This window comes from Pedobacter hiemivivus (assembly GCF_004331685.1).
In the GTDB taxonomy this organism is placed as follows: domain Bacteria; phylum Bacteroidota; class Bacteroidia; order Sphingobacteriales; family Sphingobacteriaceae; genus Pedobacter; species Pedobacter hiemivivus.
Map to the genome: position 1 here is coordinate 1 of NZ_SJSM01000011.1, position 115,343 is coordinate 115,343.

The following is a 115,343-nucleotide window of genomic DNA, read 5'->3' on the forward strand; positions in this document are numbered from 1 at the left end:
CGGCGGTGGGATATCGAGGTATTCTTTCGTTTTTTAAAACAGGAACTCAATCTAAGTCACCTTATCTCATTGAACAAGAATGGAATACAGATCATCTTATACATGACCTTAATTGTGGCAATGATGGTCCTGATGTATAAAAAAGCTAACGACCTAAGTTATAAAACGGCTAAAAGAAGACTAGCTATGGAAGTCAGAGACCTGGCAATGGCTTTAATTGTCGTACAATGTGGAGGAGATCCTGGACTGTTTTTCAAGACATAAAAGAAATGGTCGGAATTTCTTCCGACCATGACTGGCCTTTTGGCACCTCTTTTTTATAAATTTTTAATCTGCTACTTCAATAGCTCGGCTAATCTTGAAGTTTGATGATCTGCCAGTTTTTGCAATGGACCTGCGGCCAACATTTTCATCATCATATTCAGATCTGCCGATATAATGTGTGAAGCTGTAGTACCACCTTTACCGTTATCTGCTACTGTCCATTTTAATTCAAGATCAAAAGGGGCTTTTTCTGTTGGAATAGCCGTAAGCTCTTTGTTCTCTACACGATTGGATATTTTGATAGCCAATTTTGCCATGTTTTGTATGGTAAAGCTTGCTTCATCTTCCGTAGATGACCAGTTGTAAATATTCTCAGGCATCAATTGCTGATGATTATTCATGTCTGCTAAAAAAGCATATACTTTTTCTACAGGTAAATTTACTTCAGTAGTACTTTCAATAACAGTCATTATAATTAGGTTAGTTTTTCTAATTCGTTAGCCCATTCAGCTGGGTTTCTACGCCATTTAGTTAAAAGATCTACATCTTTTTGTGCAATAAAACTATGCTCTGCAGCATAATCAATTAATGTATTGTAGTTAGATAGTGTTGCGTACCTGCATTTTGCTGCGGCAAAGTTTTCATCAGCCTGATCAAAACCATAGGTGAATATGGCAACCAATCCAGCAACAGAAAGTCCTGCTTTTCTCAATGCATCAACAGCTTGTAAGCTGCTTTTACCTGTTGAAATCAGATCTTCTATAACTACTACTCTTTGTCCCTCAATAATTTCACCTTCAATTAAGCTTCCTGTTCCGTGTTCTTTTGCTTTAGCTCTTACATAGACAAATGGTAATCCCAGTTCCTGGGCTACCAAAGCACCTTGAGGGATGCCGGCAGTGGCTACTCCCGCAATCACATCCACAGAACCAAATTCTTCCTGGATTAATTGCGTAAGTTTTTGTCTGATGTAAGTTCTAACAGATGGATGGGAAAGGGTGATCCTATTGTCACAATAAATAGGAGATTTCCAACCTGAAGCCCATGTGAATGGGTTATTTGGTTGTAACTTTATTGCTTTTATTTGTAATAAAAATTCAGCTACCTTTAATTCAATATCACTTTTATTATACATGGCGCAAAAATACGGATTTCTTTACAATTTGTGTCAACTCTACCCTAAACTATATGATTAAGGAGTGTAGACAATTGAAGAAAATGCTCGGTTAAATAATTAATTCCTATGGAGCCAAATATCGTTAATTAAAACTGCTGGTAAAAGTTATTTTTTGGCTTTGGTTGATAATCAGTGTGATAAAGAATTTATTGAGAAGTTATGCGAATTGCCTGATGGTGATGAGGGGGCTTTATTAAATTTGGTTGGTGGGTGTTATTTCTGCCTTGTATAAAATTTCATTCTGTATATCGGTCTTTTTTTGGTGGAAACCTCGGTTGTTTAACCTGGGCTAGTCTTTTCGAATATGTCTATGGAACTTTGTCTTCTGGTCACACAAAAGATAGCGTTTTATATGAAGGAAATTAAGATAGAAAGATCGATTACCAGGCGCGGCGAGGATTCGTTAGCGCGTTACTTACAGGAGATATCAAGGTTTCCATTGCTTAATGTAGAAGAGGAAGTAATATTGGCCAAAAAGATCAGTTCCGGAGATAAAGCTGCATTGGAAAGACTGGTGAATTGTAATTTACGTTTTGTGGTGTCAGTTGCTAAAAAATATGAAATAGAGGGAATGCCCTTGGTTGATCTGATTTCGGAAGGGAACATAGGCTTGGTAAAAGCGGCAAAACGTTTTGATGAAAGCAGAGGTTTTAAATTTATTTCTTACGCTGTTTGGTGGATTAGACAAGCGATTTTGTATAGTATTGGGACCCATAAGCGGATGATTCGCTTACCTATGAATCAGTTGAGCGGCATCATGGATTTATGGAAGTCGGAAGGTTTGTTGGAGCAGCAGCTACAGCGTTTACCTACTTTAGCCGAGTTGACTGAATTTATGGAACTTCCGGACGAGCGGGTGCTTGATTATCTATCTAATTCTGGTGATGTTTTTTCATTAGACCTGCCATTAGAGGATGCGGAGGACAGCCCGATTGTGAATGTAATGACCGATCCGATGGCAATGCCGCCTGATGCTGGCTTGGAAAAGGAAGCTTTTTATATCAATATTCAGCGAATCATGAATTTGCTGAGTCCGCGCGATCAGAATATTCTTCGGCTAGCTTATGGGATGGGAGGCGGCAGACCATTGCAAAATGAGGACATCAGTAATTTAATGGGATTGAGTTCAGAAACTATTCGCAGAGCTAAACAGAAAGCCTTGTTTAAATTGCGCGAAATGAAAGAGGTAAAAATGATGTTGCAATATCTGTAATAGTACCTTATTTATTTCGTGGTAATTCTGTACTTTTAAAAATTGATTTTCATCGGTAAAATGTGCATTAGAACAGGTATGGACAATCATTTTTAAAATATTGGTAACGAACTATGAAGACTTACAGGATTTATATCAACGATAATACACTATATATAACGGATGCTGTTCCAGATTTATCTGTAGAATTTGAACGTTTAAGTGTTGTGGGCTTTGATTTTTCGACATTTTATAAACAAGTAAATGGTATATCTGGTAAATCATACTTGTTACTTGATCCAGACCCAAAGAGCTTGTTCAAAAAAATAAAAAATAGCTGTTTAATTATTAAAGCAGCCGGTGGATTGGTGGCCAATGCCAAAGGGAATTACCTTTTTATTTTCAGGAATAAAAAATGGGATTTGCCAAAGGGGAAGGTCGAAACTGGAGAGAAAATGAAAGAGGCTGCATTGCGTGAAGTAGAGGAAGAGTGTGGTGTAAAGATCTTTAGCAATGATGAAAAGTTATGTAAAACCTATCATGTGTATACATTAGGAGCCAAAATAGTTTTAAAGAAAACCAATTGGTATAGCATGACGGTTAAAGGGGTTCCAAAGCTGATTCCACAAAAAGAAGAAGGAATCACTAAAGCTTGTTGGTTAAGTAGAACCGAATTGGCCCCTGTCCTGAAAAATACCTATCCTTCTATCGTACAGGTATTGGAAGTTGGAGATATTGTACTCTTAGGATTATAAAATATGCGCAAGAGGACTGCCTTTATAAAAAAGGAAGTGCCTCTTGTGGTAAAAATTGACTTACATTTCCATTGTTGCGCAAGATGTCGCGGACAATGGTTGAGCTGATCGCAGAATATTCAGGTTTGCTCAATATAAAGATGGTTTCCATTTCAGGCATCATAGTTTGGTTGATTTGTGCAATGGCTCTTTCATATTCAAAATCTCCCACAGAGCGAATCCCTCTGACCATGTATTTTGCATTTATTTTTTTGCAAAAATCTACTGTTAAGCCTTCATAAAGTTGCACCTCGACCTGTGCTGTGTCAGCAAAAACTGTTTTTACAATCTCTTCACGCTGCGCTGCGGATAAAAAGCTTTGCTTTGAACTGTTCAGTCCAATGCCCACTACAATTTTATCGAATAGGGGTAAGGCGCGCTTTAATATATCTACGTGAGCGATGGTTATAGGATCGAATGAACCGGGAAAAAGTGCAATCTTCATAGGGTTAGATTTTTTCAAAAAAACTGAAAGAGGAATTGCCATACCTTCTGGTTTCTTTATAACCCGGTTGGTCTTTCATCTTTAGTAAAGATGGGTGTTCTACTATTAATAAGCCGTTATCAGTAAGTAAATTGTTCTTCATGACCAGTTCCGGTATCAATGGAATGGTTGGTAAGTCGTAGGGCGGATCTGCAAAAATGATTTGGTAGGTATCCTGGTGATTTTCCAAAAATTTAAAAACATCGGCTTTTTGGACGTCTATTTCTGGTAGGTCGTACTTTTTAATCACTGATTTTACCCAGTATACACAGCCTGAATGCTTGTCTACCGCAGTGACTTGTTTTATTCCTCTTGATGCAAATTCAATGCTAACGTTGCCAGTTCCGCAAAACAGATCAAGTACCCTGCATTCTTCAAAATCGTAAGTATTGTACAGGATATTAAAAAGTGCTTCTTTGGCCATATCCGTGGTGGGCCTTACCGGTAAACTTTCTGGAGCATTAAGGCGAATGCCTTTTAATTTTCCTCCTATTATTCGCATAAATCAAGGGCTAGTAAGCTGCTGTAATAATGAGCAGGCATATCATCTAATATTTTGTGGTCTATTTCTTTAGCAGGAGGCAAATTGAAATTGATGTCGCTAAAGTACTTTGCTATACATTGATAGTAATCATCTCCCGAATGTATAATGCCACTTAATTGGATCTCCGTGTCGGCTGTATTGATGTTAAGCTGGTTAACGATCAATAAAAGATAGTAATTAAACTCTTCGGCGTTATCGGTCTGGTAATAATTTTGAAAGATCAACTTTTCACCGGTACGATACAAAGCATTGAAGGAAGATGCAGTGAAATCTAGCAACAGGCTCGTTTTGTTGTTTTGAGCTGCAAGTGCCAGTACAGGTGCATTTTGAGTATACAATTTGCAATTGTTTAGCGATGCGGCCAATGTTTCCTCTGTAAATTGTTGAAGGGTAAAGATGGAAGTAAAACCAAATGTTTTAAATGGCCTGGTATATAGGTTGTTTGACGGTGCTTCGGTAAAGAATTTAGCATATTGGTTGAGCTGTTCTGGATCAAACAGTTCATTAGGAATATTGATGGAATTCTCTGTGTATACAGCAGCTTTAATTTCTTTAAAAGCTAAGGTTAAGTAAACATCATTTTTAAGTTTAGCGGCCAGCATTGCCGGTACATTGTCACATTCCTGCTCATCATAAACTGCTTTAAGTTGTCTGCTGCCCTTATCTATGATTGCATAAGAGAAACTATCTGGTGTTATTTTTAACAACAGGTCGCAATCTGCAGCCGTATTCAGGTCAAAATCAGGATCAACCAATAGTATGCTGTTTTTATTATCCATATTAGCAAAATTAATCCTTTTTTCTATAAGATCACCATCGCATATTTGTTAAATGGATAAAGCAGCAATTATTGCCCAATCTTACGAATTTACGCCGACTGCTGAACAGCTTTCTTTTTGTAAAGAAATGGCTTCCTTTTTGTCGCAGGACTTGGATAATCAGTGTTTTATATTACGCGGTTATGCGGGGACGGGTAAAACGACTTCGGTAGGCGCTTTGGTAAAGGCTTTGGCAAAATTTAAAATCCGTTCGGTATTAATGGCACCTACAGGAAGGGCTGCGAAGGTAATGAGCAATTACACGGGTAAAAAAGCACTAACTATTCATAAAAAAATATATAGAAAAAAGTCGGCCGTTTCGACGGATCTTACCTTTCAGCTGGCACCGAACTTGGCCGAACATACGCTTTTTATCATTGATGAGGCTTCGATGATTGCCGATGAGTGGATTACGCATACTGGTTCTTCCTTTTTAAAGGATCTTATGGAATTTGTGTACAATGGAAAAAACTGTGCGGCTTTATTTGTGGGTGATACCGCTCAGTTGCCACCAGTCGGCAGTATTGATAGTCCGGCTTTAAATCCAGCATATATCGCATCAAAGTTTGGTGTCCAGGTTAAAACTGTTGAGCTGAAAGAAGTGGTGCGTCAGGAAAAGAAATCGGGGATATTGGCCAATGCGACCATGCTGCGTAAGCTGATTAATGATTTGGAAGCGGATAGTGATGGAGAGGTAATTCTGCCTAAATTTATCACTAAAAACTATAAAGATATTTTCAGGATGACAGGCCTAAAACTGGTTGAGGGCTTGGAGTATGCTTATAGTAAGTTTGGCATTGAAAACTCCCTGGTTGTTTGCAGGTCTAATAAATCTGCCAATGTGTACAATCAACAGATTAGGGCGAGGTTGCTTTACCGGGAGGAGGAGCTTACTGGTGGCGACCAGATTATGGTGGTCAGGAATAATTACTTTTGGCTGCCCGAAAATGAATCTGCCGCTTTTATTGCTAATGGAGATATGGCCAAAGTGGTAAGGGTAAGAAATACCGAGGAACGTTATGGCTTTCGTTTTTCTGAGGTGCAATTGGAGTTTATGGATTTTCCAGATGTGGGGCTGGTTACCTGTAAAGTGATGCTGGATACGCTGACTATAGAAGCACCTAATTTATCCTACGAACAGGGAAATAAGCTATTTGAACAGCTGAATATCGATTATGAGCATATCAAAAATAAGCGGGATAGATTTAATGCAATTAAAGAGGATCCTTATTTTAATGCGCTGCAAATTAAGTTTGCCTATGCGGTAACTTGTCACAAAGCTCAGGGTGGACAATGGGATGCTGTATTTGTTGATCAGGGTTATTTAACGGATGAAATGGTAGACATGGATTTCTTAAGATGGCTATATACTGGGGTGACAAGAGCGAAAAGAGAATTATTTTTAGTAAATTTTGCTGCTAACTTATTTTTGGCTCCTGCCGAGGATCAATTTTAAATTTTAAAAAACTGTAATTATGAGATTTGCATATTCTATTAAACAAAAAATGAAGATCGCAATGTTGTTGTTCTGCATCATGGCCTGCACCTTGTTGATTCGTTTTTTGGAGGATAAAAGTGTAAAGAGTATGAATGAGTCATTTGTCTCGATGTACAATGATAGGCTGATCCCTGCAACTGATTTGTTTTATGTGGCCGAGAATGCTTACTTAAAAAAATCTTTGTTTGAAGATGCTTTGTATGGATCAGATCAACTTTTTGATGCTGCAAGCCTGAAGTTACAATTGAGTAAGCTAAACCTTTCTACTGATTCATTGATTAATAAGTATGGTAAAACTTTTCTGGTGAAGCAGGAAAAGGAACAATTGGAGGCACTTAAAAAAGGTCTTGAAAGTACAGTAGGTGTAGAAAATAGAATATTGGCTATTGCAACAGCTCAAAGTGTAGAAGAGGCCAGAAAGCTCTACAATAATGAGGGAAGGGAATCGTCAAACCAAACAATAAAGAAATTATCGGCACTGATGAGTATTCAGAAACAGATAGCGGAAGAGTTAATCAAGGATTCGGCCTTCATGGTGTCCGGCAATAAACTGTATTCTAGCTTCCAGGTAGTTCTGGCCATTGTTATTGGTATTTTAATCGTAGGGATTGTATTTACTTCTAATGTGGTAAAGATTAACAATGAGAAGTTTAATTTGAATTAAGCAGCTATTAAAGGGATGGTAATTTGAAAGGTTGTTCCTTCATGTTCTTTACTATTTACAGTTATCGAACCGCCGTGGCGTTCAATAATTTGTCTGGAGATGTGCAGTCCTAAGCCGATTGATTTTTCACCTTTAAGTCCCGGTCGCCCTGCTTTAGAAAACTGATCAAAGAGTATTTCTTTTAAGTTATCAGGGATGCCAATTCCAAAATCTGTAATTCGGATGATGCAAGTGTCTGCCGATCTGGAAAGTTCAATATTGATAGGTGTTCCTACTTTGGAGAACTTTAATCCATTTCCTATAAGGTTATCTATAACTCTGGTTAGTTTAGATGGATTAACAGCAGCTATAAGTCCGTGGTCATCTGGTTTAAAATTTATAATTCTTTCCTTGTTCAGGTTTTTTTGCCAGTTGTCGCAAATGCCGTTCATGAAGGCGATCATATTGGTGGTTTGAAGCTGGAATGGGGCCTTGTCATTCTGTGCTACTTCAATCAAATCGTTGATGATGCTTTTTGCCTGACGTGTAGAGGTAAGAATAAGCTGCATTTCCATGCTATTTTTATTCGAATCTTCTTCCAAAGCGATCCGGGTTAATGCCTCTATATTATTTAGTGGGTTTCTAAGGTCATGAGCCACAAATCCAAGGATTTCTCCTTTTTGATGATTAAGGATTTGAACTTCCATATTCTTTTCTTCCAGTTGTTTAACTTTTACAAATTGCTCGGCCTTAAAGTAATAGCCATATCTGGAGCAGGCGTAAAGGAAAAATGCGAGTACGCCAGACATGATGATGTTGAGTAGTTTCTGTAGATGACTGATATCGGGTATAAGCATCGCAGCAATAAACAGGCATACTACGTAAATGGAAATGATGATGATCTGTTTAAATTCAAGTGCAAAGAAAACACTCACAGCAACTACTCCAGTGAGAAATATGGTTAGTGTGTTTTTCGGATTAAATAGGGAAAAAAGGTAGCTTACCGTAAAAGATGTAGTCAACAGGAACATGCAAAATAAAACGACCAATATGTTCCTGCCGGCGGTTTTCCAATGTGAAGACTTTAAAGCGTAACCACTAACAAGTATAAACAAGGATGAACCTGAAATCTGCACCCAGTTTAGGGTATTGTAGAGGTTAAGATTAGGCATAGTTCCTAATGCTTCCTGGTAAAATATGGAGGTCATTCTTACCGCAAGTGCAATGACAAGTAAAACCGTTCCTAAAATGGTTACTTGCCTGATATTAATGTAACTATAAGTATCTTGAAACTCAATGGAATACTTTTTTGGAATTCTGTATCTAAATAAACGAAGCACTTTGTTTTTTTGCTAGTAAAAATAACGAAAGGAAATGAAGTTGTATGATTATTATATTATTTTTACTGTAAGTAATTAATATTTATGATGGCTATGATACATAAAATTTATTTGTTTATGCTGCTGCTTTCAATAAACATTGCAGTTAATGCTCAGGAAAAAGACTCTTTAAGCTATAAATTTAGCCTGAAATCTGCGATTGATTTTGCCTTTACACATCAAACAGCTATCCTGAACGCAACCGTTGATGAGGAGATTGCTCGCAATACGGTAAAGCAAACTGTTGGTATTGGTTTGCCACAGGTGTCCACTTCTTTTAATTTTCAGGATTTCCTGAAATTGCCAACAACATTGTTGCCAGGTGAATTTGCTTCTCCACCCTCTAGTACGCCTATTCCTGTTACGTTTGGTACAAAGTACAGCTCTACACTAGGTATTCAATTAAATCAGTTATTATTTGACGGAAGTTATATTGTAGGGCTACAGGCGTCGAAAACTTACAAAGAATTGTCGGTAAGAAATAGTAAACGCACAAGAATAGAAACGGCAGTTGCGGTAACTAAGGCATATTATTCGGCATTGGTGAGTAAGGAGCAACTGGGCTTAATTGATGCTAACCTTGCACAACTCACAAAATCATTAAATGACACAGAGGCGATGTTTAAGAATGGTTTTTCGGAAAAGATTGATGTAGACAGGCTTCAGGTTTTGAAAAATAATTTGGAAACTGATCGGGAGAATGTGCTCAGGATGTTCGCTGTAAATGTTGATTTACTTAAATTTCAAATGGGGATGCCTATACAAGCTAGTCTTGCGCTTACGGATAAGATTAGCAATGTAAGGTCCGAGCCTGTTGTTTTACAAGTGTCCGATACTACCGCTTATAAGGGGAGAATAGAGTATAATTTACTAGAAACGCAGAAAAAATTAAACGAGTTAGATTTAAAGCGGCAAAAAAGTATGTTTTTACCCACTTTATCAGGATTTGCGAGTGCATCTAAGAGTTTTCAATCAGATGAGCTTCAAAAACACTTCGAGCAGAGCTTTCCAACTTCAGTAATCGGGCTTACACTTTCCTGGAATATCATTAATGGCGGGCAGCGTATTTATCAGGTCCGCAATGCGAAACTGACAGTTCTGAAGTCGGCAAATGATATGCTGAATTTAAAGAATGGCATTGCCTTAGAGATTTCAACTAGTCAAAAAGCTTATTTGAGCAGCTTACGCTCAGTTGAAAACCAACAGCGAAACCTTGGTCTTTCGAATGAAATACTTAGAGTCAGTCGGATCAAATATGAGCAGGGGGTTGGTTCCAGTTTGGAAGTCACTATCGCCGAAACATCTTTAAAGGAAGCTCAAAACAATTATATCAAAGCATTATATGATCTGCTGATTAATAAGGTAGATTTAGATAAGGCTGCGGGAAGAATCAATTATTAACCTCAAAATACCCATAACGATGAAAACACCATTATATACAATCGCACTGGCCCTTTTCTTTGCTTCCTGTTCATCAGATAATCCTAAGGACAAAAAAGCAACATTGGAAAAGCTTAAAAAGGAGCGGACGGAACTGAATGGAAAAATAGAAAAGCTAGAATCGGAATTAGGTCAGACTAAAAAGAAGGATGATTTTAAAGATGTAGCGGTAACGGAATTAGCTGAAATGCACTTTCGGAATTATGTGGAAGTACAAGGACGGGTTGATGCGGAAGAGAATGTAGATATTATGCCTGAAGTACCGGGGACGGTGACTGCCATTTATGTAAAGGCGGGACAGCGTGTCAATAAGGGGCAGGTATTGGTTCAGTTAGATGATAAGGTGTTGAAGCAAAGTGTTGCTCAGCTGCAAACTCAATTGGATTTGGCCACGACTGTTTTTAACCGTCAGAAAAATCTGTGGGACCAAAAGATAGGTACTGAGGTTCAATATTTAACGGCGAAGAGTCAGAAAGAAGGATTGGAAAGACAACTTGCAGGATTAAAATCGCAGGCCTCGATGAGTAAGGTGAAAAGTCCGGTTTCGGGGACTGTGGATGCGATGGACCTGAAGTTGGGACAATCTGTAGCGCCTGGATCACCGATGGGAATAAGGGTGGTAAATGCCGACAGACTTAAGGTGAAGGCGCTTGTTTCTGAAAATTATGGGGGAAAGGTAAATCAGGGTGATGAAGTTAGCATTTCTTTACCGGATGTGCCAGAGAACCTGAATGCAAGGGTTTCTTTTGCGGCTAAGATGATCGATCCGGTTTCGAGAGGGTTTAATGTGGAAGTGAAATTACCTTCAAATAAAAAATATCGTCCTAATATGGTGGCCATATTAAAAATCATAGACTATAGCAATGATAGGGCGCTCGTGGTTCCGGTAAATGCGATACAAAAATCGGAAAGTAGTGAATATGTTTTCATCGCGGAGAATGGTAAGGCAAAAAAGGTAAATATTAAGACAGGAAAGGTTTCGGATGGAAAATCAGAGGTTTTATCAGGTTTAAAAGTAGGAGATAAGGTGATTGTTACTGGTTTTCAGGACCTGAACGACGGGGATTCGGTTAAATTATAAATTGATTATTCATAATAGGATATGAAGGACGTTAATAAAGAGTTTGGACCGTCTAGTTGGGCGATAGATAACAGAACGGCTATATACGTATTTACGTGTTTGCTGATGATTGCTGGTTATTTTTCCTACCACAGTCTGCCAAAAGAGAATTTTCCGGAGGTTATTATTCCAAAGATATTTGTGCAAACAGTATATCCTGGTACTTCTCCTGCCAATATAGAGAACCTGGTGACTAAGCAGCTGGAAAAGGAAATTAGGGGGACACTGGGATTGAAAAAAATCACTTCCAATTCGTACCAGGATTTCTCCTTCATTACTGCCGAGTTTAATACAGGAGTAGATATAAAGGATGCCAAGCAGCGGGTAAAAGATGCGGTAGATAAGGCAAGGACAGATCTTCCATCTGATTTACCGGCTGATCCGGTGATCATGGATATCAACCTTTCTGATCTGCCAATTATGTATATCAATATTTCTGGTGATTATGACCTAAAGAAATTAAAGGAATATGCTGATGATATTCAGGATCGGGTTGAAGGCTTGAAAGAGATTGCCGGAGTGGATATTGTGGGGGCGCTGGAACCTGAGATACAGATCAATGTTGATTTACGGAAGATGGAAGCTGCACATATCTCATTCAATGATATTGCAATGGCGGTAAGTAAGGAGAATAAAACCATATCTGGGGGCTCCGTGAAGATGGACGGGATGCTGCGAACTTTAAATGTTAAAAAAGAGTTTAAGGATGCTGAAGAGATTGGTAATCTTATTGTTAAAACACCTTCTGGTGGTTCTGTTTATTTAAAGGATATTGCCGAGGTAAAGGACTCATTTAAGGAGCAAAATAGTTACGCCCGATTGTACGGAAAAAATGTAATTACCTTAAATGTGAGGAAGCGAAGTGGCGAAAACCTGATTGAGGCCTCGGATAAGATCAATGCACTATTGAAGGAGATGAAGGGGAAGGTGATTCCTGAGAAACTGAACATTACGATTACGGGAGATCAGAGTGATCAGACTCGGGTTACACTTCATGATCTGATCAATACCATCATTATTGGTTTTATTTTGGTAACACTGATTCTGATGTTTTTTATGGGGGTAACCAATGCGCTATTTGTAGCGATGTCTGTGCCGCTGTCTATGTTTATTGCCTTCCTTTTGATGCCAGTGTTGGGGGGCGTATTCGATTTTAATTTTACCATGAACATGATGGTCTTGTTCTCTTTCTTGCTGGGACTGGGAATTGTGGTGGATGATGCGATTGTGGTGATAGAGAATACACACCGTATTTTTGACAATGGTAAAGTTCCTATTGTACACGCGGCTAAAGTAGCTACCGGGGAAGTGTTTTTACCGGTGTTGTCCGGTACTTTGACGACATTAGCACCTTTTTTTCCATTGTTGTTCTGGCCTGGAATTATTGGTGAGTTTATGTATTTTTTGCCGGTCACACTGATTGTTACTTTATCGGCTTCGTTGATTGTGGCTTATATCATTAACCCTGTCTTTGCGGTTGATTTTATGAAACCTCATCACGACGATGAAGGTCAGCGGCCTACTTTTAACAAGGCGGTTAAGCTCACGTTGTTGGTTTTTACAATTTTAGCGATACTTGGTTATTTGGCGAGTTTTTGGTTAGGTAATTTTGGGTTAGGCAATTTTGTGGTATTGCTGGCTTTGCTTTATTTATTGAATCATTTTGTACTGGTTCGAATGATCAAGAAATTCCAGACGGTAACCTGGCCTAAAGTTGTAAATGCTTACCATAGCTTATTGGTATGGGCTTTAAAACGTCCACGTACCATGATATGGAGTACTGTGGGCTTGTTTTTCTTTACCGTGATCCTGGTTGGCGTGGTGCCACCTAGAATTGTATTTTTCCCTGCTGCTGATCCTAATTTTGCATATGTCTACATTGAGTTACCGGTGGGTACTGATCAGGCTTATACCAGTAAGGTGGTGGAAAAGGTTGAAGCGCAGGTAACAAAGGTTGTAGGCCGCAATAACCCTGATGTTTCTTCTATCATTTCGAATGTTACGGTTGGGGTTACTGATCCGCAGGGGGAAGATCAGGGGGAGTATACGAATAAGGGTAAGGTAACGGTCGCTTTTGTGGCTTATGGTAAACGTAAGGGGGAGCGTACTATTAATTACCTGGATAAGATTCGCCAGGCCGTGAAAGGGATTCCTGGAGCAGAAATTACCGTTGCGCAAGAGCAGGGTGGTCCGCCAACAGCAAAACCGATCAGTATTGAAATTACTGGTGATGATTTGGATTCTATTGCGGTAACCGCCGATCAATTGAAGAAATTTTTGGATAACAAGCAGATTGCCGGTGTAGAGGAATTGAAAACCGATTTTCAGAACAATAAACCGGAGATCATTTTTAACATAAATAGGGAAAGAGCGAACCGAGAGGGGGTTTCAACGCAGGATATTGGTAATTCTTTAAGAGCTGCATTGTACGGATATGAGGTTTCAAAGTTTAGGGATGTAAATGATGATTATGAAATTAATGTACGTGCAAAGGAGGATCAAAGGAATAACCTGGAGGCCTTAAGGAATATGAAGATCACCTATCGCGATATGGGAATGAATGGGATCATCAGGCAGGTGCCAATATCTGCTTTTGCTGATGTAGATTATGTGAATACTTATGGTGGTATTAAGCGTAAACAACAAAAAAGGATCATTATTCTTTCTTCTAATGTATTGTCGGAGTATAATGCCAATGAGGTGGTCGCTAATATTCAAAGTGAGATCAACGAGTTTAAGGCACCTGATGGAGTTGTGATCAAGATGGCTGGTGAGCAGGAAGAGCAAATGGAGACGGCAGCATTTTTAGGTACGGCGATGATTAGTGCTTTGTTTATCATTTTAATTATCCTGGTGTTGCAGTTCAATTCTATCAGTAAGCCTATTGTTATTTTAAGTGAGATCTTGTTTAGCGTAATTGGCGTTTTACTGGGAATAACGATCTTCCGTATGGAATTGTCTATCGTTATGACGGGTTTAGGAATTGTTGCGCTTGCTGGTATCGTGGTGCGTAATGGGATATTACTGGTTGAGTTTGCAGATTTGATGGTTAGTCAGGGTATGGAGGTGCGGGAGGCTGTTATTGAAGCTGGTCGGACCAGGATGACACCAGTATTGCTGACCGCAACGGCAACTATGCTTGGATTGGTGCCACTAGCTGTAGGGCTAAATATAGATTTTGTGACGATGTTTACTGAATTGCATCCGCACCTTTATTTTGGTGGCGATAACGTTGCATTCTGGGGCCCTTTATCGTGGACAATCATCTTTGGGTTAAGTTTTGCCACTTTCTTAACGTTGGTTTTGGTGCCGTGTATGTATTTGGTTGCTGATAAGAATTCGAAAAGGATAAAGTCGTTATTTGGAAAAAAATAACCTTTCTCCTCTAAGGCTGCATTACTTGTCGCTGAAGAAGCTCCAAGAACGCTGAGGCCTTTTCGGAGAAGATAATTTTTTTCCAATTAGGCGCTTTATTTAAGGCGCCTAATTTGTTTATGGTTGGTGGGCTGAAATATAAAATTTGGTTAAAGCGTTGGTATGGTTGCTTTTGAGGTGATGATTTCTTGTATCAGCTGATCAATTTGTGTTTTGGTGATATTGGGCATGCAGATGATGTGCGACCATCCGCCTTCGGCAGCGAGTTGCCATTTTTGTCTAATTTTTAAGCCGGGCTCCGGGAAGTTCACAGTAATGGCGTTTGTATTTCTCCAGGCTGGGATACCTATTTCTTTAAGTTTCTGTTCCGCGTAACTGGCTGTTTCGAGGCAATGTCTGGCACGGTCTTTTAAACCTGCTATGCCTAGTTTTTTTATGGTATACCACAGAAATAGGGGGCTATGTCCGTTTCTGGAGCCGGAAATGGTGGTGTCCATGCTGCCGATGTAGGCTACGGAACGTGCAATTCGATCTCTATTTGATTTTTTAGCTATGACTACGCCACATGGCATTGGAGATCCGATAAATTTGTGGCCACTTATGGCTATGCTATCGGCACCATCTGCGAAATCAAATGCCGGTCTAGGTTCTATTAAAGCACTATAACTGCCGGATAGGGCACCGTCGGCATGGATATAATAATGTTTGATGGCCAGTTTTTTTAGGATCAGTTTAATTTTACTAATGTCATCACGGGCTTCGGTCATAGTGGTGCCTATATTGGCCATAATGATCACAGGCATATGCCTGTTCATGCGGATGGTGTTTTCCAGATCTTCATAATCGATTTCTCCGTTGTCCTGAGTGCTGATTACGATGTTGGACATGTTTAAGAGATGTAGATTCTTTTGTACGCTGTAGTGTGTAGCCTCAGAGTAGTATACCATCCCTTTGGGATGAATTTCTCTGGCCAGGTATAGGCCGTAAAGGTTGCCTTCCGAACCACCGTTAGTTACATATCCCCACCAGTCGTGTGGTTCTGCTCTAAATAGCTCGGCAAAAAACTGCACCACCTCTTTTTCAATTTCACGTGAACCTACTGCATAAGTCGAAGGGACAAAAGGATCACCCAGATTATTCATTGGGTATTCCATAAAGGGCATTAGTTCGGTATAGTTAAAGTCTTTAGATACAGGATATCCCATGAAGTAATCGGTATTTGTCTTTACTTCTTCTAGTAATTTTTCAAGTATTTGGTTTTCGCTTGTTGATAAGGAATTTGTATGCATTGCTTGGTTGTTTTGTACTGCAAAAATACCTTTAATGAAATAAAGTTTTAATAATGTTTCTTGATTAAGAATATTATATTGTTTGTTTTGTTTATTTGAAATAATGATTTGAAGTGGTGGGATTAAAACTGTTTCGACTTTAAGAAAATTTTGCGTTTGCTTGGACGTTTAGCTGATTTTTAAAATTTGAGTTTGGGTGTACTTACTTTAGTTCATTTGTTTTTTGTCAAGAAAAACAATTTATTGCAGTTCGCGAAGAGTCAACCAAAATTTCCTTTTACATTTGCGGCCAATTATAAAACGGCAATGCAATGAACGGACCTCTGGAAAACATTCAAACATCAATAGCTTCATTAAGAGCAGAAATTATCAATCATAAGGTTTACGCCGTAATTGAAGATCTGGAAGATCTGAGGATCTTTATGGAATATCATGTTTATGCGGTTTGGGATTTTATGTCCTTGTTAAAGTCTTTGCAGATTAACCTTACCTGTACTCAGGTTCCCTGGTATCCTGTTGGCTCGGGTAATACGCGCGCTTTGATCAATGAAATCGTTGCTGGAGAAGAATCAGATGTAGATGCAAATGGGGATAAGAAAAGCCATTTTGAAATGTATCTTGATGCGATGCAGCAGTGTGGAGCTGATATTACTCAGATTAACAGGTTTACTGAAACTTTAAAAGCTACCGGTGATTTTGAAAAGGCTTATACGCATTCGGATACACCAGCTGAAGCCAGAAGTTTTGTGGATTACACTTTCAAAATCATTAATAGTGGCGAGGCCCATTTGCAGGCCAGTGCATTTACCTTCGGAAGGGAGGATTTGATTCCAAATATGTTCCTGACTATTGTAAATGATTTGAATGCGAAATTCCCAGATCAGATTTCTCTATTTAAATATTATCTGGACAGACATATTGAAGTTGATGGCGATCATCATAGTCATCTTGCTTTGGCTATGACTTCAGAGCTTTGTGGCGATAACGAGTCGCATTGGAAAGCAGCTGAGGCAGCAACCATCGAATCCTTAAAAAAGCGCATTGAACTTTGGGACGGTGCCTACGAGGAAATCATGGCAGTGAAAGGTTAATGCAGTAGAGAGGTAACAAAATATCATTATAAAATTTTCAGGAATAAAGCAAGTACACAGGATCCTTGGTTTACTCCACAATTCCTGAGTTAAACTCAAGCCTGTGTTTGTGACCAGGAATTTTGGTTGCTCAGAGCGGACCTAGGATTCATTTTTTTCTTCCTAAAGAAGAAAAAACTTATTCCAGACCGCGAAGAGTCAACCTAAATTCCCTTTTTTAACATATTTTAACATTATACCCCCATTAAACACTGTGAAAAAATTAACGTTTGTCGTAATTTTCGCAACGAATAAAAAAATGGGTATAAATGGAAGAAGTAACTAATATTACTGAGCATTCATCGTATGGAACTGATATCCGTGCACTGAATGAAATGATTCAAAAAGAAAGTGCATTTATCGATCTCCTTTTTATGGAAATGGATAAAGTAATTGTTGGGCAAAGGTATATGGTAGAGCGCCTGATGATCGGTTTGCTTGCCGATGGACACATCCTGTTGGAAGGTGTACCGGGACTGGCAAAAACATTGGCTATTAACACCCTGTCTAAAGCCATCGATGCAGGTTTCAGCAGAATTCAGTTTACACCAGATCTTTTACCGGCAGATTTGCTGGGAACAATGATCTACAACCAAAAGAAAGAAGAATTTATTGTTAGAAAAGGTCCATTGTTCTCTAACTTTATTTTGGCGGATGAGATTAATCGTGCACCGGCTAAAGTACAGAGTGCTTTATTGGAAGCGATGCAGGAGCGCCAGGTAACCATTGGCGATAATACTTTCCCATTGCCTAAGCCTTTTTTGGTACTTGCTACTCAAAACCCAATTGAGCAAGAGGGTACTTACCCGTTGCCAGAAGCGCAAGTAGACAGGTTTATGTTGAAGGTTGTGATTGGTTATCCTAAAAAGGAGGATGAGAAAAAGATCATGCGGGCAAATATTACACCTCAAGGTATGCCTAAGGCTAATGTAGTGATTCACACAGATGATATTTTGAGAGCAAGAAAGGTGGTTAGAGAAGTGTATATGGACGAGAAAATCGAACAATACATTATCGATATCGTTTTTGCGACACGTTTCCCTGCTGATTATAAATTGGCTGATTATAAGAATCTGATTAGTTTTGGTGCTTCGCCTCGTGCAAGTATCAATCTTGCCTTAGCTGCTAAAGCGTATGCTTTTATTAAAAGAAGAGGTTATGTAATCCCTGAAGATGTTAGGGCTGTTTGTCATGATGTATTGAGACATCGTATTGGGCTTACTTATGAGGCTGAAGCCGAAGATATCAATACGGAGACCATCATCACTGGAATACTAAATGCAGTAGAAGTTCCTTAGTATTATGGATACCAAAGACCTCTTAAAAAAAGTAAGGAAGATTGAGATCAAAACTCGTGGTTTAAGCAACCAGATCTTCTCAGGCGAATACCAATCGGCATTTAAAGGTCGTGGTATGGCCTTTAGCGAGGTGCGAGAATACCAGGTGGGAGATGAGATTCGTACCATCGACTGGAATGTAACTGCCCGTTTTAATCATCCTTATGTGAAGGTATTTGATGAAGAACGGGAAATGACAGTGATGTTGCTGGTGGATGTGAGTGGATCTAAGAATTTTGGAACACAGGTTCAGTTGAAGCAAGAATTGGCGACAGAACTATGCGCTGTACTTTCTTTTTCGGCCATACAGAATAATGATAAAGTTGGTGTGCTCTTTTTTAGCGATAAGGTAGAGAAATTTATCCCGCCAAAAAAAGGTCGAAGTCACATTCTGATGATCATTAGGGAGCTGATAGATTTTAAACCACAAAATAAGGGTACCAATGTGGCCGAAGGCTTAAGGTATTTTACCAGCGCTATCAAAAAAAGGTGTACTGCTTTTCTGATCTCAGATTTTATGAGCGGCCCTTTTGAAAATGAACTTAAAATTGCCAATCGTAAACATGACCTGGTTGCTTTAAGGTTATATGATATTCATGAAGAAGAGTTCCCTGATTTGGGATTGATTCCGGTGAAGGATGAAGAAAGTGGAGAAATTGAATGGATCAACACCAGTAGTAAGCAGGTACGTAATTCATTTAAGGCTGCGGCTTTGGAAAGGAATGGAAAGTTGGAAGATATGTTCAGAAAATCAGGGGTAGACTTTACCAAAATCGGGACGCATCAATCCTATATCAAGCCATTAATGACATTGTTTAAGAAAAGAGAAGCCAGAAGATAAGGGTATGAGACAATATTTTAATTTTAGCTGGTGCTTAATGCTGGCTTTGGCTGGCTTTACTTATTCAGCAAAAGCGCAGGACATTAGGGTAGAGGCTAAGCTAGACAAGACCACAATAGCGTTAGGAGATCAGACCAGATTACATTTGATTGTTCATTTGCCAGTTAATGGGCAGGTGGATTTTCCGGTGTTGGCAGATACCATTTCATCAAAAGTACAAATTGTTGAAATGGGTAAGACTGATACCATTGCCGATCAAAATAATCCAGGTGTAAAAACCATTAGCAGGCAATATACCATTACCTCTTTTGATGCGGGCTTACATATGATTCCTGCTTATACATTTGGTAGTAAGTCGGGAAATTTTAATACAGCTGCACTCCCCTTGGAGGTATTGGCTGTAAAGGTAGACACTACGAAGGCCATATATGATATTAAGGAACCTTTGGCGGTGTCTTATTCTTTTATGGACTGGCTTAGGGATAACTGGAAACTGGTGTTATTTGTGGCATTAGGGATCTTAGTAGTCGTTGGACTGATCTGGTACTTCATTAAAAAACGCAGAAATAAGCCTGCTAAAGTTGAAGCTCCTAAACCAATTGTTCCTTTGCATACCATCGCTTTAGACAAGCTGAATGCTTTGAAAAGCGAAAAATTATGGGAACAGGGCCAGATTAAACAGTACCATAGCGAGCTGACAGACATCATTAGGGAGTATTTGGAGAAAAGGTATGAAATCAATGCCCTGGAGCAAACATCTGAAGAGATCTTCGCTGGATTGCGCCATCTTGATATTTCGGAACAAAATACAAATAAGCTAAGGCAGATGTTGCTGCTTGCTGATTTGGTGAAGTTTGCCAAGGCAACACCATTGAACACAGATAATGAACAAAGTATGGAGAATGCAATCAGTTTTGTAATGAATACCAAAGCCGTTGTTGCTCCATTGACTGAAAATAAAGTACAAAATAAAGATAATGAATCTGTTTAGCGGAATTGAATTTGCCAATAAGGGTTTTTTCTGGCTCCTGATTATCATTCCTTTAATGATTGGTTGGTACATCTGGAGAAATAACAAACTTCAGGGGAGCCTGCGGATGTCAGCTTTAAAGGGTTTTTCATCCGGTAAAAAGAAGCGTAGTTATACTATTTTAAGGCATTACGGTATTGTTTTAAGGGTATTGGCATTGATCGTTTTGATTATTGCATTGGCAAGGCCTCAATCGGCTTTTAGTTGGCAAAACTCGACAACTGAGGGGATTGATATTGTAATTGCTACAGATATTTCTGGTAGTATGCTTGCGGAAGATTTGAAACCGAACCGCTTGGAAGCCGGTAAAAATATTGCGATAGACTTTATAAAAGACCGTCCGGAAGATCGAATAGGTCTGGTTATTTTTAGTGGGGAGAGCTTTACGCAGTGTCCGCTTACCATTGATCATGATGTGTTGATTAATTTGTTTAAGGACGTTAACAATGGAATGATTGAGGATGGAACTGCGATTGGAATGGGACTGGCAACAGCAGTGAACCGCTTAAAAGAGAGTGAAGCCAAGAGTAAGGTTGTGATTTTGTTGACGGATGGATCGAATACTACAGGTTCTATACCGCCAATGACTGCTGCCGAAATTGCTAAACAAATGAAGGTAAGGGTTTATACTGTTGGTGTGGGTACAAAAGGCTATGCGCCATATCCGGTAAAAACACCATTCGGGGTCGAGTATCAACAGGTTCCGGTTACCATTGATGAGGATGTATTGACTAAGATTGCTAACACTACTGGTGGAAAGTATTTCCGTGCTACTAATAATGAAAAACTAAAGCAGATTTATCAGCAAATAGATCAATTGGAAAAGGCAAAGATTGCGGTTACGCAATATCATAAAAAGACAGAGCGCTTTTTGCCTTTTGCTTTAATCGCCTTGGTGTTGTTGCTGGCTGAGTTTTTATTGAGAAATACAATTTTTAAAGGAGCTTTAACTTAAACAGATGCTACGTTTTGAACATATAGAATTTTTATGGGGCTTAGCAGCCGTTCCACTATTCATCCTGATCTTTTTATGGGTGCGTAGATGGAAAAGAAAAGCTTTATTGGCTTTTGGTGATCCACATACGGTAAGAAGGATGATGCCTGAGGTTTCGTTGAGTAGACCGGGTTTAAAGTTTGTATTGTACATATTGGCTTATGCTTCTTTGGTGGTCGGTATTGCCAATCCTCAGATAGGAACTAAAATGGAAGAGGCGAAAAAGGATGGTGCAGATTTGATGATTTTGTTGGATGTTTCGAACAGTATGTTGGCGGGTGATTTGGCCCCTAATAGACTGGAGAACGCCAAGCGTGCCATTTCGCAGTTGATTGATAATTTACATAACGATCGGATAGGGATTATCATTTTTGCTGGCGAGGCTTATGTTCAGTTGCCTATAACAACGGATTACTCTGCGGCTAAGTTGTTCTTGAATAACATTACTACTGATATTGTGCCAACACAGGGTACCGCGATTGGTGCTGCGATTGATATGGGGATGAAATCCTTTAATTTCGTGAATGGTACCAGTAAGGCGATGATTTTGATGACGGATGGTGAAAACCATGAGGATGATGCAGTTTCGGCAGCTAAAAGTGCGAGCGCCAAGGATGTAGCCATACATGTGATTGGTGTGGGATCAGCGGAGGGTGCGCCTGTGCCTATTTACAAGAATGGCAGACCGGTAGGTTTTCATACTGATGAGACTGGAAAAACGGTGGTGACGAAGTTGAACGAGGCGATGTGTAAGGAGATTTCGGAAGCCGGGAATGGTGTGTATGTGAGGGCTAGTAATGCCAATAGTGGTTTAAACATCGTGATGGATCAGGTAAATAAAATGGAAAAGAAAACGTACGACAGTAAGTCATTTAAAAACTATGAAGATAGGTTCCAGTTTTTCCTTGGATTATCTGTTTTGCTGTTGTTGCTAGAGTTTTTTATCTCCAACCGTAGAAACTTGAAATTAACTGAGTTGAATTTGTTTGAAGTGAGGTAGTTATGAAGCAATTGATCATTATTATATATATTGTATTACAAGGAGCTGTAGTTTTTGCACAGAAGGAGAAGAAATACATCCACAACGGCAATAAGCTATATCAGCAACAAAAATATGCGGAAGCTGAGGCAAGCTACCGGCAGTCGGTAGAGAAAACAAAGGAATCTGTAGCTGGTAATTTTAATTTGGGAGATGCTTTGTACAAGCAGAAGAAATTTGATAATGCTGCACAAAAATTTACGGAGATTGCATCCTCATCAGAAAACAAAGCGGTAAAGGCGCAAGCTTACCATAATTTGGGTAATTCTTTGTTGGAAAATAAAAAGCTGGAAGAGAGTATTGAGGCCTATAAAAAATCTTTGATCAATAATCCTAAAGATGATCAGACGCGGTATAATCTGGCTTATGCTCAGGAAAAATTGAAGCAGCAACAGCAGCAGGATAAGAACAATAAGGATAAAAATAAAGACAAGAAAGATCAGGATAAGAAGGACCAGAATAAAGATCAGAAGGACCAGAATAAAGATCAGAAGGACAAGGATAAGCAGAATAAGGATAAGAAAGATCAGGATAAAAAGGACCAGGATAAAGATCAAAAAGACAAAAACAAGAAGGATCAGGACAAAAAAGATCAGCAGGGGCAACAGCCACAGCCAGATAAGTTGTCTAAAGAGGACGCTGAAAGGATGTTGGAGGCCTTGAAAAATGAAGAGAAAAATACCCAGGATAAGTTGAAAAACAAAAAAGCAAAAGGGGTAAAGGGACGTATTGTTAAAGACTGGTAAAAGGGGTATTATATAATGAAAATGAGATATTATTTATTGTCGATACTGCTTTTATGGTCGACCATTGGTTTAGGCCAGATAAAGGTTACTGCATCAGTAAGTTCTAATCAGGTGGCAACTGGTGAGCAGTTTGAGATTACTTTTTCAACTACTGGAAATCCGGAATCATTTGATCCACCTGCATTTAACGGGTTTGAGGTAGTTGGTGGGCCTAATCAATCGTCCAGTTTCAGTTCTGTCAATGGAACTACAACGGCAAGCATTTCTGTAAGCTATGTGCTGATTGGAGTTAAAGAAGGGGAGTATGCTATTGGGCCAGCAAGTATGGTGGTCAATGGTAAGGCCTATAAATCTAACGGCGTAAAAATAAAGGTAACAAAGGGAAGAGCTGTTCCTCAGCAGTCGGGACAATCGGCTCAAGGAGGTCAGAGGGGCGCAGTGCCTACTGGCAATTCTGCTGACCTTTCGAAGCGGTTGTTTTTGAGAGCAATCGCCAGTAAAACGAATGTTTACCAGGGCGAGCAAATTGCGGTTACTTATAAGCTATATGCGAATATCGCCATTGTTGGCAATGAGCCTGAGAAATTACCAGATTTCAACGGATTTTGGAGTCAGGAGATTAAAAATGGCAGTCAGAGTGTGGAATGGAAAGAGGAAGTTTACAACGGGACCAGATATCATGTCGGAGTACTAAAAGAGATTATTTTATTCCCGGAACGTTTTGGAAAGCTAACGCTTGATCCTTTGATTATGAATTTTGTGGTGCGTAAAAATGTGCCATCCAATGATCCTATTGAGCAATTTTTTGGTGGTGGTTCTTATGAGGATGTGAAGTATAAAGTGAAAAGTGCACCTGTAACCATTAATGTAAAAGCCCTGCCTGATGCTGGTAAGCCTGAGGGTTTTGAAGGTGCTGTAGGTACTTTTGCAATTGGTGCTGCGATTGATAAATCATCGGTTAAAGCAAATGAAGCGGTTAATTATACACTCAAAATAACGGGCTCTGGTAATTTGAAGCTCTTGAAAGCACCTACTGTGAATTTTCCTGCAGATCTGGAGAAGTATGATCCGAAAATCACAGATCATCTAACTGAAAGCTTGAATGGTGTTTCTGGAAGCAGGGAGTTCAGTTATTTGCTTATTCCAAGACATGAAGGGAATTATACTATTGAACCTTTAAAATTCTCCTATTTTAATCCTGCTACCCAAAAGTATGTGACCTTAACTGCGGGACCTTTTAATTTAAAAGTCGCTAAAGGTGCTCCGGGGTCGAATGTTACAGCTTATGCTTCGGGTAACCAGAAGGACATTAAAATGTTGGCAAAAGATATCGCTTACATTAAAACGAGTACATCAGGTTTACATAAAAAGGGTAGTTCTTTTTACGGATCGGCAGCTTACTACAGTTTACTTTGTTTAGGTCCTTTGCTGTTTATTGGTGCCTTGGCTTATCGTAAACGATATAGAGATAATAACAGAGATCAGGTGAAGGTAAAGGGTAGAAATGCCAATAAAATTGCGGCTAAACATTTGGCGAGTGCAAAGAAACAATTGCTGGCTGGAGATAAAAAGTTATTTTATCAAGATGTTTATAAAGGACTATACCAATACCTGAGTGATAAGTTTAATATTCCTGCTGCGGAATTGAATAAGGATAATATCAGTGAGCAGCTAAATGCGGCTGGCATCGCAATGCCATTAATCAGTCAACTCACAGAGACACTGGATTTGTGCGAAATGGCACGGTATGCTCCTGTCTCTGGAATTTCAGATCAGGAAGTATTTGATAAAGCTAAAAGTATCATTAATGACATCGAAGAGCATGGGTAACCTTTTGAAATATAGTTTGTATGTATGGCTATTACTGTTGGCCATCCCATTTTGCGTAACAGCAAAGGAGATCAATGCTGAGACATTTCTCCAGCAGGGGAATGAGGCTTATGCAAGGAATCGTTTTGAGGATGCTGCAGCGGCTTATAAGCAGGTATTGGATGCGGGCTATGAATCTGCGCCAGTTTATTTTAACCTGGGGAATGCGCAATATAAGTTGGCCGAAATGCCTGCTGCAATTTTAAACTATGAAAAGGCATTGAAGTTGGCACCGGGTGACGCAGATATTAAGCTGAACTTACAGTTGGCAAACCTTAAAATAACGGATAGAATCGAAGAGATACCTGAGTTTTTTCTGAGCAAATGGTGGAAAGGATTTATCTTATTCTTTTCTCTAAGTACCTTATCTGTATTTACAATTGTGTGCTTTATTGCAGGCTTTATTTTGCTCATCGCTTATCTGTTTTTGATTTCCGTTTGGCCGAAAAAGATGGCCTTTTATACTGGGATAACTGTGCTTTCCTTAGGCTTGATCTTTCGAGCGATGTCTAGTGTACAATCAGATTACCTGGATGGCAATCCGCAGGGGATCGTTTTTAGTGGCGCTGTTGATGTAAAAAGCGGTCCTGATGGACAGCAGAAAACATTGTTTGTGATCCATGAAGGTACAAAAGTGAGTATTTTGGAACGGAATAATAATTGGGCAAAGGTCGTGTTGGCCAATGGCAATGGGGGATGGATAAAATTGATGGATATTAAGGAAATATAAGAGGATTATATGGCACAGTCACCTACAAAACAAACGCAGTTATTCCCATCAAACTTTGCTTTTTTAAATAAGCTAAAAAATCATAATGACAGGGATTGGTTCAATGCCAATAAAGAGGAGTTTCAAGATGAACAGCAAATGGTAACAGCTTTTGCAGAAGCGTTATTACAAGAGCTCAATACTCACGATGTGATAGAAACTCCTTCGGGTGCAAAAAGTGTGTATCGCATTTATAGGGATACCCGTTTCTCTAAAGATAAGACACCTTATAAGACGTATTGGAGTGGAAGCTTTAAGCGGGCGACCAAATACCGTAGGGGTGGTTATTACTTTCATATCGAACCGGGCAACAGTTTTATTGGTGGTGGGTTTTGGGGACCAAATGCTGATGATCTGAAGCTGATTCGAGAAGATATTTCATTTGATTCGGCGCCTATGAGAAAAATCTTAAATAGCGAGTCATTTATTTCATCTTTTGAAAAATTAAAAGGAGAGCAACTAAAGACTACACCTAAAGGTTTCGATGCAAATTCTGAGGCTATAGATCTCTTACGGTATAAGCAGTTTCTGCTGATCCGAAAGTTTTCTGATGAAGCTGTTTTAAGTTCAGGCTTTCTAAAAGAAGCAAGTCAGACCTTTAAAGATATGCGTCCATTTTTGGACTATATGAGTGAAGTACTGACTACTGATATCAACGGATTGAGCATATAATACTATCGGCCAGTCTACGGCTTTGTTACTTTGCTTACTTTTCTCTTACGGTTGGTCTTTTTAATGGCAGGTGCGGGTGCTGGCTGAGTGAGTTTTCTGATATAGATGTGCTTAACATTTGCTTTCCCACTTTCTCTTTCGTCTACTTCAAATCGGTTGGTGCTTTTTATTAAAGGTAGCAATTTAGAAAAGCCATAATTTCTAGAGTCAAAATCCGGTTTTTTCTTCATCATCAGATTGCCGAAATCTCCAAGATAAGCCCACCCATCTTCATCTGCCAGGTCAGTAATACTATCTGCGAAGAGTCTAATAATTCCGGGGTCAACTTTGCTCAAAGGCTGCATTTCGGGAGTTTTAGTACTTGTAGTAGTTTGGATTGTACTGTTGTCTTCCGCAGGCATTTGTTTTGGTTTTAGAATTTCAATGTAGATGAATTTATCACAAGCCGTGATAAAAGGAGTTAATGTTTTCTTTTCACCAATACCAATTACCTTCATGCCAGCTTCTCGAAGTCTGGTTGCTAATCTGGTGAAATCACTGTCGCTAGAGACAATGCAGAAGCCGTCAACTTTACCAGTATAAAGGATATCCATGGCATCGATGATCAGCGCACTATCACTAGCATTTTTACCACTGGAGTAACTGTATTGTTGAATGGGAGTGATGGCATTCTCTAGTAGTACCTTTTTCCATCCCGAAACAGTCGGTTTGGTCCAATCAGCATAGATTCTTTTAAAGGTTGGGGTGCCATATTTGGCTATTTCCTCAAACATTTCCTTGACGTTGGCATAAGGTACATTGTCTGCATCGATCAGTACTGCGAGTTTCAGATCTTTCTCGTTTTTCATAAGCCTTGTGCTGGTGATTTTATTAAAGATAAGCAAACATAAACAGAAAAATATTAGTTCCACTAAATCCGGATATCGGATTTAATAAAGGCTACAATACTTCGGGCGTATGGCTAACGACAAATTGATTCTTTAAAGCTTCCTGAAGGGATAGCTCAAACCATTCGTATTTCAGTACGCCTTTAGCTTCTACTTTTCCTTTCAATAAAAAGAGTGAAGACTTTATAATGGGTGGAAATCCAGAGGGGTAAGTACGAATAAAATGCCTATTTTCGATATTCCGAAATCAATTTGTCAGTATGATGGAAAACCACAAGTATGCGAATAACTATTTGACAACCTATATATAACCAAAATGAACCAACTAATTCCTAGAAGGACTGCTATACGAAACCTTTTAATCATTGCCGGAGGCGCAATGGTCTTACCTGCTTGTTATAGCAAGTCGGGAAAACCGACAATACAACTAAATAATTTGAGCTTAACGGAAGAGGATGAGTTGTTTCTTGAAGCACTTTGTGAAACACTTGTGCCGGAAACTGACAGTCCGGGCGCTAAAAGTCTCAAATTGCATTTGTTTGTAATGAAAATGGTGGATGACTGTTACAAAACGGAGGATCAGCAAATGTTTATCAGAGGCCTGAAGGAATTCGATGATTTTGTAAAAGAAAAAGTTAGTAAATCTTTTGTAAAAGCTTCAATTCCTGAGCGTGAGGAGTTGTTAAAAAGCATCCAGCAGGATAAAGAAAAGAACAATGCAATTTATAAATTTTATGAGATCACCAAAAGCAAAACAATTCAGGGGTATTTAAACTCAGAATATGTGATGACAAATCTGGTCAAGTATGAACTTGTACCAGGTCGTTACAATGGTCATTTTCCGGCATAATTGGTAATTAAGATTTTTTTATAAAGAATAGAAATATGGCGAATATCGCAATAGACAGCATAAAAGAAAGAACATTTGATGCTATAGTTATCGGTTCTGGCATTAGTGGAGGCTGGGCCGCTAAAGAGTTTACTGAAAAAGGTTTAAAGACATTGGTTTTGGAGCGGGGTAGAAATGTGGAGCACATCAAAGATTATCCCACTACCAATAAGTTTCCCTATGAGTTTGAGCATCGCAACGAAATGCCGCTTAAAGATAAGGAAGCGAACCCTATCGCCAACCGCTGTTATGCCTATCATGAAGATTCACAACATTTTTTTGTAAAAGATAAGGAGCATCCATATGTGGAGGAAAAGCCTTTCGACTGGATTCGTGGTTACCAGGTAGGAGGCAAGTCGTTACTTTGGGCAAGACAAACCCAGCGTTGGAGCGACTTTGATTTTGAAGGACCTGCACGTGATGGTTTCAGTGTTGACTGGCCAATCCGGTATAAAGATATCGCATCCTGGTATACCTATGTAGAACGTTTTGCCGGTATTTCAGGGAATAAAGATGGATTAGCAGAATTACCTGATGGGGACTTCTTACCTGCATTTCCGCTGAATGCTGCAGAAAACCATTTCAAGGAAGTGATTAAGGGAAAATATGCCAATAGGCATGTAATTAGTGCACGATGTGCACATTTGTCTAAACCCAATCAAATTCATTTTGATCAAGGACGAGGGCAATGTCAAAATCGTATCCTTTGTCAACGTGGTTGCCCATTTGGCGGCTATTTTAGTAGCAATGCTTCTACATTGCCTTGGGCTCAAAAGACAGGAAACTTAACATTGAGGCCATTATCGGTAGTCCATTCGATTATTTATGATTCAAAAAAGGGCAAAGCAACGGGGGTAAAAGTGATTGATACAACCACCAAAGAGGAAATTGATTTTTACGCCGATGTAATATTTGTGAATGCTTCAGCCATAAATACCAATCTCATTTTGCTGAATTCAGTTTCTGATCGTTTTGAGAATGGTTTGGGGAATGATTCTGGATTGCTGGGTAAATACGTGGCTTTTCATAATTATACCGCAGTAATTACTGCTGAATTTGATGGTGAACTTGAATACAAGACCGACGGCCGTAATCCCGCGGGTGGGGGGTATATTCCGCGTTTTAGAAATGTGCATCAGCAGGAAACTGACTTTTTAAGGGGATATGCTGCTGCTTTTAGTGCAAGACGTAAGGAATGGAACGATACGGATGGCGTTGGGGAAGATCTGAAAAAGCACCTGTTAAAAAAGGAGTTGGGTCCCTGGAAAGTCGGATCGCATATGATGGGAGAAACAATTCCAAAAGAGAGTAATTATGTAAAACTGGATTCCAGTTTAAAGGATGCTTGGGGCGTTCCTCAACTGCGTATATCTATTGATTATGATGATAATGATCGTAAAATGAGGGCAGATTATTTTGAGCAGATGAAGGATATGTACGAATCTGCCGGTTTTACAAATATTGAAACCCGTAATGACGACAGAAGGCCAGGTAATGATATTCATGAGATGGGGGGTGTGCGTATGGGGAAAGATCCAAAGACATCACTCTTAAATGAATGGAATCAATTGCACAGCTGTAAAAATGTATTTGTGACCGATGGAGCCTGCATGACATCTACCGGTACACAAAATCCATCTTTAACCTATATGGCTTTAACAGCACGGGCTTGCGATTATGCTGTAGCCCAATTAAAAAAAGGTAATATTTAATTATTTGGTTGATAAATAAAATGCTTGTTGCTGATTTTATATGATTCATAAAATCAGCAACTCATTTAATTATTCTTCCCGGTCGAGGACATGTTTGATTTTATTCGCGTTCTCCATCAACTCCGTAAGATAAGCCCAGTTTTCTTTTTCAATACAAGATTTGAATTTTCGGAGCTGAGTAATGTGTTCGTTTAGTACATCGAGCACATTTTCTTTGTTCTGTTTAAATATGGGCATCCACATCGCAGGACTACTTTTTGCTAGCCTTACCGTGCTTTCGAAACCCGCACTGGCCAGTTCAAATATGGCATTTTCTTCTTTCTCTTTTTCCAGTACGGTGTTGGCCAAAGCAAAGGACGTTATATGAGAGATATGGCTGACATAGGCCACGTGGACATCGTGATCCTTTCCCTCCATATACACATTATACATGCCTAGTAAAGTGTATAAATGTTCGACTGTTGCCAATGCATCCTTATCACTTTCTGTAGCATTGCAAATCACATTTGCCCTACCATCAAAGGCATCTTCTGTTGCAGCTTCCGGTCCACTGAATTCTGTACCCCACATCGGGTGTGTGGCAATATAGCGCCCCCTTTTAGCATGTCCTTTTACTGCGTCCAATAAAGACATTTTAGTGGAGCCGGTATCCAGTACAATCTGATGTTTTACCTGATCAAGCACCAGTGGTAATAATGTAGCACAAGCACTTACCGGGGCACTCAGTATAATGAGGTCGCTGTTGGCAATTGCGTCGTCTAGATTGGTTATTTCATCTACAATTCCTAGTTCAAGTGCCTTTAGTGTATGTGCCTCCTGGTTGTCCACTCCAAATACTTTAGTGGCAAAGCCTTTTTGCTTTAACACCAATGCCATGGAACCACCAATAAGTCCGAGACCGACTACTGCTATCTTCATTTTTTAAATATAATTATTAATATAAGCGCTATTTATGTTATTTACTGATTCGGGTTATCGCTTGTTCAAACCTGGATAGGTCGCCACAAAGACTGATCCTGATGTATCTATTACCCTGGCTACCGAATATGCCGCCGGGGGTCAGGAAAACGTTTGATCCATAAAGGATTTCATCGCTAAGGGCATAGCCATCTTCATAACGATCAGGAATTTTTGCCCAAACAAATAAACCAACCTGTTTAAGCGAATAGCTACAACCCAGGATATCTAATATACGGTATACTTGTTCTCTTCTTTCGGCATAGATGCTATTGATATGGCTATACCATTCAGGGCCGAGACTTAATGCTTTTGCTGCCGCCATTTGTAGGGGCTGGAACATACCACTATCCATATTACTCTTGAACCTTAATACTTCTTCAATCCGTTCTTTCGATCCGCAAAGCATACCAATCCGCCAACCGGCCATATTGTGCGATTTGCTTAAAGAGTTTAATTCCAGAACTACTTCTTTAGCACCAGGTGCTTTCAAAAGACTTACTGGATTGTCATTCAGGATGAAACTATAAGGGTTATCATGCACTAGTAGGATCTGGTTTTCTTTTGCAAAGCGTACCAGGTTTTCAAATAAATCTGGGCCCATTTGCTGTCCCGTGGGCATATGTGGATAATTCACAAACATCAGCTTTACCTTGCTCAGATCCCTTGCTGCTAATGACTCCAAGTCAGGGTACCAGTTTCGCTCTTCCTGTAAAAGGTAACTCACTGGTTTGCCACCTGCCAGTTTAACCGCACTGCTGTAAGTGGGATAACCAGGGTCAGGGATCAATGCTTCGTCCCCCTCATTCAGATAGGTCATACAAATATGCATGATGCCTTCTTTTGAACCGATTAATGGTAATACTTCAGTATCAGGATCCAGTGATACCTGGTACCAGCGTTGATACCAATCTGTAAACGCTTGTCGCAATGCGGGGATACCTTTGTAGCCTTGATAACCGTGTACTCCAGGTTTTGCTGCTTCTTCCTGCAATGTCTTAATCACATCAGGATGTGGTGGAAGATCAGGACTGCCAATACCTAAGTTAATGATGTTTTTACCTTCTTTATTCAGGGAATCAATCTCCCGCAGTTTTTGGGAGAAATAGTATTCACTAATCCCATCAAGTCTCTTCGCAATCACACTCATGATACGTTAATTTTGGTTTGTTTATTGGTTTGATGAAATCAAATATAAAAAACCTTTTTTAAGGGCAAACTTACACTTCAACTAAATCTTCTATTTTTATTTGAAGTTTAGGGTTATTCAGTTTAGCTATAGTATTTTTTACCTTGATGATTGTTTGAGCACTTAAGGTTGTTGGCACGAGTTGTTCCATGCTTATGCCTAAAAGTTTATGAATAAGGATCAGATCATTTAAGGTAAAAGGGTTTATTCCATTGATAAGTTCAGACATATAAGTCTCGCTGGTATGACCTAAAATAATTCCTAGCTGTTTTTGGGTAAGCCCTTTCTCTTTAAGTTTGAGTTTGACTGATTGTTTGCGATGCTGGTAAAACTTATTTTCACATTCAGCAATTTGTTCTGCTAAATCGTTTTCTTCTACCAGTTGTTCGGTGATTTCAGCATTAACCCAATGCTTATCTTCATAAGCCATGATTATATCATGTAGTTGATTTCTTTCTTCAGCTAATTCCGGATGCTTTTTAATGAGTACTCTTAGCTTGCGGTTGATGATTGAAGCCCTTTCAAATTCAAGTTCTGAGCTAAGAAAACCTTTTTGTAGTATTTTTTTTAAACCAATTTGTACGTCCATCTTCATATGTTTTAAATCCAACTGTTATCACTTAAATACTTTTTAACCATACTTTTTGTGTTTTTAAAAACTCTTTCATAATTATCATGCGTACCAGCCCACACAATGGTTGCTTTTCCATCATCATTTAACTGAATTAAGACTAGTGCACGATGAACATTAATATCAAAAAAATAGAAACCATCTGTATGTACCTGGTCGGCATCTGATCTATCGGCTCTTATTTCTTCTTTTGTTTTCCAATTCTTCTCTTCTATAGTTAAAATCAGCTCGTCTATGGCTTTGCATAATTTTAGATTGCCTTGATTTTTAAACTTTAGCTTTAGGAGTACTTTCTTTCCAGTAACTCTCATGCTATAAAACAAATATATGTATAAACTTCGGAATTAATCCGAATTATGGATGCTTTGTTATTTTTTTCTTGGCAGCTGATGGTTTGGTAATCATTCGTTTGGTTAGCTTGCATAATTTATTCTTTTATAAAATTATTAATCTTGCAAGTCTATACCATTACGTAGTTACGTTGGTTAGAATTTGGTGTTTAATTGTGGCTAATTCGCCATAATTAAAAGTTGGGGTGTGGATTTTCCCTGTGGCATTTAATGCCTTTTTGACTAAATTGCGCCCATTATGACAGAAAACGAATTTTTAGTATACTGCCAAGGTCAGGTTTCTGGCGCGCTAAAAGACGAAGATATTGTGCTGATGTTAACAGCCTGGGGAAGTATTAAATATACACAAGGCTATAACAAGGCATTAGAAGATAATGGGGTAGTAAAGGAAGATAAATAATTCCTCCTCATTACTACTATTCAAAAGATAAGCTCATCTTGCTGTAACCCAAACCAGTTAAAATGGGCTTCAGTATATTTAGAGCATTTGTACGGGTTTGTTGGAGGATGTCAGACTTACGGACTTCTTCATCGATTTGTTTTTCCGCGCTTTTATAAGCTTCATCAACCAAGTCAGCTTCTCTGAAAAAGGCCATTTTGGTATCGTAAACCTTTGATGATTTATGATCTATCTTGATATAGCAAATCTCCGGTTGAGGTAGTTTTAAAACAGCCGAATCTCCGTAAACCTGAATATGTTCTGCTTTAACCTTTGCCAGGTCAATACAACCAACAACATCCGCTTTAATGATTAATAATACGCTTGCATCTGGCAAAAAGGGGGTTTTGTTTTTATGCTCTAACACATCGCTGATGCGGTATTTTACCAATTCCAGTTTTCCCATTGATTCTACCCGCTCCACTAAAAGCTGATGATTACTTTCTACTGTGGTTTTTAAGGTGAATTTTGCTGCCACGAACCAGCCAATAAATCCGAGAACGGCCAGAATTGCTAATACTTTAAATATTTTAACCATGTTTTAAGCTACCCAATTTATAGGCCAAATTTTTTATGTTACAAAAATAATACTTCTGCGCTTGCTTTGTAAGCCGAATTAATGAATTCTTACTCGCCTAATTGGCAATTAACCTTTTTGTATTCACCGCTTAATATTAAGCTAAAATTACACAACATCATGTATTGTGTACTCGATATTTTTACTTGACCAAGTATAAATCTATTCTATGAAAAGGAATCTCTCTCCCAAATTATTTCTCTTTGCTTGTATATTGTTAACTACGATTGCTTGTGGCAAGAAAAAAGATGTAGGTAATAAAAAAAGGCCATTTCTGATTTTGTCAGAAATGGTCTTTTGAGAATTTATACTAATGTTTTTTCGGCTGATAGTGATAATTCATAATCAGCAAAGAATTCATCAAATTTTGCTCTGCTTATTCCAGGCATACAGATCACATGACTCATACCGTCTTCGGTAGCAAGCTGCCATTTTACCTTTAAAGCTAGTGAAGGCGCTGGGAAGACTACTGTTAGGGCAGAAGGATTGCACCAGGCATTAACACCCATTTCTTTAAATCGGTTCAATACATATTGTGCGGTCTCCAGACTTTCAATAGCACGTTGTTTTAAACCTTCGATACCCAGTTTTTTAATGGCATACCACATAAATATCGGGCTATGGCCATTCCTGCTTCCAGTAATTGTGGTATCTACGGTACCGATATATGGAATCGCTTTACCAATGCGTTCCTTATAATTTTTCTTAACCAAAACTACACCACATGGGATCGGAGAGCCAATAAATTTGTGCCCGCTTATGGCTAAACTATCGCAACCATGTGCAAAATCAAAACCAGGTTCAAGATTTAACAATGCACTGTAAGTTCCAGCTAAGGCAGCATCGCAATGAATGTATTGGTTTTTTACAGCCAACGAAGCTAGCGTTTGTTTGATGCGAGCTAAATCATCCTTTGCTTCAGTCATCGTGGTACCAATATTGGCTAAAATAATGACTGGTTTATCCCGGTTCATTTGCACCATTTGGCGTAGATCCTCATAGTCCATTTCTCCGTTTTCCTGTTTACGGATTACGATGCTCTGGCAATTCAGCAATTGAATGTTTTTTTGTACGCTATAATGGGTGGCCTCCGAATAGTAAACTACACCATTTGGATAAAGTTCCCGAGCTACATATAGACCATAAAGGTTTCCTTCCGAACCACCATTGGTTACGTATCCCCACCAATTGTCTGTCGGCGCATGAAATAGATCCGCAAAAAATTGGAGTACCTCTTGCTCAAGAGATCTTGAATTTAAGTCATAAGTTGATTCTACCTGTGGATCGCCAACATTGTTTAAAGGAAGCTTTAATAATGGGTAAAGCTCAGAGTAGTCAAAATCCTGGGCTATAGGATAGCCTATAAAGTATTCAGAACGCTCTTTCGCCTTTTCCATATAGGCCATTAATCTTTCATTATCAGGTTTTTTTAACATTGTTCTTTATGATTTGGTATTGCAAAATTGAATAATTGTAGATTAATTATCTATGAATATAGAAAAATCAGGAAATATATCTTTTTGTAAGTGTTTTGTCAGGTCAAATGACTTATTTTGTTCTTTAAAACCTCATTTAAAGGAAATACTATGGCAACGGCATTAGACCAAATGGACACTAAAATCTTAAATCTGCTGCAAAGAGATTCCTCTCTGCATGTAAAAGAAATTGCATCAAGAATAGGACTGAGCCAATCACCAACCTATGAGCGTATTAAAAAATTGGAGAATGAGGGTTTTATTGATAAGTACGTTGCCTTGGTAAATCGGGAGAAACTAGGCAAGCATTTGATGGTTATTTGTACAGTTACACTTAAAGAGCAATCAATTGTTGCTTTGAAGGAATTTGAGCAGTCTATCATTAAATTTAAAGAGGTACTGGAAGTAATGTGTATTGCAGGAAGTAGCGATTACATTTTAAAAATAGCTGTTGAAGATGTAAATACCTATCATACGTTTGTAATTGAGCAATTATCATCTATTGCGAATATCTCTAAACTGAGTAGTAATTTTGTACTTAAAGAACTTAAAAAAGATACGGCGATAGAGATAGGGTAGCTCAGGAGCCGAAAAAAGGAGTGGCATTTTCTTCTACACATTTAACGGCATATAAGTAAAGAGCGGCAGACCAGGTTTGCCAGTCTTGCCCCATCGGTTCTCCTGTTTGTGCTTTATACCATTCGTTAAAACCGTATTCTAATTCTTTGTTACTGGATTTTTTGATCAAATCAGTAAGCGCATAAAGTTTCTCTTTTGCCAGATGATGTTTGCCTGCTGCTACCAAAGCTGCAATGTGGAAGGCAGAAATAAAAGGCCAAATACCGCCATTATGATAGTCCCCTGGCTTGTTGTAGGCCTCGTAACGTGGAATCCAATCGGCATCGCCAGGCAAAATAAAGGGAAAGAAATTAGGCGACAAGGGAACTACTAAATCGCCGATATCTCTCATTAGATTGCACTGTTCTTCTATCCAGGATGCCATATGCTCAGCTCTGGTACGTGATGCTAGGCCGGATAACATGGCGATGCTGTTTCCTAAAAGGTCAAACCTTTCACTGCTGTATATTTTGTACGACCATAATGCGTAATAGGGTTTACGTTTCACAACCATACCTTCGTGACGATGATGTGGATTCGAACTTTCGGTAATGGTGAAATGCTCCATAGCGACTTTTAGTTTATGCGCACGCTCATGGTAGCCCAACATGCTCAGATAAGCGAATGCTGTTGCATTTACAAACAGACCAAAACCAAGCACCCATTGTTCATCCCGCCAATCACTGGTTGGCTGTTGTGCAATCAAATAATCATCACTCGGACTTTGGTATTCCATCCAGGTCAATGCTTTCTGAACCGAAATCTCCAGAAAATCTTTCTCACCGGTAAATTTCCTGAAAATACCCACCGCTAGTAAAAATAGGGGCGTAGTATCAGTTGCACCACGGTTTTCGGGGTCATGTACCATGGAGGGGATGTGTCCTCTTAAAGACTGGTTTTTTGATAAAGTTTCCAGTGATTTTCTGATGGAAGCCGTTAATTTCGCATTGTCCGAAACGGCTATCCCAAATATGGAAAGCATTAAATCTCTTGTATAAGGTTCAGGGTATCCCCAACCTGCCGTCCGCGGAAGACCATGATACGGTCCTTTCGAATTGTGAAGAAGTACCTCTATAGCTGCAGTCCTTGCTTTTTCTATTTCCTGCCAGTTTTTAGTGCTCATAATCAATAGATTTAATATATGTCTAGTCTTTTATTTATGATTTCGATGAAGCGCTTAGCCACGATACGGTAATCGAAATGATTTAAAGCCCTTTGTCGACCCGCTTCTCCCATTTGCTTCCGAAGGTTAGGATTGGTCATTAATTTGATCAGACTCTCCTTAATGTCATTCACATCAGCACGGTAATCCACTATTCTTGGCTCATCAAAAACTATTCGTTTGCTTTCTTCAAAGCCAGATTCTGTACCAAGGGTAACTTCGTTAATTACTATTTTTTGATTTACACTTGCCATAAAAGCTGTTTCTCCATGTATTAGTGTATCCAACATTCCCATCGCATTAATTCCAATTACCGGTTTAGCACATGCACCAGCTTCAACCTGAAGCATTCCAAAACCTTCCAGACGGGAGGGGGCTGCGTAGATATCGCAAGCTCCAAGAAGAAAAGGCACAAAATCTCTGGATATAATGCTAGTAGGGAAGGAGACATTTTTACCGATCCCGAGCTGTTGGGCGAGTTCTATATCTAAGTGGTTCTGAATGATCGTTCGTGGTTGCGGCCATACCTTGCAGACATATTTCCAATCTGACAATGGGATTCCTGTTACCGCTAGTGCTTCCATCACCTCTCTTCCACCTTTAGAGGCGGCATCTCCGCCAATAGTGAGGATCACTTGCTGTTCCGGACTTATCCCTAAAGCTTCTCTTACGGCTAATACTTTGGGATGATTTTTAGGATATGGTTTAAAATTTTCTGTATCACATCCCACAGGGAGCACTTCAATATTGTCTCCTTTGATCCCATCGCGGATATACATTTCCTTTACCCAATTAGAGGTCACTAAAATCAAAGGTAGTTCATTTAAAACATCCTGATAATTGGCAATATAACCATCTGCAACAAGCCATGGAACACCTTGAATGCCATGTTTACGTGGATGTAGAACTAGTTGAGGGGTGTGTCCCCAGTAACCCGTGCCTACAACAATATCCGGTTTGAACCAATTGTAGTACCATTCTTTTTCCAGTGTCGATTCAACGTGAGCCGCATGGGCATCTACACCATTTGCCAGTAAACCTTTGTAAAGCAAGTCGCCCTGTGTGGCCAGTCCGCCAGGAGTAGGCGGATAATCATACAATACGAGTACCTTCATAATATTTGGTTCCTTTCAAGCCATTTTAAAGCCTCTTTTTTATGGGTGAATTTCCAGAATGCCTCAGCTTTTGGGGTCGCTTTTGCCTCCCAGCTGTCCTGTTCAAAACCGTATATTTTTGTTATTAGCTCGTATTTTGTATTCCACAGGTCATTAGGCAGATCAAAATAAAGACCGGTTGTTTTTAATGCTTGCGGAAAATACATTCTGTTGCCATCTTCGTAAGCAAATACCCAGATTTCCTTGCTTGATAATTTGCGTTCGTACCATAGGTTTAATACTGTCGTTCCAATCTCTTCATGGCGTAAATGTCTGGTGTATTCGCCAGAAGGATTATGGGTTATAATTAGGTCGTAATTTACATTTGGGAGTAGTTTCAGTAGTATTCGTGCAATTTCTTGTTTATCCTGTGGAATTTGCGCCGGGCCATCATCCAAATCGCCCATAGCCCCCTTTGCATGGAAGACTGTTAAGGCTTTGTGGAATTTTGGTGCCCTGTTGGGATCGGATTTTCTGCACAGACAAGCGATAAAATATTCCCATTCGGGGTGGGTCAATAAGGTTCCTCCGGCCCATAAAACTTCATCGTCAGGGTGTGCTACAATAACAGCTACCTTTTTTGTCTTCTTCTCATTGATCGCTTCAGGCTTCATTATATCAATTAGTTAGTTTACATCGTAATATTTGCTAGATGTGGATATAACATGATAAAACTCGTTAAGTTTGAACGATATGTTTTCTGGCTTTTAAAATTGAAAAATAAAAAAGGGGAAATCGTTAAGATTTCCCCTTGTAGATAGGATTGGCTTATTGCCAAAGCCCTGATTGTGTTTTTTGAATTAATTCATGCGCATTGCAGGAATAGACTTTTTTGTCAACTTTTCAAATCCTAAAGCATAACTCTCAAATTCAGCAGTAATCTTTTCCATTAAAGCTTTCTTTCCTTCAGCATTGCCTTTGATTTTGGCTTTCCAATTGATTTCGCACTTTGCATCCTTATCCTTGGTGAAAACACAAATTTCTGCTTCTTTAATACCTTTAGGTAACGATTCCGTACCCAGTTGGATCACCATAAACTTGTATTGCTTATCCACCTGCTTAATGGTTTCTTTACGCATAGTCCCATCTGCAAAAGTAACTTCTCTTTCAACTGGAAAGTTGGCATCAGTAACAACTATCGCAGTTGCATAGCCATTAGAAGCCTTCTGAAGCAATTCAGCTTTATTTAGAATATCCCAAGCCTCATCTTGCGGCATGCTGATAGTAGCGTCTTTATTAACGTCATAGGTTACTTTTTGCGCAGCCTCCATTTGAGCTTTCGCTGTAACCACTGATAAACCAGTTAATAACAATAGTGATAATACGATCTTCTTCATAATTACATTCCAAATATTTTTTTCATGGCTTTATCTAACGATTCTCCACGAACATTTTTCTCTACAATTTTTCCTTCTTTATCAACCACCACCAGGTAAGGGATGCCACTGAATAGGTAAGATGCCATTACTGGTTTAGATTCTTGAGCATTGATTTGTGGCCATGCCATTTTCTCTTCAGCCATTGCCTTTTTCCAGGCTTCTGGTTTCGCGTCTACTGATACAGATAAAATCTCTAGACCTTTATCTTTGTATTTTTTGTAAACTTCTTTCAAGTGAGGAATTTCCTGGCGACAAGGACCACACCATGAGGCCCAGAAATCGATAATCAGGTATTTACCTTTAAAATCTTTAGGACTCATTTTTTTACCATTTACATCAGGGAAAGAAAAGTCAGGTGTTTTTTGACCATCGGCAATTTTAGCCGTTTGGGCCATGTTGTCAAGTATTTCTTTTTTCTTGTCTTTAGCCTGTGTTAACCAAGGGTATTTTTTAGTCAGATTGTCCAATGTAGACATCAGCAATTCACCATCTCTTTTCCAACTCAAACCATTTAAGGCGTAAAGAACGGCCGGTTGGTTTTTGTATTTATTGATGATGTATTTGGTACGGATATTTGCCTCTTTATTAATACGGTCAAAACCATCCTTCATATAATTTATCCAAAGCGTATCCTTAGAAAGACCTGCTTTCCATTGCTCCTGACCAACAGCAATCATCTGCTGATAGTTAAGGTAATTAACAAGATTGACATCATTGATGAGATCATTATCGGCCGAAGTATTTTCCATATAGATGTATGGAGGGTTTTTGATCTTCATTTTTGCGGTATCAATACCTCTTACATTCACATGGATATTGTCTTTGTCCGCCCAAAAATCGATGCGGTCAAAGTAATATACGCGTACCTGGTAAAAATCAGGGTTATCTGCGGGTACTTTAAAAGAGAAATTATTGTTGGCATCAACTTTAGTACTATCTATCGCTTTAAATGCTTTTTTAAAACCTTCTCCTTCATATTTCCCCAGGTAGATAGGGTATTTGTTTTCTGTATCCGGAAACTGAACCTTACCGGTAAAAGTTACGGTTTTTCCTTTTTGGGCAAAGCTGCTGCTTACCATTAACAACGCGGCAATTGCCAGTGTTAAACCTTTTTTAATCATGGTGTTTTTGTATTTATTATAAGTTGTTTTTTAATCTTTCATCATTGGAGGGGTCATCTGCCCTTTCTGGGATGCTTCTTTCCTCAGGTCTTGTGCTTTAGTAGCCATTAATTCCGCTTCAGCAGTTTTACCTTGTTTTTTTAGTGTTCTTTTTCTAAGATCTGCCAGTTGGATATTAGCAAATAGGTTAGGGTTACTGCTTTCTACCTGATCTGCCCAGCTTAAGGCATGTTTATAGTATTGTGCAGGAGCTGCGGTTACTAAATCATTAGCCGCACCAATTACAAAACCAGCTTTATTTTTAAAATCCGAATCTTCCCAAACTGCATATACTTTTGCTATAAACTTGTCCCATTTGCTTGTCGCCGCAAATTCAATAAGCTCCAGTTGAGCAAGCATTGGTTTTGAGTAATCAGTTCCATTGCTTAACAATTTCCTTATGGCCGTAGCTTTTTCAGTGGCAGCCTTTAGATCAGTCTTCTTTTCGTAGGCTCTTTTAATGGCGTATACAGATGAGCTCATTGTTCTCTGGAAATATGCGTTCACTTTTTCAGCGCCATATTTCTTTTCTAGCTCAGCTTTATTGCTATATAAATAAGCAAAAGACTGAGCTGCTGGGTTATTCAGATGTTTTAATGCAAGATTCCAATTATTAGCTTCCATTAAAGATGCTTTTGGAAGCCCATCGAAATATACTTTTGCTACAGCACCCATTTTATCAGCTTCGTAAGCTTTATCAAGTGCTTCCATATAAGCCAAAGCAGTAGCTTCCGAATGATCGCCGCTGTTGAATTTTTTTGCCAGTCCAAATGCCGTGCTTCCTGGGTTTAAAGCTTTTTTTGCTTCCTCCATAAATTCTGGAGCAGACATACTACCCACGATTTTGTGTACTACCTCTCCGTCACCATTAATAAACAGGTAAGTAGGGTAGGCGCTTACCTCAAATTTATCTTTTAATGCAGGGCCTTCACCTTTTTCCATATCGTACTTAACATTTAAGAAAGTTTGGTTAAATAGATCGGCTACGTTGTCTTTAGTAAAAACATCTTTAGCCATCATTTTACATGGCCCACACCAAGTGGTATAGGCATCGAAAAAGATAATCTTTTTCTCTTTTTTGGCTGTGGCCAGCTGAGTTTTCCAGTCGGCTTCCTTAAACGAGATCTCGCGGTTTTGAGCAGTTGCCCCGGTCAAAATACCGAGGCTTAGTGCTAATGTTAATAAATTGCGTTTCATATCTAATAAATAGTTAGGTGGTTACTAATTTTTATTGTGTTTTAGAATTCATCCGTCCAGGGCACCTTAACATCACTGAGCGCATTCTATTTACCTGATCGAGGGTGATGGAGTTATGGGCGCTTGGATAGCGATTGTCATCCATTGCATTCTCAAGAAAGAACTTTTCCCCATTTATTGCTGTTTGAATGTTAGTTGTAAGATCAGAGCCAGTACCTACATACTCGGGTGTATCCTGACAAAAATCAGAGTAAAGGCGACCAGCAGCAAAATATGTTGAAAATAAACCGTAGAAGCTACCAATAGAATTGAAAATTTCAATTCTACGCTCGAAACCTGGTCTGTATACTGTATTTGGCATAAAAACCGTTGCTGCTTGAAAAGTTGTCACGAAATCATCTGCATTCGTAGCAATTGCGGTAACACCAGGTATCAGTATTTCGCCTGGTCCCGCGGCTAACTGTTTTGCCGGAGCTAAATTCCCCGCACCACTACTAGAACCATATGGAAATATGTTGACGTTTAAGTATGTTTTTGGATTCCAGATAAACTTGGCCGTATTTTTATTGATGTAATCAACAAAATCAGCTAAGACAATTGTTGGTGCCGTAGGGGTCACTTTGATTTCATCACTGTAAACAATCCTGTCATAGCCCGGGAATTGTAAAGTTTGCCCGGCTACATTTTTAGCCGCTAGTCTGAACTCGATATTAGCTGCCGCACCATTTGGTGCATTACCTACTTTATTGTTGATGATGTCATTCATAATTTTCAAGCCATTTACTATATCTGAATAATTTGTAGGCTGAAAAGAAGAAAGATCATAAGCCACATTAGTAGGGTTTAATTCCCATACATGGAAAATTACATCAACATATAACGTTGGTAAAACCGGTGGAGTAGCCCTTATGGTTACTTCCTTTACCGGCGATTTGATGTTACCCACCTGAGCATAAAATCTAAGTTTAGACCCTGCAACCGCAGTTGAAGTATTGAAGGTTAACCCGATTTCTTTATTGGTAGTTTCTTCGTAAATTTTAACCGTTCCTACAGGTAGTTTTCTATAGTCAAACAATTGTTTAACCACACTGCCATCGGATTTTTTGACGTCTTTATAGGTTTCTACAATAAATTTTAAGGTGGCCTTACCATCTGCAATCAGCATGTTGGTACCAGCAGAAAAGACAATAGAATTAACATCCTCCGCATTAAACTCTACCATTTTATAATCAAATTCACTTTGTTTACAGCCCGAAAAGCATACCACAGTGCTTATGATTGCGCTTGTAATAAAATTTTTAATATTCATCTTCATCGTTGTTTGAAATAAAAATTAGTATTCAATTAATCCCCAGCCTGGGTTAGGTACAAGGTTTCCATTTTCTTGTATTTCTACCAGAGGTATCGGTAATGCGTAGCGATAATCGTTTGGTGCAACCGTGATGTTATACTGCTTGTTGAAAAAGGTGAGATTTCTGGTGATGGTTTTATTGGCATAACGTTTCAAATCCAACCAGCGTTTATCAGTATCACCAAAGAATTCTCTTCTTCTTTCGTTGATAATTTCTTGCAGTAGGGGAGCACCACTTAAGCCTGTAAAATTTCCTGCATTCCTAAAAGCACGGAATTTATTTAACGTAATTAGAGCATCGCCTTCGGCACCTAAGCGGTATTGGGCTTCTATCAGCATCATGTAAGCTTCCTCTGGCTTAAATATGCAGGTGTGCCCGCCTTTAGTACTTCCATCTGCCACACCGTCAGATGGCCAGCCCCAGTTTAATATCTTTCCAGCTGCGCCTATTTTACCACCTGCCCTTGCCGGGTTCGTGTTAAAATAGTTCTCTACGCGGATATCTGTGCTGGTAAATAAAGCCGCAAAGTCTGCATTTAAGGGGATGTTGAATGGCGCAAATCCTATATATTGGAATTCTGATCCATAAATGGGTGAAAAGACGCTCTGCGTATTGCTCTGTTGAAAAATGACTGGATAGTTAGCATCCTTTCCTGCATATGCATTCATGCGGGCCAAAGCTGTAGTGGGTATTAATGCATCTACCGATTCCAGGGCTGCAAGGCTATGTGTTTTAACCTGTGCATAGTCACCGGCTTCTTTGGCTGGAGATTCAGCTTTGTACCAATACACCTGTGCCAACAGATGGCTGATGTAACGTTTATTGTATAACGCGCTAAATCCAGTAGCCGGAATGGTACGGTTCACCATTTCTAACGCTTTATTCAGGTCTTCTAAAATTATTTTATACGCTCCGGCATGGGTTTCACGCTTTGGTTTGATACCTAGTACACCTTCTCCAGTATGTAGATAAATAGGGATACCCATATCAGCTTTATTGTATATACCATAATATTGTAGCAGCTTAAATAAAGAGTAAGCACGATTGGCGTACATTTCGCCAAGCAATTGATCCCGTTCTGTATCACTTACATTCTTTATTGTACCAATCTGATCAATTAGGCTGTTTAAAAAGCCAACAATTTCATAATGATGTGACCACAACATCGTAGATGTAGCCTGCTGGTTCCACAACAATAAATCAGCATAGCCTTTTTCTGTAGGCATCGAGAAGTTGTTGGGAATCATATAGCTGGTTCGAAGTCCGGATTCGAAATCGATGTCATCTGAATAAGCGCCAAACATGAGTGTGGCAAGCGTAGGGCAGGCCGGGACGATCTGACCATATAATGGTTTCACTCTCGGAGTAACCACCCCGCGAAGGTAGGCACCTAACAGGGCCTTTACATCCGTAACGGTGGTTACTGTACGTTGGTTCTTTGCGGGAAGATCCAGGTATTTTTTACAACCTGTAAAAAGTCCGAAAACCAGGATCAAATATGTAATAACTATTTTATGTCTCATGACTTCCAATTTTAAAATCCTACAGTTAATGAAAGGGTATATGCTTTGGTGTTTGGATACCCAAAAGTGGTTTGAGTTTCCGGGTCAGTACCACTATAGTTACTTACCATGAATAAATTGTTAGCAACCAACGTGGCTTTTAGCGTTTTTAATGCCGTTTGCTTTAACAAGCTTTTTGGAGCTCTCCAAGAGAATGACATTTCATTACATTTTAGATAATTTCCTTTTTCCAGGTCAGTAGAAATTAAATATTGTGTATAACTTGAGGTGCCGTTTTTATAGAGCGGAATATTTGTAATGTCTCCAACTTGAGCCCATCTGTTAAGGTTCTCCTTAAGCCTGTTGGTTCTGCTTGCTGTAATGTCATCAGGATTTAAAGTAGGTCCTTCACGTCTATCTCTGAAGCCCATAATTTGATTGCCCGTAGCAAGTACAAAAGTAGTAGCAAACTCAAGACTCTTGTAGATAAAACGGGTACTAAAGCCACCATAAAGTTCCGGATCCCTATGTCCCAAGTAAGAGGTAACATAATCTGATTGCAGCACAGCGGTTGATGTTTTACTTAGATCTACTAGTTCATCCGTATAGGACGTTACTACTTCTGTGCCTACCAGTTCTGTTTTTTTCTTTTTGGCATATACCATTAAACTTCCGTTTTCGGGATCAACATGAGAGAACTTATAGCCATACCATCCATTTACCGGGTAACCTTGAATATTTCTGGTAGCTGAATTGGCAATGTTTGGTACAGTTTTCTCAAAAATATTATCCAAATTGTTTTTAACCCGGGTAATGTTTCCACTTACTTCCCAAAGCAAATCTTTGGTTTTAATGGCTTCAAATCTAGCAGATATCTCAAAACCCTTATTGCTCATTGTACCAATGTTTACAATTGCCGATGGTCTACCTACGGATGGGGGAGTGGTGGTATTGTCCAGTAAATCATTAACCTTTTCTTTAAAATACCTGAACTCCGTGTTGATTCTTCCATTAAATAAGGAAATTTCGGCGCCTAAATTGGTCTCTTGTTTCTTTTCCCATTTAATCACAGGATTTCCATAAGCGAATGCCTGTGCCACAGCAATGTTGTTGTAAACGTTTGTTCCTAAAGTATAAGTGTGGAAAGGCAAAGCGCTTCTGTTGATACTCCCACGATAGCCATAACCCATTGAAAGGACAAGACGACTGATTATGGAATTGTATTTTTCTAAGAAGCTTTCATTGTGCGCATTCCATTTTACACCGGCGGACCAAAGTGGCGAGAATTGATTGTTAGAACCAATAATATCCACTCCATCATATCTTAGATTTCCATTAAATACATAACGGTCATTATACGAATATACCAATGATCCGATGTAAGAGGCATTTCTATTTTCGCGGGTCGATGTACCGCCAAACCTGGAAAGATCAAGATTCATGAACCTTGTGTCAGGAACCAAGTCCCAGCTTGGATAGCCGGCAATGGCATATTCCTGTAAATAAATGGGATTAAAATGATTAAATCTGTCGTTAAGAATAGCGCCAAATTCAAAAGCTGTAAATGCCTGAACAAAATGTTTATTTATTTTTTTCATATATTCAAGCGTATTCCGGACGGTATAGTCCATTGTTCTTCCAGTTTTTTCCTCCAGAAAACCACGGTTATAATCGGATAAGACATTGGAATTTGAAGAAGATTTATTTAGCCAGTTATTTATCCATGACCTATAGGTCCCAGCATAAGATTCATCTTTATCATGCACACTAGTGTAAGATCCTGATACGTTTCCGGTATACTTAAACCCTTTCAAAAAGTTATATTCAACACCTATTTGTCCACGCACATTCCCATAGTTATTAGTTAGCTTATTCTCCCTCAATTCCCTTAGAATATTAAAATTACTGTATTGTAATGCAGGGGCAGTTCCTATGGTATAAGGAATCTCCCTATACGTCATGTCAGCAGCATAAGAACCATCGACATTATAAGGTTTCTCATAAGGATTGGCAAATACAGCATATTTGAATGGATCCATGCCAGCCTGCCCCTCAACATTTCTCTTGATGGTGGAATATAGGTTCAGATTAACTAACAATTTATTAGTAATGAACCTCGAAAGCTTCATGTTAAAACCGGCTGTTTGAAACTTATTTTCGATTAGGCTACCCTGCGAATTTTGATAATTAAGCGATGTAAAATAGGTTGTTTTTGTATTTCCACCACTCATACTAATGTTGTGAGACTGACTAAAGGCATTTCTATACAACTCATCAATCCAGTTGGTATTGGTTTGACCGAGCTGTGCAATTTTTTGTTCTGCCTCCGCCGATGTCATAGCGCCATTCTCGACTAGGTTTAGCAACTGACCAACACGGCCACTTCTCTCGTAAGACATGTGGAAATTGTTATATAAATCGCGTTCAAATCCAATCTTTTCCTGACTGTTCATAAACTTGAACTTATTTTCAGGCTTTTGTGTAATGCCGAATTTTCCTGAATAATTGATATAATCGCTACCTGCTTTACCTGTTTTTGTGGTAATCACAATTACACCGTTTGCAGCTCTTGATCCATAAATGGCGGCTGCTGTGGCATCTTTTAGAATAGTGATCGTTTCGATATTTTCAGGAGGAATATTTCCAATACCATTTGAAATCAGGGCATTCATACCTCCAGAAACTTCTCCCTCTTGTAATGGCATTCCATCAAGCACATACAATGGCTCAACATTACCAGTAAGGGTATTTACACCTCTGATGATAATTTGTCCCGTTTCTCCTGGACGACCAGTTACACTTCTCACATATACACCCGGAAGTTTTCCTGCAAGCGCTTTGTCAAATGTGGTTATCCCAGAATTTTCCAGATCTTTTGCAGTAGCAATCGCAACAGAACCAACTGCAACATTTCTACTAAGTTGTTGTAGTCCAGTACTGATAATTACTGCTTCCTCTAAGCGAGTTAGCCCTTCATGGAGTATGATTGAAATTGGTCTTTTTAAATCAGCAATGGCTACTCTTTTGGTATTGTAACCTACATAAGAGACCAGTAGGACTGCATCTGCAGGTACAGAGCTTAATCTGAATTTTCCCTGACCATCTGTCTTGGTAAACAAATCGGTTTGCATCACTTTAATTGTTGCACCTGGAATAGGGTGGCCAAGGGTATCAGTTACTTTTCCTTCCAAGACGATATTTAGTGTAGCCTTTTCACGTTCATTTTCTCTCAGGATAACGGTTTTATCCACAAGAGAAAAGGTAAATGGTTGGTCTTTAAAACACTGTTTTAAAACATCAATCAGATCGATATTTTTAACATTTATCGTTACAGGTTTTGCTTTCTTTAATAAGTCTAGCTTGTAAATAAAATCGAAACCGCTTTGCTGACGAATGTCATTTATAACCATATCAAGAGAGGCATTCTTTTTATTGATTGTTATTTTTTGTGCAAAGCTAGTGGCACTGACTTGCATTACAGTTGCTATTAATAAAACGGTGGTTAGTCGCATAATGAGCAGGAATTTATAGATATAGCCCAAAGGTATACCCGGTTTTTTGGTATATATTTTATACATTTGATTTGGTTATAAAGTTGATACTGTTGTAGAAAATATTGTTGACTAAATGCCAATCATTGGCCAGGAGTGTTTGCAGCACCTCTGGCTTTTTAGCATTCTAGCCTTATAATTGTTTAGGTAGTTATTTCGTCACAATTACCCTCCTTCCTTCAATTTTAAAATGAACATCTCCGGTTTTTTCTATAATATTTAATAGAGCAGAAAGACTTTTTGCTCTTGAGATCTTTGCTACAAAGGGGTCAGATGCAGGTTTTACTTCATAAATAACATCAACGTTGTACCATCTGGATACTTTATTCATGATGCTTTCCAGGCTCTCATTGAAATTAAAATAGCCATTTTTCCAGGCTACGGCTTCTTCTAGGTCTACTTGGTTATTAATTGAAATCGTATGGCCTGAAATAATTGATTGTTGACCAGGGATAAGTGTTTTTCCAGTTTTTTCTATTGAATTGACTACATAGATGCTTCCCTCTAATAACGTTGTTTTTACACTTGCTTCGTCTTCATATGCATCGATGTTAAAATGTGTGCCCAATACTTTTACATCCTGATCTGCACTTTTAACAATAAAAGGGTGTTTTTTATCTTTTGCGACTTCGAAATAGGCTTCACCCTTTAACTCGACCTTACGTTCAGTGACATTGGCAAATGTAGAAGGAAATTTCAAACTACTGGCTGCATTGAGCCAAACTTTGGTGCCATCTGGCAACTGGATTTGGTAAGTTCCGCCTCGGGGTGTAGTTATACTGGCCATTTCATTCTCCTTAGTCTGTGCTGTAGAATTGATAGCCGTGTTATCATTATATCTTAAATCTTTACCAATAACCAGCCCTGTTTTTGCATTGCTAAGTTGTATGGTTTTACCGTTACCTAGTGTCAGAGTTGCTTTGTTACCTCCTGGTGCAATATCGGTTTGATTTGCAATTTTAGCATCTGGGGTTACGATTACAGGACGAGAGGAGTAAAACCAGATACTCATCGATATAACAGCAATAGCAGCTGCCGCCACAGAAATGCGTGGCCAAAGGTTAATCTTTTTAGTGTTTATAGTTTTTGAAATGGTGTCCCACATTTCAATGTGGTTTTGCGGATAAGTCTGATCTTCTTCTTCTGACTCATTTTTTTTGATTTCGCTCAACAACCAGTATTGCACTAATGCTTCCTCTTCCTTATTTACTTTACCATGTAAATATCTATCTAAAAGATTTGCCGCTTTTTTGGTATTCATGCTATTTATAGGTTGCTTTTATTTGTCGATGTATAAGTATTACCCATAGACTTCAAAAAGTAGTAGAAAAAAAAATAAAATAATTTTAGCGGCGCATTAGGGCAAGGAGAATGAGCCCTGTGTTTCCATACTTATCTACATTTGTACGAATGATCTTGAGGGCATTGCTAACTTGTTTTCTGACCGTGTTTTCGGCAATACCCAGCTGTGCGGCAATGTCTTTATAAGAAAGGTCCTTTTGGCGACTGAGTTCAAAGATGGTCTTCATTTTTCCTGGAAGTTGGCTAATTTCCTTTTCAATCAGGCTGTATAATATTTCAACATCATAATCAGGACCTTGTTCTTCCATGATTTCATACTGAAATTGTGCTAGTGAATTCAGGTAGTCACTCTTTAGGCGACCTTTTCTAATGAACTTTAATACGTTGTTTTGCGCAGCAATGTATAAATATGCTGCCAAATTGCCTTCTGTCCTGATGTTATTGCATTTGTCCCAAATCTTAATAAAAAGATCTTGAACCACATCCTTGGATGCTTCTCCATCTCGGAGCATTTGGTTTACCTGATAATATATTTTGGGCGCATACCTATCATAGATTTCATTAAAGGCTTTCTGATCGCCTTGTTTAAGAAAATCCAGTAACTGTTGGTCAGTAAATGCGCCATAGGCTACCATTATAATTATTCCCCCTTTGCTTAGTTGTTGAATTCTACGCAAGGTAAAATATTTAAACGCATATTCCCACAGCACTTCTTTAAAACTTATCATTATAGCAATGATTTTTTCGAAGAATAATGACTTTTGAGATAGGGGAGAGATTTTCGTATCTCATAGATCAGCAAGTTCCGGGTGTTTATAACAAAAATTTCTTTCGACCTTTGGATTATAAGAATTATGATATATGACTGAACAAGAAAATATCAATTATAAGCGAATTGCAGAAGCAATAGCATATATCAAAGCAAATTTTAAATCGCAACCTAACCTTGACGAGGTTGCAAAGGAAGTTAATTTAAGTCCATTTCATTTTCAAAGACTTTTTAGCGAATGGGCAGGAACCAGCCCGAAGAAATTCTTACAATACACCACTGTAGAATATGCTAAAACGCTTTTAAAAGAAAATCAAGCAACGTTGTTTGAAACTACTCATGAAGCAGGACTTTCGGGGACAGGGCGATTACATGACTTGTTTATCAACATAGAAGGGATGACGCCTGCCGAATACAAAAATGGAGGAAAAGCACTGACTATTAATTACACTTTTGCAGAAAGTCCTTTTGGAGATATTCTGGTGGCGTCTACTGAAAAAGGAATTTGTTATATGGCGTTCTCCGATAATGAAGCCGTTGCTTTTTCAATGATGCAAAACCATTTTCCAAATGCTTATTTCAAACAAAATACTGATTTAATTCAGCAAAACGCACTCTATATTTTCAGTCAGGATTGGTCGAAACTTAACGAAATCAAACTGCACCTAAAAGGAACTGATTTTCAATTAAAAGTGTGGGAAACACTTTTGAAAATCCCATTGGGGCAGCTAACCACTTATGGAGCTATTGCTAATCAAATTGAAAGCCCAAATGCTTCGAGAGCAGTAGGTACAGCAATTGGCCATAACCCTGTTGCATTCCTAATTCCTTGTCATCGGGTAATTCAATCTACAGGTGTGTTTGGCGGGTACATGTGGGGAAATACAAGAAAAACAGCCATTATTGGTTGGGAAGGAGCAAAAAAGCAGTTAGAATTTTAAGCTAGGTAGTGTCTATAAAACAAAAAAACGCCCTCATGATCTGTTTTTTCTTTCTATGGGAACTGAAGAAGATGGGAGAGTACGGGAGAAATACTTTTATATGTAAATTAAAAACATTAGATTGGTTTTATGCATTAGTAGACGCAGTTTTACTAATGATCAAGCAATCATCTCATGGAGCAATCAGATCTTTCTGAACAAAAATTTAATGCCATTTTTACTTATGCACCTATCGGATTGGTAGAAGTTGACCAGAATGGTAAAATAATAAGGTTGAATTTAATGGGGCAGGCCTTGTTAAATCCCTTATTTGAGATTTACCAGATTGATACGGAGCACATTTACCCAATGCTTGATTGTATCTTCCCAGGAGTTTCCCAAAAAATTCAGGATTACAAAGACCCTATGGGGCAGATTATTTACAATCATTTGCACTGTTTTAAACTACCTTCTCCAAACGACCAGTTCGAAAAGCATTTCCAGTTCAACATTACTAAAATGTTTGAGGACTGTATCATTATTGGCTTTGAAGACCTTACCAATAAGTATCTAGAAGAAAAAGCCATGCAACAGGCTAAGTTGGATAATGCCGTGGCACAAGGGAAATTCGAAATCGCATCCGAAGTACTGCACGATATAGGCAATGCAGTAGTTGGTTTTGGCTCTTATTTGAGACGTATCAGTCGTTCCATGGAACAGAACAATGTAGCGAACTTGGAAAATATAGTCCTGTTTCTAAAAGGACAGCAAGCTGCTTTAGATACTGCATTGGGTCAGGAAAAAGCCGAAGCACTGGTGAATTTAATGGAAGGAATTACCAAAACGCAAAAAGATAGCTACGAAGAAACCAATGGCTCCATTGCCGAACAGTTCAATATCATCAGCCATATTCAGGAGATATTGACTATACAGCGCCATTATGTAACTGGTCATGGTGCACCGGAACGCAAAGCTGTTAATCTGAAAGAGATTATTCATGATTGTCAGTCCATGCTGTTCGCTTCTTATGATAAAAAGGGCATTACCCTAAATTTTAATGCTGCTGAGCAAATGCCAATGATTAAAGGTGACCGCACCAAACTGATGCAGGTGATTTTAAACTTGCTTAAAAATAGTGTAGAGGCAATTGACATGGATGCTCCCCAAAAGAGAATCACTATTGATTTGCAGTTGAAAGATAAAATGCTACAGCTGCGCATACAGGATACCGGTAAGGGCTTCGACACCGACACGGCAGCCAGGATTTTTGAGCGGGGATTTACCACTAAAGACACGGGTACCGGCCTGGGTTTGTACAATTGCAGGTCTATTATAGAGAGCCATGCAGGCTCCATAGACGTGCAAAGCGAAGGCGCTAACCGGGGTGCAACAACCCTGATCAGGTTTGCCAGTTAAATTTATCAATTCATCTTCCCTAAATTTTTTATAATGAACCAAGTAAATACATCCGTATTAGTGATCGACGATGAAGAGATGGTGCGTGATAATATTGAAGAAATATTGGTGCCCAGAAAAGTTGCCGTTATAGACAGTAACATCAGTAAAGCAGCCAGTATTTTATTTGATACCCAGCAAGAAATACTGATTCCACGCACCAGTAAAATCCCTGTTTTTACTGTAGATAAAGCTGCGAATGGAATGGATGGGGTTGAACTGGTGAAAAAATCGATAGCTGCAAACCGGCCCTATGCAGTAATTTTTCTGGACATCAGGATGCCTGGTTGGGATGGGGTCGAGACTGCTATGCAGATCCGTAAACATGATAGCCAGGCTGAAATTATTTTTATCACTGCTTACAGCGACCGCTCCATAGAGGATATTGTAGATAAGGCAGGGCAAAACGTAGGTTATCATTGTAAGCCTTATGCTGCAGAGGAAATAATATTGCTTGCCACCAAAGCGATAACAGATTATGACCGATTGCGTAGCTTGGAGAAATTGATTGAATCGATATCCTCCATTGGCTTAAATGAGCACCAGTTAAACGCGCTGTTTAAAAACATTTTGGAACAGTTGGCTATGTCCGTAGGTACAGATATGGCTTTACTAGGCAAACTAAATGACGATTTTAGTTACGAAAAAATACTTTCCATCGGTGCGATTGATTCAAAGATAAACTTGGATGAGCTAATTACCAGGGTGAAAACTATTAAAATTGAGCCGGATGAAGTGGTGCAGCAGGATGAACTGGTGCTGGCACGGTTAGACAGTTACTCTGTTTTTGCAGTACTGCAAAAACAGGAGAAGCTGAAAACAGAGAAAATGTATCTGCTCAAATTGTTTGTGCAAAATGCAGCACAGGCCATTAGAAACGCCGAACTAACCGAAAAACTGATCCAAAAAGAAAAACTTTCTATCGTAGGCAAAGCCATCGGGATGGTGATGCACGATCTGCGCTCGCCCATCAAAAATATGAGGATCATCACCACGATGATGCAGGATGAAAATGAGCCAAGGGATTTGATCCCGATGCTGGATCAATGCGCAGTGCAGGCCTCTGAAATATTCGAGGACTTTTTAGATTTTATTAGGGAAAGCCCGGTGAAAAAAGAAACCGTAAACCTTAAGTACGTAATTGAGACAGCGGTAAACCTTGCATTGGGTACTAGTAACCAACAGCAGGTAGCCATTCATATGGCAATTCCTGCGGACCTGGTTGCGCAGCTTGATGAGCGGAAAATCAAAAGGGCAGTGATGAATCTGTTAAACAATGCCCTCGAGGTCCTTCAAAACAAAAAGATAGCCCATCCTGTTATTAGAATTATAGTAAGTGCTGATGAAATAAAAGATCAGTTGTCTATCATGATCCGGGATAATGGACCTGGAATTGATCCTGAGATTATTAAAACACTTTTTGAGCCCTTTGTGACCACAAATAAAAATAACGGAACCGGGCTTGGGCTGGCGATTGTAAAACAATGCATTACTGCGCATGGTGGCACCATCATTGCAGGTAATGATCAGGGAGCTGTTTTCACCATCCATCTCCCTTATAAATGAACATCAAGAGCCCGTAACAATTAGTCACTCCTTTCAACAAGAGATTAATTATGCCAGACGTAAATTATTTTCACGGTGATTAGAAAATGTAATATGTTAACGCTAGAAAATGTAACTTCTGTTTTTAGATCTTCTCCAAATGGTTATATGGTGTTGCTACCCAACAAACCTTATTTTACAATTGCAGCTGTAAACAAGCCGTTTCTTGATGTCATAAAGGCCAATCGTGCTGATCTGATTGGGAAAGGGATCTTTGAAACCATTTACCATAGGCCTTCAATTTGGGGTCCAAAGGGAATGAAAAGCCTGAAAAATGCACTGGAAGATACGATGCAGTCTAAAAAGGCATCCAATTATAACGTGGCTGACTGGGAAATTAATACCTTTCCATTGTTGGATGATGAAGAAAAGATAAAGTTTATTGTTCACAATCTGACGGATACCACTCAAGTGATAACTAACGATGATCAACAAATAGCGTTAAACAATGCGCTTCTGATTCAAAACAGTTTTCAGCACCCTCTTTTCGACGATTATCCTGACGCAGTTTTTACGCTTGATCCCGAAGGAAATTTCCTTAGCGCCAACAAAGCATTAATTGATCTGACTGAATGTAGGGAGGAAGAGCTATTTAAGCTTTCCTTTACACCCTTTATAGCACCTGGAGATCGTGAAAAAGCACATGATCATTTCAAAAAGACCACTCATGGTGAACTCCAGAATTTCGATATCAGGACAATCAGTGCAAAAGGTACGCATCGGATACTAAATGTGACCAATCTTCCTATTGTGATTAACCAGGAAGTAATTGGCGTACATGTGATAGCTAAGGACATCACCGCTATTACGAAAACACAAAAACAATTGGACGATTACCACTATAGGATATCGGACATTCTGGAAAGTATTACAGATGGCTTTATGGCGTTGGATAGAGATTGGGTGGTGACCTATTGGAATAAGGAAGCAGAGCGGCTATTACTCATGTCACGAGAGTATATGATAGGAAAAAATATTTGGGAGGTATATGAGGATGCCATACCAACAAAGTTTTATTCTGAGTATCACAGGGCGGTTGATGAAAATATTTCAGTAAGGTTTGATGAGTATTTCTCACGCTTAAATATTTGGATTGAGGTATCTGCATTTCCTTCTGATGAAGGTTTGTCGCTTTATTTTAGAGATATCACGGAAAGAAAACATGGAGAAGAACAGCTGCAGCAGGAAAAAGAAAAATACCTGGAACTGTTTAATTTTAGTCCATTGCCCCAATGGGTGTTTGATGCAGAAACCCTTCAATTTTTAGATGTGAATAATGCCGCAGTTAAACACTACGGTTATAGTAAAGAAGAATTTCTTGAGATGACTATAAAAGACATCAGACCGGCAGCGGATGTTAAAGAGTTAGGTGAAATATTGAAGGACACCTTTAAAACGGGGATATTCCGGGCGAGAATGGTAAGGCATCTGAAAAAATCCGGAGAGCTGATGCACATTTGTGTAGAGGCTAATGCGGTAACTTTTGAAGGTAAGGCAGCTATGCTGGTACTCGCAATTGATTATACGGAGAAATTGAAATCTGAGCGTGCCCTGGCCGCAAGTGAGCAGCGGTTTAAAGCACTAGTACAGGATGGATCTGATTTAGTAGCTATACTCGATCCTACCGGCAATTATAAATATGTTAGCCCTACCTCGAAATCTATTTTAGGAATAGATCCTGAACAGCTTATAGGAAAAAATGCATTTGACTTTATTCATAAAGATGACAAAGAAAAGGTCATCAGTCAGTTTGGTTTGTTGAACGAACAAAAAAGAGTTAAAATTATGCCTTTCCGTTTTAAAGGTGTTGATAGTCATTATCATTGGATAGAGACGATCATTACAGATATGACAGAAGATCCGGTTGTAGCTGGTATCGTGGCCAATTCAAGAGACGTAACTCAACGGATGGAAGGAGAACTCAAAACCCAGGATGGCATTGACCGTTTGCGGGAAATTGCCTGGATGCAGGCTCATGAAGTAAGAGCTCCTTTAGCATGTGTTATGGGATTATCCAAAATTTTATTGGATAATAATGAAGACGAGCGTTCAAGGAAAGAATCTTTGCAGCATCTTATGCGTTCGGCGGGCGAGCTGGATTCCATTATCAGGGAAATCATAAAGAAAGCGGAAGATTTACCTACCGACCTATGAGTCTAGCGTAATTCCTTTTCAAATGTTGCGAAATTCTGTAGTTTCGGCAAAGGTCTGAGTAACACTTTGTTTTTACTGCTTCGTACAATTTTATCTGAACCTAATGATTGAACTTTTTCAGTTCTTTTTCCCGTTATAAGATTAAATGCAGTCTCAGTTGTTGTATTCTTGCCATCCCAAATGACTTTTGAGAAATAAATTAATTCAAAATTTCCATGTTGAAATTTGAATTTGTGTTCCGATTGCCCATTCTTTATATCAGATACCATCTCTAAGTTCCCGTTCTCAATGTAGAAATTAGGAATTTGATTGCCGTTGTGTTCTCCTTTTTTATGTGCGGGGTATTGGGCTTCAATTATTCTAGTTGAGGAAAGAATTAATTTAGATGTACTGTTTGGCTGAGAAAAAGATATTTGTATCCTTAACGGGACTGTTGCGTCTATGGTGTCCATCATTACAATCACTTTGTCTATGATACCGTCTCTGTTTAAGTCACCTTCTGCTTCCCTAACCAGTACAGTAAAATTATCCTTTAAATTTCTATTTTGCGCGTAAGTACCAAGTGTAGTTAACAGTGAAATCGTCAATAATAATGTTTTCATATGGCTTTTGAACGCTTTTATTTGAAATATTGATAAGTGACATTTAATTTGAAACAAAAAAAGCGCTGATTTTCAGCGCTTTTTTTGTTTTGTGGAGTCGAAGGGTTTCGAACCCTTGTCCAGTTGTGTGATAAATTATGCCTTCTACATGCTTATTTTCCAATTAATTGTAGGGATCTGGCGGGCTGGAAACCGACCTAACCGTTCACCTTAGGTACTTTATCTCGCAACTGTACCGTACCTTACAATTGCCAGCGTTGTTATTTCGATGCCCCATATTCTAACCTAACATCGCAGCAGTCAGAGGGACAAAAGCTATTTAATTCTAAATTAAGCAGCTAAGGCGTAGTTATTTTCGCCAATTATAGTGTGAACGTTCTCTTTTAAGTGCTCTCCGTACAACGCACTGCATGCTAACATACTTAGCTTCACCCTGTCAAATCCATACGACCCCAGTAATGCCCTGATGGTGTGTGGTTAACAACTCCTTTCCAACCATCAGCACACAAATATAAGAAAATTATGCCATAGTTCTACCAGGATACTGTTTTAAAGCAATATCAAGGCAATCCATAGCCTTATTCAAATCGTCGGTATTTAGCACATATGCCATCCTTACTTGATTTTTTCCGGAACCTGCAGTCGAGTAGAAGCCAGTCGCAGGAGCCATCATCACCGTTTCACCATTGTTACTAAAGCTTTGCAGTATCCATTGGCAAAACTGATCAGCATCATCAATAGGCAATTTAGCGACTACATAAAATGCGCCACCCGGATTGGGGCAAAATACACCATCCATGTCATTTAACCTTTTTACAAGCGTATCTCTACGTAAAGTATACTCTTTGTTTACTTCCTCGAAATAACTGTTAGGCGTATCAACAGCAGCGGTACCTGCAATTTGCTCAACCATACCCGGACTTAATCTTGCCTGAGCAAATTTTAGTCCTGATTTAATGATCTCTTTGTTTTTAGTAATTAAGCAACCTAATCTTGCGCCACAAGCGCTGTAACGCTTAGAGACCGTATCTAAAACAACTACATTTTCATCCAGACCATCCATATGCATTGGCGAGATAAATTCCCTGCCATCATAGCAAAACTCACGGTAGGCTTCATCTGATAATAAGAATAGATCATATTTTAAGCACAAAGCTTTTAAGGCTTCCAATTCTTCTTTTGAATATAAATAGCCAGTAGGGTTATTTGGATTACAAATGATGATTGCTTTTGTACGATCGGTAATCAGTTTTTCAAACTCTTCAATTGCAGGCAGTGCAAAACCATTTTCAATATGAGATAAGATTGGTTTTACAACCACATTACTCATACATGCAAAGCCATTGTAATTTGCATAAAAAGGCTCAGGAATGATGATCTCATCACCTTCATTAACGCAGGTTTGCATCGCAATAGTAATGGCCTCAGAACCGCCAACCGTAACCAATATATCTTCGGGCGTAATGTTGTACCCTAATTTATTATAGTATTCAGTAAGTTTTGTCCGGTAGCTTAAAGTTCCTTCAGATGGGGTATAGGCCCAAACATTAAAATCAATATTCTTAATGGCATTCAGCATGCCCTCAGGTGTAGCAATGTCGGGTTGACCAATGTTTAAATGGTAAACTTTTTTACCTTCCTTTTTTGCCTGATCAGCAAATGGAGTTAGTTTTCTTATGGGCGAAGCAGGCATTTGTAGCCCTTTTTCTGAGATATTTGGCATGGTGGAAAATAAAGTCCCGTAATAATAAGTTAGTTATAGGTGCAAAAATAAAAAAACCTCGTTGATTAACGAGGTTTTAATCAAAAGTATGTTTTGAATTTTATTTGCTGGCTGCAGCTATAGTTTCACCTTTAATGTACAATACCTTGGTAGTCGTTTTTGCATTAGAAGTAATTGTAATGCTTTTGCTAAATGGAAGTGCTGCGCCTGTTGGATTGTAAGTAACTTTAATTACACCTGCATCACCTTTTTTAATTGGTGTTTGCGTATACTCAGGAACAGTACATCCACATGTAGTCTCAACTTTGGTAATAATCAAAGGCTGATCTCCAATATTTGTGAACTTAAATTCAATTGTAGCTGGCTTGTTCACTGGAATTTTTCCGAAGTCATGACTCTCCTTGTCAAACTTGAATTCAGCAGGTTTTGATTGCGCGTTGGTAGCAACACTTATGCCTAGGAATAACGTAAATAGCAGAATTATTTTTCTCATTTTAATGTAGTTTTAGAACAAATTTAATGTTTTCATTTAGAATACAAAAAGTATTCCATGATATAAATTACCATTCACTGTTAAGTCATACTTTAGATTTTGTGTATCTTTGCCGCATAATTGATTTGCTTATGATGCCAAATAGTAAACTTACCACAAATCCAATAGACGCCTCGGAGTTAAGTTTTGATGACTTCAAAACTATAGTTGTAAACGACTATAAAATAGCTTTTGAAAGTAGACAGGCTAGTTTATTGGGACGAAAGGAAGTGTTGACCGGCAAGGCTAAGTTTGGAATTTTTGGTGATGGCAAGGAGCTTCCTCAGATTGCCATGGCAAAGGCCTTTAAGAATGGCGACTGGCGCTCTGGCTATTACAGAGACCAGACATTCGCCTTTGCAGCCGGTATTTGTACAATAAAAGAATTTTTTGCGCAGTTATATGCTAATCCAAGTGTAGAAGCAGACCCTGCGTCCGCTGGGAGACAAATGAACTGTCATTTTGCAACCCGCACCATTAAAGAGGACGGTAGTTGGAAAGATTTAACTGAGATGAAGAATTGCTCTTCAGACATTGCGCCTACAGGTGGACAAATGGCAAGGTTAGTTGGACTAGCTTATGCTTCTAAGCTATACAGACAAAATCCAGAACTGGAGTACTTAAAGAATTTCTCTGTACAAGGAAATGAAGTGGCATTTGGTACAATAGGAAATGCATCTACATCAGAAGGTGTGTTTTTTGAAGCCATCAATGCAGCCGGTGTTTTACAGGTGCCTATGGCGATGTCTGTTTGGGATGATGGTTACGGAATTTCTGTTCCGGCAAAGTATCAAACCACAAAAGAAGATATTTCTGAAATATTGAAAGGTTTTCAGCGTGATGAAAATGCTGCTGGTTACGAAATATTTAAAGTAAGAGGCTGGGATTATCCAGCTTTATGCGAGACTTATCAACGTGCAATAGATATATGTAGGGATGAGCACGTTCCTGTATTGATTCACGTAACAGAAGTGACACAGCCACAAGGTCATTCTACTTCTGGTTCTCATGAACGTTATAAAGATAAGGCAAGATTAGAGTGGGAGAAAGAGTTTGACTGTATCGTTCAGATGCGTAAATGGATGCTGGAGTCAGCAATCATTACCGAGGAAGAAATAGTAGAACTTGAAAATGCGGCCAAGAAAATGGTTCGTGAAACTCAGAAAGAAGCTTGGAATGAATTTTTAGGATCTATAAAGGCCGAAAAAGATCAGGTTATTGAGTTACTTAATGGTATGGCCAATGGCGATCCTGCGATTATAAAAATTTCAATTCAACTGGCCAATACCCCGGATGCCCAAAGAAGAGAAGTGATCTCTTCGGCAAGAAAGGCTTTGCGTTTAACTGTAAAAGATTCTTCGACAGGCAGACACAACCTTTTGACCTGGTATAATGAGCAGATTGGATTAAACGAAGACAGGTACAATTCTAAATTGTTTACTGATGGGGTGGATAGTCCATTTTTAGTAAACGAATTGAAACCTGTATTTAACGAGGAAAGTAAAATGGTTGACGGGCGTGAATTGTTGAACGCCTGCTTTGACGCTAACTTTGCCCGTGACCAGCGATTGGTAGCTTTTGGTGAAGATTTAGGTGCTATTGGTGATGTAAATCAGGGTTTTGCTGGTTTGCAAGCCAAATATGGTGATCTAAGGATTACGGATACAGGCATCAGGGAAATGACCATAGTAGGGCAGGGAATAGGCTTGGCTATGCGCGGTTTGCGTCCAATTGCCGAAATTCAATACCTTGACTATTTGTTGTTCGCAATTAATATATTAAGTGATGACCTGGCGAGTTTGTCATATCGTACTAAAGCAGGTCAAAAAGCGCCTGTTATTATCAGAACACGTGGACATAGATTAGAAGGCGTGTGGCATTCAGGTTCGCCAATGGGAATGATCCTTGGCTCACTTAGAGGTTTACATATATGCGTACCGCGTAACATGACACAAGCTGCCGGAATGTACAATACCTTATTTAGATCTGATGAGCCTGCATTGGTGATCGAATGTTTGAACGGTTACCGCTTGAAAGAGAAATTACCGGAAAATGTAGGTGAATATACTGTTTCGCTAGGAAAAGCTGAGGTAGTTAAAGAAGGAACTGATATTACTGTGGTTTCTTACGGTTCTACTTTAAGAATTGTAGAGGAAGCAGCTGAAGAGCTAGCACAGTTAGGCATTTCTATTGAAATTGTAGATCCTCAAACTTTATTGCCATTCGATACCGATCACATTTGTGCGCAATCCTTAGCTAAAACGAACAAGCTATTGGTAGTTGATGAAGATGTGCCAGGTGGTGGAACTGCTTTCTTGTTGCAACAGATTCTGGAAGAACAAAAAGGATACTATCACTTGGATGGACAGCCTAAATCGCTGAGTGCAAAGGCACATCGTCCGCCTTATGGATCTGATGGTGATTATTTTAGCAAACCTTCTGTAGATGACGTGATTGAAACCATTTACAGTATGATGAATGAAAGTAACCCTGGCAAGTATCCAGCTATTTTTTAAATAAAACAAAACGAGCAAGCTATTAAAGCTTGCTCGTTTTGTTTCTAAGCAAATGATCTGCAAGTACCAATGCAGCCATTGCTTCCACAATAACTACCGCTCTAGGTACTACACATGGATCATGTCTGCCTTTCCCTTTAATTTCTGCGGCTTCACCGGCAGCATTAATGGTTTGTTGGTTGTGCATAATCGTAGCAACAGGTTTAAAAGCAACGGTAAAGTTGATCTCCATTCCATTAGAAATGCCACCTTGTATGCCCCCTGAAAAATTAGTCAGTGTTTTTGGCTGACCTTCATTTGCCAAAAAGATATCATTGTGTTCTGATCCTCTCATTTCACTCCCCCCAAAGCCAGATCCATATTCAAAACCATGTACGGCATTAATGCTCAACATCGCTTTACCAAGATCTGCATGTAGTTTGTCGAAAACAGGATCTCCTAATCCAACTGGACAGTTTTTAACGATACAACTTACTTTTCCACCCACAGTATCACCATCCTTTCTTACGCTATCAATAAACTCGATCATTTGGTGTGCCGTAGCTGGATCTGCACAGCGTACAATGTTATCTTCTCTGGTTGCCAGTAATTCAGCTATGTTGTCGCCTTCTAAATTAGGTGCGTCGATTTTTCCAACAGCAGATACGTGTGCGAAAACTTCAATTCCATGGTGCTTCAGCAATAGTTTAGCAATCGCTCCAGCTGCTACACGGGCTGCGGTTTCTCTGGCTGATGAACGGCCACCACCGCGATGATCTCTGATCCCGTATTTGGCATCATAAGTATAATCCGCATGCGAAGGACGATAAACGTCGGTATTGTGACTGTAATCCTTACTACGCTGATCTTCATTAGGGATCAGCATGGCTATTGGTGTTCCTGTACTTTTACCTTCAAATGTTCCGGATAAGATCTGAACAGTATCGCTTTCTTTACGCTGTGTGGTGATTTTTGATTGTCCAGGTCTGCGCTTATCCAATTCTGACTGGATAAATTCCAGATCTATAGGTAGCTGTGCCGGACAACCATCAAGGATAACACCTATGGCTACTCCATGAGATTCACCAAAGGTAGTAATGCGAAATAATTGACCGAATGTATTACCTGCCATTTTAGAATTATTTAATATTTTATTAAAATTAAACTTCTTTTACTGTAAAACCTGCTTTCTCCAAGTCCTTCCAAAAATCAGGGTATGATTTCTCCACTACTTGATAATCTTCCATTTCCACTTCATCGATAAACAGACTTAATGGCGCAAAAGCCATGGCCATCCGATGATCGTCGTAAGTGTGGAATTGCACCTTTTTAGGGAAGCTTAGGTTGTCGCAATTTAGAGTATATACCTCATTATCCTCTATCAAAGAAACGCCAATTTTAGCCAACTCCTGCTGTAAAGCAAGTACGCGGTTGGTTTCCTTTATTTTTAAGGTTTCTAATCCCGTAAAAGAAAGGTTTAAGCCCTTTGCTGCAGCACAAACAATAATAGTTTGTGCTAAATCTGGACAGTCCTTTAAATTCAATACTTCTGTTATAGCTACGGAAGTTCCCGACTTTAATGCAATGCCATTTGCAGTTTGTGAGGTTCGTACGCCAAAAGGAATCATAATATCCCTGATCTGGCTATCGCCTTGCAGACTTTTCTCCTTTAGATGAGGTAAGGTTATGTTACCCTGATCTACCAGCGCTACAATGCTATACCAATAAGACGCGGCACTCCAATCCGGTTCTACAGTTAAGTTGCAGGATTTAAAAGCTTGGTTGTCGATATGGATGGTATGGTTATCCCAGGAATGTTTAATTCCCGCTTCTTCGAGCATACTCAAGGTCATTTCCAGATATGGTCTCGAAGTCAACTCACCTTCAATTTCTAAAGATAAGCCTAATGGCAAAGAAGGAGCGATCATCAAAAGTGCAGATAAATATTGACTGCTAATGTCACCTTGAATTTTAACCGTTCTGCTAATTTGCTTAAAGCTATTGCTGATATCGAGAGGTGGGTAGCCATCCTGTCCGGCATAGTTAATACCAGCACCAAGTTTTTGTAAGGCTTCAACCAATAGTTTTATTGGTCGTTCTTTCATCCTGCCAGAACCTGTCAGGTGAAATGTTCCGTTTGCGATAGAGAGGTACGCCGTTAAAAAACGCATCGCTGTACCTGCATGTCCCACATTTACGGTAATGTAGGCATCTCCATTATGTGCTTTTACCTGATTAAGAATATTATTCAAGGTCACTGTATCCACCGCATCAGATAAATTATTGACTTCAACGATTCCTTTTGACAGGGCGCTGATGATCAGCGCCCTGTTGCTTTCGCTTTTAGAACCGGTTAAGGCAATTTCAGCATTTATATCTTTAATCCCTTTAAAAGAAACAATTGCGTTTTTACTCATTGTTAAGCTTTAACTTCTGCGTGTGCTTCTGCTGCAATGCCTTTTTCAGCTTTACCAGCATTCATAATTTCAGTTTGTTTACGAATAGATTCTCCGTGAACTAATTCCAGGAACTTTTCAGTAAAGTTTAAATCCAATTTTAAAGCTTTTGCAAATGCAGTACCTTTTTTAATGATAGCATCCCAACGGTTTACTTGTAAAATGGTTACCTGGTTATCGCGTTTAAATTCACCGATTTTACCAACAATAGCCATACGCTCACCTAATTTTTGCAATAAAAGGTCATCTATTTTGTCGATTTGCTTACGTAAGTCAGCTAATTGATCTATAAATACTTCGTTTTTAGATTCTGGTTCACGAACGGTTAAACGCTCAGCAAGCTCGGCAAGTGCAGCAGGAGTAACTTGTTGTTTAGCATCAGTCCATGCTACCGAAGGATCTACGTGTGATTCGATCATTAAGCCTTGCATATCTAAATCCAATGCTTTCTGAGAAATGTAAGGGATCAATTCGCGGTTACCGCAGATATGACTTGGATCGTTAATGATTGGAAGATCAGGACATAAAGTTTTCAATTGAATAGCAAGCTCCCACATTGGTTCGTTGCGGAACGAGCTTTTTTCGAATGAAGAGAAACCACGGTGAATAGCACCTAATTTAGTGATACCAGCACCATTAAGACGCTCTAAAGCACCAATCCATAACTGAAGATCAGGGTTCACCGGGTTTTTAACCAATACAGGAACGTCAACGCCTCTTAAAGCATCGGCAATTTCCTGAACACAGAATGGGTTTACAGTCGAACGTGCACCAATCCAAAGGATATCAACACCTGCTGCCAATGCCTCTTCAACATGTTTTGCATTAGCTACTTCTACTGCCGTAGGCAATCCAGTCTCTAGTTTTGCTCTTTTTAACCACTCTAATCCTATGCTACCAATTCCTTCAAATTCTCCCGGACGAGTACGTGGTTTCCAGATACCAGCTCTTAAAACAGATACTTTACCTGTTGCAGCTAATAAATGTGCAGTGGTTAATAATTGCTCTTCAGTTTCTGCACTACATGGTCCAGAAATGATTAGTGGTTCGTTTTTCGTGTCAAGCCAAGTATTTAATGGCTGGATGTTCAATTGTAGTTTCATTTTTTTGGGGTTTAAATTGTTGTTTTTGTATTTTACGAAGGCTTATTATTGAAGACTATACTTGATCGTTCTTCTTGTATTCGCCCATGATGTTAAAGTTTACGGTGTATTTTAATGCCTGACGGACAGCCTTGTCATAATTTTCTGTGCTCGTCCATTCCATGTCCACATAGAAGTAATACTCGTTGCGTTTTCCTAAAACCGGCATACTTTGGATCTTAGTTAAGTTTACCTGTTGCTCAGCAAATATGTTAAGGATTTTAGATAAGGCACCTACATGATTGCCAACCTGGAAACAGATTGAGGCTTTATTGCTATCTTCCATTTCTGCTGTTTTGTCTAGTTTAAGGATCAAAAAACGGGTATAGTTCTTTTTGTTCGACTCGATTCTTCTTTCAATGATGTTTAAGCCATATAATTCCGCAGCAAGTGTGTTGGCAATAGCAACGGTATCAGTTAATTGCTCTTCCTTAATTTTTTTAGCGCAAGCAGCAGTATCGTTACCTTCGATTACCTGAATGTGTGGGTAATCGTAAAAGAAATCTACACACTGACGAATCGCAATAGGATGGGAGGTAGCAAATTTAATATCTTCAAATTTTACACCAGGTAAAGCCATTAAATGTAATTGTATAGGCAGGTATACTTCGCCTACCACTGCAAAATTATATTCGCGGATTAAGGTGTAGTTCGGCAATAGACTGCCTGCGATAGAGTTTTCTATAGCCATAACTACAAAGTCAGCTTCCTTTTTTTCCAAACTCTCACAAGTCTGTTTAAATGAGTTACATTCAATAGTTTGAATGTCCTTTCCGAAAAATTTGAAAGCAGCCTCTTCGTGAAAAGATGCCTTAATGCCTTGAATTGCTACTCTTGTTCCTTGGTTCATTGGATTAGTTTTTGCCTTTTTTTATTAGTTTCTGATTGCGTTAAAACAAAAAAAAGTCCCGGCGTTTGGCCGGGACTTTCGTATACATTTATCGTGTTGATATCAGTGCATATTAGTCCCGGCTCTTACTAAAATAGTAGAAGTAACCAAACCAATATGTAGTGATATTTCTCATCTGTTTTTCTATTCTTTTCTTTTTTTCGATCAGACTTGCAAGCAGGCCCTTTCTTTTATCATTTTGTCAAATGTACTAACAAAATTTTATTTGTCAATAGTTAATTTAAAAAAATATTTTTTTGTTGTGAATATGCGTTGCCGTGGCATTCAAAACTTTAGCTATTTCTGTTAACCATGGATGGCATTAAAGTAAGCAAAACTTGCTAATATGTCGTTTTCCGATACTCTGCAGTTGTAATCGCATTTGCCAATACTGCTTAGCAATGAAAACATAATTTGACCATTCTCATTTTTCTTATCACTCTGCATAAATTCCATCAAAGATGTATAACTCTCTTCCTTGATATAGTAAGCCGGGTAAAGCTTGCGGATGTAGTCAGTCACGTCATTCAAATCCTCTGCACTTAGCGTATTGTTTTTGTTGGATAAGAAAGCTTCGCAAATCATGCCTATAGCAATGGCTTCACCATGGGTTAAAGGTTTTTCATCATTAATAAGCGCATAAGTTTCTACAGCGTGACCAATCGTATGTCCAAAGTTTAGGATCTTTCTTAAGCCTTTCTCATGTGGATCTTCCGTAACTACTTCATTTTTTATCTCTACCGAACGGTAAATAGCTTGAGGAATGATATTCTGGTAGTCACTATTTTTTAGCTCATTGTAATAGTTGCGGTCTACAATTAAACCATGTTTAATCATTTCGGCAAAGCCCGATAGTAATTCTCTTTGTGGTAATGTTTTTAAAAAGGCGGTTTCAATAAAAACAGCCTGTGGCAGGGTAAAGGTTCCTACCATATTTTTAACATTGTCTACATCAATACCGGTTTTGCCACCTACGGAAGCATCAACTTGCGAGAGTAAGGTAGTAGGGATATTGATAAAGTCGATACCTCTTTTATAGGTAGAAGCGACAAAACCACCCATATCCGTAATTACGCCACCACCAAGGTTAATCATTAAGCATTTACGGTCTGCACCAAAATCAAGTAATGTTTTCCAGATGCCAATACAGAAATCTATATTCTTATTCTCTTCACCTGGATCAGTCTCTATCAGGTCAAAACCACTAAAGTCATCCAACATTTCTTGGAATAGAGGTAAACAAACTTCTGAAGTTGTACTGTCCGCAAACACAAATATTTTGCTGTATTTTTCTGATTCCAATACCTCTACTAAAGGCGCCAACTGTGTTTCGAAATGAATGGTATGGCCTGCGCTATCTAATTTGTTCATTAAACTACTGTTATTTTTTGTCCCATAAAATCAATCACATCGCCAACGCGAACTTTTAATCGTTTACGGTGGTCAACTTTTCCGTTGTACTTTACTAAACCATCTTCAACAACGGTCTGCGCTTCTCCGCCACTTTGAACCAGTCCTGTTGCTTTTAATAATTGAATAAGGGGAATAAATTCGCCTTCTAATTTGAATTTTATCATCGCAAGGCAAACTTACAATTAATTATAAAGTGTTTTACCACCAATAGCATGGGAATTTATACTTTTGCAGTCAAAATGACTAACTGACATTCGTAAATGGAACTATCCCCCAAGAAATCATTAAATTTTGATGATACTGAAATTGCTTTCCGCAATAAATCAAATAATGAATTAAATGCTGCCTACTGGTTGTTCAAACTGATTAGCAGTAACTTTTTAACAAAAGTTGGCCCGCCAATCACTAACTTTTTCCTTAACATAGGTTTACCAATTAAAGGTTTAATTAAAGCGACTATATTTAAACATTTCTGCGGTGGCGAAACTATTGCAGAGTGCGAGCATACAATCGAACAGCTTGCAGCTGGTCAGGTTGGAACCATTTTAGATTATTCTGTAGAAGGGGAGGATGAAGAAGCTGTTTTTGATTTTACCTGTGCCGAAATTATAAGAACCATTGAACGCGCTGCCGGGGACAAGCGTATTCCGATTACTGTATTTAAAGTTACGGGCATAGGCCGTTTTGGTTTGCTGGAGAAATTGGATGCCAAACAAGAATTGACAACTGCTGAACAGGCAGAATTTGAGAAGGTTAAACAACGCTGCGAGAAAATCTGCAGAATGGCCTATGATAAAAATGTACCCATCATGGTTGATGCTGAAGAAACCTGGATACAAGATACAATTGACGAATTGGCTATAGATATGATGCGTTTATTTAATCAAAAAAGCATCATCGTGTATAATACCTATCAAATGTACCGTCATGATAAACTGGCTGATATGAAAGCTGATCACTTGATTGCTAAAGCTTCGGGCTTTATTTTAGGTGTGAAAATGGTACGTGGTGCCTATATGGAGAAGGAACGCAAAAGGGCAGCGGAAATGGGTTACCCATCACCGATACAGCCTGATAAAGCAGCTTCTGACCGTGATTATGATGCTTCTTTAGATTATTGCATGGAGCATATTAATGATATCGCTATTGTTTGCGGAACACACAACGAAAATAGTTGTCGTGTTTTGGCTCAATTGCTGGATAAACATGGGGTAGCTCATAACCATCCGCATGTTTATTTTGCACAATTGTTAGGAATGAGCGATAATCTAAGTTTCAATTTGTCTGATGCAGGTTATAATGTAACCAAGTATGTTCCGTATGGCCCAATTGAAGCTGTTATGCCGTACTTATTTAGACGAGCGCAAGAGAATACTTCAGTTGCTGGACAAACGAGCAGAGAGCTTGGTTTAATCGTGAAAGAGAAACAACGCAGAAGGTTAAACTAAAAGTTTAATCATTATCATTAAAAAGGCCGTATCAAAATTCAAATTGATACGGCCTTTTCTATGAATTCTCCATCCCATTTTACAAGATGTGATGATCAATCAATACCTGCTCTAAATCTTTAGGATGTTTGGTCATTAGTAATGTATTTAGTCCCGCTAATTTGGCACCTTCAATATGCTGCGGACTGTCGTCTATAAATAAAGTCTCCGCAGGATCTAGTTTGTTCTCGCTAATTACCTGTTCAAATATTTCCACATTGGGTTTGCGCAAGAACATATGTTGAGAATAATAAGCCTTTTCAAACAGACTACTGTTATCGGGCATGTCAAACTCTCTTTTCAGGTAATCTACGATGTAGTTGTAATGGGTCTCGTTGTTATTACTCAATAAAAAAGTGCGGTATTTTTGTTTTACTTTAAGCAATACTTCATGGATTCCGGGAGGAACACCAATCAATAAACTGTTCCAGGCTGCATCAATTTCTTCGTCCGTTAGTTTACTATTTTCTGCAGCTTCACGTATTCCAGCTCTAAATTGGGCGGGGGTGATGGCTGCAGTCTCAAAATCATTAAAAAGATTGTGGTGACTTTTATGTGCGAAAAATTCTGTGCTGTTTGTGATACCTAGATGTAACAGAGCGTCTTGTGTTCTTTTAAAATCTATTTCGAAAATAACATTGCCGTAATCGAATATAATATTTTTAATTTTTTTCATAAAAGTGTTTCAAATTTGGATGTAAATATGTAACATTGCACTCGCAAAATCAAACAGATTTTCGCGGGCCATTAGCTCAGTTGGTTAGAGTAGAAGACTCATAATCTTTTGGTCGATGGTTCGAGCCCATCATGGCCCACACCTATTTAAAAGCCGTTTCTTGAAAATAGAAACGGCTTTTTTTGTTTCTAAAAGTAGGTTTTTAGCCTCCATCACTGGCTTTGGCAGTCGTCCACAAGTCAGGTTCAACAAGAATTTTTGTTTAACTGCGTGCAAAAAATGTAACGTAACTGTAACGTAACTATGAATCTAATCTTGGTTTCCGAAGAAAAGAATTTTATTGTCACTGATGAATCAGATCATTACGATGACCTTTATCCTGATAGATTGGTTAATGTAATTAAATTTATCAAGGATAATCTACACAATCAGATTACCTTACATCAGGTTGCAGATATTGCATGTATGACGGAACAACGTTTCTGTCGTTTCTTTAAAAAGAGGGTTAAGAAAAACTTTTCACAATTTTTAAATGAACTTAGGATTGCACATGCAAGAGAATTGTTAATCCAGACCGAAAAATCAGTTAATGACATTGCATATCTATGTGGATTTAAGTCAAGTCCTCATTTTTGTCATGTTTTTAAAGGATATGCTGGCGAAAGTCCGGTTCAATATAAACTATCTATGAAAAGAGCAGTTTAATAGGTAGGCATAAAAACCAATATCTCTGGAATTGTACTAAGTGACAGAATTTTTATAGATTTAAGCCGAACAAAACTTTATTTAGTTATAGATCCCTTGATTTGATATCCAGAATGTATGAAAATCTTTCAAATTATGAACTTTCTATTCTTTTAAAGAACGGAGATGAATTTGCTTATCTGGAAATTTACGATAGATATAAAGTATTGTTACTTAAACATGCTTATACTAAACTATCTGATAGGGATGAAGCAGATGACATTGTTCAGGAGCTCTTTATTCATTTGTGGGAAAGCAGATCTACCATAGAATTTACCACTAATTTATCTGGATACCTTTATACGGCAGTCCGTAACCGTATTTTCAATCACTTCGTAAAAAGAAAGAGAACGGAAAGTTATCTGGACTCTCTGGGCGCCTTTTTAAAGGAGGGCGACTATATTACTGAAATAACCATAAGAGAGCGAGAGCTTGCAGTATTAATTGAGCAGGAAGTAAATGCCTTGCCTCCAAGAATGCGCGAAGTATTTAATCTAAGCAGAAATTCAGGCTTGTCTCATAAAGAAATCTCAGAACAGCTTGGAACCTCTGAACAAACAATTTCAAAGCAGATTTCAAATACACTGAAATTATTACGGGCAAAAATGGAATCTATTTTAAATGTATTCATTTGATAATCAGTGATTAACTTGTTTTTCTAATTTATTTCCATTTTCCGATACCTGTTACACCCTTTCTTAATTGTCATATATTTAGAAAGCGTAAATTAGTTGATGGACAGTAAGGAACAAGAGTTATTAAAGAAATATTTAGAAGGTAAGAGCACGGAAACTGAAAATGCCCTCCTTGAATCCTGGTATTTAAAATACAAGGACCCAGGCGCTATGGAGGCATCTGAAGAAGAAATTAAAATCAGATATACAAAAATCGCAAAGGCTTTACCCGTTACTAAAAAGCCATTACAATCAAATTTAATGCTATGGAAAGGTTTGGCCGCGGCCTGTTTAGTGGCTTTTACATTAGGTGTGTACTTTTATTTTGGCAACAAACAGGTCGACATAGCTCCAGGTGGTAATAGAGCAATATTGCAAATTGCAAACGGAAAAAAGATAGATCTGAATAGTCAAAAGGATGGAATTATCAATGATGGAACAGGATTGAGTTATGAAGATGGTAGTCCGGTTGACGGTGTAGATAACAATGGTGCTGAAATTCAGGAACTGAACCTGAGTACGCCTAACGGGGGACAGTATCAGCTTACTTTATCAGACGGAACTAAAGTGTGGCTAAACGCTGCAAGTAGCATAACTTATCCAAGTAGGTTTGGAAATAAGAATCGCGTTGTAAAGGTGATAGGAGAAGCATATTTCGAGGTAGCCCATATTTCCTCAAGACCATTTGTAGTAGAGAGTAAAGGACAAACCCTGTTTGTATTGGGAACAGGTTTTAACATTGCCGCCTATCCAAATGACAGATTGATTAAAACAACACTGGTACATGGTAAAGTTAAAATCACCAACAATCTAGGCGATAAAAAAGGAACCATATTAAGTCCCGGTCAACAGTTACAGGTTTCAGCAAATGAAATTAAACTGATCAATGATGCAGACATTGAAGAAATTACGGCATGGAGAGATGGCTATTTTAAATTTAGTGAAAGTCTGGAAAGTATCATGAGTAAAATATCACGCTGGTATGATGTCGATATTATTTACCAGGGTAATTTTGACGGTAATCTTAAGTTTTTAGGAAAAGTTTCAAGAACAAAAAATCTATCTGCAATATTGGAAATCATAGAATCGGCAAGTAATGTTCATTTTAAAGTCGAAGGAAGGAGTGTGATAGTTATGAATTAAAAAATTACATAAACTAGAACACCATAAAAAAAACCGGAAGTGGTTCGAAGCACTCCCGGTAGAAAATTAAGGTGTATCTCCCGGTTTCAACAAAATCGGATAATAAATATAGGATAAACTAAACTTACAACCTCCTCCACTAATTTTAAAAATCAGTAATGGTTTGCAATACCTGTGGAGATAACCTAACTAAGCAAATGTATGAATTTAAATCGCCATTTAATGGCAATTATGTCCATCGTATTTTTAAATTTCGCGCTGTCAACCAAACCAACCCTGGCGCATTAATCGCTTTAGAAAAGTATAGTGCGTCATCGGTAAAACCATTACTTATGCGAATCACACTTATCTTCTTATTTGTCACGTTCACGTTGCTCAATGTTTCAGCGGGTCTGTTGCACGCACAGAAAATTTCACTTCACAAAGTGAACGTTCCACTTTATGAAGTGATCAATGAAATTAGGAATCAGACAGGTTATGATTTCTTTATGAATATGGATTTGTTGAAAAATGCAAAGCCAGTTACCATAAGTATGGATAATGAAACCCTGGAAACAGTATTGGCGAAATGTTTTGATAGTCAATCTTTAACCTACGAAATAAAGGATAACAAAACAGTAATTGTTAAGAGCCGCGAGATAGGTGTGATTGATAAGGTAATTGCATTATTTGAGATTAGAAGGACCAGTACCGCCCAACAGCAAATTGTTGCAAGAGGTCTCGTAACGGATTCATTAAATAAACCTATTGCAGGCGTTTCTGTCGCTGTTAAAGGTAAAAAGGCAACCGTATTTACCAAGGCTAACGGAACTTTTGAGATTATACTTCCCAAACCTGAATCGGTCTTAACATTCAGCTATATTGGAATGGAACCTCAGGATCATAGTATAAAGAACCCTGCTCAATTGATCAGAATTGTCTTGAAACCACAAGCACGTGATCTTGATAACGTTGTAATTACAGGGTATAGCAATATTAAAAAAGACAGCTTTACCGGAAACTCAATTAATGTTACTAAAGAACAACTTTTACAGGTTGGTAACCGTAACGTGGTGGATATACTCCAGGTATTTGATCCCTCTTTCAGGGTACAGATTAACAACTTAAGAGGATCAGATCCAAATACAATGCCCGAGTTTTATGTAAGAGGAAGATCTGGTATTGGAGTAAAAGAATTAGATAAAGGTGCCGACTTATCACAGGCCGCATTAACCAATAATCCGAATCTTCCGATTTTTATTATGGATGGATATGAGGTGTCTGCGCAAAGGGTTTATGATTTTGATATTAATCAGATAAAATCAATAACCATATTGAAAGATGCAGCTGCGACAGCTGTTTATGGATCAAGAGCTGCAAATGGCGTTATTGTTATTGAAACCGTGCCACCAATACCGGGTAAACTGCGGATCGGTTATAATTTTGTAGGTACTGTTACTGCACCAGATCTTTCTGATTATAATCTGATGAATGCAGCCCAAAAACTAGAGGCAGAGATTTTAGCAGGATCATACGTGATAAAAAGTAATCTTCCAGCTCAAAATGCACTTCTTTTAACAGATGAGCTGTTAAGAAAACAATCTCAGGTATTAAGGGGTGTAAATTCTGATTGGATCAGTCAGCCACTGACCAATGAATTTAATCAAAAACATACTTTAAATATTGATGGAGGTACAGATCAGGTTCGTTTTGGTGTTGCACTTAGAATGGATCAGCAAAATGGTGTAATGAAACAATCTGCCAGGAAACGTGCCGGAGCAGGACTGTCGCTGGAATACAGACTGAAAAATTTATCTGTTCGTAATGATATCAATTATGATGTGGTAGACTCTAAAAATTCACCTTATGGAAGTTTTGGCGATTACACCTGGAAAGCTCCCTATGATGAGATTTATGATGTTAATGCGGTAGTCCAGAAAAATACTTTTGGCTGGCACGGTGGAGCAACGGATATGTTAAATCTGATTAACCCATTATATGAGGCAAGAAATACACAGAATTACAGTATTGGCAATACAACAACAATGAGTAATAACCTGTCTCTAAACTGGACAGTTTTAGATGGATTGCAAATTAGAGGTACTTTATCTTTAACTAAAGCAGAAAACAGCAATGAGAACTTCATTGATCCGGCATCTGGAAGATATTATATTGATGGAAAGACTGATTATACCACAATCGGTAGTTTGGATTTGAGATCTGGAAGTTCATTGGGGATTAATGCCAATGCTTTTGCAAACTATGTGAAAAGTATAGATAATCACAATATCAACTTGTCACTAGGTGTAAATGCAATTGAAAATTCAGCCAAAAGCAATTCATCAAGATATACGGGTTTTGCTTCAGGCAGTCAGCATGCTCCTAACCTTGCCAGTAAAATTGCAGACAAGCCATTTTATGGTGAATCAAAATCAAGATTGTTTGGTACGTTTTTAACAATGAACTATTCATTCAAGGATATTTACCTTTTTGATGTTTCTACACGCCTTGATGGTTCCTCAGAATTTGGTTCGAAAAGTAAATTTGCTCCGTTCTGGTCATTGGGGGCAGGATTGAATTTGCATAAATACGATTTTGTAAAAGATATTCCTGTTATTAGCAGAGCTCGTATCACCGCAAACACCGGACAGTTAGGTAAGACTAATTTCCCTCCATTTGCAACCAAGGATAACTATTCAATCTCTAATAACTGGTATAGTACAGGGCCGGGTGTATCCTTATACTATATGGGAAATCCAACTTTAAGCTGGGAGAAAACAAGAACATTGGACGTTATATTTGATTTAGGATTGTTTAGGGATCGTTTAACATTTAATTTCAACTATTACACTAAAAACACGCAGGATCTTGTAACTGATATCAATTTGCCATTGTCGTCGGGTTTCCCTCAATATAAAGGGAATATTGGTGAAGTTGAAAATAAGGGTTACGAATTTAGATTACGTTATGATGTGATTCGTCAAAAGGATTTCACCTTAGCTGTTTATGGTAACTTTGCATCCAATACGAATAAGCTAACAGGCATTTCTAAAGCATTAAAAGCTTATAATGATTTGGTAGATAAAGAGTATGAAGGTTATAATCCCGCAACTGGTGCCAACTCCATACCTAAGCAAACTAAATATTCAACACCACATATTAAATATGTAGAGGGTGGTTCACTTACTTCATTGTTTGGAATGAAGTCATTGGGTATTAATCCAATGGACGGACAAGAGATATTTCTACGTAAAGATGGTACAATAACCACAGAATGGAATGCAGCAGATCAGGTAATTATTGGTGAGTTAAGTCCTAAAGGCCAAGGTGCATTTGGTATAAATGCAGGTTATAAAAACATAACATTATTTGCTTCATTTATGTACGAGTACGGACGTGATGAATACAATAGTACTTTACTTAATAAGGTAGAGAATGTGGATATCTATAACCGGAATGCGGACCTGAGGTTTTTAAATGACAGATGGAAACAGCCAGGAGATATCGCAAGCTTTAAAAATATAGCTGACATTGCCTGGACTACCCGTCCTACTTCCAGATTTATACAACGTGCTAATTCCATTTCACTTAATTCACTAAGTGTGGGTTATATGCTTGATCAAAAGGCACTGAAAAAATTAGGAAGAATTAACATGGCCCGTATTCAGGTAAATACCAATAATGTATTTAAAATATCTACTGTGAAACAAGAGAGAGGATTAGAGTATCCTTATGCCAGAACGTTTGACCTTTCATTGAATTTAGGATTTTAGAACAAACCAGTTATGAGAAAAAATATCAGATTAATAATATTTACCGCTTTTGTGATGACCGGATTATCGTCGTGTACAAAGTGGCTGGATATACAACCAACAGATCGGGTAAGTGATGAAACACTTTTTTCCGATTCTAAAGGATTTAGAACTGCTTTGAATGGGATTTATCAGCAGGTTGCGGTTCCTCAATTGTATGGGCGACAACTTACCTGGGGTATTAACAGTGCGATGGCTAATGATTATTATCCATTTAACTTGAATGATGAGCTTAAGAGTGCTTCAAATGCAGATCTGGCAAATAATAATATTAAAGGATCGTTAGCTGATATATGGAGAAAAGCATATACCGCAATTGCTAATTGCAATAAACTGCTTATTGAAATAGAGGGTAAGGATGATTCCTTTTTTCAGTTTGGCAGATCTGAAAAAAACCTCATTAAAGGTGAGGCACTGGCGCTGCGGGCACTCTTGCATTTTGATGTGGTACGTATTTTTTCTCCTGCTACCATCAGAAACAATGAACAACCGTTTGTGCCTTATCAGGAGTATTATCCAGCACATATAGCCGAAGCATTAACAACAAAAGAGATCATGGTAAAAATTATCAGAGATTTTGAGCTGGCTCAGGCACTTGTTGAAGAAAATGATCTTACTAAGAATTCGTTTTACCTGAGTGGAGGATTAGCATACACTTTGAATGGAATTTCTACACAGGATTTGGTGTTCTTTACCTTTCGGATGAACAGGTTAAACTATGTCGCTATCAATGCATTATTAGCCAGAGCTGCTATGTATTCAGGTGATTACGTTAAAGCTAAAAAAGCAGCATTTCTAGTGTATAATTTTGGACCGGATGGTAAGAGATGGTTCTCTTTTACTCCAGAATACCTTACTAATAGTGTTACAAGATCTCAAAAGTTACCGGAAGACTTATTACTGGCCTTTTACGATCCAAAACTAGTAACCAATATTAAGGATTATAGAGGAACTCTTACTTTTCAGCTTAATACAAACTATCAGACTTTCTTTCCTCCGGCAGAACGTGATTACCGCCGAAACATTATCAATACTACTGATAACGTTTCTTATAAATGGCTGGAATCTGTTTCTCAGGCGCCTCAAAACCTGATCATGCCAGTAGTGCGATTAAGCGAGGCCTATTACATTTATAGTGAGTGTTTATATAGAGAAGGAAATACGACCGATGCATTAATCTTTTTAAATAAAATACGTAGCGCCCGTGGAAAATCCAGTGCATTCCTGGATATCACTGAAAATGGATATTATGGTGAATTGTTAATGGAATACAGACGCGAGTATATGTCTGAAGGACAAACCATATTCGCACATAAACGCCTGAATAGGCGAATGGTACTTGGCAATCAAACGATAGAGGTGAACGACAGATTTACTGCTCCTGTTCCAGAAGACGAAAGATAATTTATTAATAATTCTGAATAAGTAAAATATTATGTACGCTATAAAAACAAAACTAATCTTAGGTGCAGTTGCATGTTTGATTGGGATTACTTCTTGTAAACGTAATGAGATCCAACCCTATAATGGAGATCGTTACCTACAGTTTGTTGATAAATATACAGATACCATTCCTGTTTCATTTTTCCTGTATCCTAATAAGAATGAGTTTCAGATTAAGTTACCGGTAAAGATGGTTGGAATTAAGACAACCGAGAATTTATCGTTCTCAATTAATGTAGATGCCAAAGCTACTACTGCTTTTCCCTCATTATTTAACTTAGATTTAAAGGGGACTTTTAAAAAAGGCCAGGCACGTGATACCATTATTGTTAATGTATTTAGACAGGCTGATTTAAAAGGCAAGGAAACTTTTTTGGTTTTGGATCTAGTTGCAAACGACAATTTTAAACTTGGAGAAGTAATTAATCGAAGACGGGTATTGCGGATTACCGATAAGATTTCAAAACCTGTATGGTGGGATGCTACCATGACAAGTACCTATCTGGGTACCTATTCTGATAAAAAATTCAGAACATTTGTTGAGGTAACAGGAGAAGGAGATCTCGAGATTTTTAGCACAGAAAAGAGAAGGGATCTGATGTTGGAGTTTAAATACTATTTAATCAGGATGAAAGATCTTGGAACCCCAATATTAGAAGAAAATGGTAGTGATATGCTGGGCTCAGTTCCTTTAATTGGTTAGTCTAAATTTATAATTAAACATTATTAAAATGAAAACAAAATTCATATTTACGGCTATCATACTTGGTTTCTACACTTTGTTTATTAGTTCGTGTATAAAAGATAAAGGCAATTATGATTTCGCACCAGCAGATGCTGCTTCTGTAAAGTTTAAGGACCAGACTATAATTGGGTTTGTTGGTGACACTATTAGGTGTCTACCCGTAAGAACATTTAAAGACAAAAATGATTCTATTTACTTTGATCATGCCTGGTATATCGCCGGTAAACTTTATTCCAATACCCCAGACTTTAAATATTACGCCAGCGAATTAACCGGGTTAGCTGTAAAGTATTATATGACGGATAGGAGAAATGGATTGACCTATACTACTCCAACCTCCTTAGGGGTAAGTGTCTCATCTCCATTTAGAACCGGATGGTTGGTTTTGTATGAAGAAGCCAATGGTAACTCTGAACTAGCTCATATTACTTATAATGGTGCTACCGATAAGTTTACTGATTATACCGGAATGTACCAGAAATCGAATAATGAACCTATGGGGAGTAAACCCTATAAAATTTTTCCCTATAACATGAGGGGTACCGGTGGGATATTTGTGGTCCAACGCGGGGGACAGGGTTCATTGGATGTAGGGGGTAATGATTTTAAGAAAAAGCTTGTTGCTTCTAAATCTTTTACGCGTGAAGTACCAAATCCTTTTGAGCCTGTAGATTTAGCTTTCTTTAATTCAACCGATTTACTGGTTAACGGTAACGGCGACACTTATGGCAGATTTTTTAATGGCGCTGCTGTTTTTACCATTCCATGGATGAGTGCTCCGCTAAGTGTAGAAAAAGGAATGAAAATAACAGATATCTGGGATTCATGGTATAAGTCTTCTAACGTTGCGCTCATGTATGATCAACTAAATAAAAGAATGCTTTTTGCTGATGGTTCTTTGTTTTATCCAGGTGGAGGTATTGTAATCAAGCCAATGCCATTACCTAAAAATGGTTATCCTGGAGATTATACTTCCTTACAGAATTTAGGTGATTGGCAATATTTATGGGGAAGTTCCTTTATTGATAATTACGGTAATGTAATTGGTGGTATGCTCATCAAAAGTCCGACAGACCATAGATTGTACTTTCAGAACTTTGATTTTAAAACCAATGGGCCAGATTTAACCCCTATAAAAAGAATACCATTCTTAGGATCTGATCTTGTGGATAATAAGAGTATCTATTTAGCAATTAGAAATAGAAACTATCTTTTCTTTACTGGAGCCGGTGGCAAAGATCTATACTATTTTGACGTAGAAACTGGTATGACGATGGCGAAATACCAAACATTTACTGATGAAATTACGACCGTAGAAATGGATTTTGATTCCAGAACCATTGCTGTTGGTTTGGGAAATGGAACATTGATCATCTATGATATTAGTGATCCCGTATTGCGCTCAGGACAAAGTAGAGAACTGCACAGATTAACAGGTTTGGGCAAAGTGGTTCATGCTAAATATAAAAGCTTTGATAAAATATAATTATAAATAAAATACGTTAGGTAAAATTAAACACATGAAAGAACCAATTATTAAAGTCACTAATCTTTCCCACCGCTACAACGCACAGTGGGCAATTAAGGACATCAATTTTGAATTTCAAGAAAAGGGGATTTACGGTTTGCTAGGCGCTAATGGCGCCGGCAAATCAACCCTTATGAACATCATTTGCGGGGTATTGAACCAAAGTGAAGGAGATGTTTTCATCAATGGAATCAACCTAAGGGAACAACCTGTTGTTGCTAAAAAACACATTGGTTTTTTACCACAGCAACCTCCTTTACAGCTGGAATTAACCATTAAGGAATATCTTCAGTATTGTGCCGGCTTACGACTGATGCCAGAAAACACCATTAAAGCTGCAGTTGAAGAGGTGATGGAAAAATGTCAGATTAGTCATTTCGCAGGACGGATCATCAAAAATCTTTCAGGAGGTTATCAGCAAAGGGTCGGAATTGCCCAGTCGATTATTCATAAACCAGATTTTATTGTTCTGGATGAGCCTACAAATGGTTTGGACCCGAATCAGATCCTCGAAGTAAGATCTTTGATTAAGGATATTGCTACAGAACGTACTGTTTTACTTTCTACACATATTTTACAGGAAGTACAGGCCTTGTGCGACGATATATGGATGATCAATGAAGGCCAGATTATCTTCTCTGGATCATTAGATGAATTTGATAATTATATTATGCCAAGTACGTTTACGGCTACACTTTTGGCCAGTCCGCCGGAAGCAGAGCTATTGAACATTCCTGGTATCCAGGCAGTAGAAATCATTGGTCATACAAAGTATCGTTTACAGTTTGACAATGACAAAGAAATCATAGAGAAATTTATAAAGATTTGTGTTGACAAAGACTGGCGACTTATGGAAGTAGCCCTGGAAAAAGGCTCACTAAATACTGTCTTTGCAGAATTATCGAAGAAAAAGGTCCAATCAAATTAATAAGCGAATAAAATACTCTAATGAAAGTAATATATAAAATTGCAAAGGCCGAATTACAGGTCCTTTTTTATTCACCTGTGGCATGGCTGGTGTTGGTCATTTTTATGTTCCAATCTGCTCTCCTATACACAGATATCTTTACCAATTTAGTTCGTGCCCAGGCAATGGGTAGGGAACTACAAAGTGCTACCTTAGGAATCTTCTCTGGACTTAACGGATTCTATCCATCCATCAGTAAGTACCTGTTTCTATATGTGCCATTACTTACCATGGGGGTAATGAGTAGAGAGTACAATCACGGTTCAATTAAACTGTTATTGTCTTCTCCAATAACAAGCGCACAGGTTATTTTGGGTAAGTACCTCTCTTTGATGATCTATGGGCTTGCATTAACTGCAATTACCGCAATATTTGCAATTTTTACGATTAGTACCGTAAACATGGTCGATACGCCGGTAGTGCTTGCTGGTTTATTGGGGATTTATTTACTGATCTGTGCTTATGCAGCTATAGGGCTTTTTATGTCCTCAATTACATCCTATACCGTAGTTTCGGCTATGGGAACTTTAGCCATTCTTGCTTTTCTTGGCTATGTAAGTGGTGTAGCTCAGGAAATTACATTAGTGCGCGACATTACCTACTGGTTGTCTATTTCTGGAAGAACAGAGACTTTTTTCTCGGGGACATTAACCGTCGAGGATATGCTATATTTTATTATAGTAGTTGGTCTTTTCTTAGGATTTGCCATCCTTAGACTCGAATTGAGTAAACAGAAGAACAGCTTTGTAAAAGCAGCAAGCAAATATGTATTTGTTTTTTTACTCGCAGCCATTGTAGGTTATGTAAGTACCATTCCTAAAATGATGGTCGTATTTGACGTAACCAGAAATAAGACAAATACTTTATCTATAGCCACTCAGGACGTCGTAAAAAGGTTGGGTAATAGCAAACTGACTATTTCCACCTTTACCAATATGCTTGGTCAGGATAGCTATCTGGCGTTACCAATTGGCCAAAAGGTAGACATTGACCGTTTTAAAAGATATCTACGGTTTAAACCAGATATCACCTTAAATTATTACTACTATTACCATAAAACCAATAATCCGTTTCTTGATAAAAGATACCCAGATCTTCCGGATAAACAACGTTATGATTCATTAAAGAGAGTGTACGACTGGAAGTTTACTGCTGGTCCATTGGAAAGTCTGGAAAAGAAGGCTGACCTGGAATCAGAAGATTTTCAATTCGTAAGATTATTGGAATCTGATAATGGTAAGAAAACATTTTTAAGGGTTTATGATGATATGATGCGCTATCCATCTGAAGCTGAAATTACCGCTGCCATCAAAAGAATGACTATGGATCTTCCGGTTGTTGGTTTCTTGAACGGCCATGGAGAACGCAGTAGCAATTCTGAGAATGATCGTGGTTACAAAAAATTTGCACAGGACAAAAGATTCCGTTATGCATTGATTAACCAGGGTTTTGATTTTAAAGATGTAACCTTAGATAAGGATATTCCTGCAGGCATTAGGATCCTCATTGTTGCAGAACCTAGAAAACCACTAAGTGCCGAAGAACTGGGCCATTTACAACAGTATATTAACAGGGGAGGAAACCTGATCCTTTCAGGCGAACCTGGACAGATTGCAAATGTAAATCCAATTGCAGACCTTCTTGGTGTAAAATTCCTGCCAGGTATATTGGTTCATCCACTTCCTGATTTTACTCCAGATTTAATGATGATGACGCCTACACCAGAGGCACGTGAATTCTCTTACTATCTTGAACGCCAGGGGAAAAACAATCTGCCGCTTACTATGCCGGGTGCTGCTGCACTGGAGTATAATACAGATAAAGGATTTAATGTAATTCCATTGTTCCGTACCGACTCTGCCAGCTGGACTGAATTGGAAACGACCAATTTTATTGATGATTCTGTAAGATACAATCCTAAAATAGGTGAAATACAGAAAAGTCATCCTACAGTGCTGGCTTTATCAAGAAAAGTAAATGGTAAAGAACAAAAGATTATGGTTACAGGTGATTCAGATTGGTTAAGTAATGGAGAATTGGGTATGAGCCGAGCAAGGGTTATGTCAAGTAATTACTCCTTGATCAATGCCGCATTTGACTGGCTTTCTGATGGTGAAGTTCCTATCGATACCAGAAGAGATCCATCTTTAGATACCTCTCTAAGTATAGGTGAAGATGCCTGGGCTGTCTTTGTTTATGTCTTTAAATGGGGATTACCGATTATACTTATTATTGCCAGTTTAATTATTTGGATACGCCGTAGAGGTAAATAACCAGCATAATGAATTTTATAACAGATAAACAGACCTTAGATGATCTTAACATATTTGGAAAACGCTCCGGCAAATCCATTTATGAACTGTTTAACCGAACCGCCACTCGTGGTGGTTCGGATATTTTAGAACAGTTTTTTCTTTATCCATTGGCTGATATTGAAGACATTAATCAGCGCAGCCAAATCATCCAGTATTTTAATTCCATAGCTGCTGTATTTCCTTTTAGAACAGATCATTTTGATACAGCAGAACAGTATCTGAGTAACACGGATAGCAGAAGTATGCTGGCGCAGGAAGAAAATACACTAGGTAGAAAGTTCAATAATCTAATTGGCGCAGATGCTGAGTATAAAGTTCTGTTTAATGGTGTATGTGCTGTCATAGAAATTATAGATAGCGCACGTAGGTTTTTGAATGAAGTTAATACCTCAACATTAGAAAACCCTTATCAAAAAGATCTGGAGCAGATGCTGGAAATAGTTGAACAACCTGCGTTAAGCAGCCTGTTTAACATAAAGGCAATTGCTAAATTAACTTTTGCTGAAACTGCTGCGTACGATAAGTTACTTAGGTATGAACATCGTGACAGCATAAAAAAGCTGTTGTATTTTATTTATAAACTTGATGTTTATATTACTGTAGCCAATGTTGCCAAAGATAAAGGCTTTGTATTTCCTAAAGCCTTAAGTAAAGAAGAGCATGTAATCAATATGGATGATGTTTATCATCCATCATTGGCGAAAGGCATTCCCAATACCTTACACATTTCTCCGGACCATAATATCATTTTTCTTACCGGTGCCAATATGGCGGGTAAGTCGACCTTTATGAAATCGTTGGGGATCGCCTTGTACCTGGCACATATGGGATTTCCAGTCGCAGCATCAAAAATGGAATTCTCTGTTCGAGACGGGATTTATACCACCATTAATCTGCCGGATAATCTAAATATGGGTTATAGCCATTTTTATGCAGAAGTACTGCGGGTAAAATTGGTTGCCGAACAATTAAGACAGTCGAAAAACCTGTTTGTTATTTTTGATGAACTCTTTAGGGGAACAAATGTTAAAGATGCATACGATGCCACGGTAGCTTTAACATCGGCATTTGCCCAAAAAAGGAATTGTGCATTTATTGTCTCTACACATATTCTTGAAGCCGGTGAAACATTGATGCCAGAATTTGATAACATCAATTTTTGTTATCTTCCAAGTGATATTGTTGAGGGTAGGCCTATGTATAGCTACAAACTGCAACAGGGAATTTCGGCCGATAGGCATGGAATGGTGATTATTGATAACGAGGATATCATTGGTATTTTACGGAATAGGAAAAACCAGACCAGTACTTCATTAGGCTTTGTTACAGATAAGCAGACAATGGACGACCTGAATATATTGGGTAAGTATAAAAACAATTCCGTTTACAGTATTTTTAATAAAGTGATTACCGTAGGAGGAGAGAAACTATTGGATAACATGTTCCAGCATCCCCTTATAGATGATGTGAAGATCAATGAACGGAGTAAACGTTTTGCATACTTTGGTGACAGAGAGTTTAAATTTCCTTTTAATGCTGAGCAGGTTACGGAGATGCAGAACTACCTTAGCATGTCTGGCACTGGAAGCTTTTTTGGAATGTACACCAGTACTTTCCGCAAAAAATGGTTGGATTATCTTGGCTTACCTACCGAATACAACTTAGTAAAAACAGGGCTCTATGCTACAATAAAAGTATTAAAAGAGCTAAAAGCTTTTATAAATGCGATAGAAGTACAAGATCCTAAAAATCTGTACCAGGAAGAGATCAATGCTGCTAATAAGGTATTTGCTGATAAAAGAATTGTACTGCTGCTGAATGAGGACGAAAAGCAACCGATAAGCATTTTTAAAGTAGCTAAATACTGCCATCTTTTGAAAAATGTGTTGTGGCAGGAAATGAAAACCGTTGAAGATATGATCTATAAATTTGACGTAGCCATCGCCATTTCTACGGTTGCCAAACAAAGAGGTTTTTCTTATGCTAAAGCTTTGCCGGGAACATCTAATACCGTTCGTATAGAAGATTTATCTCATCCAGGTATAAGGAAAGCTGTGCATAACTCCCTGTATATTAATCAGGAGCATAATATCATGTTCTTAACAGGGGCAAATATGGCAGGAAAGTCAACCTTTATGAAGTCTTTCGGAATCTCTCAATACCTGGCTCACATGGGCTTTCCGGTACCAGCCAGGGAACTGGAGTTTTCCGTTAAAGACGGAATTTATACCTCCATAAACGTTCCGGATAACTTAAATATGGGGTACAGTCATTATTATGCAGAAGTACTAAGGGTTAAAAAGATTGCACTGGAAGTAAGTGAATCGAAAAACCTAATTGTAATTTTTGATGAGTTATTTAAAGGTACCAATGTTAAAGATGCTTATGATGCTACACTCTCCGTTACAGAGGCTTTTGGCGAAAATAGGAATTGTTCATTTATTATCTCAACTCATATTATTGAAGTTGGTGAAGAACTTAAAAGGTGTAAAAATCTGCAGTTTAAGTATCTACCAACCATAATGAACGGGGTAGTGCCAACATATACCTATAAACTTCAAACTGGAATTACAACCGATAGACACGGAATGATGATCATTGAAAATGAGAAAATACTTGACATCATATTAAGCAACGCTGAACTCAGCTTATAATAAAAGAGCCTATTGGAAATGCTTAAAAGCATTACAATAGGCTCTTTTGCTATCTAATATATTTTAATTGTATACGAAGTTACCTTTATCGCTATTTATCGTTACTTGTTTTTGAGTAGAAGATTCAACACGACCAATGATCTGCGCATCGATATTGAAGCTCTTGGAAATGGCGATGATATCTTCTGCAATTTCAGCAGGAACATATAATTCCATTCTGTGGCCCATATTAAAGACTTTATACATTTCTTTCCAATCTGTGCCTGATTGCTCTTGAATCAATTGGAACAAAGGAGGAACAGGGAACATATTGTCTTTAATGATGTGAACATTGTCGTTTACAAAATGAAGCACTTTAGTCTGTGCACCACCACTACAGTGTACAATACCGTGAATCTGCTTTCTATGGCTTTCTAAAACCTTTTTAATTACCGGTGCGTAAGTCCTTGTTGGAGAAAGAACCAGTTTGCCAGCAGTGATTGTTGTATTCTCGTCAATCAGGACCTCATCTGGGTTAAACTACTTAACCACATGTTTACAAAACAATGAAGACTTTAAGTTGATGTATAGCTCTGCTAGCATACTGAACAAGGTTAGCCCTGCAACCCTAAAATCGGCTGCGCAAAAATAACTGAGTGGAAAAAATTACATGCGATTAGTATTGATGCCTCAAAACAAGATTAAATAGAACAACTCTAATAATAATAAAATTTAGGCAGGTGTAATAGTGTCTCTGGATGGAACCCTATCACCATTGGTTAATAGTAGTGCGTTGGAATGGCCCGGTTAATACGGGCTATTCTTTTTAACTACGTTAAGGTGCTGTCGGATCATTAATGAGCTAATGAATTTTGCCTTAAATTCATTATTAATGAACAATTTGTATTTTTATAGATATTTACGGAAATAAATTCATCAATAGTTTGTATTTAAAGAAAGTAAAAAACTATATGAAAAATATAGTAAAACTTGGTTAGTCTGAGGTTGAAGCTGCACCACTTATATAATTACAAATGAAAAATAAACGTTTTCTTAATGAAAATTTAATTAAACCTCTCCAACATAAGAGGAACAAGGAATTAACAAAAAGACTATTTCTTGATGCTGCATTAGAAATTGTGCGAAGCGAGGGGTTTAAAAAATTAGGAGTAAATAAGGTCGCATATGCGGCAGGTCGCAGCAAGAGGGTGTTATACGATTATTTCGGTGGTATGGAGGGATTAATAAAGGAACTGCTAAAAGAGACGGATCATTGGTTGTCATACGAAGAGAATATGGAAGAAACTATAAAGATGCACAAAAGTGATCACGGAAGGGAGCTGGCGTCACTTGCCATGAAAAAGCACTTTCATCAAATGTATTCTAATCCGTTACTAAAGGAATTAGGCTTATTAGAACTTAGCGATGAACAAAATTTTATGAGTGAATTAGCAGAAAGACGTGAAAGATTAGCAGATCAACTCTTTTCAATATCTGAAGATTATTTCAAGAACAGCGATGTACATTTTCGAAGCCTTTGTGCACTTCTAGCTGGGGGAATTAATTATCTTATACTCCATTCAAAAACAAGAAGAAGTCCCTATTGTGGTGTTGATATAAATGATTTTCAGGATCAGAAAAGGCTGATGAGAACAATAGAACTAATTACCAATTCAGCTTATGAATTTGCAAAAGAGAATAACTAGCTAGTTAAACGATCTATATCTTTCAGTTCTTTTACAAGTGCCAATGGTTTTCATGGTATAGGTTTTTACTATTGAATGATGCAGATGCTTTCGATAGTCGAAGAAAGCTTTACCATTGGCTAGTTTTCATTTTTTATTACGGTTTTAGTATAGTTATTAAAACCTGTAGAAGATATTACTCCTACAGGTTTTAATTCCTTACGGAACTAGATAGCAAAGAAGAATTTGTACTCACGTTAATAAATTGCTATTGGATTGACATTTACCTGAGTCGATCCGATATATAAGGGTTGTCCAAGGACAAAAAGGAACTGCCAAATTTTGTCACGAACCAGTGGTCGGGAATCGATCAATTCGAGGTTATAAATGCCACGCTTGGCCAGCATAAACTGATTAACAGGAAATTCCTCTCCAGTTGGATTCGGATAAATTTCTGAAGCCCAGGTGTCGCCACCAAAAGCCACAATCTGCTGATCTGCAAGCCACTTGGCAGCATCCATACCAATTCCCGGTTCTACCTCAAGGAACTGCTTATTGTCCTTTCCAATCAGTTCTAGCCAGCCCGTATTGAACAAGACTACATCACCTTTGCGCAGCGTGATGCCCTGTTTCTTCAATACGGCCTGAATATCTGCTATAGTAAATTCAGTATCCCCTGGAACAATGGCTTTACCATAATGGGCTGTCATATCAAGTACAACACCTCGTGTAACCATAGGTGGAACTTTTTCGATCCCAAGTTTTTTCACACCTTCAACAGTAACAAAATCCGCCGCCTTGTTTCCATTGTAATAAACATTATTGATGCCGATATGGCCAATACCGTTGAGTTGGGTACCTACACCTGTCCAGCCATTAACCAATTCATCATTGAAGGTGAATTTATTTGGCCCGGTGGTATTACCTGCCTGCTCACCTGGTTGAATATTATACAGATTAAAACTACGGTGACGGAATGCAGGTAGGTTCTTATCTATCGGTACAGCCAACGGAAGGGTCTTTCCTAGCTTAACCAACTTCATAGCCTGTAAAACCACGTCTGAAGTCAGCAGATTGGCAGCACCGATTTCGTCACTTGCCCCGTAAGATGAGGGATACCAGTCAGCTTTTGCAGAAACGGATTCTTTTTGGTTTTGGGCTGATACCGGCACTATGCCGCCTAATACGAACCCGGCAGCCACTACTGCCTTAGTCAATTGTTTTGTTTTCATTGCTTATAAGTTTAAAAGATGTTCTTTAATAAAAGTCAATTCATCTGCGTTAATATCAACATTGATTGCCTGCGCATTTGAAATTGCCTGCTCTGCGTTTCTTGCTCCTGCCAGCACAATGGTGATCCCAGGCTGTAGCGTCGTCCAGCGCAGCACCAATTGGGCTAGGCTCACATTTTTATATTCTGCTAATGGCGCGATGCTGTTCAAAAATGCTTTTACCTTTTTCGGATCAAATTGGTCGAAATAGCCATTCCGGTGATCCTCTGTTTTTAAAGTTGCTTCTTTAAAATATTTACCGGTCAACAGGCCTCTTTCCAAAGGGCTGTAAGCAATCAAACCAATGTTATTTTCGATGGCATATGGAACTACACCTACTTCGATGCCACGGTTCAGCATACTGTAAGGAATTTGATTTGATGCAAGAGAGATTGATTGCTCTGCCTCTTTCAATTGGGCGAGGTCATAGTTGCAAACACCTGCGGCAAGAATTTTACCTTGTTTGATCAGTTCTTCCAAAGCATCCATGGTTTCAGCAATCGGAGTGCTTGCATCGGGCCAATGTATTTGTAGCAGGTCGATGTAATCTGTACCCAATCTTTTTAAGCTTTCTTCCACTTCTTTGATTATATTCTTTTTAGAGCCATACCTGTAAACAGGGATGCTTTTCGCCTCGGTTCCGGCGTCAAAAAAGAAGTCGCCTTTACCCTGATTACTGCCATCCCACACCAGCCCGAATTTAGTCAGTAACTGTATGTTTGTGCGGTCTTTTCCTTTGATGGCCTCGCCAATAAGTTCTTCACTTAAACCCAAACCGTAAAAAGGTGCGGTGTCCAAACTTGTCACTCCATTATCGAGTGAGGCATGAATAGCACTAATAGAATCCTTTTTTTCGTTACCACCCCACATGCTGCCGCCAATAGCAAACGCACCATAGGTGATAGCCGACAACTTTAAATCTGTTTTTCCTAATTTTCTATATTCCATTGTTATAAATATTTATTGCTTTTTATTTTTGATAATGTGGCCAGTTAAGATACCCTTGCATGGTAAGTCCATAATGAAATTCCCTGGTTGGCTGCGTTAAAGGGCAGTTGTTTTTCAGGCGGTCGACAAGGTCAGGATTAGAAATAAAAGGCTCTCCAAATGCTGCTATATCGATTGTTCCCTGGTTGATAAGTTCCTCAGCCTTTTTCTTATCCATGCCGCCTGCTAAAATGATCACACCATTATACCAGTTCCGAAAGCGTTCTAAAAAACCATCAGGCAAGGCAAAACTTCCCCTTGATTGCTGATCCATAATGTGGATGTAAGCTATATTTCTTGCCGATAATTCCTTCGCCAGATATTCGTAGGTAGCTTCGATCTCCTCGTATTGGGGCATTTCGTGCAGGCCGCCATAAGGAGTCAGGCGTATCGACACTTTATCTGCTCCTATGGCATCAATACAGGCATCAATGCATTCTAATAAAAAGCGGCTGCGGTTTTCTATACTACCGCCGTAAATATCACCGCGGTCATTGGTATAGGGGTTTAAGAACTGTTCAATCAGGTATCCGTTGGCTCCATGCAGCTCCACGCCATCAAAGCCGGCAGATATGGCATTACGTGCGGCACCAGCAAAATCTTTAACAACGTCCTTAACCTCATCGGCTGATAGCGCTCGTGGTCTGGAGCAGGTCACAAAACCTTCTTTTCCATTTTCATCGTAACCCCATGCTTTAGAGTTTGCTGCCTGTATGTCAGAAGCACCAACGGGATCCTGTCCGCCAGGCTGATTGGAGGTATGTGATACCCTTCCAACATGCCAAAGCTGTGTGAATATCCTGGCCCTATCGGCATGAACGGCTTCCGTTACGGGTTGCCAGCCTAAAACCTGTTCCTGCGTGTAAAGACCCGGAACATGTAGCACCCCTTTTGAAGTTGCTGAAATTGCCGTGCCCTCTGTGATGATCAATCCGGCACCCGAACGTTCAGCATAATAGTTTACATTGAAAGCTTTAGGCACCCCGTCTTCATTTCTTGCCCTGGTCATCGGTGCCATTGCAATTCTATTTTTCAACTGAAGATGCCCAAGGGCAGCCGGCTCAAAAATGTCTGTGTAAAACGGATAGTCGGTGTAACCTTCTGCACCACCACCGAAGAATTTTTCCCGTTTGGGTTCGTTAAGTGGTAGGTTATATTTAAGCCGGTCGGGAAGATCTGGATTGGCAATAAAGGAACGGCCAAAACCTATAAGGTCTGCCCATCCGTTTTCCAGTGCTTCCTCAGCACGCTGTGCAGTATATTTACCGGAATAGATCAGGGTGCCTTTAAATTCCTGCCGGTAAGCTTCTTTGAAAGAAAGTGACATAACCGGTGCATTATCCCAATCGGCCTCTGCAATGTGTATATAGGAGATATCTAGTGCGTCCAGGATTTTTGCAGCGGCAATGTAGGTTTCCTCGGGGTGATCATCCATGGCACCCATTAATGTGGTCAATGGTGCCTGGCGTACTCCAACCTTATCAGGGCCAATTGCATCAGCAACCGCAGTAGTTACTTCTTTCAGAAAACGCAGCCGATTTTCCAGCGTACCGCCGTATTCATCCTTGCGGTGATTGGTTTGAGAATCTATGAATTGTTCAATAAGATACCCATTGGCTCCGTGCAACTCAACACCATCGAAACCAGCCTCAACTGCATTTCGGGCAGCATTTGCGTAGTCTTCTATAATCTGATGGATCTCCACAACGGTTAGTTCGCGCGGGATAGAATGCTGAACCATTTCTCCTATCCCTGAAGATGCATCACCGCCGTCTTTCGCCAGGAATACTTTAACTCCTTCCGCAACAATTGTTGAAGGAGATACTGGCGCCTGGCCGTTTGCCTGCAGGGAGATGTGTGACACCCGGCCAACATGCCAGAGCTGGGCAAATATTTTTCCGTTATTGGCATGAACTGCCGCCGTAACTTTTTTCCATCCTGCAATCTGTTCTTTAGTGTAGATACCTGGTGTCCAGGCATATCCCTGACCTTGACGGCTGATTTGTGTGCCCTCAGTGATGATTAGTCCGGCAGAAGCTCTTTGAGCATAATATTCCGCCATTAGTGCGGTTGCGACCTCGCCGGTATCTGCCCTTGATCGTGTCATTGGTGGCATCACAATCCTATTCTTTAGGTGGATACCCTTTAATTCATATGGTTGAAAAAGCATAATAAATTGTTTTTGTTAGCTGATATAAATTACCTTTATTTTGATGTATCGTTAAAATTCCAGGTATCTTGATTAATGATAGGTTTTCAATACTGTTGAACCGACGGCTATTGACGCTTCAATATTGCTTGTCTTTCTGTAAGCTTTCAACACAAAAGCAAGTAAAAGCCCAAGCAAAGCCATTCCCGCGCCAACCCATTCCGGAGCGACGTAGCTGTAGCCCATGGCCAAGGGAATACCAGCAAGGTAAGCACCTAAAGCATTGCCCACATTCATAGCTGCCGGACTGATAGAGGAACCGAGCATCTCGGCCTTTCTGGCCGATTGCATCATCATGATTTGAACCGGTGCTACAATTGCAAAAGCAATTGCACCAATAATGAATGTCATGATAATTACCCAAATTTGGTTATGGGATACAAAGGCTAACAAAATTAATGCAACCGCCATTGACCCCAGTAAAATGATCGTAGCAGGAAGTGGCGTATATTTGTCAGACAGCTTTCCACCCATTAGGTTTCCAAACGCCATACCCAGGCCTGCTACAACCATCAGATAGGACACACTGGCTCCACTAAAATGGGCTTGCTCAGTAAATAATGGCGCGATGTAACTATACCAGGCAAAAAGCCCACCTGTTCCAATAATTGCGATCGAGAGAATCAATAGAAGATCCGGTTGCTTAAAAATGGCAAAGTCCTTTCTGATATTTCCTGCCAGTGTCGCTTTAAATTCAGGTAGCCAATACCGTATACCAATGATAGTGAGTAATCCTATCAGTCCTACTATTTCAAAGGTAATTCGCCAGTTGAATACATGCCCTATAAATGTACCTGCTGGTACACCCACTATATTGGCGACAGTTAGCCCCGTAAACATAAAGGCAATCGCCTGTGCGGTCTTCCCTTTTTCTGCCATCCGCCCAGCTACCACCGCACCGAAACCAAAAAAAGCACCATGTGGTATTCCTGATATGAAACGCAGTAATAACATGGATTTATAACCAACAGCAAATGCAGATAAAGCATTTGCTGTCATGATCCAGGAAGCAAGTATAATCAGCGCTGTCTTTGGGGGGTTGCTTTGAAGTATAATGGTCAGCAAAGGAGCTCCTATAACTACACCCAAGGCATAAGCTGATATCAGGTGACCAGCCTCGGGTATAGAGATATCAAGGGACTGTGCCATATCCGGCAGAATGCCCATCATTACAAACTCAGTCATACCTAACGCAAATGCACCTATGGCAAGAGCAAAAAGACCTTTTTTCATAATTTCTATATAAAGGGGTTTATTTTAAATTTTTATTATTCAGCAAAATTACGCCGTTATCTTATCAAATTGTAATAATAGAAATCATACATTAGTATCATAATTATAATGCATAGAACCGGGATTATTTTTGGAATTGTTCAGTGAAATTTAAGGAAATCAAGAAACGAGACTTTAACCGGAAGGCTGTTGCACGGTGTATCCCACACGTGTGTTGTTTTACATCTAAGTTTACTTGAGGCTCTTGTGAATTATGAATTCCGAACATTATTGGTTCAAATGTGATTTCCAATGATTCTGATTTTCGTGATTCCATTTTTTTGTAAATTGTTTTTCCAAAAATACATCATCAAAGAATATGTGGGTACATTTAAAAAAATTAATGTGATTTTGTTCGTTAATAATGAATTTATAACCAGATCGGTTGAAATTTTATTTCGTATTTTACAAATTCTATCTCAATGAAAACAATACAACGATCAGCGATACTACAAAATCCTAAACTTGGAGGATATACCCCTCGGGAAAAGCCCCTCTCTATTTTTAAACATTTAAGGATAATTTGATTAATCTAATGGATCAGAACATAGCATATAGCTTCTTCCCCTAATGCCAAAATCAAAAAAAGATACGCTTTAAGTGTTCGGGCATACAATCTGAATTATACCGCAATGACCATTTTTTCAGACTTTTGAACTCATTTAAATCTTTTGCCTTGATCTTACAACTTAGTTTAATTAAAAGACTTTCGGAATTCTAGCGGTGATAGGTTAGTTTTCGTCTTAAACAATCTATTAAATGATTGTGGGTGTTCAAACCCTAGTTCGTATGCAATTTCGCTTACCGACAAATCTGTTGTAGATAATTTCTCCTTTGCTTTTTCAATCAGTTTATCATGGATGTGCTGTTGGGTACTTTGTCCTGTCAAAACTTTTAATAAGCTGCTTAAATAGCTTACAGATACATGCAACTCATCAGCTATAAACTGAACCGTCGGTAATCCTTTTGCCACCAGTTCCTCGGTATTGAAGTAAGTGGCAAGCAACTCTTCCAATCGGCTTAGAAGTTGGTGATTTGCTTTTTCTCGTGTAATGAATTGACGATGGTAAAATCTTTCAGCATAATTGAGTAAACTCTCAATTTGTGAAATGATAATCTGCTTGCTAAACTTATCAATATTGGAGTGATATTCCTGCCTGATGTTATATATGATATTATTTATGGCTGTTTCTTCCTTCTCTGAAAGAAATAGCGCTTCATTTACAGTATAGCCAAAATATTCGTATTGCTGGATTTTACTTGCCAAGGCTGTATTCCAAAGAAAATCTGGATGAATAAGTAATATCCATCCAGTAGGCTTTGTCAGTTTATCTCCAGGATTAACCTCCACTCTGAAAAGCTGATTAGGAGCGGTAAAATACATAATGCCCTCATCGAAGTCATAGTCTTGTTGCCCATACTTTAATTTGCCAACTACGCCTCTTTTTATAGAAATCGAATAAAACCCGAAAATCCCTGTCAACAAGTTCTCATCAGGTGAATATTTAATTGCTTCATGTTCAATGATACTAATTAAGGGATGTTCAGGCTGAGGTAACCCTCTCAAACGATGGAATTCGCTAATGGTTTTTACTTTTATTGTTTTATTGCTTTCCATAATATCAAGTTATTTTTTATAATGCCTGACCGCCAGATATTTCAATACGTTGCCCGTCTATCCAGTACGCATCATCTGTGCAAAGAAATGCAACAATCCCGCCAATATCATCGGGTAAACCTACACGGCCTAATGCTGTAAGGCCTGCAACGTGGGCATTTATCTCTTTATTGTCACGGGTACGCCCACCCCCAAAGTCAGTTTCAATAGCTCCGGGTGCAACTACATTTGCACGTATTTTTCTTCCCCCTAATTCTTTTGCCAAATATCGGGTAAAAATCTCAATGGCTCCTTTCAATGAAGCATATACAGCGGAACCAGGGAATGTAAGACGTGCCAACCCCGATGATACATTGATGATTCCACCACCATCATTGATAAATGGAATAAATTTTTGCGTTAAGAAAAACACGCCTTTGTAATGGATGTTAAATGTGTCGTCCAACTGTTGTTCGGAAGTTTCTGTAATAAGCGAATACAAAGCTGTACCTGCATTGTTTATCAGAAAGTCAAAATTTGTGCTTCCTGTATGTTCCTGTAAATACGCTGTTGTTTGTTCAACGAAGCTATCAAACGCAGTTACGTTGCTTGTATCTAATTGAAAAGCAATAGCTTTTTGCCCTATTGATTCAATTTCTGCCACAACGTTGTCGGCTGCTTCTTTATTGGAATTGTAGGTAATCACAATATCAATTCCTTTTTTGGCAAGTGCCAATGCCATATTTTTTCCCAAGCCACGGCTACCACCTGTAACCAATGCTATCTTTGTTTTTGCGCTCATACTTTGAATTTTTGATTTTAGTTTTTAAAAGGATGTTTTAGCCATATCATCAGCAATGGCATGATCAGGAAAGGAATTTCAATCAACGCAGTTTTATAATTACCCGTCTTTAACGATAAGGCCATTATGGTTAAGATTAAAAAGGCATTCATCAGATTGCCTATGAAGAATGTTTGTGGAAATAAAATCAACAATGCGATTGCTATTGAAACTATAGCGATCAAAGGAATGAATGTCTTCTGTATTCCCAAATCATTCATCATTTGTGCCTGTGCCGGATGATTATTGATATGTAACGCTTCCCAACCGTGTTTGAAACTAAAATAGGCAGTGATACCTATCAATAGGCCGCTAATTATTTTCGCTGTCATTGTATTCTTTTATGTTTTTATTGACTTCCTCCGCCATTGACGATTAAGTGTTGCCCGCTTACAAACGATGATAAATTCGAAGCAAAAAATACTGCTGCATTTGAAACGTCTTCAACGGTTGCCATTCGCTTCATAGGGTTCATATCCGAAAGCCATTTCAGTTCAGGTGTATGAGTGTCCATTCCTGTAAAAATCCCAGCATTTGCTACCGCATAAGGTACAATGGAATTTACTGTTACACCACGATAGCCGATTTCTTTCGCTAAAACCTCAACGAGGTAATTAGGTGCTGTTTTACTTCCGCCATATACTGCAAAGCCCGGAAAAGGAAAGGCGGCCGAAGTTGAGGAAATATTTATGATCCTTCCGTTGTCTTCAATATTTTTTGCAGCGCATTGTATCGTAAAGTAAGTTCCCTTTGTATTTATCGCAAAAAGTCTGTCAAATTGCTCTTCCGTAAAATCAGTTACAGGTACGTCCGCCAATTCAACACCAGCATTAGCCACTACAATATCAATTTTTCCAAAGGCTTTTTTTGCTTCGGCAAACAAGTTTTCTATATCTGCCGGTTTGCTGATGTCAGCCTGAACAGCAATTACCCGAACGCCCAAAGCCTGAATATTTACAACAGCTTCATTAGCAGAAAAACTATCTTTTGAATAGTTGATTATAATGTCCGCTCCTAAACCTGCAAAACGTTCTGCAATTGCCCTACCTAATCCTCTTGCCGAGCCTGTTATCAGGGCTACTTTATTTTTTAGATCTGTCATGAGTTCAACTTTTTTACGGTTGTGAATAAATATTCGCCCCTACTTTACTCATCTCTTTCAGGATAAGTTTAGGTGCCAAACGGCTCATTATTCTTAGTATTCTTCCAAAGCCCGGCGCTATTTCGTAACTGTCTTTCTTTAACCCTTTAATAGTAGCATCAATAATTTTTTCAGGTGTTGCCAATAGTTTAGGATTAAAACCATCCACGTTCACAAATTGGTCATTCAATGGAGTGCTTGCGGCTGGTGCAACCAATTCAAAAACTTTGATTTTTGTTTTTTGCAACTGTACCCTTAAAGAAACCGTGTAGAAATGCAGGCCTGCTTTTGAAGCACTATAAATCGGGGAATAGGGAGACGGTACATAAGCAATTCCCGAAGAAACATTTAGGATAGCCGGATTTAACTGTTTTTTCAAATGGGGTAAAAATTGTTGTACCATTCGTATCGGCCCCGATAAATTGATTGCAATTTCCCTATTGATATCATCTAAACCAATGGAAGTATCATGTAAGCTCATCTTTCTCATCTCACCTGCATTGTTTATTAGGAAATTAAGTTTGGGAAACTGGGTGGTAACTTTTTCGTAAAGCTCAATTATAGACGCAGCGTTACCTACGTCATTTTTGATGGTATGTACTTGCGGAATTTGCTTTTTGACTTCATCTAATTTCGCCTGGTTTCTTCCTGTTATAATAACCTGGTTACCTAAAGCAATAAACCTTTTAGTAAGTTCCAGGCCGAAACCACTTGTTCCGCCTGTAATGAGTATGGTGTTATTATCTAAATTCATTTTTATTGATATAATCTATGAAGTATGCTTTATTCAATCTGTATGCACAATCTTTAAAAAAAGTTCGTTGGCAAGGGCTATCCGTTTCAGTTTAAAATATTGATTTGTAGCTATAGTATCTTTACCGATTACGATTTTGCTTTTCATCAATAGGTTATTCAACTCCTGTTTATCACTATAAGTCCATTTAGTTTTATCGTAATAGATGACCAATTTTCTATCGCGACCTTCTTTTGGAATATAAATTACCCTCTTGGAATTGTTAAAGAATTTATTCTCTATGGTATTCGGAACCATTAGTGTTAATGCTACATCTAACCTGTTACTGATATATAGTGATTTCTTTGATAAGTTACATGAAGACAATATCATCAGGAGACAAACGTAGAGAAAAGAAAGATTCTTCATGGTTTGGCTATACTTTAATAATTCTTCCTGTGATAACCCCTGAAATTGCCCTTTCATATGCTCTTGCTACTTTCCAGGCCTCAACTGGAATGAATCCTGGAAAAAATGGATGATAGTCCTCGGATTCCGTCAAAACAGTTGGGCTAATGCAGTTTATACGAACACTTTTGGGAAGTTCGTTTGAAGCTGCTTTTACAAAGCCTTCTATACCGCCATTTATTACTGTACCGATTGTGCCGCCTAAAATAGGCTCATCCGTTAATACACCCGAAACCAATGTGAATGAGCCACCTACATTGATATAAGGCAGGGCCGTGCGAACAACATTGATTTGCCCCATTAACTTACTGCCTAAAGAAAACGAGTAGTTTTCATCCGTCAGGTTTTCAAATGGAGCTGCCGCAACTTCGCCTGCTGTAATGCCAATGGAATCAAATGAGCCAATGTTTTTAAATAAGTTTGCAAGACTTTGTTTGTCCGAAATATCTGCCTGATAGTCGCCCGAGTTTCTTGAAACACGTATTACTTCGTGTCCAACTTCCTCCAGTCTATTAGCGACTTCTTTTCCAATAGTCCCACTTGCTCCGATTACAATTATTTTCTTAATCATTTCTTTGAAATTTAACAATGTAAAGTTCTGTAAAAGAGAATGTTCAGAGTTAACTGAATCTGCTTTTGTTGTAACCGGATTTTAGGTGAGATTAGTCGGTTAACCTGGGAATAGATTAACCAAACTATAAACGTTATAAAAATATTAAAGAAAATTTCAGTCTTTCTTTGGTGATTTCAAACCAGGACAACATCCTAGGATGTTATCTAACGATTTTTACTTTTTAACTGCAATAAAATGGCGTCACCCACTGCTTTTGCAGACTGTGGGTTTTGCCCAGTGATCAGTCTGCCATCAACGACAACATGTGATTGAAAAGGCTCTGTTTTTTCATAAATGCCACCACGCTCTTTCAATTTATCCTCAAGCAAAAAAGGTACCACAGCAGTTAGTTTTACAATTTCTTCTTCCTGATTACTGAATCCATTTACTTTTTTGCCTTCTATCAGGTATTTTCCATTGCCTAGGCGAATATTTAACAAGCCTGCAGGGCCGTGACATACTCCGGCAACTACGCCATCTTGTTCATATACTTTGGCTACAATACCTGCAATAGTTGTATCATTTGGTAGATCCCACATCGCTCCATGACCACCGGCAAAATAAATGGCCGCATAATCTTGCGGTTTTACATCCACTGGTTTCAAACTGTTGCTTATTTTTTTATGATAATAAGCATCCTCCCAGAATTTCTTATTAACTGAGTCGGTTAAATCAAAAGCATCTACAGGGGGATTGCCTCCTTTAGGACTTACAAAATCTATTTCATAACCGGCTTCAACAAGAACCTCCCAGGGATGGGAAACCTCGCCTAGGTAATATCCAGTCTTCTTGCCTGTATTTCCTTTGATACCATGGCTGGTCACCACGAAGAGAATTTTCTTTTTTACAACCTGTTTTTCTGTTTGCAGGCTAATGGTTTGCTGTTTGGAACGCTGACTTACACAGCTTGTAAACGCTATAAAACATATAAGACAGCATAAGGTATTAATTAACTTATTCATAATTGATTTTTTAGGAAGTTGAACCGATATAATGATAATATTCGATTTTTGATTATATCAGGCAGAATACCATGGAGCTAAACACATCGAAATACTCTGTTTTAAAATAACAAAAGTGTCCCTTTAAATTATCCAACTTTTGGGGCACTTCAGGAAATAGTCCTGTTAAACTATTAAGGAATTATAGACTGCTTGCAGTTGCCAACAAGGTTATATCCTCATGGTCTAAAGTAATTGTGGTCGCCTTGATTAAATCAGCCAGTTGATCTATGTTTGTTGCACTTGCTATAGGAGCTGTGATTCCAGGTTGTTGTATAACCCATGCTAATGCAATGCTTCCAGCAGTAGTCTCATGCCTTGCTGCAACGTTATCAAGCGCATTAAGTATATTAAAACCACGATCTGTAAAATACTTTTCTACAAATCCAGCCCTCTTGCTATCTTTAATATCATCTAAACTCCTGTATTTGCCCGTAAGAAAACCGCTTGCAAGAGAAAAATAGCTAATCACACTTAAATTATTGGCCGAAGTTATTGGTCTAATATTTTCTTCAAAATCAGCCCTGTCATACAAATTATACTCTGGTTGAAAGGTTTGATAAATAGGAAGGTTATTGTCACGACTAACTTGCAAAGATTCTTCAAGGCGTTCTGGAGTGAAATTAGAAGCGCCGATAATTCTTATCTTTCCTGCTTTGATCAGGGAATCATACGCAGCCAAAGTTTCCTCTATTGGTGTCTCCGAATCATCGTAATGTGATTGATAAAGATCAATATAGTCTGTATTTAGACGTTTTAGAGAAGCTTCTGCTGCACTAATGATATATTTTTTACTTAGTCCCTTTTTGTCAGGTGCTAACTCCGCACCCAACTTAGTAGCCAACACAACCTTATCTCTCTTACCAGATTGTTTAAGCCATTTTCCAATAGCCAACTCCGATTCTCCACCTACATGTCCATCAACCCATTTAGAATAAACATCCGCAGTATCAATAGCATTGAAACCTTGTTCAGTAAAATAATCTAATAACTTAAAGGCCATCGCCTCATCAGTCGTCCATCCGAAAACATTTGTTCCTAATATCAGTGGTGCAATCTTAATTTCTGATGCACCTAATTTTCTATTTTCTAACATGTCATTATATTTTGTCCGCCAAAAGTACGCCATAGATGGCTTTTATTGAAATATAAAATAATAAAATGTATATTTGTTCATTATTAATGAAAAATATGATTCAGTCTGTACAAAGAACCTTTCAAATTTTAGAATATATAGCCGCAAATGGGAATTTCATTCGAGTTAATGACGTAGCAAAAGCCTTAGAATTGGAGAAGACAACCGTATATGGTTTTATAAAAAGTCTTAAAGAATTAGGATACTTAGAGCAGGACGAAATGAGCCCAAGGTATAGGATTACTTCCAAATTGGAATGTTTATATGCACCTCCATTTTCACTCATTGAGTTGAAACAAGAATTGCGACCAATTTTAGAGAAGATAACAGCCGCTACACTTGAATCATCCTATCTGGCTATACAAATGGGTTATTATTATAGACATGAATTAAAATGTGAACCTAATAGGGCTGTAAAAATTACACTTAATATGGGGCGAGATTACGAAATGAACACTACTGCTATTGGTAAAGCATTTTTGGCTTATTCCGAACATTTGCAGCGTAATTTATTTGATTCCCAAAATGATCAATCTGCATTAACAGCAGAAGTAGCCAACATTAAACAAATTGGATATGCCCTGGATATTGGGGCGTATGATCCTGACCTGAACTGCGTAGCTATGCCTATTTTCTTTAAAAATAAAGTCATAGCAGTACTTTGTGTATCTGGTCCCTCATATAGGTTCAAGCGAGAACAGTTCATCGAAACACTGAAAGTCATGAATATACTTTTAGGCGAGCAGGGTAAATATACAACACAAGTAAAATTATAAAATGCATTCAAATAAAACGGATTACTTAACTATAATAGTGTTACTCATATGTAACGTTACCATGTTGCGGTGTAAAAATTATTGTGTATTTTAGGGCATTGTTGAACAGAAACGGTGATTTTTGCCATAAAACATACAGAGAGTCTATAAGACTCATAATCTTTTGGTCGATGGTTCGAGCCCATCATGGCCCACTGCTTAAAAAGGCGTTTTTCGATAAGAAAAACGCCTTTTTTCGTTTCTAATTTTTGATTATTAGTCACGATATTTTCTTTACAAAAGCTGTAACGGTATTTTAATTGGGTTGGTTTTGTTACAATTCTAGATAGTTGTATTGTAGGGTGAATTTTTTTGTACTTCACTTGATAGTATCATATGACACTATCAAGTGAAGTTTTCAAAATGTGACGCATTGCCTCACATTTTGAGTTAGATACTGATGTATTGGTAGGACGTGCTTTGATTATAGCTCATTGAATGCTTAATTACGGCTCAAATATGGTTGAAAATGAGCTGTAACTTTAATAGAAATGAACTGTAATCGAGTTTTGAATGAAATTAATGAATACACCTATAAAGTCTTTTCAATTTGGAACGCAATGAGTTCCGAATTGAATCGATTTTTTTTATTAACAAATCTTATCATTAGTATGATACTTTGATATATAAATTACTTTGAAATCTATAATACTTATCGATTTTACTGCAATAAAAATCAAATTACTGCAAATTATTCAAAATGATTGATATAAGTATTTTACTGCACTTGTAGGTATTTTTATTAAATTTACTGCAACAATATAGTTTTTACTGCATAATTTATCTTTATGGCAAACCAACCCGCAGGTAACCTATGGTTATATCAACACTTTAAGATGAGTTCCTTCAGGCTTACCCATCGTTCGTATATAGGAACCAGAGATAAAATCGACATAGTTGAAAATGGAATTGTTGAGCAAACATATGGGCCAAAATATCAGCCATCTTTAGACATCCCATTATTTCATTTAGAATTCGCTTTCAAATACGATGATTTAAATCTTAACTTTCTTAAGGCTGTTTTTAAATTGTTGTCTAGAGAGGAAGTGGAGGATTATGTCAACGGAAAAGTCTCAGGAGTAAATAACAGGCGAATTGGATATCTTTATGAGTGGCTTATTGGTGAGGAAATTGCTTTAAAACAAAGAATCGCTGGAAACTATATTGATTTACTTGATGATGAAAAATACATTACAGGTTTATCCCTCAAAATTACCAAATGGAAAATCAATGACAATTTATTGGGTAATCAAGATTTTTGTCCAATAATCAGAAAGAGTAATACATTAACGAGGGAACTTGAAAAGGACTTAAAAAATCAAATAGAAAAACTGAAGGAAACCTATTCCCCTGATATATTTCACCGGGCAGCTCAATACCTGTTCAGAAAGGAAACAAAATCCTCATACGCAATAGAGAACGAAAAACCATCATCTGATAGAATGAATAGGTTTGTAGCTTTACTTTCAAAAGCGGGAACGCAGCACATAGATGAGCTTTTAAGCGAGTCTAATTTGATGTATTTACAAAATGCTATTGTAGATCCGAGATTTGCAGCAAAGGGTTTCAGAGATTTTCAAAATTATATAGGTGCAACAGGCTTTAGAATGGAAGAAATAATTCATTTTATATGTCCACCACCACAATATGTAACCTCATTAATGAATGGTATACATAGTTGTTATCATAAGATAAAAGAAATCCCGGGACAATTACAGGCTACTGTAATTGCATTTGGATTTGTTTTTGTTCATCCTTTTGATGATGGTAATGGCCGGTTGCATCGTTTCCTAATTCATGATATGCTTACAAGATCAGGGATAGTTCAGGAAGGGATTATAATACCTGTATCTGCTCACATGCTTAATTATATGCCTGATTATGATCGCGCGCTGGAAGATTTCTCGAAACCTTTAATGCAGCGAATAAAATATAAAAAGACCGATGAAGGAGAAATCGAGGTTCTTAATAACGCAGACATAGAAGACTACTTTCGTTACCCTGACTTTACTTACCAAGCTACTTATCTTGCCCAAACGATCAATGAAACAGTTACTGAAGATATGACAGGTGAGTTACAGTTTCTGGAACGTTACGATGAACTAAAGAAAAGTATCCAAGGTATAGTAGATATGCCTGATAAGTATATCGATCAGATAATAATCTTTTTACATCAAAATAAAGGGATATTTCCAAATAGAAGGAAGAAAGAATTTGATAAGTTAACTGCCCAGGAATTTTTAGAAATGGAGGCAAGCTACATGAATATTTTTGAAAAGATATATTAAGAGCTATCAATCATTTGCTAGCCAAATCGCTAATTAAACCTAAATCAGATAAGAAATGGTTCGAGAAGCACCCAGTTGGGGCCACCAAGTAAAAAAGCCGTTTTTCGATGAGAAAAACGGCTTTTTTCGTTTTGACTATCCAGTTTTTTATAAACTAGAAATAGGTTTTCACGGCGAATCTAAATTGCTCTATAAATATATCTTTGAAAACACTGATGTTATTTTGTTCATAAAAGATTAACATGGCTTTTTTATATTCCACTGCATCGATAGTTCGGAAAGAGACTGGACAATATTGGTTAGCAATAAGGATCGCATTACTTACAATCCTCGTTGTTCTTTTGTTTCCATCGTTGAAGGCCTGGATATATGATAGCAATACTAATGCAATTAGCGACTTTTCAAATACATTATTTTTTCTGTTGATCAGTCGACACATATCTTCCAAAGCTTCTCTTATCTGATGTTCATTGTCGAGAGGTGTATAATTCGGATTCTAATGAATACATACTAAATCACAGACCATGAATCGTTAATAGTGTCGAAAACTTGAGAATTAAGAGCCGGAAATTGAACTCATGAGCTCATTAATTGTGGTAGTAAATGGAATATGTGTGCCACATACCAACTCAATATATTTGTTTTTTTTATTTATTAGTTTGATACAATTTTTATTTATCAGATGGGACTGGTGCACTCTGATAAATATTCCTGCATCCAACTGCTGACTAACCTTTTTTAAGGATTTACACATCACGAGCTCCTCTCGATTATGTAAAAAAATAGATGTGTAGCAATTGTCCGATTTACAATAGCTGATATCAGCATGTGATACTAAACGAAGAATCTCTTGAGAGTGAATGACTAATTTTTTCATATAGCGTTAATAGTTCAGGATTAATTAGGATACGTTGTCTTGCTGGACCTGAAAACCATATTGTTCTTATATCTAAATCAAATTAAAAATATCTGTTAAAAGCTTATTTTCTAATCCTGTTAATATTTGGTTATTTTTTATCATCTAATCAGAGTAGATTTTACTAAAGTAGTTATTATTACTTAATTATACTATTCTATACTATCATAGTATTTATTGTTATAGTGTACCCTATTACTTTGCATCCTAAGTCCGTAAGGTCACGTCTGGTTAAGGGCTTTTAGGTAGATTCATTTCCAATAAAGCCAATTACTTGTTCTAACTGACTATTTTATAGGAAGAAGGACGCTATTTGTATTTTTAACGTGTTTTTCAGGATTTTGGTGATTTCCGCGGGTATTTTAGGTGAATTTCTAAGAAAACCCCGTTTTTATCATAGGTCATTCCCGAAATAAAGCCATGTTATTAGCAATAAAATCATATTATCCATTGACTTAATGAAATTATCTATTTTATCAGGCAGGAAATTATCCCACATTTAATGAAATAATTTCTAACCAAAATAAACTAGTATGAAAAAAAAATCCCTACTGTTTACAGCTGTAATTGCTATTATGGCATTTACGCAATGCGCAAAAGAAACCAACATTGATTTTCCATCGAAAGAAAAATCAATGGGAAAAAGTGTTGCAAATGTGGCTCTGGCCGAACTGCAGCCGATGTGCGAAGACTGTCATGAAAGTGCGACAAAGATTACCGGAAGCGAAGCCTTTGACCTTGCCTGGACCTTTTCTCCGATAATGAAGTTTGACCGAGCAGCGCCTGATTATCCGACTACAGTTGAAAATATATGGGCAAGTACAGATCCAAATAGCATTGTTTGTAACGGTACATTAGTAATGACCAATCGTGATGCCCCAAGGAGCAAGATCTTTCCAACCTATTATGAAGTACAACGGCATCCGGGTAATGCAAACAGGGTCTTTATCGACTTTTGGTGGACTTATAAAACGCAGACAACGTGCTTTGCCAACCTAGGAGGTCATGACTATGATTGGGAACATACTGTTGTTCAGGTTAATACCCAGACAAACCGGATCGTATCAGTTACCTATTTTCAACATTCGGGCTGGTACACTAAAAACTGGAGTAATGTAGCCCAATGGACACGTCCACAGGTGTATGTGGGTAAAAAAGCACATGGTTCTTATCATTTTGGAAATTCAATTTCCTTTCCTGGTTACGATTGCAGCTATTATGGCGATTATAGAAATCCTAATGGAGTAGCTGATGAGGTAGAAACTTGGAATACCAGCCTTATTCCTATGAATTGTAACATGCCTCACTTCAGTTTTAATGGTTATTTCGGCAGTATTGGTAAAGGGCCTTTATTTCGTAGCCGGGATTATTGGAACTTTTCTTCTTGTAATGGAAGCGCAGGAATCACCGGTACAGATGGATGTAGTCAAAGTGATTATTCTGTAGGCACACAAATCGGGAGTATTTAATTTTGCGGTTCAGTTTATTCAAGATACGTAAATTGAACAGAATACAAGGCCTGGATTTATTGTCCGGGCTTTGTGTTTAATAGATTTTTACATTTCTATATAGATAATCACCAGGATAAGAAGGGAACTGTTTTTTTAATTACATTACATTTATGAATAACTTTCTAAAAAAAGAAGCTGGTTTTGAAGGTGAAAAAATGATCAGTTTGCCTCCGAAAATATTAAAAAGTGCTATGGATAAATGTCCGGAATTTTTTCATTTATGCATTACTCATATTGGATATTTTCCTAAAGCGACTGCCCATTTCAGGGAACGGAGAAAGGGGTGTGAAGATAATATATTTATCTATTGTGTCCTTGGAAAAGGGTATTTTACCATTGATAATAAGAAATTTGAAGTCGGCACCAATCAGTTTATTAATGTGCCTGCGACTGATAAGTATATGCGTTATTGGGCAGATGACCAAGATCCCTGGACAATTTACTGGGTACACTTTAAAGGAGAAAGAATTGCTGACTTTAATAAATCGCTTGATATAACCATCACTTCTGGTGCTCAGAAGATCCCTTTCAATCAACAGGCAATAGATATTTGGAACGGCATTTACGGTTGCCTGGACATGGGATACGGATTAAGAAATCTTTCAAACGCTAATTTCTGTCTATACAATTTCTTGGCGACTTTCTATTTCCCCGAAAATCACATGCAGGTCAAAAAGGTAGAAGAGCTGGATATGATTACTGAAACAATAGTATATATGAAGGATAATGTAAATAGAAAATTACGAAAGGAAGATTTTTCGAAAAATTATTCTATATCCAATTCCCATTTTGCTTATTTATTCAGGAAAAAGACAGGAATGTCGCCTATTGATTATTTTATCCATCTTAAAATGCAGCGGGCCTGTCAGCTGCTACACTCAAACAATGACAAAATAAAAGAGATCTGCTTGAACCTTGGTTATGAAGACCAATATTATTTCTCTAGATTGTTTAAAAAGAACATGGGTATTTCCCCAGAACATTACCGCCTGATCCATAAAAGTAGAGTGGGTAGCCATCAACCTATTTCATTAAAGCCAAACAATGAAAGTGGAGAAAATTAGAATTCTAAAAACTAAGAATCTAAATATCTATATACTTAGGTAGGCCTACTGCTTAAACAGCCGTTTTTCGATAAGAAGAACGGCTGTTTCGTTTAGCTATGCTAATCGGCTAAGTTTTTCGGTCCAAATATTTTTAGAATAGATTTTGCATTCAGGATCAGCCCATCGAAAAATGGGAATAGAATGTTGATGTTAGAAGGATATTCAGAAATTGTTAAGGGAAGTGTTAGTTTTCGTCCTGTTCTTTGTGATTAAGATCAGTTATTCCTATCTGTTTACCGAAAAGAGCTAATACTTGATTGACTTTATCTAATCGAACTGTAGCTCTACCTCGTTCCAGTTCGCGAACGAAACGGAGACCCACACCAGATTTAAATGCAAGATTGGCTTGGGAAAGCTTTAAAGCTTTTCTTTTTTCTTTGATAAATGTTATAATTGGCGTCATTTTATACCTTTTCTTTTACGCTCATGGCTCTGATTACTCTTTCGCGATGCTGCATTCCCCAGGACGCCATTTCTTTTATGATCGGTTTTAGCGAATAACCATACTCTGTTAACTCGTATTCAACGGTTACCGGTTTGGTGTTCAATACCGTACGCTTTACCAGGCCATTCAACTCTAACTCCTGCAATTCTTTGGAAAGCATTTTTGCTGCAATACCATCTATGCTTCCTATCAACTCCATGAAACGTTTTTTACCAAAGCTCAGTGAGCCAATCAGCCTTATCTTCCATTTTCCGCTTAATACATCCATCGTATCGCGGATCGCCAAATGATGCGCGGAACAGGCGTCCATATCCAAGAGTTCTTTATCCATTTTAATACAGTTTCTATAAGGAAACCCGTTTCCATAAGTAAACCCATTACAAAGATAAACCATGTTCACTATATATTTGCCAATGAATTTTAAGAATAAATACAAATGGATCATATTGTAAAATTTCCTCCGGTTGTTTCTGTAAGCCCGATTTCCTTAGAAGCTCCTGGCCGCGACTATCCACTGCAGGTGCGGGCCTCAGTGCCTGCCTATGGTGAACAACTACCTGTAATTGTTTTTTCACACGGTTTTGGCTCTTCTATGGACGCATACGCTCCCCTTGTCAATTATTGGGCCGCTCATGGCTTCGTTGTTGTTCAGCCTACCTTTCTCGATTCTCGAACAATCAACCCTGACCCCAAGGCCAAACATAGTGAGGCCATCCAGGCATACTTGCAAGATCCGAGAAAACCGATGATGTGGCGCTATCGTGTTGAAGATGTCAAGCGGGTGCTTGACCAGCTTGATTTTATAGAAAATTCTGTTCCTAGTCTAAAAGGACGCTTGGACCAAAGCCGGATTGCAGCAGCAGGCCATTCGTTCGGAGCTCAAACCACCGCTACGTTATTAGGAACGAGAGTGATCAATGCCGATGGCGGTTTAAGTGAAGATATGCTCGATCCGAGGGTAAAAGCAGGTGTACTTCTTAGTGCAGGCGGCCGCGGCGGTGAAGCGCTAAGTCCATTTGCCAATGAACATTTTCCGCATCTAAACCAAAGCTACGCTCAAATGAATACGCCAACGCTTGTTGTTGCCGGCGACCAGGACAAATCTCCATTGACGACCATGGGGGCTGAGTGGTTTACCGATGCCTATAAACTAAGTCCGGGGGCAAATAGCTTGGTTACCCTGATTGGGGGCGAACATATGCTTGGCGGGATTTCAGGCTATTTGGTGACGGAAACAACAGATGAGAGTCCTGATCGGGTAGAAGCTGTACAACAACTTACCACAGCTTACTTGCGGTCTGTTCTTTATCATAGTGATCCGGCATGGTCTTCAGCTTGCACTGACTTTCAGGAGAATCCTAATCCAATGGTTCAAATAACAAGTAAATAATTTTTCCCTCCTGATCCTCTGATTCAGGAGGGATAGATGCTGTATATGCTGATAAAGCAGGGCTTTTAACGACAGGTTCTCCCAGCAAATCATGCTACATTTGCCGTAATATCCAATATTTGACTGCAAACAAATTTTAATGTACATTGCATTGAAGCTAAACAAGCAGGTTAAGACCATTGATGCCTTACAATAATTCCATGAAAATTTACTTTACCTGCACCATTCTGCTTCTGTTGACGATTTCCGGGTTTTCGCAATCTTCAACTATTAAGTTACGGGATGACTTATTCGCAGATAAATCAACGATATTCTCAAAATTTATTCCTTTAAATAACGGAGAACTTACGTATGGTGCATGTTTACTAGATCCGAAAACTTTTATATACCAAATCAACCAGTTTAAGGCAGACGCTAGTAGGAAAATTAAAAATAAAAAAAACGAGTCCTTAATAAAGAAAGACATAGACTACTTTACCCGCAATATTGTAGAATACTATGTTTCTCATTATGGACGGGATTCTTTAGTGATGGCCACGATCCAACAAATTAATGCAGAGAAGCGATCGGATCCCAATTATGCCAGTTTAATTAAAGAAGCATCTAAAAAATTGCAGATCAAAATCCTGAGTACTGCGGAGGCTAAATTTCTTAATGAATTTGTTTTAGGCGCCGCAGATTTAAATGATACAGAGTTGTTTAAACATTCAGTAGCTTATCGCGACTGGATAGATAGCTACCTTTATAACCTTAATATTGATAGGCAATTTCGATACAGTTCAAGCGAATACGAAAGCCGCTATCTTTTGCCATTAGAAGCGATTTACAACAAAATACCTCCTGGTTTCATCAAAAATCACCTTACTTATCAGTATACACTTTTTGCTCTCAAAATGGTTACAAACCCGCAAAAACTTGATAGCTTATATGGTGACTTTGCGAGACGACGGGAGAACAGCGAATACAAAGCAGACATAGATCAAGTATACAATAATTTAATATTAAGCAGGCCCAACTCGCTTGCACCAGATTTCAGTTACTACGATGTAAATGATAAATTGGTTAGGCTAAATGAGCTTCGTGGCAAGTACGTTTACATTGATATATGGGCTACCTGGTGTGCTCCTTGTAAGGTTGAAATCCCATTTTTATCTCGGTTAGAATCGGATTATAGCACTAAAAATATTATATTTTTAAGCCTATCTGTAGATAATAGTTCAGATAAGGCGAAGTGGGTTAGTTATGTCAAAAATAATAAGTTAGGGGGTATACAGGTGATTGCCGACAAAGATTTTAATTCTGATTTTATCAGAAAATTCAGCGTAGCGTCGATTCCAAGGTTTATTCTGATTGACCCTGTAGGGCAGATCGTCTTCTCAAATGCGGCGCGACCTTCTGATCCCGACTTACGTAACCATCTCGATCACCTATTGAAATAGTTATACTGATACCTAGATGCGCATTTCTCATGTCCGTCATATATTTCACCATTCCAGCCAGGACTTTCAAATCGTCAAGAAAACGGTGTGTTCGGAATACATCCTCGGGTACTAAGAGGGAGTTGTCAATCATTTAAATGTTATCGACTCAAGCAAACATATCTATGAAGACTTCTTTAGATCAGACAATATCTTCTAATTTGCCTCTGTAATAGGTTAAATAACGTTAAAAAAAATGCTGCGGGAAGCCTGTTAACTATTTTAGTAAAAAAACAATAAATGCGAGTCTTTAAATCTTCCCTGATCATCTCATCTTTTTTGTTTTTTCTAACCGCCAGTGCTCAGAATTCAGATCAGCTTTCAGGAAGAATTGTAGATGAAGCTAATCATAGTATGCCTTATGTAAGTCTGAAAATCGGTAGCAGCACCTCCTCTATGACAAATCCTGACGGAGATTTCAGTTTAAGGATTCCAGCTGGGACGACAGGTCAGATAATAGTCTCGTGTATTGGTTATGAGACGCAGTATATACCTATACAACAACTCAGTAACCCGGTAACGATTAAAATGAAAAGTGTGGTCAGTCGGTTGCAGGAGGTAAAAATATTTGCACTTAATGGCGAGGCGATAATTCGTAAAGCTATGCGTAATATCACACAAAACTATCCGGTTACGGCTTTTGAATCCACCGGATTCTACCGGGAAGTTGCTAAAATAGATGATAACTATCTTTCATTTGCCGAAGCAAGCCTGCAGATCCTGAATCCCGGTTACCAGCATATTAAAGAAAAAGATCGCATTATCATCAATAGAGAACGAAACCTGAAAAGAGTTGGCGACAGTGCTGTCGATAATCCATTTCATGCAGCCGTCAAAGGCGTACCGTACGTTGTCCTGGCAAATGACTTGCTTGCATTCCTACAAAGACCACTGCTTATGCTCCTTGGTTACCATTTTCAGAAAACTAATGAAATGATTTCTCTCAGGTACAGTATGAACGGAGATAAATAGTATCCTTATTTCTACAAGATCGCAACCACGCATAAGGTCAAAGCTAAAAAACAAAAGATAGCAGGAGAACTTCTTGTTAGTGCAGAATTATTCATACGGCCAGCACCAGCAGTAAAATCTGACTTCTCTAAAAAAAATATAATGCCTGAAAATTATAGTTTCCAGCATGGAGTAGAGTGCTATACAGACCAGTACTGGAAGGAATTTGATTATATTAAACCGGAACATACCCTGAAAGATCTGGTCGACAAACACGCAGCAGGAAATTGATAAATCATCAACAGAAATTTGTCTGACTCCGGTAAGGATAATTCTTTAATTATACCACATTAGTAGAAATTTCAAGCTTATATCCTTTGCTGCGTATAACAACAATTTTGATATTCGGATCAAGTTCCAATTTTTTTCTAAGTTTTGATATGAACATATCCAGACTACGCCCCACAATAACACCTTCATCTTCCCAGATTTCTTTTTGCAGACGGCTTCTCTCTATAGTCTCGTTAGGAGATAACGCGAAAATGCGCAGTACACGTGTTTCAGTTCCGGTTAAGTCTATTGTTTTTCCGTTTATGATGAGCTTCCGATTTTTCGCATCGAACAACACCGCGCCTAAAGTTAACATGTCCGTATACTGACCATCAGGTAAGGCTCTTCGCGGCTTAACCGATCTCAAAAATATAAAACCAACAAATGCTAATAATGGTAGGCTGCCCAACAGATATCCATTCTTCGCTATATTTATGCCCGTCGGTTTGAATTTAACGTTGATCGTGTAACATGCTCTGGGCTGCTCTCTTCCTATGCATGCTATAATATCATCTTTTTTATTTTTGGATATAGCGTATCCATAGGCTACACTGGAGTTGCCACAGTTTAGAACATTAACAACATAGTCACGTGCGAGGGGGTCTTCGGCCAGCAAACGCCGGGTAGTATTTACAAGGGAGTCCGGTTGAAAAGTAAGATCATTCTGAAACCGGATTTGGTATTCATTTTCTGCGATCTTTTCTATCGGGAGGACCCTTGATGTACTGTCGCCCGACTGTAGGAGCATTTCATGCCCGATCCTGCGGAGCAAAACTTCCCGCCTGGCGATGTCGAAATCGTCATTGTCCGCCATAGTGAAAGCCACGCAGATTACAGAGATAAACGAGAGTAATATCAATCCGAATAGGTACTTGCGTTTCCCGGTAGTGAGATTTCGGCTAACATGCATAATGTCAATTATTTATTTACAAAGTTTACATTTTTATTTACAATCCAAATCTCTCAAGCCGAAAAATATCAAAGTAATTTCGCTGAATCAATTAGATAAGATATGAAAAATAAAAGAAATGTTTTGTACAGCCTGATTATCATGCTGACAGGAGTAATCAATTTTCCCTTACAGGCCCAACAAAAAAATGACGCTCAGGATGCCGTTGAAACCAACGACGTATCCACTTCTCAAGGACCCAAGGGCATCGTTCGTACAATCAAGCAAGATAGAAAGGGCAATATTTGGATTACTTCATGGGAGGGTGTTTTTAAATATGATGGAAAATCTTTCACTAATATTACCAGTAAAGTGAGTTCGGCACGCTTCTTTTCTGTTTTAGAAGATAGAAAAGGAAATTTTTGGTTCGCTTCTATTGGTTCTGGGGTTTATTACTACAATGGGAAATCCTTTCGTAATTTTACAACCAAGGATGGGCTTGCCAATGATCGGGTAACCAATATTTATGAAGATAAAACCGGTAATATTTGGTTTGGTACTGAAGGCGGAGCAAGTCGTTACGATGGGAAATCCTTTCGAAATTTTAAAATGAAAGAAGGACTAGCCCATACTGATGCTGATTCTATCCACGTATCATTTTACCAACAACCGCTTCCAGAAGGTCATTGGATGCATACTGATGTTAATTCTATTATTGAAGACAAAATAGGAAAACTTTGGTTTGGTACAAGAGGCTATGCCTGCGTTTATGATGGAAAGACATTTACCACTATAACCAATAAAGACGGAAAACCTTTTGCGAATGTTCGTTCGATAATCAAAGATAAAAAAGGTAATATTTGGCTGGGGGGCAATGATGGCCTTTGGCACTATGACGGCAGTATATTTACCAATTTTACTCAGAAGTTTGTTGGTTATATCTACGAAGATAAAAAAGGGAACATTTGGACTAGCTCAGAAAGTGCTAATGCCCGGGGTTGGGTGCTTTCCCGCTATGATGCAAAGTCATTGTCCAATATAAAGCCGACTGTAACCGAAATAACAAATAAACCAATGATTTTCGGGATTTTAGAAGATGATAAAGGAAATATGTGGTTTGGCTCTTTTGATGGGGTGCATCGCTATGATGGAAGTACCATTACCAGCTTTAACGGTAAAGAGGTCCAAAAATAATATGTATGGCAACCAGTTGGGTTCACTTCTTAAAAAGCCGTTTTTCAATGAGAAAAGCGGCTTTTTTTGTTTTGAATTATGATATTCCACACTATTTTAATGCGTAGTTAAGGTAACCACCATCCACAATGATCTCTGTTCCTGTGATAAAACTTGCGGCATCAGAAGCCAGGAATAATACGGTTTTTGCAATTTCATCAGGATCACCAATTCGTTGCAGAGCTGTAGCCCCAGCCAAAAATTCTTTTGCTTCTGCAGGTACGGCATTTGATAAACCAGGGGTTAAAATAGGTCCCGGGCTAACAATGTTTACACGAATTTTTCTTCCCGCCAGTTCATTTGCTGCAATCTGGGCAATTTTATTCAATGCTCCTTTGGTTGCAGAATATACGCTGGCTCCTGAATTTGCAGCTGTTGCAACCGTTGACGAAGTGAAAACTACCGCTGCTCCATCTGCCAGGTGTGGAAGTAATTTTTGCAATGTGAAGAAATGTCCCTTGACATTGGTATTGAATTGGGCGTCAAAATTTGCCTCCGTTACTTTTTCTATTGGCTCAAATGTCGCAATTCCAGCATTCAGGAAAAGGACATCTAATTTGTTTCCAGTTTCTGCAACTGCTTTTTCCAGGATCGAAATGTCTTCGAGTTTTGAAGTGTTCGACACTACAGTAAACAATTTCGGGTTGTTTATTTCTGCCGTTGCTTTCTGCAGATTGTCGGCATTTCTACCAGTAATCCAAACGTTTGCACCTGCGCTGATAAATGCTTTTGCTGTTGCCAGGCCTATTCCGGTAGTTCCACCTGTAATAACGACGTTTTTATTTGTAAAGTCCATGATTAGATTTTTAA

100 protein-coding genes, 2 tRNA genes, 1 other RNA gene and 3 pseudogenes are annotated in these 115,343 nt (G+C 38.5%); 50 read left to right on the plus strand and 56 right to left on the minus strand.

The features are described from left to right. Window positions 1–264, plus strand: a pseudogene (locus EZ444_RS16595) (IS4 family transposase); the annotation flags it as partial. Window positions 265–335: 71 nt separating this feature from the next. On the opposite strand, the gene EZ444_RS16600 reads toward EZ444_RS16595, so the two are convergent. Further along, on the minus strand, window positions 336–734 hold the full coding sequence (locus EZ444_RS16600) for an SRPBCC family protein (RefSeq protein ID WP_131610275.1): 399 nt from the start codon (window positions 732–734) through the stop codon (window positions 336–338). Window positions 735–739: 5 nt separating this feature from the next. Beyond that, a complete protein-coding gene (gene pyrE / locus EZ444_RS16605; RefSeq protein ID WP_131610276.1) occupies window positions 740–1,399 on the minus strand; it encodes an orotate phosphoribosyltransferase in 660 nt (219 codons plus the stop codon). 394 nt (window positions 1,400–1,793) lie between these two features. Between pyrE and EZ444_RS16610 the strand changes: the two genes are divergently transcribed. Together EZ444_RS16610 and EZ444_RS16615 are read left to right on the plus strand one after the other, a co-directional pair. Beyond that, window positions 1,794–2,654, plus strand: a complete 861-nt coding sequence (locus EZ444_RS16610; protein ID WP_165503637.1) for a sigma-70 family RNA polymerase sigma factor — start codon at window positions 1,794–1,796, stop codon at window positions 2,652–2,654. A 113-nt stretch (window positions 2,655–2,767) separates the two neighbouring features. Beyond that, the gene (locus tag EZ444_RS16615; RefSeq protein WP_131610278.1) at window positions 2,768–3,388 is read left to right on the plus strand and encodes an NUDIX hydrolase; all 621 of its coding nucleotides are present in this window, start codon (window positions 2,768–2,770) and stop codon (window positions 3,386–3,388) included. A 22-nt stretch (window positions 3,389–3,410) separates the two neighbouring features. Here the strand turns inward: EZ444_RS16615 and coaD are convergent, their stop codons facing one another. Genes coaD through EZ444_RS16630 form a run of 3 tightly spaced genes read right to left on the minus strand, consistent with a single transcriptional unit; the run spans window position 3,411 to window position 5,234 of the window. Then, entirely contained in the window at window positions 3,411–3,872 is a 462-nt protein-coding gene (gene coaD / locus EZ444_RS16620; protein ID WP_131610279.1) for a pantetheine-phosphate adenylyltransferase, read from the minus strand. A gap of 4 nt (window positions 3,873–3,876) precedes the next feature. Then, entirely contained in the window at window positions 3,877–4,413 is a 537-nt protein-coding gene (locus tag EZ444_RS16625) for an RsmD family RNA methyltransferase (protein WP_131610280.1), read from the minus strand. Then, a complete protein-coding gene (locus tag EZ444_RS16630) occupies window positions 4,404–5,234 on the minus strand; it encodes a DUF3822 family protein (RefSeq protein WP_131610281.1) in 831 nt (276 codons plus the stop codon). Before EZ444_RS16630 ends, EZ444_RS16625 begins: the two co-directional genes overlap by 10 nt. Before the next feature lie 52 nt (window positions 5,235–5,286). Here EZ444_RS16630 and EZ444_RS16635 point away from each other — a divergent pair, with 52 nt between their 5' ends. Together EZ444_RS16635 and EZ444_RS16640 are read left to right on the plus strand one after the other, a co-directional pair. After that, window positions 5,287–6,729 carry an ATP-dependent DNA helicase gene (locus tag EZ444_RS16635; RefSeq protein WP_131610282.1) on the plus strand — a complete coding sequence of 481 codons (1,443 nt, stop codon included), beginning with the start codon at window positions 5,287–5,289 and terminating at the stop codon, window positions 6,727–6,729. Window positions 6,730–6,748: 19 nt separating this feature from the next. Then, complete coding sequence (locus EZ444_RS16640) at window positions 6,749–7,435, plus strand: MCP four helix bundle domain-containing protein (protein ID WP_131610283.1); 687 nt, start codon at window positions 6,749–6,751, stop codon at window positions 7,433–7,435. Here the strand turns inward: EZ444_RS16640 and EZ444_RS16645 are convergent. Beyond that, a complete protein-coding gene (locus tag EZ444_RS16645) occupies window positions 7,432–8,754 on the minus strand; it encodes a sensor histidine kinase (RefSeq protein WP_131610284.1) in 1,323 nt (440 codons plus the stop codon). The two genes, EZ444_RS16640 and EZ444_RS16645, sit on opposite strands and share 4 nt — an antisense overlap. A gap of 93 nt (window positions 8,755–8,847) precedes the next feature. Here EZ444_RS16645 and EZ444_RS16650 point away from each other — a divergent pair, with 93 nt between their 5' ends. Genes EZ444_RS16650 through EZ444_RS16660 form a run of 3 tightly spaced genes read left to right on the plus strand, consistent with a single transcriptional unit; the run spans window position 8,848 to window position 14,728 of the window. Further along, on the plus strand, window positions 8,848–10,194 hold the full coding sequence (locus tag EZ444_RS16650; protein WP_131610285.1) for a TolC family protein: 1,347 nt from the start codon (window positions 8,848–8,850) through the stop codon (window positions 10,192–10,194). A gap of 19 nt (window positions 10,195–10,213) precedes the next feature. Then, window positions 10,214–11,314 (plus strand): efflux RND transporter periplasmic adaptor subunit, encoded by a 1,101-nt coding sequence (locus EZ444_RS16655; RefSeq protein WP_131610286.1) that lies wholly within the window; start codon window positions 10,214–10,216, stop codon window positions 11,312–11,314. Between the two features lie 21 nt (window positions 11,315–11,335). Continuing rightward, a complete protein-coding gene (locus tag EZ444_RS16660; protein WP_131610287.1) occupies window positions 11,336–14,728 on the plus strand; it encodes an efflux RND transporter permease subunit in 3,393 nt (1,130 codons plus the stop codon). Window positions 14,729–14,877: 149 nt separating this feature from the next. Here the strand turns inward: EZ444_RS16660 and EZ444_RS16665 are convergent, their stop codons facing one another. Continuing rightward, window positions 14,878–16,017, minus strand: coding sequence for a histidine decarboxylase (locus EZ444_RS16665; protein ID WP_131610288.1), 1,140 nt, complete (start codon window positions 16,015–16,017; stop codon window positions 14,878–14,880). Window positions 16,018–16,328: 311 nt separating this feature from the next. Between EZ444_RS16665 and EZ444_RS16670 the strand changes: the two genes are divergently transcribed. The 10 genes from EZ444_RS16670 (at window position 16,329) to EZ444_RS16715 (ending at window position 26,444) form a co-directional block, all read left to right on the plus strand. Next, window positions 16,329–17,108: a DUF3050 domain-containing protein gene (locus EZ444_RS16670; RefSeq protein ID WP_131610289.1), complete on the plus strand. Its 780-nt coding sequence runs from the start codon at window positions 16,329–16,331 to the stop codon at window positions 17,106–17,108. A gap of 308 nt (window positions 17,109–17,416) precedes the next feature. Next, a complete protein-coding gene (locus tag EZ444_RS16675; protein WP_131610290.1) occupies window positions 17,417–18,445 on the plus strand; it encodes an AAA family ATPase in 1,029 nt (342 codons plus the stop codon). A gap of 4 nt (window positions 18,446–18,449) precedes the next feature. Continuing rightward, window positions 18,450–19,325 (plus strand): DUF58 domain-containing protein, encoded by an 876-nt coding sequence (locus EZ444_RS16680; protein ID WP_169472267.1) that lies wholly within the window; start codon window positions 18,450–18,452, stop codon window positions 19,323–19,325. A gap of 4 nt (window positions 19,326–19,329) precedes the next feature. Continuing rightward, window positions 19,330–20,316, plus strand: coding sequence for a BatD family protein (locus EZ444_RS16685; protein WP_131610292.1), 987 nt, complete (start codon window positions 19,330–19,332; stop codon window positions 20,314–20,316). Then, window positions 20,303–21,310, plus strand: a complete 1,008-nt coding sequence (locus EZ444_RS16690; protein ID WP_205945288.1) for a vWA domain-containing protein — start codon at window positions 20,303–20,305, stop codon at window positions 21,308–21,310. The genes EZ444_RS16685 and EZ444_RS16690 overlap by 14 nt, the downstream gene beginning before the upstream one ends. 4 nt (window positions 21,311–21,314) lie before the next feature. After that, entirely contained in the window at window positions 21,315–22,349 is a 1,035-nt protein-coding gene (locus EZ444_RS16695; RefSeq protein WP_131610293.1) for a vWA domain-containing protein, read from the plus strand. Window positions 22,350–22,351: 2 nt separating this feature from the next. After that, window positions 22,352–23,134, plus strand: a complete 783-nt coding sequence (locus EZ444_RS16700; protein WP_131610294.1) for a tetratricopeptide repeat protein — start codon at window positions 22,352–22,354, stop codon at window positions 23,132–23,134. A 21-nt stretch (window positions 23,135–23,155) separates the two neighbouring features. Beyond that, window positions 23,156–24,964 (plus strand): BatD family protein, encoded by a 1,809-nt coding sequence (locus tag EZ444_RS16705; RefSeq protein WP_225874752.1) that lies wholly within the window; start codon window positions 23,156–23,158, stop codon window positions 24,962–24,964. Then, window positions 24,942–25,733 (plus strand): SH3 domain-containing protein, encoded by a 792-nt coding sequence (locus tag EZ444_RS16710; protein WP_225874753.1) that lies wholly within the window; start codon window positions 24,942–24,944, stop codon window positions 25,731–25,733. The genes EZ444_RS16705 and EZ444_RS16710 overlap by 23 nt, the downstream gene beginning before the upstream one ends. Window positions 25,734–25,742: 9 nt before the next feature. Beyond that, the gene (locus EZ444_RS16715; protein ID WP_131610296.1) at window positions 25,743–26,444 is read left to right on the plus strand and encodes a DUF2461 domain-containing protein; all 702 of its coding nucleotides are present in this window, start codon (window positions 25,743–25,745) and stop codon (window positions 26,442–26,444) included. A 14-nt stretch (window positions 26,445–26,458) separates the two neighbouring features. Here the strand turns inward: EZ444_RS16715 and EZ444_RS16720 are convergent, their stop codons facing one another. Next, entirely contained in the window at window positions 26,459–27,292 is an 834-nt protein-coding gene (locus EZ444_RS16720) for an NYN domain-containing protein (protein ID WP_131610297.1), read from the minus strand. Between the two features lie 355 nt (window positions 27,293–27,647). Between EZ444_RS16720 and EZ444_RS16725 the strand changes: the two genes are divergently transcribed. Both EZ444_RS16725 and EZ444_RS16730 read left to right on the plus strand, forming a co-directional pair. After that, window positions 27,648–28,181, plus strand: coding sequence for a gluconate 2-dehydrogenase subunit 3 family protein (locus EZ444_RS16725; RefSeq protein WP_225874754.1), 534 nt, complete (start codon window positions 27,648–27,650; stop codon window positions 28,179–28,181). 35 nt (window positions 28,182–28,216) lie between these two features. Further along, the gene (locus tag EZ444_RS16730; RefSeq protein WP_131610298.1) at window positions 28,217–29,932 is read left to right on the plus strand and encodes a GMC oxidoreductase; all 1,716 of its coding nucleotides are present in this window, start codon (window positions 28,217–28,219) and stop codon (window positions 29,930–29,932) included. A gap of 69 nt (window positions 29,933–30,001) precedes the next feature. Here the strand turns inward: EZ444_RS16730 and EZ444_RS16735 are convergent, their stop codons facing one another. The 4 genes from EZ444_RS16735 to EZ444_RS16750 all read right to left on the minus strand — a co-directional run bounded on the left by EZ444_RS16735 (window position 30,002) and on the right by EZ444_RS16750 (window position 33,020). Next, on the minus strand, window positions 30,002–30,850 hold the full coding sequence (locus EZ444_RS16735; protein WP_131610299.1) for a prephenate dehydrogenase: 849 nt from the start codon (window positions 30,848–30,850) through the stop codon (window positions 30,002–30,004). A 37-nt stretch (window positions 30,851–30,887) separates the two neighbouring features. Beyond that, window positions 30,888–32,039 carry a pyridoxal phosphate-dependent aminotransferase gene (locus EZ444_RS16740; protein ID WP_131610300.1) on the minus strand — a complete coding sequence of 384 codons (1,152 nt, stop codon included), beginning with the start codon at window positions 32,037–32,039 and terminating at the stop codon, window positions 30,888–30,890. 70 nt (window positions 32,040–32,109) lie between these two features. Beyond that, window positions 32,110–32,667 carry a helix-turn-helix domain-containing protein gene (locus tag EZ444_RS16745; RefSeq protein WP_205945289.1) on the minus strand — a complete coding sequence of 186 codons (558 nt, stop codon included), beginning with the start codon at window positions 32,665–32,667 and terminating at the stop codon, window positions 32,110–32,112. Between the two features lie 11 nt (window positions 32,668–32,678). Further along, a complete protein-coding gene (locus EZ444_RS16750) occupies window positions 32,679–33,020 on the minus strand; it encodes a type II toxin-antitoxin system HigB family toxin (RefSeq protein ID WP_131610302.1) in 342 nt (113 codons plus the stop codon). A 277-nt stretch (window positions 33,021–33,297) separates the two neighbouring features. On the opposite strand from EZ444_RS16750, the gene EZ444_RS27250 reads away from it, so the two are divergent. Beyond that, window positions 33,298–33,459: a hypothetical protein gene (locus tag EZ444_RS27250; protein ID WP_165503638.1), complete on the plus strand. Its 162-nt coding sequence runs from the start codon at window positions 33,298–33,300 to the stop codon at window positions 33,457–33,459. A 16-nt stretch (window positions 33,460–33,475) separates the two neighbouring features. On the opposite strand, the gene EZ444_RS16755 is transcribed toward EZ444_RS27250, so the two are convergent. Both EZ444_RS16755 and EZ444_RS16760 read right to left on the minus strand, forming a co-directional pair. Then, a complete protein-coding gene (locus EZ444_RS16755) occupies window positions 33,476–34,036 on the minus strand; it encodes a DUF4230 domain-containing protein (RefSeq protein ID WP_131610303.1) in 561 nt (186 codons plus the stop codon). Between the two features lie 344 nt (window positions 34,037–34,380). Beyond that, window positions 34,381–35,511, minus strand: coding sequence for a histidine decarboxylase (locus EZ444_RS16760; RefSeq protein ID WP_131610304.1), 1,131 nt, complete (start codon window positions 35,509–35,511; stop codon window positions 34,381–34,383). Between the two features lie 150 nt (window positions 35,512–35,661). Between EZ444_RS16760 and EZ444_RS16765 the strand changes: the two genes are divergently transcribed. Next, entirely contained in the window at window positions 35,662–36,129 is a 468-nt protein-coding gene (locus tag EZ444_RS16765) for an Lrp/AsnC family transcriptional regulator (protein WP_131610305.1), read from the plus strand. A 1-nt stretch (window position 36,130) separates the two neighbouring features. Here the strand turns inward: EZ444_RS16765 and EZ444_RS16770 are convergent, their stop codons facing one another. The 11 genes from EZ444_RS16770 to EZ444_RS16820 form a co-directional block, all read right to left on the minus strand. After that, window positions 36,131–37,291, minus strand: a complete 1,161-nt coding sequence (locus tag EZ444_RS16770) for a glycoside hydrolase 100 family protein (protein ID WP_131610306.1) — start codon at window positions 37,289–37,291, stop codon at window positions 36,131–36,133. A gap of 11 nt (window positions 37,292–37,302) precedes the next feature. Further along, window positions 37,303–38,445 carry a glycosyltransferase family 4 protein gene (locus tag EZ444_RS16775; protein ID WP_131610307.1) on the minus strand — a complete coding sequence of 381 codons (1,143 nt, stop codon included), beginning with the start codon at window positions 38,443–38,445 and terminating at the stop codon, window positions 37,303–37,305. Further along, entirely contained in the window at window positions 38,442–39,098 is a 657-nt protein-coding gene (locus EZ444_RS16780; protein WP_165503639.1) for a PIG-L deacetylase family protein, read from the minus strand. Before EZ444_RS16780 ends, EZ444_RS16775 begins: the two co-directional genes overlap by 4 nt. A 186-nt stretch (window positions 39,099–39,284) precedes the next feature. After that, window positions 39,285–39,821: an SRPBCC family protein gene (locus EZ444_RS16785; protein ID WP_131610308.1), complete on the minus strand. Its 537-nt coding sequence runs from the start codon at window positions 39,819–39,821 to the stop codon at window positions 39,285–39,287. Window positions 39,822–39,823: 2 nt separating this feature from the next. Continuing rightward, the gene (locus EZ444_RS16790; RefSeq protein ID WP_131610309.1) at window positions 39,824–40,984 is read right to left on the minus strand and encodes a TlpA family protein disulfide reductase; all 1,161 of its coding nucleotides are present in this window, start codon (window positions 40,982–40,984) and stop codon (window positions 39,824–39,826) included. Between the two features lie 30 nt (window positions 40,985–41,014). Then, on the minus strand, window positions 41,015–42,220 hold the full coding sequence (locus EZ444_RS16795) for a thioredoxin family protein (RefSeq protein ID WP_131610310.1): 1,206 nt from the start codon (window positions 42,218–42,220) through the stop codon (window positions 41,015–41,017). Between the two features lie 31 nt (window positions 42,221–42,251). Further along, window positions 42,252–43,529, minus strand: coding sequence for a M43 family zinc metalloprotease (locus EZ444_RS16800; RefSeq protein ID WP_165503640.1), 1,278 nt, complete (start codon window positions 43,527–43,529; stop codon window positions 42,252–42,254). A gap of 24 nt (window positions 43,530–43,553) precedes the next feature. After that, entirely contained in the window at window positions 43,554–45,095 is a 1,542-nt protein-coding gene (locus tag EZ444_RS16805; protein WP_131610312.1) for a RagB/SusD family nutrient uptake outer membrane protein, read from the minus strand. 11 nt (window positions 45,096–45,106) lie between these two features. Further along, window positions 45,107–48,652 carry a SusC/RagA family TonB-linked outer membrane protein gene (locus EZ444_RS16810; protein ID WP_131610313.1) on the minus strand — a complete coding sequence of 1,182 codons (3,546 nt, stop codon included), beginning with the start codon at window positions 48,650–48,652 and terminating at the stop codon, window positions 45,107–45,109. A 124-nt stretch (window positions 48,653–48,776) separates the two neighbouring features. Then, complete coding sequence (locus EZ444_RS16815; RefSeq protein ID WP_131610314.1) at window positions 48,777–49,886, minus strand: FecR family protein; 1,110 nt, start codon at window positions 49,884–49,886, stop codon at window positions 48,777–48,779. 85 nt (window positions 49,887–49,971) lie between these two features. Continuing rightward, complete coding sequence (locus EZ444_RS16820; RefSeq protein ID WP_131610315.1) at window positions 49,972–50,655, minus strand: RNA polymerase sigma factor; 684 nt, start codon at window positions 50,653–50,655, stop codon at window positions 49,972–49,974. A 133-nt stretch (window positions 50,656–50,788) separates the two neighbouring features. On the opposite strand from EZ444_RS16820, the gene EZ444_RS16825 reads away from it, so the two are divergent. From EZ444_RS16825 to EZ444_RS16840, 4 genes are all read left to right on the plus strand, one after another. Next, window positions 50,789–51,637, plus strand: coding sequence for a bifunctional helix-turn-helix domain-containing protein/methylated-DNA--[protein]-cysteine S-methyltransferase (locus tag EZ444_RS16825; protein ID WP_131610316.1), 849 nt, complete (start codon window positions 50,789–50,791; stop codon window positions 51,635–51,637). A 174-nt stretch (window positions 51,638–51,811) separates the two neighbouring features. After that, window positions 51,812–53,032 carry a sensor histidine kinase gene (locus tag EZ444_RS16830; RefSeq protein WP_131610317.1) on the plus strand — a complete coding sequence of 407 codons (1,221 nt, stop codon included), beginning with the start codon at window positions 51,812–51,814 and terminating at the stop codon, window positions 53,030–53,032. A 33-nt stretch (window positions 53,033–53,065) separates the two neighbouring features. After that, window positions 53,066–54,637, plus strand: coding sequence for a hybrid sensor histidine kinase/response regulator (locus EZ444_RS16835; RefSeq protein ID WP_131610318.1), 1,572 nt, complete (start codon window positions 53,066–53,068; stop codon window positions 54,635–54,637). A gap of 93 nt (window positions 54,638–54,730) precedes the next feature. Then, the gene (locus tag EZ444_RS16840) at window positions 54,731–56,830 is read left to right on the plus strand and encodes a PAS domain S-box protein (protein ID WP_131610319.1); all 2,100 of its coding nucleotides are present in this window, start codon (window positions 54,731–54,733) and stop codon (window positions 56,828–56,830) included. Window positions 56,831–56,832: 2 nt separating this feature from the next. Here the strand turns inward: EZ444_RS16840 and EZ444_RS16845 are convergent, their stop codons facing one another. The 4 genes from EZ444_RS16845 to EZ444_RS16860 all read right to left on the minus strand — a co-directional run bounded on the left by EZ444_RS16845 (window position 56,833) and on the right by EZ444_RS16860 (window position 59,648). Further along, window positions 56,833–57,432, minus strand: a complete 600-nt coding sequence (locus EZ444_RS16845) for a hypothetical protein (RefSeq protein ID WP_131610320.1) — start codon at window positions 57,430–57,432, stop codon at window positions 56,833–56,835. Between the two features lie 89 nt (window positions 57,433–57,521). Next, window positions 57,522–57,886, minus strand: a transfer-messenger RNA (tmRNA) gene (gene ssrA / locus EZ444_RS16850). Window positions 57,887–57,952: 66 nt separating this feature from the next. After that, complete coding sequence (locus tag EZ444_RS16855) at window positions 57,953–59,155, minus strand: pyridoxal phosphate-dependent aminotransferase (protein ID WP_131610321.1); 1,203 nt, start codon at window positions 59,153–59,155, stop codon at window positions 57,953–57,955. A gap of 100 nt (window positions 59,156–59,255) precedes the next feature. Beyond that, window positions 59,256–59,648 (minus strand): DUF1573 domain-containing protein, encoded by a 393-nt coding sequence (locus EZ444_RS16860; RefSeq protein ID WP_131610322.1) that lies wholly within the window; start codon window positions 59,646–59,648, stop codon window positions 59,256–59,258. A gap of 131 nt (window positions 59,649–59,779) precedes the next feature. Here EZ444_RS16860 and EZ444_RS16865 point away from each other — a divergent pair, with 131 nt between their 5' ends. After that, window positions 59,780–62,203 carry an alpha-ketoacid dehydrogenase subunit alpha/beta gene (locus tag EZ444_RS16865; protein ID WP_131610323.1) on the plus strand — a complete coding sequence of 808 codons (2,424 nt, stop codon included), beginning with the start codon at window positions 59,780–59,782 and terminating at the stop codon, window positions 62,201–62,203. 22 nt (window positions 62,204–62,225) lie between these two features. On the opposite strand, the gene aroC is transcribed toward EZ444_RS16865, so the two are convergent. The 6 genes from aroC to EZ444_RS16895 form a co-directional block, all read right to left on the minus strand. Further along, the gene (gene aroC / locus EZ444_RS16870; RefSeq protein WP_131610324.1) at window positions 62,226–63,314 is read right to left on the minus strand and encodes a chorismate synthase; all 1,089 of its coding nucleotides are present in this window, start codon (window positions 63,312–63,314) and stop codon (window positions 62,226–62,228) included. A 28-nt stretch (window positions 63,315–63,342) separates the two neighbouring features. After that, window positions 63,343–64,599 carry a 3-phosphoshikimate 1-carboxyvinyltransferase gene (aroA, locus tag EZ444_RS16875; protein WP_131610325.1) on the minus strand — a complete coding sequence of 419 codons (1,257 nt, stop codon included), beginning with the start codon at window positions 64,597–64,599 and terminating at the stop codon, window positions 63,343–63,345. A gap of 2 nt (window positions 64,600–64,601) precedes the next feature. Beyond that, complete coding sequence (locus EZ444_RS16880; protein ID WP_131610326.1) at window positions 64,602–65,741, minus strand: chorismate mutase; 1,140 nt, start codon at window positions 65,739–65,741, stop codon at window positions 64,602–64,604. A gap of 55 nt (window positions 65,742–65,796) precedes the next feature. Next, entirely contained in the window at window positions 65,797–66,630 is an 834-nt protein-coding gene (locus tag EZ444_RS16885) for a prephenate dehydratase (protein WP_131610327.1), read from the minus strand. Between the two features lie 345 nt (window positions 66,631–66,975). After that, window positions 66,976–68,040, minus strand: coding sequence for a 3-dehydroquinate synthase (gene aroB, locus EZ444_RS16890; RefSeq protein WP_131610328.1), 1,065 nt, complete (start codon window positions 68,038–68,040; stop codon window positions 66,976–66,978). Further along, window positions 68,040–68,246: an RNA-binding S4 domain-containing protein gene (locus EZ444_RS16895; RefSeq protein ID WP_131610329.1), complete on the minus strand. Its 207-nt coding sequence runs from the start codon at window positions 68,244–68,246 to the stop codon at window positions 68,040–68,042. Before EZ444_RS16895 ends, aroB begins: the two co-directional genes overlap by 1 nt. Before the next feature lie 96 nt (window positions 68,247–68,342). On the opposite strand from EZ444_RS16895, the gene EZ444_RS16900 reads away from it, so the two are divergent. Beyond that, window positions 68,343–69,530: a proline dehydrogenase family protein gene (locus EZ444_RS16900; RefSeq protein ID WP_131610330.1), complete on the plus strand. Its 1,188-nt coding sequence runs from the start codon at window positions 68,343–68,345 to the stop codon at window positions 69,528–69,530. A 79-nt stretch (window positions 69,531–69,609) separates the two neighbouring features. On the opposite strand, the gene EZ444_RS16905 is transcribed toward EZ444_RS16900, so the two are convergent. Further along, window positions 69,610–70,245, minus strand: coding sequence for an HAD family hydrolase (locus tag EZ444_RS16905; RefSeq protein WP_131610331.1), 636 nt, complete (start codon window positions 70,243–70,245; stop codon window positions 69,610–69,612). A gap of 65 nt (window positions 70,246–70,310) precedes the next feature. Here EZ444_RS16905 and EZ444_RS16910 point away from each other — a divergent pair. The 11 genes from EZ444_RS16910 (at window position 70,311) to EZ444_RS27670 (ending at window position 86,249) form a co-directional block, all read left to right on the plus strand. Beyond that, a tRNA-Ile gene (locus EZ444_RS16910) sits at window positions 70,311–70,384 on the plus strand. 164 nt (window positions 70,385–70,548) lie between these two features. Continuing rightward, window positions 70,549–70,950, plus strand: a complete 402-nt coding sequence (locus tag EZ444_RS16915) for a helix-turn-helix transcriptional regulator (RefSeq protein WP_131610332.1) — start codon at window positions 70,549–70,551, stop codon at window positions 70,948–70,950. A gap of 113 nt (window positions 70,951–71,063) precedes the next feature. After that, on the plus strand, window positions 71,064–71,624 hold the full coding sequence (locus EZ444_RS16920; RefSeq protein ID WP_131610333.1) for an RNA polymerase sigma factor: 561 nt from the start codon (window positions 71,064–71,066) through the stop codon (window positions 71,622–71,624). Window positions 71,625–71,723: 99 nt separating this feature from the next. After that, window positions 71,724–72,806, plus strand: coding sequence for a FecR family protein (locus EZ444_RS16925; protein WP_131610334.1), 1,083 nt, complete (start codon window positions 71,724–71,726; stop codon window positions 72,804–72,806). A 197-nt stretch (window positions 72,807–73,003) separates the two neighbouring features. Then, entirely contained in the window at window positions 73,004–76,558 is a 3,555-nt protein-coding gene (locus tag EZ444_RS16930; protein WP_165503641.1) for a SusC/RagA family TonB-linked outer membrane protein, read from the plus strand. A 12-nt stretch (window positions 76,559–76,570) separates the two neighbouring features. Then, window positions 76,571–78,001 carry a RagB/SusD family nutrient uptake outer membrane protein gene (locus tag EZ444_RS16935; protein ID WP_131610336.1) on the plus strand — a complete coding sequence of 477 codons (1,431 nt, stop codon included), beginning with the start codon at window positions 76,571–76,573 and terminating at the stop codon, window positions 77,999–78,001. 31 nt (window positions 78,002–78,032) lie between these two features. Then, a complete protein-coding gene (locus EZ444_RS16940; RefSeq protein WP_131610337.1) occupies window positions 78,033–78,743 on the plus strand; it encodes a DUF4843 domain-containing protein in 711 nt (236 codons plus the stop codon). Between the two features lie 28 nt (window positions 78,744–78,771). Further along, window positions 78,772–80,271, plus strand: coding sequence for a PKD-like family lipoprotein (locus EZ444_RS16945; RefSeq protein ID WP_131610338.1), 1,500 nt, complete (start codon window positions 78,772–78,774; stop codon window positions 80,269–80,271). Window positions 80,272–80,305: 34 nt separating this feature from the next. Continuing rightward, a complete protein-coding gene (locus EZ444_RS16950; RefSeq protein ID WP_131610339.1) occupies window positions 80,306–81,241 on the plus strand; it encodes an ABC transporter ATP-binding protein in 936 nt (311 codons plus the stop codon). Between the two features lie 20 nt (window positions 81,242–81,261). Beyond that, window positions 81,262–83,553 (plus strand): Gldg family protein, encoded by a 2,292-nt coding sequence (locus EZ444_RS16955; protein WP_131610340.1) that lies wholly within the window; start codon window positions 81,262–81,264, stop codon window positions 83,551–83,553. 8 nt (window positions 83,554–83,561) lie between these two features. Beyond that, window positions 83,562–86,249: a MutS-related protein gene (locus EZ444_RS27670; RefSeq protein WP_225874755.1), complete on the plus strand. Its 2,688-nt coding sequence runs from the start codon at window positions 83,562–83,564 to the stop codon at window positions 86,247–86,249. 63 nt (window positions 86,250–86,312) lie between these two features. Here EZ444_RS27670 and EZ444_RS16965 read toward each other — a convergent pair. After that, a pseudogene (locus tag EZ444_RS16965) lies at window positions 86,313–86,759 on the minus strand (AIR synthase-related protein); the annotation flags it as partial. Between the two features lie 503 nt (window positions 86,760–87,262). Here EZ444_RS16965 and EZ444_RS16970 point away from each other — a divergent pair. Next, complete coding sequence (locus EZ444_RS16970; protein ID WP_131610341.1) at window positions 87,263–87,934, plus strand: TetR/AcrR family transcriptional regulator; 672 nt, start codon at window positions 87,263–87,265, stop codon at window positions 87,932–87,934. A gap of 236 nt (window positions 87,935–88,170) precedes the next feature. On the opposite strand, the gene EZ444_RS16975 is transcribed toward EZ444_RS16970, so the two are convergent. The 13 genes from EZ444_RS16975 to EZ444_RS17035 all read right to left on the minus strand — a co-directional run bounded on the left by EZ444_RS16975 (window position 88,171) and on the right by EZ444_RS17035 (window position 101,142). Beyond that, window positions 88,171–89,145 carry a cyclase family protein gene (locus tag EZ444_RS16975; RefSeq protein WP_131610342.1) on the minus strand — a complete coding sequence of 325 codons (975 nt, stop codon included), beginning with the start codon at window positions 89,143–89,145 and terminating at the stop codon, window positions 88,171–88,173. Between the two features lie 3 nt (window positions 89,146–89,148). Beyond that, entirely contained in the window at window positions 89,149–90,132 is a 984-nt protein-coding gene (locus EZ444_RS16980; protein ID WP_131610343.1) for an aldo/keto reductase, read from the minus strand. Window positions 90,133–90,154: 22 nt separating this feature from the next. Next, entirely contained in the window at window positions 90,155–92,341 is a 2,187-nt protein-coding gene (locus EZ444_RS27675) for an alkene reductase (protein ID WP_131610344.1), read from the minus strand. A 72-nt stretch (window positions 92,342–92,413) separates the two neighbouring features. Further along, the gene (locus EZ444_RS16990; protein WP_131610345.1) at window positions 92,414–93,613 is read right to left on the minus strand and encodes an MFS transporter; all 1,200 of its coding nucleotides are present in this window, start codon (window positions 93,611–93,613) and stop codon (window positions 92,414–92,416) included. Between the two features lie 733 nt (window positions 93,614–94,346). Then, window positions 94,347–95,270, minus strand: coding sequence for a helix-turn-helix domain-containing protein (locus EZ444_RS16995; RefSeq protein ID WP_131610346.1), 924 nt, complete (start codon window positions 95,268–95,270; stop codon window positions 94,347–94,349). A gap of 16 nt (window positions 95,271–95,286) precedes the next feature. Then, complete coding sequence (locus EZ444_RS17000; RefSeq protein WP_131610347.1) at window positions 95,287–96,051, minus strand: SDR family oxidoreductase; 765 nt, start codon at window positions 96,049–96,051, stop codon at window positions 95,287–95,289. A gap of 17 nt (window positions 96,052–96,068) precedes the next feature. Then, window positions 96,069–96,422 (minus strand): hypothetical protein, encoded by a 354-nt coding sequence (locus tag EZ444_RS17005; RefSeq protein ID WP_131610348.1) that lies wholly within the window; start codon window positions 96,420–96,422, stop codon window positions 96,069–96,071. Window positions 96,423–96,439: 17 nt separating this feature from the next. Then, window positions 96,440–97,192, minus strand: coding sequence for an SDR family NAD(P)-dependent oxidoreductase (locus EZ444_RS17010; protein ID WP_131610349.1), 753 nt, complete (start codon window positions 97,190–97,192; stop codon window positions 96,440–96,442). A 13-nt stretch (window positions 97,193–97,205) separates the two neighbouring features. After that, entirely contained in the window at window positions 97,206–97,985 is a 780-nt protein-coding gene (locus tag EZ444_RS17015) for an SDR family oxidoreductase (protein WP_131610350.1), read from the minus strand. Between the two features lie 33 nt (window positions 97,986–98,018). Beyond that, window positions 98,019–98,393, minus strand: a complete 375-nt coding sequence (locus EZ444_RS17020; protein ID WP_131610351.1) for a hypothetical protein — start codon at window positions 98,391–98,393, stop codon at window positions 98,019–98,021. A 7-nt stretch (window positions 98,394–98,400) separates the two neighbouring features. Beyond that, complete coding sequence (locus tag EZ444_RS17025) at window positions 98,401–99,003, minus strand: short chain dehydrogenase (RefSeq protein ID WP_131610352.1); 603 nt, start codon at window positions 99,001–99,003, stop codon at window positions 98,401–98,403. Window positions 99,004–99,209: 206 nt separating this feature from the next. Beyond that, the gene (locus EZ444_RS17030) at window positions 99,210–100,007 is read right to left on the minus strand and encodes a type 1 glutamine amidotransferase domain-containing protein (RefSeq protein WP_131610353.1); all 798 of its coding nucleotides are present in this window, start codon (window positions 100,005–100,007) and stop codon (window positions 99,210–99,212) included. 181 nt (window positions 100,008–100,188) lie between these two features. Then, window positions 100,189–101,142 carry an aldo/keto reductase gene (locus EZ444_RS17035; RefSeq protein WP_131610354.1) on the minus strand — a complete coding sequence of 318 codons (954 nt, stop codon included), beginning with the start codon at window positions 101,140–101,142 and terminating at the stop codon, window positions 100,189–100,191. An 86-nt stretch (window positions 101,143–101,228) separates the two neighbouring features. Here EZ444_RS17035 and EZ444_RS17040 point away from each other — a divergent pair, with 86 nt between their 5' ends. The 3 genes from EZ444_RS17040 to EZ444_RS17050 all read left to right on the plus strand — a co-directional run bounded on the left by EZ444_RS17040 (window position 101,229) and on the right by EZ444_RS17050 (window position 104,284). Next, window positions 101,229–101,957 (plus strand): IclR family transcriptional regulator, encoded by a 729-nt coding sequence (locus EZ444_RS17040; protein ID WP_165503642.1) that lies wholly within the window; start codon window positions 101,229–101,231, stop codon window positions 101,955–101,957. Between the two features lie 93 nt (window positions 101,958–102,050). Then, window positions 102,051–102,151 (plus strand) — tRNA-Ser (locus EZ444_RS27255). A gap of 633 nt (window positions 102,152–102,784) precedes the next feature. Further along, on the plus strand, window positions 102,785–104,284 hold the full coding sequence (locus EZ444_RS17050; RefSeq protein ID WP_131610357.1) for a Fic family protein: 1,500 nt from the start codon (window positions 102,785–102,787) through the stop codon (window positions 104,282–104,284). A 154-nt stretch (window positions 104,285–104,438) separates the two neighbouring features. Here EZ444_RS17050 and EZ444_RS17055 read toward each other — a convergent pair. Together EZ444_RS17055 and EZ444_RS27885 are read right to left on the minus strand one after the other, a co-directional pair. Further along, window positions 104,439–104,750, minus strand: a pseudogene (locus EZ444_RS17055) (Fic family protein); the annotation flags it as partial. 90 nt (window positions 104,751–104,840) lie between these two features. After that, window positions 104,841–105,161 carry a LytR/AlgR family response regulator transcription factor gene (locus EZ444_RS27885; protein ID WP_131610358.1) on the minus strand — a complete coding sequence of 107 codons (321 nt, stop codon included), beginning with the start codon at window positions 105,159–105,161 and terminating at the stop codon, window positions 104,841–104,843. Window positions 105,162–105,733: 572 nt separating this feature from the next. On the opposite strand from EZ444_RS27885, the gene EZ444_RS17065 reads away from it, so the two are divergent. Both EZ444_RS17065 and EZ444_RS17070 read left to right on the plus strand, forming a co-directional pair. Next, complete coding sequence (locus tag EZ444_RS17065) at window positions 105,734–106,669, plus strand: NPP1 family protein (protein WP_131610359.1); 936 nt, start codon at window positions 105,734–105,736, stop codon at window positions 106,667–106,669. 152 nt (window positions 106,670–106,821) lie between these two features. Continuing rightward, the gene (locus EZ444_RS17070) at window positions 106,822–107,775 is read left to right on the plus strand and encodes an AraC family transcriptional regulator (protein WP_131610360.1); all 954 of its coding nucleotides are present in this window, start codon (window positions 106,822–106,824) and stop codon (window positions 107,773–107,775) included. A gap of 226 nt (window positions 107,776–108,001) precedes the next feature. Here EZ444_RS17070 and EZ444_RS17075 read toward each other — a convergent pair whose 3' ends face one another. After that, entirely contained in the window at window positions 108,002–108,220 is a 219-nt protein-coding gene (locus tag EZ444_RS17075) for a helix-turn-helix domain-containing protein (protein WP_131610361.1), read from the minus strand. 1 nt (window position 108,221) lies between these two features. Further along, window positions 108,222–108,593 (minus strand): winged helix-turn-helix transcriptional regulator, encoded by a 372-nt coding sequence (locus EZ444_RS17080; RefSeq protein WP_131610362.1) that lies wholly within the window; start codon window positions 108,591–108,593, stop codon window positions 108,222–108,224. 189 nt (window positions 108,594–108,782) lie between these two features. Between EZ444_RS17080 and EZ444_RS17085 the strand changes: the two genes are divergently transcribed. The 4 genes from EZ444_RS17085 to EZ444_RS27770 all read left to right on the plus strand — a co-directional run bounded on the left by EZ444_RS17085 (window position 108,783) and on the right by EZ444_RS27770 (window position 112,372). After that, the gene (locus EZ444_RS17085) at window positions 108,783–109,652 is read left to right on the plus strand and encodes an alpha/beta hydrolase family protein (protein ID WP_262711264.1); all 870 of its coding nucleotides are present in this window, start codon (window positions 108,783–108,785) and stop codon (window positions 109,650–109,652) included. Window positions 109,653–109,852: 200 nt separating this feature from the next. Continuing rightward, window positions 109,853–111,091: a TlpA family protein disulfide reductase gene (locus EZ444_RS17090; protein ID WP_165503643.1), complete on the plus strand. Its 1,239-nt coding sequence runs from the start codon at window positions 109,853–109,855 to the stop codon at window positions 111,089–111,091. Between the two features lie 279 nt (window positions 111,092–111,370). Beyond that, window positions 111,371–112,102: a carboxypeptidase-like regulatory domain-containing protein gene (locus EZ444_RS17095; protein WP_131610365.1), complete on the plus strand. Its 732-nt coding sequence runs from the start codon at window positions 111,371–111,373 to the stop codon at window positions 112,100–112,102. A gap of 141 nt (window positions 112,103–112,243) precedes the next feature. Next, window positions 112,244–112,372, plus strand: coding sequence for a hypothetical protein (locus EZ444_RS27770; protein WP_262711265.1), 129 nt, complete (start codon window positions 112,244–112,246; stop codon window positions 112,370–112,372). A gap of 49 nt (window positions 112,373–112,421) precedes the next feature. On the opposite strand, the gene EZ444_RS17100 is transcribed toward EZ444_RS27770, so the two are convergent. Next, complete coding sequence (locus tag EZ444_RS17100) at window positions 112,422–113,321, minus strand: winged helix-turn-helix domain-containing protein (protein WP_131610366.1); 900 nt, start codon at window positions 113,319–113,321, stop codon at window positions 112,422–112,424. A gap of 102 nt (window positions 113,322–113,423) precedes the next feature. Here EZ444_RS17100 and EZ444_RS17105 point away from each other — a divergent pair, with 102 nt between their 5' ends. Next, window positions 113,424–114,494, plus strand: a complete 1,071-nt coding sequence (locus tag EZ444_RS17105; RefSeq protein WP_131610367.1) for a ligand-binding sensor domain-containing protein — start codon at window positions 113,424–113,426, stop codon at window positions 114,492–114,494. Window positions 114,495–114,585: 91 nt separating this feature from the next. Here the strand turns inward: EZ444_RS17105 and EZ444_RS17110 are convergent, their stop codons facing one another. Then, on the minus strand, window positions 114,586–115,329 hold the full coding sequence (locus EZ444_RS17110) for an SDR family oxidoreductase (RefSeq protein ID WP_131610368.1): 744 nt from the start codon (window positions 115,327–115,329) through the stop codon (window positions 114,586–114,588). Between the last annotated feature and the right edge of the window lie 14 nt (window positions 115,330–115,343).

Coding starts and splice junctions, on each gene's coding strand:
- EZ444_RS16600 (WP_131610275.1), bottom strand. CDS start 734: ATGACTGTTATTGAAAGTACTACTGAAGTAAATTTACCTGTAGAAAAA.
- pyrE (WP_131610276.1), bottom strand. CDS start 1,399: ATGTATAATAAAAGTGATATTGAATTAAAGGTAGCTGAATTTTTATTA.
- EZ444_RS16610 (WP_165503637.1), top strand. CDS start 1,794: ATGAAGGAAATTAAGATAGAAAGATCGATTACCAGGCGCGGCGAGGAT.
- EZ444_RS16615 (WP_131610278.1), top strand. CDS start 2,768: ATGAAGACTTACAGGATTTATATCAACGATAATACACTATATATAACG.
- coaD (WP_131610279.1), bottom strand. CDS start 3,872: ATGAAGATTGCACTTTTTCCCGGTTCATTCGATCCTATAACCATCGCT.
- EZ444_RS16625 (WP_131610280.1), bottom strand. CDS start 4,413: ATGCGAATAATAGGAGGAAAATTAAAAGGCATTCGCCTTAATGCTCCA.
- EZ444_RS16630 (WP_131610281.1), bottom strand. CDS start 5,234: ATGGATAATAAAAACAGCATACTATTGGTTGATCCTGATTTTGACCTG.
- EZ444_RS16635 (WP_131610282.1), top strand. CDS start 5,287: ATGGATAAAGCAGCAATTATTGCCCAATCTTACGAATTTACGCCGACT.
- EZ444_RS16640 (WP_131610283.1), top strand. CDS start 6,749: ATGAGATTTGCATATTCTATTAAACAAAAAATGAAGATCGCAATGTTG.
- EZ444_RS16650 (WP_131610285.1), top strand. CDS start 8,848: ATGATACATAAAATTTATTTGTTTATGCTGCTGCTTTCAATAAACATT.
- EZ444_RS16655 (WP_131610286.1), top strand. CDS start 10,214: ATGAAAACACCATTATATACAATCGCACTGGCCCTTTTCTTTGCTTCC.
- EZ444_RS16660 (WP_131610287.1), top strand. CDS start 11,336: ATGAAGGACGTTAATAAAGAGTTTGGACCGTCTAGTTGGGCGATAGAT.
- EZ444_RS16665 (WP_131610288.1), bottom strand. CDS start 16,017: ATGCATACAAATTCCTTATCAACAAGCGAAAACCAAATACTTGAAAAA.
- EZ444_RS16670 (WP_131610289.1), top strand. CDS start 16,329: ATGAACGGACCTCTGGAAAACATTCAAACATCAATAGCTTCATTAAGA.
- EZ444_RS16675 (WP_131610290.1), top strand. CDS start 17,417: ATGGAAGAAGTAACTAATATTACTGAGCATTCATCGTATGGAACTGAT.
- EZ444_RS16680 (WP_169472267.1), top strand. CDS start 18,450: ATGGATACCAAAGACCTCTTAAAAAAAGTAAGGAAGATTGAGATCAAA.
- EZ444_RS16685 (WP_131610292.1), top strand. CDS start 19,330: ATGAGACAATATTTTAATTTTAGCTGGTGCTTAATGCTGGCTTTGGCT.
- EZ444_RS16690 (WP_205945288.1), top strand. CDS start 20,303: ATGAATCTGTTTAGCGGAATTGAATTTGCCAATAAGGGTTTTTTCTGG.
- EZ444_RS16695 (WP_131610293.1), top strand. CDS start 21,315: ATGCTACGTTTTGAACATATAGAATTTTTATGGGGCTTAGCAGCCGTT.
- EZ444_RS16700 (WP_131610294.1), top strand. CDS start 22,352: ATGAAGCAATTGATCATTATTATATATATTGTATTACAAGGAGCTGTA.
- EZ444_RS16705 (WP_225874752.1), top strand. CDS start 23,156: ATGAGATATTATTTATTGTCGATACTGCTTTTATGGTCGACCATTGGT.
- EZ444_RS16710 (WP_225874753.1), top strand. CDS start 24,942: ATGACATCGAAGAGCATGGGTAACCTTTTGAAATATAGTTTGTATGTA.
- EZ444_RS16715 (WP_131610296.1), top strand. CDS start 25,743: ATGGCACAGTCACCTACAAAACAAACGCAGTTATTCCCATCAAACTTT.
- EZ444_RS16720 (WP_131610297.1), bottom strand. CDS start 27,292: ATGAAAAACGAGAAAGATCTGAAACTCGCAGTACTGATCGATGCAGAC.
- EZ444_RS16725 (WP_225874754.1), top strand. CDS start 27,648: ATGAACCAACTAATTCCTAGAAGGACTGCTATACGAAACCTTTTAATC.
- EZ444_RS16730 (WP_131610298.1), top strand. CDS start 28,217: ATGGCGAATATCGCAATAGACAGCATAAAAGAAAGAACATTTGATGCT.
- EZ444_RS16735 (WP_131610299.1), bottom strand. CDS start 30,850: ATGAAGATAGCAGTAGTCGGTCTCGGACTTATTGGTGGTTCCATGGCA.
- EZ444_RS16740 (WP_131610300.1), bottom strand. CDS start 32,039: ATGAGTGTGATTGCGAAGAGACTTGATGGGATTAGTGAATACTATTTC.
- EZ444_RS16745 (WP_205945289.1), bottom strand. CDS start 32,667: ATGGACGTACAAATTGGTTTAAAAAAAATACTACAAAAAGGTTTTCTT.
- EZ444_RS16750 (WP_131610302.1), bottom strand. CDS start 33,020: ATGAGAGTTACTGGAAAGAAAGTACTCCTAAAGCTAAAGTTTAAAAAT.
- EZ444_RS27250 (WP_165503638.1), top strand. CDS start 33,298: ATGACAGAAAACGAATTTTTAGTATACTGCCAAGGTCAGGTTTCTGGC.
- EZ444_RS16755 (WP_131610303.1), bottom strand. CDS start 34,036: ATGGTTAAAATATTTAAAGTATTAGCAATTCTGGCCGTTCTCGGATTT.
- EZ444_RS16760 (WP_131610304.1), bottom strand. CDS start 35,511: ATGTTAAAAAAACCTGATAATGAAAGATTAATGGCCTATATGGAAAAG.
- EZ444_RS16765 (WP_131610305.1), top strand. CDS start 35,662: ATGGCAACGGCATTAGACCAAATGGACACTAAAATCTTAAATCTGCTG.
- EZ444_RS16770 (WP_131610306.1), bottom strand. CDS start 37,291: ATGAGCACTAAAAACTGGCAGGAAATAGAAAAAGCAAGGACTGCAGCT.
- EZ444_RS16775 (WP_131610307.1), bottom strand. CDS start 38,445: ATGAAGGTACTCGTATTGTATGATTATCCGCCTACTCCTGGCGGACTG.
- EZ444_RS16780 (WP_165503639.1), bottom strand. CDS start 39,098: ATGAAGCCTGAAGCGATCAATGAGAAGAAGACAAAAAAGGTAGCTGTT.
- EZ444_RS16785 (WP_131610308.1), bottom strand. CDS start 39,821: ATGAAGAAGATCGTATTATCACTATTGTTATTAACTGGTTTATCAGTG.
- EZ444_RS16790 (WP_131610309.1), bottom strand. CDS start 40,984: ATGATTAAAAAAGGTTTAACACTGGCAATTGCCGCGTTGTTAATGGTA.
- EZ444_RS16795 (WP_131610310.1), bottom strand. CDS start 42,220: ATGAAACGCAATTTATTAACATTAGCACTAAGCCTCGGTATTTTGACC.
- EZ444_RS16800 (WP_165503640.1), bottom strand. CDS start 43,529: ATGAATATTAAAAATTTTATTACAAGCGCAATCATAAGCACTGTGGTA.
- EZ444_RS16805 (WP_131610312.1), bottom strand. CDS start 45,095: ATGAGACATAAAATAGTTATTACATATTTGATCCTGGTTTTCGGACTT.
- EZ444_RS16810 (WP_131610313.1), bottom strand. CDS start 48,652: ATGTATAAAATATATACCAAAAAACCGGGTATACCTTTGGGCTATATC.
- EZ444_RS16815 (WP_131610314.1), bottom strand. CDS start 49,886: ATGAATACCAAAAAAGCGGCAAATCTTTTAGATAGATATTTACATGGT.
- EZ444_RS16820 (WP_131610315.1), bottom strand. CDS start 50,655: ATGATAAGTTTTAAAGAAGTGCTGTGGGAATATGCGTTTAAATATTTT.
- EZ444_RS16825 (WP_131610316.1), top strand. CDS start 50,789: ATGACTGAACAAGAAAATATCAATTATAAGCGAATTGCAGAAGCAATA.
- EZ444_RS16830 (WP_131610317.1), top strand. CDS start 51,812: ATGGAGCAATCAGATCTTTCTGAACAAAAATTTAATGCCATTTTTACT.
- EZ444_RS16835 (WP_131610318.1), top strand. CDS start 53,066: ATGAACCAAGTAAATACATCCGTATTAGTGATCGACGATGAAGAGATG.
- EZ444_RS16840 (WP_131610319.1), top strand. CDS start 54,731: ATGTTAACGCTAGAAAATGTAACTTCTGTTTTTAGATCTTCTCCAAAT.
- EZ444_RS16845 (WP_131610320.1), bottom strand. CDS start 57,432: ATGAAAACATTATTATTGACGATTTCACTGTTAACTACACTTGGTACT.
- EZ444_RS16855 (WP_131610321.1), bottom strand. CDS start 59,155: ATGCCAAATATCTCAGAAAAAGGGCTACAAATGCCTGCTTCGCCCATA.
- EZ444_RS16860 (WP_131610322.1), bottom strand. CDS start 59,648: ATGAGAAAAATAATTCTGCTATTTACGTTATTCCTAGGCATAAGTGTT.
- EZ444_RS16865 (WP_131610323.1), top strand. CDS start 59,780: ATGATGCCAAATAGTAAACTTACCACAAATCCAATAGACGCCTCGGAG.
- aroC (WP_131610324.1), bottom strand. CDS start 63,314: ATGGCAGGTAATACATTCGGTCAATTATTTCGCATTACTACCTTTGGT.
- aroA (WP_131610325.1), bottom strand. CDS start 64,599: ATGAGTAAAAACGCAATTGTTTCTTTTAAAGGGATTAAAGATATAAAT.
- EZ444_RS16880 (WP_131610326.1), bottom strand. CDS start 65,741: ATGAAACTACAATTGAACATCCAGCCATTAAATACTTGGCTTGACACG.
- EZ444_RS16885 (WP_131610327.1), bottom strand. CDS start 66,630: ATGAACCAAGGAACAAGAGTAGCAATTCAAGGCATTAAGGCATCTTTT.
- aroB (WP_131610328.1), bottom strand. CDS start 68,040: ATGAACAAATTAGATAGCGCAGGCCATACCATTCATTTCGAAACACAG.
- EZ444_RS16895 (WP_131610329.1), bottom strand. CDS start 68,246: ATGATAAAATTCAAATTAGAAGGCGAATTTATTCCCCTTATTCAATTA.
- EZ444_RS16900 (WP_131610330.1), top strand. CDS start 68,343: ATGGAACTATCCCCCAAGAAATCATTAAATTTTGATGATACTGAAATT.
- EZ444_RS16905 (WP_131610331.1), bottom strand. CDS start 70,245: ATGAAAAAAATTAAAAATATTATATTCGATTACGGCAATGTTATTTTC.
- EZ444_RS16915 (WP_131610332.1), top strand. CDS start 70,549: ATGAATCTAATCTTGGTTTCCGAAGAAAAGAATTTTATTGTCACTGAT.
- EZ444_RS16920 (WP_131610333.1), top strand. CDS start 71,064: ATGTATGAAAATCTTTCAAATTATGAACTTTCTATTCTTTTAAAGAAC.
- EZ444_RS16925 (WP_131610334.1), top strand. CDS start 71,724: ATGGACAGTAAGGAACAAGAGTTATTAAAGAAATATTTAGAAGGTAAG.
- EZ444_RS16930 (WP_165503641.1), top strand. CDS start 73,004: ATGTATGAATTTAAATCGCCATTTAATGGCAATTATGTCCATCGTATT.
- EZ444_RS16935 (WP_131610336.1), top strand. CDS start 76,571: ATGAGAAAAAATATCAGATTAATAATATTTACCGCTTTTGTGATGACC.
- EZ444_RS16940 (WP_131610337.1), top strand. CDS start 78,033: ATGTACGCTATAAAAACAAAACTAATCTTAGGTGCAGTTGCATGTTTG.
- EZ444_RS16945 (WP_131610338.1), top strand. CDS start 78,772: ATGAAAACAAAATTCATATTTACGGCTATCATACTTGGTTTCTACACT.
- EZ444_RS16950 (WP_131610339.1), top strand. CDS start 80,306: ATGAAAGAACCAATTATTAAAGTCACTAATCTTTCCCACCGCTACAAC.
- EZ444_RS16955 (WP_131610340.1), top strand. CDS start 81,262: ATGAAAGTAATATATAAAATTGCAAAGGCCGAATTACAGGTCCTTTTT.
- EZ444_RS27670 (WP_225874755.1), top strand. CDS start 83,562: ATGAATTTTATAACAGATAAACAGACCTTAGATGATCTTAACATATTT.
- EZ444_RS16970 (WP_131610341.1), top strand. CDS start 87,263: ATGAAAAATAAACGTTTTCTTAATGAAAATTTAATTAAACCTCTCCAA.
- EZ444_RS16975 (WP_131610342.1), bottom strand. CDS start 89,145: ATGAAAACAAAACAATTGACTAAGGCAGTAGTGGCTGCCGGGTTCGTA.
- EZ444_RS16980 (WP_131610343.1), bottom strand. CDS start 90,132: ATGGAATATAGAAAATTAGGAAAAACAGATTTAAAGTTGTCGGCTATC.
- EZ444_RS27675 (WP_131610344.1), bottom strand. CDS start 92,341: ATGCTTTTTCAACCATATGAATTAAAGGGTATCCACCTAAAGAATAGG.
- EZ444_RS16990 (WP_131610345.1), bottom strand. CDS start 93,613: ATGAAAAAAGGTCTTTTTGCTCTTGCCATAGGTGCATTTGCGTTAGGT.
- EZ444_RS16995 (WP_131610346.1), bottom strand. CDS start 95,270: ATGGAAAGCAATAAAACAATAAAAGTAAAAACCATTAGCGAATTCCAT.
- EZ444_RS17000 (WP_131610347.1), bottom strand. CDS start 96,051: ATGAGCGCAAAAACAAAGATAGCATTGGTTACAGGTGGTAGCCGTGGC.
- EZ444_RS17005 (WP_131610348.1), bottom strand. CDS start 96,422: ATGACAGCGAAAATAATTAGCGGCCTATTGATAGGTATCACTGCCTAT.
- EZ444_RS17010 (WP_131610349.1), bottom strand. CDS start 97,192: ATGACAGATCTAAAAAATAAAGTAGCCCTGATAACAGGCTCGGCAAGA.
- EZ444_RS17015 (WP_131610350.1), bottom strand. CDS start 97,985: ATGAATTTAGATAATAACACCATACTCATTACAGGCGGAACAAGTGGT.
- EZ444_RS17020 (WP_131610351.1), bottom strand. CDS start 98,393: ATGAAGAATCTTTCTTTTCTCTACGTTTGTCTCCTGATGATATTGTCT.
- EZ444_RS17025 (WP_131610352.1), bottom strand. CDS start 99,003: ATGATTAAGAAAATAATTGTAATCGGAGCAAGTGGGACTATTGGAAAA.
- EZ444_RS17030 (WP_131610353.1), bottom strand. CDS start 100,007: ATGAATAAGTTAATTAATACCTTATGCTGTCTTATATGTTTTATAGCG.
- EZ444_RS17035 (WP_131610354.1), bottom strand. CDS start 101,142: ATGTTAGAAAATAGAAAATTAGGTGCATCAGAAATTAAGATTGCACCA.
- EZ444_RS17040 (WP_165503642.1), top strand. CDS start 101,229: ATGAAAAATATGATTCAGTCTGTACAAAGAACCTTTCAAATTTTAGAA.
- EZ444_RS17050 (WP_131610357.1), top strand. CDS start 102,785: ATGGCAAACCAACCCGCAGGTAACCTATGGTTATATCAACACTTTAAG.
- EZ444_RS27885 (WP_131610358.1), bottom strand. CDS start 105,161: ATGAAAAAATTAGTCATTCACTCTCAAGAGATTCTTCGTTTAGTATCA.
- EZ444_RS17065 (WP_131610359.1), top strand. CDS start 105,734: ATGAAAAAAAAATCCCTACTGTTTACAGCTGTAATTGCTATTATGGCA.
- EZ444_RS17070 (WP_131610360.1), top strand. CDS start 106,822: ATGAATAACTTTCTAAAAAAAGAAGCTGGTTTTGAAGGTGAAAAAATG.
- EZ444_RS17075 (WP_131610361.1), bottom strand. CDS start 108,220: ATGACGCCAATTATAACATTTATCAAAGAAAAAAGAAAAGCTTTAAAG.
- EZ444_RS17080 (WP_131610362.1), bottom strand. CDS start 108,593: ATGGATAAAGAACTCTTGGATATGGACGCCTGTTCCGCGCATCATTTG.
- EZ444_RS17090 (WP_165503643.1), top strand. CDS start 109,853: ATGAAAATTTACTTTACCTGCACCATTCTGCTTCTGTTGACGATTTCC.
- EZ444_RS17095 (WP_131610365.1), top strand. CDS start 111,371: ATGCGAGTCTTTAAATCTTCCCTGATCATCTCATCTTTTTTGTTTTTT.
- EZ444_RS27770 (WP_262711265.1), top strand. CDS start 112,244: ATGCCTGAAAATTATAGTTTCCAGCATGGAGTAGAGTGCTATACAGAC.
- EZ444_RS17100 (WP_131610366.1), bottom strand. CDS start 113,321: ATGCATGTTAGCCGAAATCTCACTACCGGGAAACGCAAGTACCTATTC.
- EZ444_RS17105 (WP_131610367.1), top strand. CDS start 113,424: ATGAAAAATAAAAGAAATGTTTTGTACAGCCTGATTATCATGCTGACA.
- EZ444_RS17110 (WP_131610368.1), bottom strand. CDS start 115,329: ATGGACTTTACAAATAAAAACGTCGTTATTACAGGTGGAACTACCGGA.